The following is a 113,073-nucleotide window of genomic DNA, read 5'->3' on the forward strand; positions in this document are numbered from 1 at the left end:
TGGTAACGTGGAAACGGGCCCAATGTCAGGGGTCGCGGGGATTTTCCTTGCCGCAACCCCCTGTCGCTATTGCGCCGTTTACAGAGCAAAGCTACCCTAACGCCACTTCTTTATTATGACGTTTGCTTTTGACGTCCGAACTGCTGCCTTCTGGAGTCTTTCTATGACAATTTTTGTCATCTGGGTCGTTGCCTTTGCGCTGATCGTCTATTTTGCCAACAAGCGCTGGAACAAGGGGGTCAGTCAGGGCATCGACAAGATGCTGCCTGCGATGCTGCAAAGCCACGGCAAAAACCGGTTTGTCTGGGTGGCGGCCAGCGCGATTCTGGGGGCAACGGCTCTGGTGCGCCCGGTCGACGTTTTGCTGGTGGTGATTTTGCTGGGTATTGTCGCGCTGGTGGTTGCCAAGGCGGTAGGCGTTGCCGGTAAAAAAGCTGCGTAAGGCGCCGGGCAAACGTCTGATCGTAAAAACACCGGCTTATCAAAGCCGGTGTTTTTTTATGCTTGATCGTCGCCTGCACGGTGCAGGCGGCGAGATTGGTACGGTGTGAGGTTAGTACGGCGAGATTAGTACGGCGAGATTAGTACGGTGCAACGCTGACGTTGGAGCCTGAGCCAATCAGGCGAACCTTCTGCCCGGGCTGAAACTGACGATCGGCCTTTTGCACGACCACGATGTCGTTGCCGGACTCGGTACGAATTTCCAGCTCAACGGCGTTGATGCGGTTGGCGCGGTCTTCCGCTGCGGTACCTGCTACGGCCCCGCCGATCGCGCCGGCGGCGGTGGCAATTTTCTTGCCGCTGCCGCCGCCGATCTGGCTGCCCAGAACGCCGCCAATCAGCGCGCCGGTGCCGCCGCCGAGCAGCCCACCGGTGCGGCTATCGGCCTGGATCTGTACCGGGCGCACCGCCACGACGGTGCCGTAGGTGACGTTTTGGCTGGCCTTGGCCTGGTTGCCGCTGTACACATCCCCCGAGTAGGGAGAGGTGTTGACGCAGCCGGCAAGCGTTAGCAGGCTGACGGCAGCTACGGGCAGTAGTCGCTTCATGGTACATCCTCCAATCAGTATGTTACGTACAGCGTAATAGGATAAGTCCCGCCGCTCAAGGCGGTTTTACGCCGTGCAGCATAGGCTGAAACGCTGTTCATTAACACCCTGATGATTTCCGCCCCCTCTGAAAACGCTTTTGCGTGCATGGCTGCGCATGGCCGCGAAGTCGTCGCCTCGGTCCGGCGGGCGCAAAACCGACAGGCACAAAAAAGGGAGGCGCTGGCCTCCCTTGTGTTGTTTAGCTTGCCTGGCGATACGCCCGTGGCGCGCTCTGCCGGATGACCATCAGCCGAACTGATTCATGGTGTTGTCCTTGCCGCCGGCCTTGAGCGCGGCGTCGCCGTGGAAGAACTCCTTGTGGTCGTCGCCGATGTTGGAGCCGGCCATGTCCTGGTGTTTGACCGTGGCGATGCCCTGACGGATTTCCTCGCGCTGGACGCCGGCGACGTAGGCCAGCATGCCGTCTTCACCGAAGTAGCCGCGGGCCAGGTTGTCGGTGGAAAGCGCGGCGGTGTGGTAGGTCGGCAGCGTGATCAGGTGGTGGAACACGCCGGCTTCACGGGCGGCATCGCGCTGGAAGTTGGCGGTCCACTGGTCGGCCAGCTGGCCAAGCGGGGTGTCGTCGTAGCGCTCGCTCATGAGATCGGCGCGATCGTAGGCAGAGACATCCTTGCCTTCTTCCTGCCAGGCGTCGAATACCTGCTGGCGGAAATTCAGCGTCCAGTTAAACGACGGTGAGTTGTTGTAGACCAGCTTGGCATCCGGGCAGACTTCGCGAATGCGGTTGACCATGCCGGCAATCTGGCCGACGTGGGGCTTTTCGGTTTCGATCCACAGCAGATCGGCGCCGTTTTGCAGGCTGGTGATGCAGTCGAGCACCACGCGGTCTTCGCCGGTGCCGGGCTTGAACTGGTAAAGGCCGGAGGCCAGACGCTTGGGCTTGACCAGCTTGCCGTTTTGCTTGATCACAACGTCGCCGTTGGCGATTTCTGCGGCGCTTTCGATTTCGTCGCCGTCGAGAAAGCTGTTGTATTGATCGCCCAGGTCGCCGGGCTCGTCGGTGACGGCGATTTTTTGCGTAAGGCCGGCACCCAGGGAGTCGGTGCGCGCAACAATCACGCCGTCATCGACGCCAAGCTCGATAAAGGCGTAGCGCACGGCGTTGATTTTGGCGATGAAGTCCGCATGGGGCACGGTGACCTTGCCATCCTGGTGGCCACACTGCTTTTCGTCGGAGACCTGGTTTTCCAGCTGAATGCAGCAGGCACCGGCCTCGATGAATTTTTTCGCCAGCAGGTAGGTGGCCTCGGCGTTGCCAAAGCCGGCGTCAATGTCGGCGATAATGGGCACGACGTGGGTTTGATGCGCATCGATCTGGCGAATCAGCGACTCGGCCCGGGCGTCGTCGCCTGCCTGCTGGGCGTCGTCAAGGTCGCGAAACAGGTGGTTGAGCTCCCAGGCGTCGGCCTGGCGCAGAAAGGTGTAGAGCTCTTCGATCAGGTCGGCGACCGAGGTTTTTTCGTGCATGGACTGATCGGGCAGGGGGCCGAACTCGCTGCGCAGTGCGGCGACCATCCAGCCGGAAAGGTACAGGTAGCGGCCTTGGGTGTCGCCAAAGTGTTTTTTGATGGAGATCATCTTTTGCTGGCCGATAAACCCGTGCCAGCAGCCCAGCGACTGGGTGTAGCGCGCGCTGTCGGCGTCGTAGGCGGCCATGTCGTTACGCATGATGGCGGCGGTGTAGCGGGCGATGTCCAGTCCGGTCTGAAAGCGATTTTGCCGCCGCAGACGCGCTGCGTGCTCGGCGTTGATGTTGTCCCACTTGTCACCCTGGGCGTCGCGCAGCTGCTTGAGCGCTTTGATGTCTTCGAGCAGTCCTGTCATGAGCGGTTTCCTCCGGTGTGGATAGGTTGGCGTGGCATCGCCAGCGGCATTCGACGGCGCGGCGCCGCTGAAGCCTTGCCGTCACTATCTGTCAGCCGCGATCCACAGACAATTGGCGCTTAGGGGCAGGCGGGGTTGTAGCGTGACGACACGGGACGGTTTGTATCGCCGTCGCTGTAGTGCAGCTTCATGCGGGGGTCTTGAAGGAGGGGAAAGGCCAGGCGCCCGGCGCCTGGCAAAAAGTGCGATACCGCGCAGGGCTAGGCGTCGTCGTCCAGCGGGAAGTTGAGGCTGCCGGCGTTGACCAGACGGGTCAGCAGCGGTGCAGCACCGGGAAAGTCGCTGAGTACGTCGGCGTGCAGTCGCCGGCTGTCGCACAGCCTGACGGCAAGCTCCGGCGTGCAGGGGTACCCTTCGCCGTCGGCAAACAGCGTGGTGGCATCGCCGTCGCGACGCCAGGCAAAGCGCGCGCCCGGGGCCGGGTGCAGCGGCGTCTGTTCGAGTTTTTCGACAAGGGTCGCCTCGTCCAGCGGCGGGTCGAAGGGGACCAGCTGATCGACGTATTTGGGCTGGGTCATGGCCCGGCCGAACCATTGGCTGATCTGCTGTGGGGTATCCAGGGTGTCAAGGATGAGCTGGCGTATGCGCTCAAGGGCGGCGTCGTCAATTTCACCGGGGTTCTCGGCTGGGGCCATTGCGGCATCGCTGTAGCGCAGCGACGCCGGCAGCTGCTCGCCTCGGTAGTCGGCATAGGAGGTCACGGCTTCGTCGGCGGAAGGGGCGCGAAAGCCGACGGAAACGGTCATGCACTCATCGCTTTCGCTGATGCCGTGGTGGGCCCAGCCCGGCGGCAGATAGAGCATGTCACCGGGCTCGAGCACCCAGTCGGAGTCTGCCTCGACCTCGAAGGTTTGCAAAATCCTGAGATCCACGCCTTCAAGGATCGGGGCGTCGTCCGGCGTTTTGCCGCCCAGCTGCCAGCGGCGGTGGCCGGCGGCCTGAAGCAGAAACACGTCGTACTGATCCACGTGGGGGCCGACGCTGCCGCCGGGGGGCGCGTAGCTGACCATGATGTCGTCGAGCCGCCAGCGGGGCAGAAAATCGAACGCGTCCAGCAGATCCGCCATGGCGGGCACATAATGGTCCACGGCCTGTACCAGCAGCGTCCAGTCGCGCTCGGGCAAACGCGCAAACGTGGCCTCGTCAAAGGGCCCGTGGGACACCTGCCAGGGGCCGTCTGAGCCGTGCTCTTCGACCAGGCGCGCTTCCACGCCGTCTTCGCAGGCAAGGCCGGCCAGCTCGTCGGCGTCAATAGGGGATAAAAAGTCGGGCATGGCGCCGCGAATCAAAAGCGGCTTTTGCTGCCAGTATTCGGCCATAAACTCCGCCGGGGTCAGGTCTCCCAGCAGGGTCAGCGGCGTATCGTGGTGGCTCATGGCGGTATCCTTGGAGGTAGCCGGTTGACAGCGTTATAGCGTGCGTAGCTGCTGCGTGAGATCGCGGGCCTGGGCTTTGGCGTTGCCGATATAGCGGGCCGGGGTCAGGGCTTTGAGTTCGCCTTTAACGTCTTCGGGCAGTGCCAGCGCGTCGATGAAGGCGGCAAAGCCGGCCTGGTCGATGCGCTTGCCCCGGGTGAGTTCCTTGAGTTTCTCGTAGGGCTTGTCGATGCCGTAGCGGCGCATCACGGTCTGGATCGGTTCGGCCAGCACTTCCCAGCTGGCGGCCAGATCGCCGTTCAGCCGTTCGGGGTTGGCCTCCAGTTTGGCGAGGCCTTTCAGCGCTGCCTGATAGGCGATCACCGCGTAGCCCAGGCCCACGCCCAGGTTTCTGAGCACGGTGGAGTCGGTGAGATCACGCTGCCAGCGGGAAATCGGCAGCTTCGCCGCCAGATGCCCCAGCACCGCGTTGGAAAGCCCCAGATTGCCTTCGGAGTTTTCAAAGTCGATGGGGTTGACCTTGTGCGGCATGGTGGACGAGCCGATTTCGCCCTCGACGGTTTTCTGCTTGAAGTAGCCAAGCGAAATATAGCCCCAGACGTCGCGATTAAAATCGAGCAGCACGGTGTTGAAACGCGCCAGCGCATCGAACAGCTCGGCGATGTAGTCGTGTGGCTCGATCTGGGTGGTGTAGGGGTTGAACACAAGCCCCAGCCCTTCCACGAAGGTGCGCGCATTGGCCTGCCAGTCGACTTCCGGGTAGGTAATCAGATGGGCGTTGTAGTTGCCCACCGCGCCGTTGATCTTGCCCTGTACGTTGACCCGTTCGACGGCGACCAGCTGGCGTTTCAGGCGGTAGGCGACGTTGGCCATTTCCTTGCCAAGCGTTGTGGGGCTTGCGGTCTGGCCGTGGGTGCGCGAGAGCATTGGCTGGGCGGCGTGCTCGTCGGCCAGCCGGGCGACGGCCTCGACGAGTTCGTGCAGCGTGGGCAGCAGGGCGTTCAAGCCGTCGCGTAGCATCACGCCGTAGGCGAGGTTGTTGATGTCTTCCGAGGTGCAGGCGAAGTGAATGAACTCGCTGACCGCATTGAGCTCAGCATGGCCGGCAATGCGCTCTTTGAGGAAATATTCCACGGCTTTCACGTCGTGGTTGGTGGTGCGCTCGATGTCTTTGATGCGCTGGGCGTCGGCCTCGCTGAAATCCCGGATCAGGCCGTCGAGAAAGGCCGCGGCGCCAGCGGAAAGCGGCGGCACTTCGACAATCTGCCCGTGGCCCGCCAGGCGCTGGAGCCAGCGCACCTCGACAATAACGCGGGCGCGAATCAGGCCGAACTCGCTGAAGTGTTCGCGCAGCGCGGCGGTTTTGGCGCCGTAGCGGCCGTCAACGGGGGAAAGGGCGGTCAGGGCGGAGAGTTGCATGGGTGTTTTCCAAATCGGTCAGTCGTCACGGGCGCGGGCGCAAAGCTCGCGGGCTAGCGTAAATCATCCAGCGCGCGGCGCAGCGCACCGCGTTGAAACATCAGCTTCCAGCGGCGCCCTCCCTGCTGGTGCCACAGCAGGGCAAAGCGCACGCCGGCCAGCAGCGTGGCGCGCACGCGCTCGGGCATCATCGGGCTTTGCAGCATGGTGGGATCACCCTGCACCACGATGCGATGCTTGAAGGTGGAAAGCGTTTGCTGATAGGTCTCGCCGAGGTTGGACACCACGTTTTCGTGGGTGGCGCCGAAGTGTTCGGCCTGGCGCTGCACGCGGCCCAGGGATTCGCCCAGCTGATCGAGCATGTCGCGGTTGTTGCGCAGCTTGCTCATCAGCAAAATCAGCGAAAAGCCGTAGCGCATGATGACCGGGCTGGCCTGTTTGCGGCCCACCAGCGCTTCCAGCACTTCAAGCCCTTGGCGCAGGTTGTTGGGATGGCCGCCGTAAATCGCCTCGAAGCTTTCCGGGTTGGTATCCACGGTGGCGTTGATCAGCGTCTCCCAGGCGCGCGGGTCGGCGTGGCCGTTGCGCGCCAGCTCGTCAACCACGCTTGCGGCCTGAAACACGCCGGCCAGGGCCAGTGCCTGGCGCGTGGCCGGGTCGTCCGGGGCGCGGTGAATGGGGGTGGCGTGACTCATGCCGCAGCCTCCTTGGCGTTCCACGTATCGCGAATGACACCGCCGCCCAGGCAGATATCGCCGTCGTAGATGACCAGCGACTGCCCCGGCGTGACCGCGCGCTGAGGGTCGTCAAAGCGCACGTCAACGCCGCCGTCGGTGCGGGTTACAAGCGTGCAGGGCTGGTCGTTTTGGCGATAGCGCGTCTTGGCGCGAAAACGGCCTTCAGCCGCCGGCGGGTGGCCGGCGATCCACTCCATGGGTTCGGTGGCCGCCGAGTCGCTATACAAAAGCGGGTGGTGCTTGCCCTGCACGGCGACGAGCACGTTGCGGGAAAGGTCTTTTTGCGCCACGTACCACGGGTCTTCGGAGTAGTCGGAAAGCCCGCCGATGCCCAGGCCCTGGCGCTGGCCCAGGGTGTAGTACATCAGCCCCTGATGCGTGCCGATCACGTCGCCGTTCGGGGTTTCGATGGTGCCGGGCTGGGCGGGCAGGTACTGCTTTAAAAAATCGCTGAAGCGCCGCTCGCCGATAAAGCAGATGCCGGTGGAGTCTTTCTTGCGCGCCGTGGCAAGGCCGTGTTCCTCGGCCAGCCTTCGCACTTCGGGCTTTTCCAGCTCGCCTACGGGGAACAGCGTGCGGGCAATGGCGGCCTCGGGCACGGCGTGGAGAAAGTAGCTTTGATCCTTGTTGGCATCCAGCCCCTTGAGCAAACGGCCCTGCCTTTGGCGAACATAGTGCCCGGTGGCGATCTTGTCGGCGCCCAGCATCTCGGCATAGTCGAGAAAGACCTTGAACTTGATTTCGCGGTTGCACAGGATGTCCGGGTTGGGCGTGCGCCCGGCCTGATACTCGGCGAGAAAGTGCTCGAAGACGTTGTCCCAGTATTCGGCGGCAAAGTTGGCCGTGTGCAGCACAATGCCGAGCTTTGCGCACACCGCCTCGGCGTCCGCCAGGTCTTGCTTGGCGGTGCAGTATTCGGTGCCGTCGTCTTCGTCCCAGTTCTTCATGAACAGGCCTTCAACCGCGTAGCCCTGCTCAAGCAGCAAAAGGGCGGAAACGGAAGAGTCGACGCCGCCGGACATGCCGACGATCACTTTGCCTTGGGTGGATGGCATGGGCATCCTCAATTGAAATAGCCAGAGATAGGGCCTGAGTATACACGATGGGCCGGCGGTGCTTCGAGCGGGCGATCAGTTCTCGTGCAGCATCGCCAGGGGGAAGCGCCGCCCGGCCAGCGCTGCCTCGATGCGCGGCAGTACCTGGGGGCTGCGCATGCGCCCGGCAGCGTCCAGCGCACGAATCTCGTCAAGCGTTAGCCAGTGCGTGGCGTGGATGTCGGGGTCCAGCGGCGTATCCAGAAAGCGTACCGGCGAGGCGATAAAGCCGTGGCTGTGAAACGTCAGCCCGTTGAGCTCAAACACGTAAAGCCCCAGGTAGCCGTCGAGCGTGATGTCCCAGGCGGTTTCTTCTCGTACCTCGCGCCGCGTCGCAGCCATGGGCCCTTCGCCGGGTTCGATATGCCCGGCAGGCTGGTTGTAAAGCGTCACGGGCCCGCCGCGATCCTCTTCTACCATCAAAAAGCGCTCGCCGCGCTGCATCACGCAGGCCACGGTTGAGCGGATATGGGGGCGCTGGCGGTCAGGTGTCATCGTGCGGCTCTCCGGCGGCTTTTCCCCCGCGTCGTGCGCGGCATGTGCAAGGTCTCACGGCGCCACTCGCCCGGGGCCAGATCACCCAGCTGCCAGGGGCCAACGGCTGCGCGGATCAAACGCAGGGTGGGAAAGCCCACGTGGGCGGTCATGCGGCGTACCTGGCGGTTGCGGCCTTCGCTGATCTCAAGCTCGATCCAGCCGGTGCGCGGGTGGCGCCTGGGGTCTATCGGCGGGGTGCGCTCGGCCACGGTAGGCGGGGCAATGCGCCGGGCTCGGGCCGGCCGTGTCGGGCCGTCGTTGAGTGTGATGCCCTGGCGCAGCGCGGCCAGCGCCTCGTCGTCGATCTCGCCTTCGAGCTGGGCCCAGTAGGTCTTGGGCTGCTTGTGGCGCGGGTGAGCGATGCGGTGGATCAGCCCGCCGTCGTCGGTGAGCAGTAAAAGGCCTTCGGAGTCGTAGTCCAGTCGGCCGGCCGGGTAGACGCCCTTGGCGCGCAGATAGTCGGCCAGCGTCGCGCGGCCCCGGTCGTCCCGGAACTGGCTGAGCACGCGGTAAGGCTTGTGCAGCAGATAGAGTTGGCTCATGGCGGCGTCGGTCGCGCTCCAACGTCAGAAGGAAGCAGGAAAAACCACAGCATACTCGACTTTAGATCAGTGCGCGCGCTTAAGGCTACTGTGCCTGTGTGCGGCGGTGTTACACTGGGTGACGCACTGAATCAATCTGTCGGCTCCGGGCCAACCCGGCCCGGGGGTCGACCCCCACAAGGGAGTTTTTCATGGGCGCTAACCACGCGGATTATCAGCACATTGTTGTCCCGGAAAAGGGCAGCAAGATTACGGTCAACGCCGACAAGACGCTTAACGTTCCCCACGAGCCGATCATCCCCTTCATCGAGGGCGACGGCACCGGCACCGACGTTACCCCGGCGATGAAGATCGCCATTGACGCGGCGGTGGCCAAGGCCTACGGCGGCGAGCGCAAGATTCACTGGATGGAAGTCTACGCCGGCGAAAAAGCCACCCACGTCTACGACGCCGATACCTGGCTGCCCGAGGAAACCCTGCGCGCCGTTGAAGACTACGTGGTCTCGATCAAGGGGCCTTTGACCACGCCGGTCAGCGGCGGCATTCGCTCGCTTAACGTCGCGCTGCGTCAAAAGCTGGATCTCTATGTCTGTCAGCGCCCGGTACGCTGGTTCAAAGGCGTACCCAGCCCGGTGAAAAAGCCGGCCGACATCGACATGGTGATTTTTCGCGAGAACTCCGAAGACATCTACGCCGGCGTTGAATGGCAGGCGGGTTCGGCCGAGGCGGACAAGGTCATCAAATTTCTCCGCGAAGAAATGGGTGTGACCAACATTCGCTTCCCCGAGCAGTGCGGTATCGGCGTCAAGCCGGTGTCCGAGGCGGGCACCAAGCGGCTGGTACGCCAGGCCATCCAGTACACCATCGACAACGACCGCGATTCGCTGACGCTGGTGCACAAGGGCAACATCATGAAGTTCACCGAAGGGTCGTTCAAAAACTGGGGCTACGAGCTGGCCGCAGAAGAGTTCGGCGCCGAGCTTCTGGACGGCGGCCCGTGGATGACCATGAAAAACCCCAACACCGGCAAGGATATCGTCATCAAGGACGTGATTGCCGATGCGATGCTGCAGCAGATTCTGCTGCGCCCGGCGGAATACGACGTGATCGCCACGCTCAACCTCAACGGCGACTACATCTCCGACGCGCTGGCAGCCGAAGTGGGCGGCATCGGCATTGCCCCGGGGGCCAACATTTCCGACTCGGTAGCGATGTTTGAGGCCACCCACGGCACAGCACCCAAGTATGCCGGCCAGGACAAGGTCAACCCCGGCTCGCTGATCCTCTCCGCGGAGATGATGCTGCGCTACATGGGCTGGACGGAAGCCGCGGAGCTTGTGATCAAGGGCATGGAAAAAGCCATCGCCAAAGGCGAAGTCACCTACGACTTCCACCGCCAGATGGACAACGCCGTGCTGCTCAAGTGCTCTGAGTTTGGCCAGGCGGTCGCTGACAACATGTAACCGCTACACGGCAAACCGGCATTGCCACGGCTGCAAGCCTCGTCCGCACCTCGCGCGGGCGGGGCTTTTTTATGCCGGCGTGCCCGGCTGTGCTATTTTGTGCGGCGTTTCTTCGCGGGCCCGGCATTCGCCGGAGCTCTGAACTCTTGGCCGGGCGGGGCGTCCAAGCGGTGCGCACCTGCAGCTGTCCCGTTCGGCGTGAACGATGCGATTTTTTTGCCTATGCTGACCTTTTGTGTGAACCGCCCGCCGCAGACGGGCATGACCCGGCCGGCCTCGCCGGAAGGCGACGATGCCGTCTCGGTGGCGCCGGCCGACCCTGCGCTTGCCCGGCCGCCCATGTATCAGGTTGTGCTGCACAACGACGACTACACGCCGATGGATTTCGTCATCGAGGTGCTCCAGCACTTTTTTTACCTGGATAGCGAAGCCGCCATTGAAATCATGCTGACGGTGCATCATCGGGGCAAGGCCAGCTGCGGCCTTTTTACCCGCGACGTGGCCGAAACCAAGAGCCGTCAGGTCAACGACTATGCCAGGGAGTGCGAGCACCCGTTGATGAGCGATATCCAGGCAGCCGACGAGTAGCGGTGCGCGGCAAGCGTTGACAAAAACCTCGCCGGAAGGCTTGCAAGTGAGGGGTTTGTACCCGATGTTGAGAGTGCCGGCGGATGAAACGGATCCGATGCCAGCCCCAGGTGGCGATATGCCCCGGGCGGAAGTAGCGAAAAGGGGACTGCCATGCTGAGCAAAGAACTTGAACTGACCCTGAATACGGCCTTTACCGTGGCACGTTCCAAGCGCCACGAGTTCATGACCGTCGAACACCTGCTGTTGGCGCTTTTAGACAACGCCGCCGCCGTGGATGTGCTCAAGGCATGCGGTGCTGACCTGGACAAGCTGCGTTCCGACCTGCAGGACTTTATCCATTCGACCACGCCGCTGATTCCCGAAGGGCAGGGCGAGCGCGAAACCCAGCCGACGCTGGGCTTTCAGCGCGTGCTGCAGCGCGCCGTGTTTCACGTGCAGTCGTCGGGTAAAAACGAAGTGACCGGTGCCAACGTGCTGGTTGCCATTTTCTCTGAGCAGGAAAGCCAGGCGGTCTACTTTCTCAAACAGCAAAGCGTGGCGCGAGTGGACGCGGTCAACTACATCGCCCACGGCATTTCCAAGGCCGCAGGCCACGGTGACTCGTCCTCACCTTCCCACCAGCAAGCCGAAGACGCCGAAGAGGGCACCGGCGACAGCGCCTCGCACCCGCTCACCGGCTACGCCACCAACCTCAACGAGCAGGCCCGGCTGGGCAAGATTGATCCGCTGATCGGCCGCGATCACGAGCTTGAACGGGTGGTGCAGATTCTCGCCCGCCGGCGCAAGAACAACCCGCTGCTGGTGGGTGAAGCCGGCGTGGGCAAGACGGCGGTGGCCGAAGGCCTGGCCCGGCGGGTGGTGGAAGAAGACGTTCCTGACGTGATCGCCGATGCGGTGGTTTACGCGCTGGACATGGGGGCGCTGCTGGCCGGCACCAAATATCGCGGCGACTTTGAAAAGCGCCTCAAGGCTTTGCTGGCCGAGCTGAAAAAACAGCCCAACGCGATTTTGTTCATCGACGAAATCCATACCGTGATCGGCGCCGGCGCGGCCTCGGGCGGCGTCATGGACGCCTCCAACCTGCTCAAGCCGCTGCTGTCTTCCGGCGAGCTGCGCTGTATTGGCTCCACGACCTTTCAGGAATTTCGCGGCATCTTCGAGAAAGACCGCGCGCTTGCCCGGCGCTTCCAGAAAGTCGACGTGCTGGCGCCGTCGGTGGACGACACCATCAAGATTCTCAAGGGGCTGCGCTCGCGCTTTGAGGCGCATCACGATCTGAAATACACCGATGCCGCCGTGGAAAGCGCCGCGCGCCTGGCGGATCGCTACATCAACGACCGCTACCTGCCCGACAAGGCCATCGACGTGATCGACGAGGCCGGCGCCCATCAGCGGCTGCTGCCGCCGGAAATGCGCATTGACACCATCGACGTCGACCAAGTGGAAGCGGTGGTGGCGTCCATCGCGCGCATTCCGCCCAAGAGCGTGTCGAGCTCGGATCGCAAGCTGCTGGAAAATCTCGATCGCGATCTCAAAATGCTGGTGTTTGGCCAAGACAAGGCCATCGACAGCCTGGCGGCGGCCATCAAGCTTTCCCGGGCGGGGCTTACGTCCCCGGACAAGCCCGTGGGCAGCTTTTTGTTTTCCGGCCCCACCGGGGTGGGCAAAACCGAGGTGGCGCGCCAGCTGTCGCACATCATGGGCATCGAGCTTGTGCGCTTTGACATGTCTGAATACATGGAGCGCCATACCGTCTCCCGGCTGATCGGCGCGCCTCCCGGCTACGTAGGCTACGAGCAGGGCGGACTGTTGACCGAAGCCATTACCAAACAGCCCCACTGCGTGCTGCTTTTGGACGAAATGGAAAAGGCGCATCCGGAAGTGTTCAACCTGCTGCTTCAGGTGATGGACAGCGGCCGGCTCACCGACAACAACGGCCGAGAAGCCGATTTCCGCCACGTCATTTTGATCATGACCTCCAACGCCGGCGCCGAACTGGCCGCGCGGCGCTCCATCGGCTTTCAGACCCAGGATCACTCCACCGACGCCATGGAGGTGCTCAACAAGACGTTTTCGCCGGAGTTTCGCAACCGGCTGGACGGCATCATCCAGTTCAGCTCGCTGCCTACCGAGGTGGTGCGCAACGTGGTGGACAAATTCCTCATCGAGCTTCAGGCGCAGCTCGATGAGAAACGCGTACAGCTGGAAGTGGACGACAGCGCCCGGGACTGGCTGGCCGAGCAGGGCTACGACCCGGACATGGGCGCCCGCCCCATGGCACGGCTGATCCAGGAAAAGCTCAAAAAGCCGCTGGCCGAGCAGATTCTTTTCGGCGAGCTGGCCGATCACGGCGGCACGGTCTATGTCCGCCTGGAAAACGACGAGCTGAAACTGTCAACGGAGGCGGAAATGGCGGATGCGCCCTGAGCGGGCGCTCGGCTGCGTGCGTTACACGGCCATCAGGCGCCCTGTCGATGACGGGGCGCTTGCGTATCCGGGGCTGGCGTTATGCGAAGGGCAGGAGATAGCGGGCAGTGTCGGGTCGGCCTGCCCGAAAGCGCATGGCGCGGCCGGCGCTAGCGCGAGCGGTAGACGATGCGGCCTTTGGAGAGGTCGTACGGTGTCAGCTCAACCTTGACTTTGTCACCGGTCAGGATGCGGATGTAGTTTTTGCGCATCTTGCCGGAAATATGGGCCGTTACCACGTGGCCGTTTTCCAGCTCAACGCGGAACATGGTGTTGGGAAGGGTATCAACGATCACGCCTTCCATTTCAATATGATCTTCACGTGCCATATAGGCCGATCCTCACTGAGTCAATGAATGAGAACAGCTCTCCCGGCAAAGGGAGAGCGCCTGCCCGGAGACGGCCCCGGGCAGAGAAAACGCGCTATATTGTGCCGCAAGCCTTGCGTCAAGGCAAAAGTCTGCGGTGAATTTCGGCTAAATGACCAGCCGGCGGCGATTGGGAGCCGCCAGAGCGTCGAGCCATGCGGGCCGGGGCATGCGCGGCGCAGCCGCCGGGCGGGCGCACGGGTCGGGGTGAATCTCGGGCAGCCAGGCGTCAAGGTAGGCGAGAAACGTCGACCGAGCCACGGTTATCGCACCAAGGCTTTCCAGGTGCGGCGTATGCATCTGGCAGTCGATGAGCCTGCCGCCGTGGGCGCGCATGGCGGCGCTCAAGTAGGCCAGTGCCACCTTGGAGCCGTCAGGCACGCGGGAAAACATCGACTCGCCGAAAAACACCGCCCCCATAGCCACGCCGTAAAGTCCCCCGACCAGGGTATCGCCCTGATGCACTTCCAGGCTGTGGGCAATGCCGAGCCGATGCAGCCGGCAGTAGGCGGCGTGCATCTCGGCGGTGATCCAGCTGCCGGTCTCTTCGCCCCGGGGCGCCGCGCAAGCGCGCATTACCCCGGCAAAATCGCCGTCCAGCGTGACTGTAAAGCCGCCGTGGCGCAGCCTTTTGGTCAGGCTGCGGCGCTGCTTGAACGCCTCGGGAAAAAGCACCGTGCGCGGGTCGGGGCTCCACCACAGGATCGGGTCGCCGTCGGCGAACCACGGAAAGATGCCCTGGCGGTAAGCGCTGACCAGCCACGGCGGGGTCAGCGCGCCGCCGGCGGCCAGCAGGCCGTTGGGTTCATCCAGGGCAGCACTGGCGCAGGGAAAGACAGGCGTGGGCGAAGATAGCCAGGGTAGCATGGCGTGCTCCGGTAACAGGCAAGGGGACAACAAGCCCTGTGACGGCAGAAAGATGCCCGGTATGATGCCACGTCGCAGGCCGTTCGAGAACGCCATGAAATCCTGATCGGCCTGGGTCAGATACAGGCTTATTCCAAGATTCAGGGATACAACAGGGGGTCGCTTGACAGTCAATAATGCGGGAAACAGGCGCCAGCCGAACACGTCCGGCAAAGCGCCCCGGGGGCGCGTCAAGGCGGCAACGCAAGGTGCGCGGCGTATGGGCGTGCGCCTGCAGGGTGCTGCGCGCGAGGGCGTCGTCGTTGTCTTGCTGGCGCTTTGCGTGTTTTTGCTGCTGGCGCTTTTCAGCTACGCGCCGGGTGACCCGGGATGGTCGTATCGCGGGCCGGAAAGCGACGTGGCCAACTGGATGGGCACGCTCGGTGCTTGGCTTGCCGACGTGCTGTATTCGCTGCTGGGCGCCAGCGCGCTGTGGTGGCCGGGTGTGTGTGGCTTTGCCGCCTGGTGGCTGATGCGTTCACGTCAGGTGCGCTTCACCCTGGACCCTGTCGCCCTGGCGGTGCACACCGGCGGGCTTGTGCTGTTGATGCTGGGCACCACCATGCTGGGCGCGCTGCACTTTTATCATCCGCAAAGCGTGCTGCCCTACGGCTCCGGCGGCATTCTCGGAGAAGGGCTTATCGGCGCGCTGGGCCCGCTGGTCGGCAGTGCGGGAACGGGGCTGATCGCCGCGGCGCTGATGGTCGGCGGTTTTCCACTGCTCAGCGGCATGTCCTGGCTTCGCGTCGCCGACGAGGCCGGGCGCTTTGCGTATGAGCTGGCCGGCTGGGTGAAAGCCCGCGCGGTGCGTGCCGGCGAAAAAAGGCGCGACAAGACACGTGAAAGGGCACAGACCCATACACCCGCATCGGCACAGCCGCCGCCGGAACCGCCAAGCCGGCGCGAGCCGAGTCTGGCGGCGAGCGCGCCGGCCGCGGAGCAGAACGCGGCCGTTGATCCCGCCTGGGACGCCGCGGCGTATTTCAGCGGCAGGGCGGCGGACCGCGGGTTGACCCCGGAAACGCCTCCGGTGGCCGATACGGATGGCGAACCCGAACCCGAACCGGTGCCGGAACCAGCGCCAGAGCCAGAACCGGTGCCGGAACCTGAGCCAGAGCCAGAGCCGGAACCAGCGCCAGACCCAGAGCCGGAACCGCTGTCTGAGCCAGAGCCAGAACCTGAACCCGAGTTGGAACCGATGCCGGAGCCAGAACCTGAGCCAGAGCCAGAACCTGAACCCGAGTTGGAACCGGTGCCGGAACCAGAGCCGGAACCCGAATTCGAACCTGAGTTGGAACCGGAACCGGAACCGGAACCGGAACCCGAGCCTGAGCCTGAGCCTGAGCCTGAGCCTGAGCCTGAGCCTGAGCTTGAACCCGAGCCGGAGCCGGAGCCGGAGCGAACGCAGGCGGCTGCCGCTCGGCGCAGCCCTGAAGTCGTACCCGAACCCGTCTGGGAAGAAGATGACGAAGTGGATGAGCCGCTATACGCCGCGACGCAAGCGCGCGGCGCGGTCTGGCCGGACCCGGCACCGGTGGCCGAGCGCGAAACGCCGGCGCTGTGGACGGTAGAGCATCTGCAAAGCCAGCGCCCGGTGCTGGATGACATGCCCGAACCCGAAGGCGAACTGCCGAGCTACCGATTGCTGACCCAGCCCGAGCCGCACCAGCCCAACTATTCTCGTGAAGAGCTGGATAGCATGGCGGAACTTTTGGAAGTGCGCCTGCGCGAGTACGGCGTCAAGGCCGATGTGGTCGATACCTGGCCGGGACCGGTGATCACGCGCTTTGAAATCCGCCCGGCGGCCGGGGTCAAGGCGTCCAAGATTACCAATCTATCGAAGGATCTGGCGCGCTCGCTGATGGTCAAGAGCGTGCGCGTGGTCGAGGTCATCCCCGGCCGGCCTACCGTGGGCATCGAGATTCCCAACCCGCGCCGGGCGATGATCCGCCTGCGCGAGGTGATCGATTCCGACGTCTATCAGGACAAGGAGTCGCCGCTGACCATGGCGCTGGGCCAGGACATCGGCGGCGGCCCGGTGGTCGCCAATCTGGGCAAGATGCCCCACCTGCTGGTGGCCGGCACCACCGGCTCGGGCAAGTCCGTGGGGGTCAACGCCATGCTGATTTCCATGCTGCTCAAGGCCAAGCCCGACGAGCTCAAGATGATCATGGTCGACCCCAAAATGCTGGAGCTTTCGGTCTACGACGGCATACCGCATCTGCTCGCCCCGGTGGTGACCGACATGAAAGAAGCCGCCAACGCCCTGCGCTGGTGCGTGGCCGAGATGGAGCGCCGCTACAAGCTGATGGCGGCCATGGGCGTGCGCAACATTGCCGGGTTCAACGCCCGGCTGGACGAGGCCGAGCGCGCCGGCGCCCAGGTGGCCGACCCGCTGTGGGAGCCCCAGCCCTGGGAGATGCACCAGACCCCGCCGGTGCTCGAAAAGCTGCCCTATATTGTGGTGGTGATCGACGAATTTGCCGATATGTTCATGATCGTGGGCAAAAAGGTCGAAGAGCTCATTGCGCGGCTGGCGCAGAAGGCCCGGGCTGCCGGTATTCACCTGATTCTTGCCACCCAGCGGCCCTCGGTGGACGTGGTTACCGGGCTGATCAAGGCCAACATTCCTTCGCGCATGGCGTTTCAGGTGTCCTCGCGGATCGACTCGCGCACGATTCTTGACCAGGGCGGCGCTGAAAGCCTGCTGGGTCACGGCGACATGCTGTATTTGCCTGCCGGGTCCGGCCCGCCCAACCGCGTGCACGGCGCCTTTGTCGACGATGATGAAGTCCACCGAGTGGTCGAAGACCTGCGCCGCCGCGGCGAGCCGGACTATATCGAAGAGATCCTCTCCGGCGGGGTGTCCGCCGATGCGCTGGCCGGCCTTGAAGCCGAAGGGGGCGACGGCGACGATGCCGAGCAGGACGCGCTCTATGATGAAGTGGTGCAGTTTGTCACCGAGACGCAGAAAGCCTCGATTTCCTCGGTGCAGCGCAAATTCAAGATCGGCTATAACCGCGCGGCGCGCCTGGTAGACGCCATGGAAAGCGCCGGCGTGGTCAGCCCCATGGGCAGCAACGGCGCTCGCGAAGTGCTGGCGCCGCCGCCGGTAAGAGATTGACCGCAAGGTGAAAAAATCGGGAAAAAGCGCCGGTAAGGGAAACCTGCCGGCGCTTTTTGCGTCATAGTGGGGCAGCCTTTACCGATAGTCGACCGGCAGTGACGTGGCCGGTCTTGCGTTGACAGGGCCTCAGGGAAATGAAAGGGCCCAAGGGAGACATAGATGCGCCATATCAAGACACCGCGCTCGTTTTCATTTGCGCTGGCAGCCAGCGCGCTGGGCTTTATTGCCGCTTCTCAGGCGTGGGCCAGCGAAGCCGCCGAACGCCTGACCGAGCGGCTTGATCCGCTGGAAACCTACGAAGCCCGCTTTGATCAGCAGATTCTCGACAGCAGCGGCGAGCGTTTGCAGCAGGCAGAAGGGGAAATGTGGCTGTCGCGCCCGGGGATGCTGCGCTGGGAGGTCGACGCCCCGTATAGCCAGACCGTGGTTTCCGACGGCGACGAGGTGTATCTGTATGACCCGGACCTGGAGCAGGTCACGGTGCAGAATTTGGATCACCGGGTGACCTACACGCCTGCGCTGCTGCTGTCCGGCCGCGCCGGCGCGCTTACCGAAAGCTTTGATGTGTTTTACGAACAGGACAACGGCGACGACGTTTTTACCCTGATGCCCGTGTCGCCGGATACGCTGTTTGAAGAGCTCAGCATCACCTTTGATGGCGACACCCTGACCGAGCTGTGGATGACCGACAGCACCGGCCAGCGCACCGCGATCCGCTTTTCCGGCATCAGCCAGAACGCGCCGATTGACGAGGCGCGGTTCCGCTTTGATATCCCCGACGGGGTGGACGTGATTCGCGAGCAGGCGCCGTAACGCCTCAGCCTTGCCCGTCGGCCTCGGCGTCGCGCTCGGCGCGCCAGGCCATGATGGCGGCAAAACGCTTTTCGTGGCCCAGCTCGCTGGGCTCATAGAAACGGGCCGCAGGCAGCGCTTCCGGCCAGCAGCTGTGGGCGCTGCCGGCGGGGTAGCCGTCGGGCTCGCTGTGGGCGTAGCGGTAGCCCTCGCCGTGGCCAAGCTCCGCCATCAGCTTTGTCGGGGCGTTGCGCAGGTAGGCCGGCACCTCGACCCGGGGCTGCTCCCGGGCGTATTTCTGCGCTGCCTTCCAGGCGCGGTCGATGCGGTTGCTCTTGGGCGCTACGGCCAGATGAATGGCGGCGTGGGCCATGGCCCGCTGGCCTTCGTGATCGCCCAGCCGCAGGTAGGCGTCCCAGGCGGCCATGGCCAGCGGCAGGGCCCGGGGGTCGGCGTTGCCTACGTCCTCCGAGGCAATGGCGGTAAGCCTTCGGATCACGTCCAGCGGGTCGCCGCCGCCTTGAATAAAGCGGGCAATATACAAAAGCGCGGCGTCCGGCCGGGACGAGCGAATGGACTTGTGAATCGCCGAGAGCAGGTCGTAGTAGCCGTCGCCCTGTTTATCCATGGCGCCTGCCTGATGGCCGATGACGTCATCCAGCGCGTCAAGCGCCAGGGTTTCGCCGCCGTTATCGGGGCGGGTGAAGTCGCAGGCAACTTCCAAAAGTCCCAGCGCCCGGCGGGCGTCTCCGGCGCTGGCCCGTGCCAGGGCGTCGAGCACGCCGTCTTCTATGGCAATGCGCCGGTCGCCCAGGCCGTTTTCCCGGTCTTCCAGCGCCTGGCGCAGCACCGCTATCAGCTCTTCATGGGTGAGCGGTTTGAGCACATAGACCCGCGCCCGGGACAAAAGCGCTGAGTTGACCTCAAACGAAGGGTTCTCCGTGGTTGCACCGATCAAGGTCAAAAGCCCCGATTCCACGTGGGGCAGCAGTGCATCCTGCTGGCTTTTGTTGAGCCGGTGAATTTCATCGAGAAACAAAACCACCGGCGTCGGCGCCAGCGCACGGGCGCGCTCGACTACGGTGCGGATGTCCTTGACGCCGGCCATTACCGCGCTTAGCGATTCCAGTGCCGCACCCGATGCCTGGGCGAGTATGTCGGCTAACGTCGTCTTGCCCACGCCCGGCGGGCCCCACAAGATCATGGAGCGCACCGTGGCGGTATCCACCATCTGTTTGAGCGGCTTGCCTTCGCCTATCAGCGCCTGCTGGCCGATGTAGTCGGCAAGGCGGCGCGGGCGCATGCGGTAGGCCAGCGGGGCTTGGCCGGCGGGGGAAGAAAAAAGATCCATGCAAACTCCGTTAAAAGCGCCGTACCGTTGGCGGTCATTAGGGCCGGTGCCGCTTGGCTGATACGATGGCAGTCCCATTGGCGCCCGGCTACTGTGTCAGGCAGGATTGTTTTTGCTAGGCTGATTGTTTCAGCCAGCGCGAAAAGAGTCGAGCGCAGCTTCGCACGAGGCGTCAAGTGCATAAAAGCCAGCGTGTTTCCGGCCGGTCGAGCGCATCCGCGCAGGCGTAACGTCTGGTGACACGCACGGTAAAAAGGAGGGGCAACATGATTAAACAGCTGAGCCTGGACCACGCCAACATGGCGCGCATGCTCCACGTGCTGGATTTGAAATATCGGGTTCTCCGGCAGGGAGAGCGTCCCAACTTTCATCTGATGCGCGAAGTCGTGGACTACATTCTTTCCTACATGGAAGATTTTGCGGTTTCCCTTGAGCAGGGATTTGTCGAGCAGCTCAAGCAATACGTCCCCGAACACGCAGAGGTCGCCGAGCAGATGCTGGCCGACTACCAAAAGCTCAGGCCCCGTCTGGAAGCGCTTTCCGACGATATCGACATGGTGCTGATGGATCACGTTCTGCCCATGGATCGCTTTGCCGAAGATCTCAAGCAGTATCTGGAAGCGCACCGGGAATATCTGCGCCAAGAGCGTGAAGAACTCTTTCCGCTGCTGGAAAACCGCTTTGACGCCAAAGGCACCGATTTTTTCAAGCAGACGATGCCCAACAACGCCGACAGAAAGATTGAGCATCTCAAAGAGGCCTATCCCGAGCTTTATGCAGAGCTTGAGCAGGCCGACGTACCGCCCCTCGGCTAGAGGGCAGCGGCAATAGAACAAGCGAGAATCCTGACCGCGGGGCGTGCTAGACTAGCCGCCCCGTTTTTCATGTCTTTCAAAGCGGGCTGTGCCCGAGCCGCTACGCCGAGGAGGTCGCTTTTCTGCCATGACCGGCCCCGTGCTGATTTTTGATTCCGGCGTCGGCGGGCTGTCGGTTGCGGCGGCCCTGCGCCGCCACTACCCGGATGCGGCGCTGTGTTACGCCTGCGATAACGCCTGGCTGCCCTACGGGCTGCGCCCGGACGCCGCCCTGGTGCAGCGCATTGTAGCGGTGTGTACCGCCGCCGTTGGCGTTTGCCGCCCGGCCGTGCTGGTGGTAGCGTGCAATACCGCCAGCACCCTGGCGCTTGCGGCTTTGCGCGCCGCGCTGGATATTCCCGTTGTAGGCACCGTGCCTGCCATCAAGCCCGCAGCGGCGGTCAGCCGTACGCGCCATCTGGGGCTGCTGGCCACCTCGGCCACGGTGCGCCGGCCCTATACCCGGCGGCTGATCGAGCGCTTTGCCGCCGACTGTAAGGTCAGCTGCATCGCTGCCGATGCGCTGGTCACCGAGGCGGAAAACTGGCTTGCCGGCGGCGAGCCCGATGCCGCACGGCTGGATGCCGCTTTAACGCCGCTCTGGCAGGCCGCCGGCGCGCAGGCGACACCGGAACCGCTGGATACCGTGGTGCTGGGCTGCACCCATTTTCCGCTTTTGACCCCCAGGCTTGCCGCGCTGGCGCCGGCGCCCCTTGCCTGGGTGGATTCCGGCGATGCCGTTGCCCGGCGCGTAGGCCAGCTGGCAGCACCGCTGGCCGCCGGCCGCCAGGCCCCGGCGCTGGCGACGGCCCCGGGCCCCGCGCTGGCCCGCGCACTTGCCGTCTACGGCTTTCAGCCTCCCGCGCCGTTACCTCTTGCCGGCGGCAACGTCGCCGCTTATTAACGCTATCCGTCGTTGAACAACAGGAGAAGCCCTTGGCCATACCTCAGGTGGAGCCGCAGCGCTATCACGCCCAGCTTGCGGCCAAATGCGACACCGTCCGCCGCCTTTTTGAAGGTTTTGCAACCCCGGAGATGGAAGTCTACGATTCGCCGCCCAGCCACTACCGCCAGCGCTGCGAGTTTCGCCTCTGGCACGAAGGCGACGATATCTACTACGCCATGTTTGAGGTGGCACGCGACGAGGCCGGCAACAAGCACAAAACGACGGTGCGTCTGGACCAGTACCCGGTGGCAAGCGAGGCCATCAACGCGCTGATGCCGGAGCTGCGCAAGGCGTTTCTGGGCAGCGATGTGCTGCGTCGTAAACTGTTTCAGATCGAGTTTCTGACCACGCTTTCCGGCGAGGCGCTGGTGACGCTTGTATACCACCGCCCGCTGGACGACGCCTGGGAAAAAAAGGCCCGGGCGCTGGAGCGCGCTCTTGGGATCATGATCATCGGCCGCTCGCGCAAGCAGCGCCGAGTGCTCACCCGAGACCACGTCTGGGAGCGGCTTTACGTTAACGGCCGGGCGCTGGATTACCAGCAGGTGGAAAACAGCTTCACCCAGCCCAACGCGCGGGTGTGTGAAAAAATGCTCGCCTGGGCGCAGGACGTAACCGCCGGCAGCCACGAAGGCGACCTGGTGGAGCTTTACTGCGGCAACGGCAACTTTACCGTGGCCCTGGCCGGCAACTTCCGCCGAGTGCTGGCCACCGAGATTTCGCGCACCTCGGTGGCCAGCGCCCGTATCAATCTGGCCGCCAACGGCGTGGATAACGTCCACGTCGCGCGGATGTCCGCCGAAGAGTTCGCCCAGGCGCTGAAAGGCGAAAAGGGCGGGCGCCGCGTCGCCGAGATGGCGCTTGACGACTATGCGTTTTCTACCGTGCTGGTGGACCCGCCGCGGGCGGGGCTGGACGCAGCCAGCTGTGCGCAAATCAGCGGCTATGAGCGCATTGTTTACATTTCCTGCAATCCGGAAAGCCTGGCGGAAAACCTGGCCCGGCTTGCGCCCACCCACCGCATCGAACGGCTGGCGCTGTTTGATCAGTTTCCGTTTACCCACCACTGCGAATGCGGCGTGCTGCTGGTGCGCCGCGACAGCGTTTGAGATGGCTATACGGCCACCCACCGGGGCATGCGCAGCGGGCATGCAGTATGAGCAAATGGGCAAAGGCTTGGGTCAAAAGCCTCGCTGGCGTAAGCTATTCGGAGGAGAGACGAACGTCTCTCCCTTTCATTTACGGCCGGATAGCGGTCTGGCAGTCGAGGTGATGGATGCATTACGTTGCGATTGAAGAAAGCCGGCAGGATCTGCTGAAGCAGCTCAAAGAGCGCCTGGATGCTCGCCTGGAGCCCAGGCGGGCTGCCGCTATAGACACCTTTGCGCGGCAGTTCTACGCCACGGTACCGGTGGAAGATCTGATGGATCGACGCCTGGACGACTTCTACGGGGCCACGCTTTCCATCTGGCAATTTTTGCAGCACCACGACCCGGAAAGCCCCAAGGTGCGGGTGTTTAATCCGGATTTTGAAGCGCATGGCTGGCAGTCCACGCACACCCTGGTTGCCGTGCTGCACCGCGATATGCCGTTTTTGGTGGACTCGGTGCGTATTGCCCTGAATCGCCGGGGGCTTACCGTCCACACCATCCACAATGCGATACTGGCCGCACAGCGCAGCGCCGGCGGCGAGCTGCAAAGCGTGGCTACCGTGCGCGGTGAAAACGCGCCGGACGAGCGAGAGTCGCTGATCGTCATCGAAGTGGATCGCCACAGCGACGCCGAAGCGCTGGACGCCATCGAGCAGGAGCTGCACGAGGCGCTGCGCGACGTGCGCACGGCGGTGGCCGACTACGACGGTATCTGCGCGCGTATCGGCGATGCCATCCAGGAGCTGGAAAAGGCCTGCCCGCCCCAGGTCGACCCGGACGATCACGAAGAAGCCATTGCCTTTCTTGAGTGGCTGCGCAAGGACAACTTCACCTTTTTGGGCTACGACGAGTATACGCTGCAAAACGGCGTGCTTACGCGCGACGACGACAGCCTGCTTGGCGTGTTTCGCCTCAACCAGCCGCGCTATGACGAACGCATCCGCGCGCCGGAAGGCTTGGACGACAAGCACGGCTACGTGCTGGTGCCGCATCTTTTGTCGTTTGCCAAAAGCGCGCACCACTCCCGCGTGCATCGGCCGACCTATCCTGACTACATCACCGTTGACCGCTACGACGACGACGGCAACGTAATCGGCGAGCGGCGCTTTTTCGGGCTGTTTACCGCCACCGTGTACAACGAGTCGCCGCGCAACATTCCGCTGCTGCGGCGTAAGCTCAAAGCGGTAATGGACCTGGTCGGCTTTGGCGATGAAGGCCACAACGCCAAGCAGCTGCTACAGGTGCTTGAGGTGTACCCTCGCGACGACCTTTTTCATACCGACACCCGGGCGCTGGCAGAAACCGCCAAGGGCATTCTCAATATTCGCGAACGCCGCCAGGTGCGATTGTTTGTGCGACAGGACTTGAGCGGCAAGTTCTATTCCTGCCTGATTTTCGTGCCGCGGGACGTGTTTTCCACCCGGCTGCGGGAAAGTATCCAGCAGCTGCTGTGCGAGGAAATGGACGCCCACTTCGGCGACTTCAATACCTACCTTTCCGAGTCTGTGCTGGCGCGCATTCAGCTGATCTTGCGCTTTAACGGCGAGCGCCCCGGTACGTTCGACCTGGCCCGGCTTGAGCGCAAAGTTGCCCAGCTGGCGCGCAGCTGGCGCGATGAGCTGCACTCGGCCATGGTTGACGGCTTCGGCGAAGAACGGGCCAACGCGCTGATGGCGCGTTTCGACGGCGCCTTTTCTGCCAGCTACCGCGAAGACTTCAGCGCCCGTACGGCGGTATATGACATCCAGCATCTGCTGGAACTGGACCACAGCGACACGCTGGCGCTGTCGCACTATCGCCCGCTGGAAGAGCAAAACGGCGGGGTCAAGCTCAAGCTCTACCAGCGCAACGCCCAGATTCCGCTGTCCGATGTGCTGCCGATGATGGAGCACCTGGGGCTGCGCGTGGTCGGCGAGCGCCCTTACGAAATCGCTGGCGCCGACCAGCGCTACTGGATTCACGATTTCAACCTGGAGCACAGCGGCGACGAGATCAGCCTGGGCGACATGCGCGACGACTTCGCCGAGGCGTTCAAGCGCATCTGGGCCGGCCAGGCCGACAATGATCCCTTTAACCGGCTGATCATCAACGCCCGGCTTGACTGGCGTGAAGTGGCCATGCTGCGCGGCTATGCCCGCTATCTCAAGCAGATCCGCTTTGGCATGTCCCAGGGCTACATTGCCACCGCGCTTAACAACCACGCCGGCATTACCCGAGAGCTGGTTGAGCTGTTCCGGCTGCGCTTTGATCCCATGCTGCAATCCCGCGATGCGGATGCCTGCCTTGCGCGGATCAACGAGCAGCTAGAGCAGGTTGAAAGCCTCAACGATGACCAGCTGCTGCGCCGCTACGTAGAGCTGATCCAGGCCACGCTGCGCACCAACTACTACCAGCGCGACGATAACGGCGAACACAAGGCCTACATTGCCTACAAGCTGGCGCCGTCTCAGGTGACCGGCATGCCCAAGCCCCGGCCGATGTATGAAATCTTTGTCTGCTCGCCCCGGGTGGAAGGGGTGCACCTGCGCGGCGGCAAGGTAGCCCGCGGCGGGCTGCGCTGGTCTGATCGGCTGGAGGACTTTCGCACCGAGGTGCTGGGGCTGGTGAAAACGCAGCAGGTGAAAAACTCGGTCATTGTGCCCGTGGGAGCCAAGGGCGGTTTTGTCTGCAAGCAGATGCCCGACAATGCCGACCGCGAAGCCCGCCAGAACGAAGGGATCGCCTGCTACCAGACCTTTATTCGCGCGCTGCTTGACGTCACCGATAACCTCAACGGCAACGACGTGGTGCCGCCGCGGGACGTGGTTCGCCACGACGACGCCGATACCTACATGGTCGTGGCGGCGGACAAAGGAACGGCAACCTTTTCCAACATCGCCAACGACATCTCGCTGGAGTACGGCCACTGGCTGGGCGATGCGTTTGCTTCCGGCGGTGCCAACGGCTACGACCACAAGGGCATGGCGATTACCGCACGCGGCGCCTGGGAATCGGTCAAGCGCCACTTCCGCGGGCTTGGGGTCAACACCCAGCGCGACACCTTTACCGCCGTAGGCGTGGGTGACATGGGCGGCGACGTGTTCGGCAACGGCATGCTGCTTTCAGACCGGATCGAGCTGGTAGGCGCGTTCAACCACCTGCACATCTTCGTTGACCCAACGCCGGATGCGGCAACCACCTACGTCGAGCGCAAGCGCCTGTTCGACATGCCGCGCTCCAGCTGGGAAGACTTTGACACCGCGCTGATATCCGAAGGCGGCGGAGTGTTCAGCCGCAGCGCCAAGTCCATTGCCATCACCGAGCAGATGCAAAAGGTGTTCGGCATCAGCGAAGACCGGCTGGCACCCAACGAGCTGATCCGTGCCATGCTCACCGCCCGGGTGGACTTGGTCTGGAACGGCGGGATCGGCACCTACGTCAAAGGCTCTGGCGAAACCCACGCCGAGGTAGGCGACAAGGCCAACGACGCCCTGCGCGTCAACGGTTCCGAGCTTAACTGCCGGGTTATCGGCGAAGGCGGCAACCTGGGCTGTACCCAGCTGGGACGGACCGAGGCGGCGGCCAAGGGCGTGCGCGTTTACGCCGACTTCATCGACAACGCCGGCGGGGTGAACTGCTCGGACCGCGAGGTCAACATCAAGATCCTCATTGATGAAGTGGTCAAGCGTGGCGACATGACCGACAAGCAGCGCAACGAGCTGCTGGCCGAAATGACCGATGAAGTGGCCGATCTGGTCATCAAGGACAACTATCGCCAGACCCAGGCGCTGGATCTGTCCGAGCGGATTTCCCAGCAGGGCATCGGCCCGTACCACCGCTTTATCAGCGAGCTGGAAGACGCCGGCATCATTGATCGCGAGCTTGAATATCTGCCGGCAGATGACGTGCTCAAAGAGCGCTCCGCCAATGCCCAGGGCATGCTGCTGCCGGAGCTTTCGGTGCTGATTTCCTATGCCAAGAGCACGCTCAAGGGCGATCTGAACGACTCCGACGTTCCCGATGACCCCTATGTCCAGCAGCATCTTGAGCGCCTGTTCCCGCAGACGCTGGTTGAAGGCTACACCAACGAGATGTACGACCATCGCCTGAAGCGCGAGATCGTCGCCACTCAGGTTGCCAACGATCTGGTGGATCGCATGGGCATCGTGTTTGTGCGCCGGCTGATGGATTCGACCGGGCTTGGCCGTGCAGAAATTGCCCGCGCCTACATCGTCGCCCGGGACAGCTTCAACCTGCCCGCGCTGTGGGATGCGATCGAAGCGCTGGACAACGAAGTGCCCGGACACGTTCAGTACGCCATGATGCTTGATCTGATGCGCATGATCCGCCGCGCCACGCGCTGGTTTTTGCGCCAGCACACCGGGCTTTCGGTGGCCGAGACCATCGAATACTTCGGCCCGCGTCTTGCCTCGCTGCAGGACAGCATCGGCGAGCTTTTAAGCGGTGAAGAGCTCAGCGCCTGGCAGGCGCGTCGGGACGAGCTTACCGAGGCCGGCGTGCCTGACGCCCTGGCGGCCAAGGTGGCCGCCGCACCGAGCCTTTATGCCGGGCTGGGAATTATTCAGGCCGCGCGCCAGACCGACGAGGCGCCCCAGCGCGTCGCCGAGGTGTTCTACGAGATCGGTAGCCGGCTGGAACTGCCGTGGATGATCCAGCAGGTGACCCGGCTGAAAGCCCGCGATGCCTGGCAGGCCCAGGCGCGGGAAACCTTCCGCGACGATATCGACCGCCAGCAGCTGGCGCTGACCACCAGCGTGCTGACCCTGGAAGCCGGCAGCGGCAGCGCCGAAGACAAGGTCGCGCAGTGGCTGGAGCAAAACGTTGAGCTGCACAGCCGCTGGTGTCGCCTGATCAACGAGGTGCGCAGCGGCAACCAGACCGGGTTTGCCCTGTTTACCGTGGCGATACGCGCGCTGGTTGGCCTTGCCGAAAGCGGCAGCGAGACAAATCGCGATAGATAAAGCGGCTCTGCGCTGCTGAAAAGCCGCCTGCCCGGCGCCCCGAGCGACGTAAAAGCGCCGCTCGGGGCGCTTTTTTTGGCGCTGCGTTTTTTTATACCCGCCGGCTTTGCGCTATACTGGCCGGCATTGCTTGCCGCTACCGTTTGCCGTCGCCGCCAACCGCCTGGAGAGACGATGTACCACCTTGCTCGCCCGCTATTGTTCCGCCTGGCCCCGGAAACCGCGCACAGCGTTGCGCTTACGTCTCTGGACTGGCTGCATCGCATCGGCGGGGTGGCGCAGGCGGCTGGCACGCGCGTGGATGACCCGGTGGAGCTGTTGGGGCTGCGTTTTGCCAACCGCGTGGGGCTTGCGGCCGGGCTGGATAAAAACGCCGACCATCTGGATGCGCTGGGTGCGCTGGGCTTTGGCTTTATCGAAGTGGGAACGGTGACGCCCAAGGGGCAGCCCGGCAATCCCAGGCCGCGGATGTTTCGTCTGGCCGGGCATCAAGCGATTATCAATCGCTTCGGGTTTAACAATAACGGCGTGGCGCACCTGGTTGAACAGGTGCAAAAACGCCGCTTTTCCGGCGTGGTAGGGGTCAACATCGGCAAAAACCTGGCAACCCCGGTAGACGATGCGCTGCGGGACTACCTGACCTGCCTGGAAGCGGTACACCCGCATGCCGACTATGTGACGGTGAATATTTCCTCGCCCAACACGCCGGGGCTGCGCACGCTGCAGTTCGGCGAACAGCTGGATGCGCTGCTGGCGCCGCTGCGCACGCGTACAAGCGAGCTGGATGCGGAAAACGGCCGGCGCGTGCCTTTGCTGGTCAAGATTGCACCGGACATGACAGCCGAGGAAGTAGCGCTGGTGGCCGGCAGTATCGCCCGCAACGCGCTTGACGGTGTGATCGCCACCAACACAACGGTTTCTCGCGAAGCGGTCAGGGATGACCCCCAGGCCGGAGAGGCCGGCGGGCTTTCCGGAAAGCCGCTGTTCGAGGCGTCAAATCGCGTGATTCGCCGGCTGCGAGAGCACCTGCCCGATATCGTCATCATCGGCGTGGGCGGGATCGACAGCGCCGGCGCCGCACAGGAGAAAATCGCCGCCGGCGCCGATCTGGTGCAGCTGTATTCGGGGCTGATTTTTCAAGGCCCCCGGCTTGTCGGCGAATGCGCCCGGGCGCTTGCCGAAAAGACCGCGGCCGCGCCGGCCAGACCCGCCTGAGGCGGGCCTGGCAAAGGGCACCGTCAGACGGTCGCGGTGGGACTGCGGTGAATACCGGCAACGCCGGTCATGCCTTCCCATTGATCACCGCGACCCTCGCGCCAGCCGCTCATCCAATACTCACGCACGTTGACGTTATCGCTTGGGCACTCGTCGCGAGAGCGCCCGCCGATGCCGGCCTTGTAACCGCGGACATAGGCTCGCTGAAAGGGATCACGCTTTTGTCGTTTCATGGGCTAACCTCGTGGTTGATAGCCTTGACGAAAAACAGCGCCCAGCCGGCAGAAGGGCATCTATCGTGTTGTCGATGCCTGGCCGTGTTGTCGATGCCTGGCGTAGACGCTGACTCGATGCTTCGTCCGATAAGCCGGACGAAGATGACAAACAAAGAGCGGGGGGACCAACCCGACAGCGTTGCCCGGCATTCTCATGCGGGGCGCGGTGCCGGTCACCCTGATGCCGTGCTCGTACTGCGGGCGCGGCGGATAACGCATGCGTTGTATGTAGCTACACCTCTTATGCTTAGCCCACAATACGTCGCCTGTCGAGCGTTGGCGCGTTATTTAACGCCGCAATGTGGCGTTTATCTTTTTTGCTTTCTTTTTATTGATCAGGAATGTCGCGCCGAAGGCGCCCGATAACCATGACCGAGCCGAGCCAAACCCTGCCCCCCTCGCCGACACCGGCCGCCGACGCGCTGGAACTTCTGGTGACCTGCCCCAAGGGCATTGAAACCCTGCTGGCCGATGAAATGACCCGTCTGGGTGCCACGCCGGTGAAAACGACCGTAGCCGGCGTATGGGCAACGGCTACCCATGCGGATGCCTATCGCCTGTGCCTGTGGTCGCGCCTTGCCAATCGCGTGATCGTGCGGCTTTCCCAGGACATAAGCGTGACGACCCCGGAGCAGATTCGCGACGCCGCCTCGCGCCTGAACTGGACCCGCCACATCGCCGAGGGTGCGACCCTGGCGGTAGATTTTCACGGCAAAAGCGAACGTATCCGCCATACGCTGTTCGGCGCGCAAACGGTCAAGGATGGCATTGTCGACGCGCTGAGCCGGGCGGGGCGGGCGCGCCCCACGGTGGATAACAAGGCGCCGGACGTCTCTATCTACGCCCATCTGCACCGCCAGACGCTAACGCTGGGCGTGGATCTGGCCGGCGAGAGCCTGCACCGCCGCGGCTATCGCCGGGACGTGGGGCACGCGCCGCTCAAGGAAAATCTTGCCGCCGCACTGCTGGTGCGCGCCGGGTGGCCGGAGCGGGCAAAACGCGGCGAGGCGCTGGTCGACCCGCTGTGCGGCGCCGGCACGCTGCTGATCGAGGCGGCCTTGATGGCTGCCGACCAGGCGCCGGGCATTCATCGCAAGCGCTTTGGCTTTCACGGCTGGGCCCAGTTTGACGCCGCCGCCTGGCAGGAACTGGTGCGCGAGGCCCGTGCGCGCGCCTCGATCGGGCGCAAGCGCTGTAAAAACGCGTTTTACGGCTTTGATCAAAGCCCCGCGGCGCTGGCGGCGGCCAAGGCCAACGCCATGCGTGCGGGCATTCCCGCGCTGCTAACGCTCAAGGGTGAAGGCGTGGCCGCGCTGACCCGGGATAGCGTGGACGCACAGGGCCCGGGCCTGGTCATCACCAACCCGCCCTACGGCGAGCGGCTGGGCGAGATGGCCGAGCTGGTCAACCTCTACGCTACCATCGGCGAGCAGGCCAAGGCGCTTTTTCCCGGCTGGACGCTGGCGCTGTTTACCGGCAATCCGGATCTTGGCCACCGTTTGGGCATGCGCGCGCACAAGCAGTATGCGCTGAAAAACGGCCCGCTGGACGCCAAGCTGCTGCTGATGGACATCGGCCGGGAAGACGAGCGCCCCGCGGTGCAGGCACAGCAGCCCGACGCTAAAGGCCAGCCGGATGCGTCGTCGCCGATGCCGGAAAACGCCCAGATGTTTGCCAATCGGCTGATGAAAAACCGCAAACGGCTGAAAAAGTGGCTCAAGAAAAGCGGCGAGCGCTGCTACCGTATTTACGATGCCGACATGCCCGAATACGCTTTGGCCGTGGATATCTACGGCGATCGCGTCCACGTTCAGGAGTATGCGCCGCCGCGCACGGTCAACCCGGCCCAGGCGCAAAAGCGCCTGTTCGACGCGCTGGAGGTGCTGCCAAAAGTGCTTGAGGTGTCGCCCCAGCATATCCACGTCAAGCGCCGGGAGCGTCAGGCGGGCAAGGCCCAGTATGAAAAGCGCGGCGCCAGCGGCGAGCGCTTTGAAGTGACGGAAGGCCGGGCGCGGCTGTGGGTTAATCTGCGCGACTATCTGGATACCGGGCTGTTTTTGGACCACCGGCCGGTGCGCCGGCTGCTCGGCGAGCAGGCCGCCGGCACGCGCTTTTTGAACCTGTTTTGCTATACCGCCAGCGCTACGGTACAGGCCGCCCTGGGCGGTGCGACCGAAAGCGTCAGCGTGGATATGTCCAACACCTATCTTGAGTGGGCGAAAGACAACTTTGCTCTGAACGGGCTGGACCCGTCGCGCCACCGCACGCAGCGCGAGGACTGCATCAAGTGGCTGGAAACCGCGAGCACCGAGTTTGACCTGATCTTTATGGACCCGCCGACGTTTTCCAACTCCAAAAAGATGCGCGAAACTCTCGACGTGCAGCGCGATCATGCTCGGCTGATCGAGCTTGCCATGGCGCGGCTGGCGCCCGGCGGCACGCTGGTGTTTTCCAACAACCAGCGCCGCTTCAAGCTCGACGGTGAGGTGGCCGAGCGCTACGCGGTGGAAGATATCTCGGCCCAAACCTTCGATCCGGACTTTCAGCGCAGCACCGGCATGCATCACGTATTCGTGATCCGTCACGCCTCGGCGGGCGATAAAGGGGAGGGCGCATGATTTATTTGCGGCTTTACACCACCCTGGGCTGTCATCTTTGCGCTCAGCTGGAAGGGCTGGTGCACGCGCTGGTAAACGATGACGCGGTGGTTGAGCACATCGAAATAAGCGAAGACGATACGCTTGTCCAGCGCTACGGCGTGCGCATTCCGGTGCTTGCCGATTGTGACGGCGACGAGCTTGACCGCGGCCTGGATCCTCAAAGGTTGGGAGAGTGGCTGCGCCGCCGCGGCTGGCTGGATGAGGCCGCCCTGGCCGCCTGGCTTTCGCCGCCCAAAGCGCCCAAGGCCACGGCGGCCTACCAGCGCGGCGGCCGGCGCTATCTGGGGTAGTGTGAACAGCGGCGTTAGCCGCCCATGCCCTGGGGCGTCAGGCCAAGGTTGTTTTCGACTGTTTTGACGCCGGCCACGTTTTCGGCGGCGATTTTCACCGCCTGTTTTTGGGTATGGTTTTTGACCAGCCCCCAGAGCTGTACGTGGCCGTCGCTTACAATAACGTTCGGGCGATAGACCATCATGCCGGCGCTTTTCTTGATTTCTTCAAGAATGGCGTCGCGGATCTCACGGTCATTGCCGCCACCGGCTTGAATGCGATGCGCCGAGAAGCCGCGCAGCAGGTTAGAGCGGCTGACAATGCCGGTCATGCGGCCATGCTTGACCACCGGCACCAGCTTGATGTGGTGTTTTTCCAAAAGCCGGGCAATGCGATGCAGCGGCGTATCCTCGGTGATGGTCACCGGGTTGGGGGTCATGACGTCTTTTGCCCGACGACCGTGGCTTTTGACGTAGTCCGCGGCGCTATTGCTGCTGCCCAGCATGTTCAGCCACCAGGAGCGGCTGGGCGCGGTCTCGCTTTTGATGCGGCGCATCAGGTCGGCTTCGCTGACAACGCCGACAACGCCGTTGTTATCGTCAACGACCGGTACAGCGCTGATGCCGTGGGTCAGCAGCAGCGTAGCGATTTCGCTGACATCCCCATCGGGGTGAACGGAGATGACGTCGGGCGTCATTACATCGGCAGCTTGCATGAGCAGTGACCTCCAGAACGTTGGGCTAAAAGCGTTGCATCAAACCGGTATGCCTACACTTTACACCTTATACGGTAGACGCAAACTCTGGATTGCGCTTTGGTGACGGCCGGCGCACCTGTGCGCGCCAAAAGCGTTGCAGGCGGGCGGCCGGGCTTTCAGAGAGCGTCAAGCAGGGAAAGCTGACGCATGGCCTGGCGGCCTTCGGGGGTTTCGGCGGCGACATCCAGCACCTTTCTAAAGCCCCGGGAGCGCTGAATGGTCGCGTCGTCATCCAGCCACATCTGCGCCTGCTCCAGGCTGTCTGCCAGGCGGTGTTCCAGCCCGCCGAACTGGGTGCCGATCTGCCCCCAGGCGCGGCTGAAAATCCAGTCGTTGAACATATCCTGATGGATATGAATCAGCACATAGTCATGCTCGGTTTCCCACCGTACGATCACGCGCTACCCTCTTGTCGTTACGCTGCCTGTTGGATGCTGTATTCACCACGCCTGCGGCGCGCCGCTGCCTGATGCGGCCGTTTGCCTGCGTATTGTAAAGGTCGAGATAAAAAACGCCATGCACCTGATTGTGGATGCCAATATTCCCGCCGCTGACGCCTGCTTTGGCGCCTTCGGCCGGATCACCCGGATACCCGGGCGCGAGATCACCCGTGCCCATCTGGACAACGCCGATGTTCTGATCGTGCGCTCGGTCACCCCGGTAAACGAGGCGCTGCTGGCGGATACGCCGGTGCGTTTTGTGGGGACCTGTACCATCGGTACCGATCATATCGACCGTGACTACCTCACCGCGCAGGGCATCGGCTTTGCCAGCGCGCCGGGCTGCAACGCCGAGGCCGTGGCGGACTACGTGCTGGCCGCGCTGCTTGGCCAGGCCGAACGCGAAGGCAGGCCGCTGCTTGAGCGTTGCGTTGGCATCGTCGGCGCCGGCAGCGTGGGCCGCCGGGTGCAGGCGCGCCTTGAGGGGCTGGGAGTAGACGTTGCGGTATGCGACCCGCCCCGCGCGGCTCGTGAAGGCAGTGCAGGCTTTGTCTCCCTGGAGGCGCTGATTGCGCGCTGCGATGTGCTCTGTTTGCACACGCCGCTGGTGCGCAAGGGCCCGTATGCGACTCGCCATCTGCTTGATGCCGGCCGCATTGCCGCGCTCAGGCCGGGAACGTGGGTGCTCAACGCCGGTCGCGGCGACTGTATTGACGGCGACGCGCTGTATCGGCGCCTGGACGGGCCGGGCGATATCACCGCACTGCTGGATGTCTGGGAAAATGAGCCGGGAATCGATGCCGCACTGCATGCCCGGGCAGCGCTTGCCACGCCGCATATTGCCGGCTATAGCCTGGACGGCAAGCTGCGCGGCAGCTTGATGATTCATCGCGCGCTGGCGGCGCATCAAAAAGTCGCCGGCACGCTGACGCTGGATGATATCTGCCCGCCGGCGGCGCTGGCCGAGCTGACGCTTGGCCGGATTATGCCGGTGGAAGATGCGCTGAGGCTTTGTGTGCGAGCGGTATACGATACGCGCCGCGATCACGACCTGCTGGCCCGCCGGGCAAACAAATCGGGGATGGCCGCCGGGTTTGACGCCTGCCGGGCGCACTACCCGCTGCGCCGGGAGCTGGCCACGCTGACGGTACGGCTGACAGGCGAGGCCCGAGCACTTGCCGGGCCGCTGGCGGCGGCCGGGTGCAACGTTGAAGCGTCGCCGGCCGCCTGAGCCAGATGCAGCGGTGTGGTTTACTGCCGGTAGGAGGCTTCCTGAAGGGCCCGAATGCGGTCATCCAGCGGCGGGTGGCTGGCAAACAGCTTTTCCATCAGCGAGCGCGTCTGGCCCTGGGTAATGGCCAGCGCGCGCAGGGTGTCGGGCATTTCGTCGGGCGCTTGGGTTTCGACTTTTAGCCGCTCAAGCGCGGCGATCATCGCGCCGCTGCCGGCCAGGCGCGCACCGGCCTCATCGGCGCGGTATTCGCGAAAGCGCGAGAACCACGCCACGATGGTGGAAGCGGCGATGCCAAACACGACCTCGGCTACCATCACCACGGCGAAATAGCCGAAAAAGCCCAGGCCTTCGCCGTCTTCATCGTCACCGCGCATGAACTGGTCGATCAGGTGGGCCACCACCCGGGCAAAAAACATCACGAAGGTGTTCACCACGCCTTGAATCAGCGCCAGTGTGACCATGTCGCCGTTGGCCACATGGCCGATCTCGTGGGCCAGCACCGCGCGGATTTCCTCCCGGCGCATGCGGTTCATCAGGCCTGCCGATACCGCTACCAGCGCATCGTCTTTGTTCCAGCCGGTGGCAAAGGCGTTGGACTGCTGGGCGGGGAAAATCCCCACCTCCGGCGTTTTGATGCCTGCCTCCCGGGCAAGCTCGGCGACGGTATCCACCAGCCACTGCTCGGTGGCATTGGAGGGGGATTCGATGATCACCGTGCCCGTTGAGCGCTTGGCCATCCACTTGGAAATGAACAGCGACACCATGGACCCGGCCATGCCGAAGACAAAGCAGAAAATCAGCAGGCTGGTGAAGTTGAGCCCTTGGCTGGTCAGATAGCTCTCTACGCCGAGCAGGCGCAGCGTCAGGCTGGCGACCAGCAATACCGCCAGGTTGGTGGCAAGGAAGAGTACAATTCGCATCATCGTCGTGGGTCTCCGTAACGCCAGGATGACAGGGAAAGCAGGACGCCCGAGTGTGCGGGCGCCAGGTCAGCTAGATATAGGCACGATCGCCGGCTTTGCAAGCCCGGGGCTTCAACGTTTTTTGCGCTACTGGCGGTAGCGCGACAGAAAGTTGGCAAAGCGGTCCAGCGCATCGCCCAGCTGGTCAGCCCAGGGCAGGGTGACGATGCGCACGTGGTCCGGCTCCGGCCAGTTGAACGCCGTACCCTGCACCAGCAGGATTTTTTCCTGGAGCAAAAGGTCCTGCACCAGGCGCTGATCGTCCTGGATGTTGAATACCGCAGGGTCCAGCCGGGGGAAGGCGTAAAGCGCGCCCCGGGGCTTCACACAGCTGACCCCGGGAATGGCGTTGAGCTTTTCGTAGGTAATGTCGCGCTGGGCGCGCAGCCGGCCGCCGGGAAGAATCAGATCGTTGATCGACTGATAGCCGCCAAGCGCGGTTTGAATGGCGTGCTGGGCGGGTACGTTGGCGCACAGGCGCATGGAGGCCAGCATCGTCAGCCCCTGAATAAAGCCCTGGGCGCGCTGCTTGGCCACGCTGCCGGACAGCGTCATCCAGCCGGAGCGAAAGCCGGCGCAGCGGTAGCTTTTGGACAGGCCGTTGAAGGTGATGACCAGCTGGTCGTCGTCGGCAAGCGCACCGGCGGCGGTGTGGCTGGCTTCGTCGTAGAGAATCTTGTCGTAGATTTCGTCGGCAAACACCACCAGACCGTGAGCGCGGGCGATGGCCAGCAGCTCGCGGATGACCTCGGGCGGGTACACCGCGCCGGTGGGGTTGTTGGGATTGATCAGTACGATGGCCCGGGTGTGGGCGGTAATCTTGCGGCGAATATCGTCCATGTCCGGCGCCCAGTCGGCCTGTTCGTCGCACAGATAGTGCACCGCGCGCCCGCCCGAAAGGTTGGCGGCCGCCGTCCATAGCGGGTAGTCCGGCGCCGGGATCAGCAGCTCGTCGCCGTCGTTTAAAAGCGCCTGCAGCGCCATGACGATCAGCTCGGATACGCCGTTGCCGATGTAGATGTCTTCAATGCCGACGCCGGGAATCTGCTTGCGCTGGCACTCCTGCATGATCGCCTTGCGCGCGGAGTAAAGCCCTTTGGAATCGCAGTAGCCCTGGGCGGTGGGCAGGTTGTGCAGCACGTCCTGCAGGATTTCTTCCGGCGCCTCAAAGCCGAACGGCGCGGGGTTGCCGATGTTGAGCTTGAGAATGCGGTGGCCTTCGTCTTCCAGCCGTTTGGCGTGCTCAAGCACGGGCCCGCGGATGTCGTAGCAGACGTTATCCAGCTTGTGGGACTTGTCGAGCGTTGCCGGCTCGGAGGGCTTGGGAGTGTCCATGGTGCGCTTCCAGTAAAAGTAGGCAAAGTCGGGTCGGGGCAGGGCGCAATAGGTCAGGCGTCGGCAGCGGTATCGTCGGCGCCGGTGAACGTCTCGGGTGCGGGTATGTCGGCCGGCGTTTCCAGCGTGACCCGGCCCAGCTTGCCGTCGCGCAGCTCGTGGAGCAGCACTTCGGCGCCGCGATGCATATCCGCCACGCCGCCGGCGCGCAGACCGCCACGTTTGCGGGCAATGGCATCGAGAATCGCGTACCCGTCAAAGCCGGCCGCGGCGAGAAAGTCCGGGCGCGCAGGGCCGTCGCTGTCCACGCTTGCCTGTGCTGCGCGCTCGCTGCCCGGGTAGGCGGGCAGGGTTTTCAGCTTGTAACGCGCGCAAAGGGCGTGGGGGTAGCGCCGTGCCAGCTCGGCACAGGTGACAACGGCAACGTCGATATAGTCGATGGCGGTATCGCGGATGGCGCCGCTGGCGGCCAGGCGATAGGCGCTTGCCTGGTTTTCGATCTTGGGCCACAGCACGCCGGGCGTGTCGATCAGCGCTACGCGCTGGCCGACGGGCACTTTCTGCTGGCGCTTGGTGACCGCGGGTTCGTTACCGGTCCTGGCGATCTTGCGCCCGGCCAGGCCGTTGATCAGGGTGGACTTTCCCACGTTGGGGATGCCCATGACCATCACCCGAACGTCGCGGTCGGCGCGCACGTGCCCGGCAAGCGTGTGGCAAACAGCGGGTATCTGCTTGAGTTCGCGGGGGTTGGTGACGGTGATGGCAAGCGCCCGGGTGTCGCGCTGGGCGTCAAAATGGGCGACCCACTCGGCGGTGCGCTCGGGGTCGGCCAGATCCGCCCGGGACAGAATTTTCAACGTCGGCTTGTGCCGCGCAAGCTCGGCCAGCATGGGGTTGGCGCTGGAGTAGGGCAGCCTAGCATCGAGCACCTCGATCACCACGTCGATTTCGGGCAGCGCTTCTTTGATCTGGCGACGCGCCTTGTTCATATGACCGGGAAACCAGCCCAGCATGGCATTCTCCTGAGGGGTTCCAGCGCCGCCCGGCGGCGCGATAAAAAACGGGCGCTCAGTTTACCAGAAGGCGCCCGGGCTGGCTGGTCTGCGGCGGCTGATATATTGCAAAGGCGCGCTACTCGTCGGGACGATAGTCCAGCGCTACGCCGTTGATGCAGTAGCGCAGGCCGGTAGTGTCCGGCGGGCCGTCGGGAAAGACATGCCCCAGGTGGGCATCGCACCGGGCGCAGACGACTTCGGTACGCCTCATGCCGTGGCTGGTATCGAAGTGTTCTTCCACGCTTTGCCGGCCGAGCGGGCGGTCGAAGCTGGGCCAGCCGCAGCCGGCATTGAACTTGTGCTCGTTTTCAAAAAGCGGTGCGTCGCAGCATACGCAGTGGTACAGGCCCTGACCGCTGTGTGCGTCGCAGTCGCTGGTGAAAGGGCGCTCGGTGCCTTTTTCTCGGGTGACCCGGTACTGCTCGGCGGTAAGCTGCTCGCGCCACTGTGCGGGCGTTTTTTCCAGTTTGGCCATCGGATTCTCCTGTGGTGATGAACGAGTACGACGCGTGTTCCGGGCAAATTGTTCCTGTCTTTGCCGGATTCCTGCCTTTGAGGATAACGCGCCGTATCGCCAACGCCGAGGGTGGCAAAGATAAACGCTTGACACGTTTTACCCCGCTGAGTACTATACGCGCCACCTCGACGAGGCGGCACCGCGTCCCATTCGTCTAGTGGTCCAGGACACCGCCCTTTCACGGCGGTAACAGGGGTTCGAACCCCCTATGGGACGCCACTTGTCACGTCAGGTATCGGTTTGCGGGAATAGCTCAGTGGTAGAGCATCGCCTTGCCAAGGCGAGGGTCGGGAGTTCGAATCTCCTTTCCCGCTCCAGTTCGGTTGTTATACAGCGTCCCATTCGTCTAGTGGTCCAGGACACCGCCCTTTCACGGCGGTAACAGGGGTTCGAACCCCCTATGGGACGCCAACCGGCAGCGAGCAGCCGTCTGACGACAGCACCGTGCGGGAATAGCTCAGTGGTAGAGCATCGCCTTGCCAAGGCGAGGGTCGGGAGTTCGAATCTCCTTTCCCGCTCCAGTCAGCCGGTCAACCTGTGTCCCATTCGTCTAGTGGCCCAGGACACCGCCCTTTCACGGCGGTAACAGGGGTTCGAACCCCCTATGGGACGCCACTCGCTACACGTCGTATCAGCTATCGTTGAGCGTCGTGCCACACCAAGCGCTGCGGGAATAGCTCAGCGGTAGAGCATCGCCTTGCCAAGGCGAGGGTCGGGAGTTCGAATCTCCTTTCCCGCTCCAGGCGCAGTCAAGGCCGCATCCGGCCGTACCTATCGATGTTTCACGCCTTGTTTGATCACGACATTAGCTTTGCTAACGGTCGCATTTGGCGTGTCTGTTTGCCGCCGATGCCCGCCCGCTCGCAGCCCTGCGCCTTGAAAAGCTGGCAAATGCCCTAATGTCAAAGGCGGCTAACGCTTCACGCAAACGCTTCACATGTGTCTCACCCCTGCTGACAGGACAGTTTCATGGCCGAACCGGCATTGTCGATCCGTGGCCTGACCAAGGTGTACGGCAACGGCTTTCACGCACTCAAAGGTATTGATCTGGACGTGGAGCAGGGCGATTTCTTTGCTCTGCTGGGCCCTAACGGGGCAGGCAAGTCCACCACCCTCGGCGTGGTGTGCTCGCTTGTGCAGAAAACCGCCGGGCAGGTATCGCTGTTCGGCATTGATATCGACCGCGACTTCGCCCGCGCCAAGTACCAGCTGGGCGTGGTGCCCCAGGAGTTCAACTTCAACCAGTTCGAGCGGGTGATCGATATCGTCATCGCCCAGGCGGGCTATTACGGCATGCCCAAGCGCGAAGCGCTGCCCCGGGCCGAGCAGCTTTTAAGCGATCTGGGCCTGTGGGACAAGCGTAACGGCAGCGCGCGAATGCTCTCCGGCGGCATGAAACGCCGGCTGATGATCGCCCGGGCGCTGATGCACCGGCCCAAGCTGTTGATTCTTGACGAGCCCACCGCCGGGGTAGACATCGAGCTTCGGCGCAGCATGTGGGAGTACATGCGCCGGATCAACCGGGAAGAGGGCACAACGATTATCCTCACTACCCACTATCTGGAAGAAGCCGAAAGCCTGTGCCGCAACATCGCCATTATCAATCACGGCGATATCATCCGTAACACCAGCGTGCGCCGGCTGCTGGCGGAGCTGAATGCGGAAACCTTCCTGCTGGATTTGACCCGCCCGCTGGATGCGGTGCCGCATATCGAAGGCTTTGAGGTCTACCAAAGCGAGCCGGCCCAGCTGGCGGTGGTCATCCGTCGCGGCCAGCGGCTCAACAGCATCTTTGAGGCGCTGAGCCGGCAGGGCATCGAGGTCACGTCCATGCGCAACCGCGCCAACCGGCTGGAAGAAATGTTTGTATCCATGGTCAACGACCGCGCAGACGATGCCGGCCAAAACGCGTCGCCGAGCGAGCAAAAGGAGGCAAGCGCATGAACGCCACCCAGACCCTGGTCGCGCTGTGGACGCTGGTCGTCAAGGAAATCAAGCGCTTTACCCGTATCTGGCCGCAGACGCTTTTGCCGCCGTCGATCACCATGGCGATGTATTTCATCATCTTTGGCAACCTGATCGGCTCGCGCATCGGCACCATGGATGATTTCAGCTATATGGATTTCATCGTCCCCGGGCTGATCATGATGGCGGTGATCACCAACAGCTATTCCAACGTGGCGTCGAGCTTTTTCTCCAACAAGTTTCAGCGCAGCGTGGAAGAGATGATGGTCTCGCCCATGCCCAGCTGGGTGGTGCTCTCGGGTTTTGTGCTGGGCGGCATGGCGCGCGGGCTGGGCGTGGGCGCGATTGTCACCGTGGTGTCGCTGTTTTTCACCCAGCTGACCGTGGCGCATCCGCTGATGACGCTGCTGGTGGTGATGCTGACCTCGGCGCTGTTTGCCATTGGCGGTTTTATCAACGCGCTGCTGGCCAACAAGTTTGACGACGTTTCCATTGTGCCGACGTTTGTGCTGACGCCGCTGACGTATCTGGGCGGGGTGTTTTACTCCATCTCGCTGCTGCCGGATTTCTGGCAGAGCGTATCAATGCTCAATCCGATTTTGTATATGGTCAACGCCTTTCGCTACGGCATTCTCGGCGTCTCGGACATTCCCGCCGTCTGGGCGCTCACGGCCTCGTTTGCGTTTATTACCGTACTGTATACCATCGCGCTGATCATGCTGGAGCGCGGCTACGGCATTCGCAGCTAAGGCCCGATCGTGCCTTTTTGCACAGACACAAGGAAATTGCCATGAACGCGACGCCTGCAAGCCTGGAACATGCCCCGCTGGGGCGCAGCGCTGCCTATCCTGACCGCTACGATGCTTCGCTGCTTTTCCCTCTGCCCCGGGCAGAAAACCGAGCCGCGCTGGGGCTGGCTGAAGGCGCTGCGCTGCCGTTTGTCGGCGAGGACGAATGGCACGGCTACGAGCTTTCCTGGCTCAACGCCCGGGGCAAGCCTGTGATCGCGGTCGGGCGCTTTCGCCTGCCGGCGGACGCACCCAGCCTGATCGAGTCCAAGTCGTTCAAACTCTACCTCAACGGCTTCAACCAGACGCGCTTCGCTGATAGCGCCGAGGTGGCCGCTACCCTTGAGCGCGACCTTTCCGCCGCGGCGGGCGGGCGCGTGGGCGTTGACCTGCTCGGCGTGGACGACGCGGCGCTCACCCCGCGCCGGCTGCCCGGCGAGTGCATCGATGATCTGGACATCGCCATTGACGACTACACGCCCAGCGCCGAGCACCTGCGCCTGGCCGAGGGCAGCGACGAGATCGTCGAAGAAACCCTGCACTCGCACCTGTTGAAATCCAACTGCCCGGTGACCGGCCAGCCCGACTGGGGCAGCGTGATGGTGCGCTATCGCGGGTCGGCACTCGACCGCGAAGGGCTTTTGCGCTACCTGGTAGGCTTTCGTCAGCACCAGGGCTTTCACGAGCACTGCGTCGAGCGGATATTTACCGACCTGATGGCCAAAGCCGCCCCCGAGGAGCTTTTGGTACTGGCCCGCTACGTGCGCCGGGGCGGGCTGGATATCAGCCCCTGGCGCGCCACGCCGGGCCTGCGCCCGCCGAGCCCGCTGCGGCTGGCGCGGCAGTAACCCCCGCGCTAGAGTAGCGCCTTCTACTGCTTGAACGGAGGCACTGATGGATGCAATGACGCTTCTGCATAAACGCAGCTCAATGGGCAAGCTGGGCGCGCCGGCCCCGAAAGGCGAGGCGCTTGAGGCGATCTATCAGGCGGCCCTGCGCGCCCCTGATCATAAAGAGCTGCGCCCCTGGCACTTTATCGAATTCACCGGTGAAGGCCGCGAGCGCCTGGGCGAGCTCTACGCCGAGGCTGAATTTCAGGCAGACCCCGACGCCAGCGACACCGTGCTTGCCGCCGCGCGTAAAAAACCCCTGCGCGCACCGATGGTGATCGCCGTGGTGGCTCGTGTCACGCCGGATGTGCCCGGCGTGCCCAGGCTTGAGCAGGTGCTTTCCGCCGGCTGCGCCGGGCACGGTATTCTGCTGGCGGCCCACGCTCAAGGGTTTGGCGCCATGTGGCGCACCGGCCGATACGCCTTCGATCCGGTCGTGCACAAAGGCCTGGGGCTTGACGAAAACGATGAACTGATCGGCTTTGTCTACCTGGGTACGCTCGGCGGCCGGCACAAGCCGGTGGCCGAGCATGATACCGCCGACTTTGTTGAGCGCTGGGACTAACGTATGCCACAGCCACAGCCACAGCGCACGCCGGGCATCGCTTACCCGCCGCTCCCGCTGCCCGAAACGGGCCGCGACGACGATATGGCAACGTTTCAGGACTGGCTGCAAAAGGCCATCCCGCTTGCCGGCGAGCTGGGCATCACGGATATGCGCCGGGAAGGCGATTGCCTGCACTGGTCGCTGGCGCTGGCCCCCGGCCTGAATGACAAGGGCACCGGCTTTGGCGGGGCGCTGGCTGCCCAGACGACGCTTGCCGGCTGGTGCTGGCTTACACTATGGCTGCGCCGCCGGGGGCTGGCTCGCAGCGTGGTGGTGGCCGAAGCCAGCCAGCGCTTTGTGGCCCCGGTTACAGCGGACTACCGGCTGGCCTGTTTTCCCGCTGATGCCGCCGCCGGTGCCGCGCTTGCCCAATCGCTGCGCGCTGGCGGCAAAGGGCGCATCATCCTGCGCCAGACGGTCTTCAGCGGTGATACGTGCTGCCTTGATGCCAGCGGTCGCTATGTGGTGTTGCCGGCAGCAAACGGACGGCTCTAGCGGCCAGCGGTAAAAACTCCTTGCCATTTCCTGTGGGAGTCATTACTATACGCGCCGTTCTCGCGGATAAAGGCAAGCGCCTGCAGCGCGTAGAACAACAGATTGCGGAGGAGTGTCCGAGTGGTCGAAGGAGCTCGCCTGGAAAGTGAGTAAGTCGAAAGGCTTCGAGAGTTCGAATCTCTCCTCCTCCGCCAGATTTTTGATTAAGCCGCTGACTTCAGCGGCTTTTTCTTTGCCTGTATTGTTTCCATCCGCACGCTGCTTCCCATTGGCATCGGCCTTTTAGCATCTGGCCTTTTGGGCTTCTTTCAATAGGGCCCGGGCATCGCACGCCACATACCCAGCTCGGTTTACTTGAAGGCCTTCTTGTGCAAGGCCACCTGCTTTGGCACCTGGCATCGCGGATTTTCGCTTTTCTGCGCCGGTCCCGGCGGGCACTTCAAAAATCGTGCACACGCCGCGTGGTGGCGCCTCAAGCGGGTACGCCTTCTGGCTGAAAGGGGCCTGCGCATCTATCATAGCGCTGCGGATACCGCCGCCCGGGCGCTGCGTGTGACCTGGTGTTATTCGGGCGCCGGCAGGGTTTTCAGCGAGCAGGGGAGTGTGGATTCGTGCAAGCGCAGTCTGAAACGACATCAAGAGATATTGATATCACCCAGGACCCGGTGCGTTGGCGGGTACTGATAGTGCTGCTGTCGGCCATCGCCATGTCGCTGATCAGCGTAAGTATCGTCAACGTGGCGCTGCCGGCGGTGCAAAAAGGGCTGGGCGCGTCGCAGTCTGACCTGCAGTGGGTGCTTTCAGGCTATGCGCTGACGTTTGGCGTTGTGCTGGTAGCGGCCGGTCGGGCCGGGGATATCATGGGCCGTGGCGGTATTTTCATTATCGGGGTGGCCCTTTTTACCGCGGCGTCCATTGCCTCGGGCCTGGCGCCCAACGCCACGGCGCTGAACACCGCGCGCTTTGTTCAGGGCGTGGGCTCGGGGCTTTTGAACCCTCAGGGCGTGGGCATGATCCAGCAGTATTTCCGCGGTAGCGAACGCGGCCGAGCGTTTGGCTATTTTGGCAGCGTGGTAGGCGTATCGGTAGGGATCGGCCCGCTGCTTGGCGGGCTTTTGATCGAACTTGGCGGCGCGGACATCGGCTGGCGGCTGACGTTTCTGGTCAACGTGCCCATCGGCGTGCTGACGCTGATCCTGGCGTTTGCCTGGTTTCCTCGGCCGCTGCTGGATCGTGGCCCGCGGGGCCGCGTTGGTATTTCGCATCGCCTGCTGCATATCGCCCGGCTGCTGGACCCGGTGGGCTCGCTTTTGCTCGGGCTTGCGGTGTTTGCCGTGCTGTTTCCGTTCATGGAGGCGCGTACCGCGCCGCTGACCTGGCTATGGCTGCCGGCGGGCATCGCGCTGGCGGTGATCTGGGTGCGCTGGGAGCGCCACTATGAGCGCCAGGGATGCAGCCCCATGGTCAATCTGGATATCTTCGCTACGCGCAGCTTTACCAACGGCTCGCTGATCATGACGCTGTATTTTCTGGGCATGACCAGCATCTGGGTGCTGGTGGCGCTTTACATGCAGCAAGGCATCGGCCGTTCGGCCATTGAGGCCGGGGCGGTGGGGATTCCCTCGGCGCTGATGTCCGCTATTGCGGCCAACTGGGCAGGCAAGCGGGTGTCCCGCTACGGGCGCAAGGTGGTCATCGGCGGGCTGTGCTGTGCGATTACCGGGCTTTTGCTGTGTATGGTCGTTATTTTGCTGCACGCCGGCGGCTACATCAGCCCTTGGTGGCTGATGGCCTCGCTGGCGCTGGTGGGGACGGCCCAGGGCGCGGTCGTCAGCCCGAATCAGGCGCTGACGCTTGCCGAGGTGCCGCTGGCCTACGCCGGCAGCTCCGGCGCCATCATGCAAACCGGCCAGCGCATCGGCACATCCATCGGCATTGCGGTGATCACCGCGGCGGTGTTTGCGCTGCTGGAGAGGGTTTCCTGGCCGGTAGCGGCGGCCGGCGGCTTTGGCATTATCGCGCTGGTGATTGCCATGTCGCTGGTCGTGGCGCTTAAGGATCAGCGCGAGCGGGCGCGCAGTGCGCCCATGCCGGCAGACAGGTAGGCAAAAGAGGAGCGTATGGCATTTCGACTTCAGCGGCGCATTACCGCGTCAAGGTAACGCGCGATTGCTGGGAGCGGGTGCATTTCGATGCGCTGGCGGATATCGATCCGGTCGCGGCGATCGAGGCGTTTACCCTGCGCCGGGATATGAGCAAAACCGGTATTTTTCGCGCTATCGCGCCGTTCAAACGGGTGTGAGCGGCGATGTTTGCGCGCATTATTTTCAGCCCCGTGATCCTTGACCTGCGGGTTGCCCATAGGTTGTAAGCTCAGCCGGACGCCGGCAGGCCGCGATAGGTGGCGTAAAGCGCCGGGCTGATCAATGAACTTATACGGAGAACGCCATGCGTCGCGTATTCACCCCGCTATTGCTGGCAGGACTGACCTCACTGAGCGCTACCGCCGCCCAGGCCGCGCTGCCGGCAACCGCCACGCTTTATAAAAATCCCCAGTGCCTGTGCTGCGACGGCTATGCACGCCATCTGGAAGAACACGGCGTTGACGTTACCGTGATCAGTGACAGGGATATGGGAGATGTGAAAACACAGGCCGGCATACCCTACGGCCGAGGCTCTTGCCATACGATTAAAATGGGGGCGTATTGGGTAGAAGGCCATGTGCCGATGGCTGCGCTGGATGCGTTTTTCGACGACGCGCCGGATACCGCGGGCATCGGGCTTGCCGGTATGCCCAGCGGCACGCCGGGTATGCCGGGGGCCAAAACCGAGCCGTATCACGTCTATACCTTCAGCGAACATGAGGCCGCGCCCTACATGACGCTTTAAGCCGAACGCGAAGGCGATACAGCGCGCCCCCGGTGGTTGCCACCGGGGGCGCGCTGCTGTGCGGGCCGGGCTTGTCAGGCTTTGTTGATCGCTTGCGCGTTTCATGGCGCCAGCGACGCAGGGCAAAGCGCTACCAGAGCAGCGTAATCAGCAGATACACCAGCAGGGTAACAACGGCGCTGCCCGCCAGGTTGAGGGCGAAACCGGCGCGAATCATGGACTGGATTTTCAGATGCCCGGTAGCGAACACGATGGCGTTGGGCGGCGTGGCCACCGGCATCATGAACGCGCAGCTGGCGGCAATGGCGGCCGGCACCGTGATCAGCAGTATCTCGTGGTTGATGGATACCGCCAGAGCACCCAGCAGCGGCAGAAAGGCCGCGGCGGTGGCGGTGTTGGAGGTAACCTCGGTCAGAAAGATAATGACCAGCACCACAGCGGCAATCAGCGCAATCAGCGGCACTGCGCTGAGCAGGGCAAGCTGCTCGGCGATCCAGTCGGCCAGCCCTGACTGGGTAATGGCCCCGGCCAGCGCCAGCCCCCCCGCCAAAGAGCAGCAGCACCCCCCCAGGGCAGCTTTTCCGCCTCCGGCCAGCTGAGCAGGCGCTGGCCGCTGTGCTGGCCGCTGGGAATCAGAAACAGCGCAATGCCGGCGGCGATGGCAATGCCGGTATCCGAAAGCCAGTCGAGACCGGCGCTGTTAAGCAGCGGGCGGCAGATCCAGGCCAGCGCGGCCAGCACAAACACGCAGCCCACGCGCTTTTCTGCCCGGCTCATGCGGCCCAGGCGCTCAAGCTCCTGGCGGATCATGGCGCCGCTGTCCTTGCCGGTGTTGATGTTGAAGCCGCCGCGGCTAAGCCACAGCCAGGCCAGCGCCATCATGGAAAGGCTGACGGGAACGCCGACCAGCATCCACTGGGCAAAGCCGATGTCGATGTTTTGCTCGTTGAGCAGATAGCCCGCCAGCAGCGCGTTGGGCGGCGTGCCGATCAGAGTGGCAATACCGCCGATGCTGGCGGAGTAGGCAATCGCCAGCAGCAGCGCGGTGGCGTAGCGCGCAAGCTCTTTGGGATCGCTGTCATCGAGCAGCGTAATCACGGACATGCCGATGGGCAGCATCATAATCGAGGTGGCGGTGTTGGACACCCACATGCTCAAAAAGCCCGTCGCCAGCATGAACCCGGCAATCTGTCGCCGGGGCTGGGCGCCGACAAGGCGCAATACCAGCAGGGCAATGCGCCGGTGCAGGTCCCAGCGCTGCATGGCGATGCCGATCAGAAAGCCGCCCAGAAACAAAAAGATAATGGGGTTGGCGTAGCTGGCCGAGGTGGCCTTGACGGTGTCAATGCCAAACGCCGGCACCAGCACCAGGGGCAGCAGCGAAGTAGCCGGAATCGGAATGGCTTCGGTGGACCACCAGGTCGCCATCAGCATCGCAATGCCCAGACACGACCAGGCAGGCTCCGACATGCCGGCCGGGGCCGGCAAAATCCATGCGATCAGCAGCCACAAAGGCCCCAGAATCAGGCCGATACGTGCAGCAGTGCCCGAACCGGAAGCGTTTTCGTGCGCTTGTTCATATTCTCCCATGAGTGTCTCCCGGAGTATTTGCGGCTGCCGGGGCAAGCGTCGCTGGCCGGCCCGTTGGGGCCGGCGCGAACGCAGGGCAGCGAGTGTGTGTTGGCCGCGCGAACGGCGCGAAGGATGCCACCTTGCCGGGGCTTATTCGTCGTCGCTTTGCGGCGCTTCGCAGCCCTGGTGGTCAAGCGGCCGGGCGTTGTCCAGCCGTGGGTGGTTGTCCAGAAATGCGCGGTCCAGATCGGGCATTTTGTCCAGCGCCTGAATGGCGTGGGTCAACCCGTGAATGGCCGCCAGCACGTCCCGGGTGTTGCCGGTTTCCGAGATGGTGTGCATGTTGCGGATGGGAAAGCCGATGGACGTGGCCGCGCAGTCCACGCTTGCCAGCACGCCGGCCATGCCGTCGGTGCCGGTATCCACGCCGACGATATCGCGCTGCAGCGGAATGTCGTTCGCTTTGGCGGCCTGGGCGATTACGCGGTTGAGCTGTTCGCTGGCGATCGAGCCCACCGACATGGTAAAGCCCTTGCCCATTTCCAGCGGCTGCATGCGCTTGTCGCCGATGCCCGGGGCGGCCACGTAGTCGTGGTTGACGTCTACGCCGATCAGCGCGTCGGGCTTGAGCTCGCCGGCCAGCACGCGGCTGCCGAAGCGGCCGATTTCCTCGTAGCTGGCGATGGCAAACATCACCCGCACGCTGTCGGTGCCGCCGGCCTCGGCGATCAGCCGGGCGACTTCAGCGGTGGCAAAGCAGCCCAGGCCGTTATCCAGGTAGGCGCCGTAGAAGGTATCCGGGCTGAAGCCTTCGCGGATGGGGCGGTCGAAAATAATCGAATCCCCCGGGCGCACGCCGAGGTTTTCCACCTGCTGCTTTTTGTTGTCGCCGTGAATCTGCAGGTCAAGATAGATCTGCTCTTTTTTGATGCCCTTTTCGCCTGAGCGCTGGGCCGGGTCAGAGAAGTGGATGGCGCCCAGCGCTTCCACCGTGCCGCCCTCAAGGCAGCGGTACTCGCCGGGTTTTTCCGGGTCTTCGCTGAACAGCTTGACTTCGTGGCCGATGAGCACCGTGGGCAGAAAGGAGTCGGTGTTGATCCAGATCTTGCCGTCTTCGCCGATAGAGCGCACCTGCATGCGGATTTTGTCGGCATGGCCGATGAGCATCAGCTTGAACATGTCGTCACGGCCGGGGTGGGTATCGAGCACGATGCCGGCGTTGCCCTTGAACTGATGCACCTGCCAGCCCTTGGGGGCAAAGCGCTCGAAGTGCGGCTTGAGCACGCCGTAGGTCATGGCCGCTTCCAGGCCCACGGGGCTGGGCGCGGCGAGAATGTCACGCATCAGGGAAAACTGCGCGGCGGGCATGGGCTGTTTCCAGGGGGCTTGGGATTGACTCATGGTGCGTCCTTAAGGCAAACGCCCCGGCGCGAAGAAAGCGCGCGCGGAGCGTTATGGAGTGAACGGTTGTAAAAGGCAGGCGCTTGCCTTTGCCAGTGGCAATAGAGTGGGGGCGACAAGGGCAGAACCCAAGGCGTTCAGCCACGCCGTTTTGGGCAACGCGTGCCGGGCCATAGGCGCAGCGCTACGGGTCGGGTAAAATCGCCTACACTTACGGCGCACAGGCCATGGCCGGACAACGCACGCAAATAACGGAGTATCCATGACGACGTCACAACAACCACGCGCGCAGTGGCTGGGCCGCTGGGGCTTTTTACTGGCGGCCACCGGCTCGGCGGTGGGGCTGGGAAATATCTGGAAGTTTCCCTATATTACCGGCGAGTTCGGCGGCGGCGCTTTTGTGCTGGTGTATCTGGCGTGCATTTTTGCCGTGGGTGTGCCGGTGATGATGACCGAAATTTCGTTCGGCCGTCGCGGTCGCGGAAGCCCCGTGGATGCCATTCGTCGGGTCGTCAACGAGTCCGGTCGCGGCTCTGTGTGGTCGCTGGTGGGCTGGATGGGCATGCTCTGCGGCTTTATGGTGCTGTCGTTTTACGTGGTGGTGGCCGGCTGGTCGTTTGCCTACGTATGGAAGATGCTCACCGGCGGCCTGGCCGGCACAAGCGTGGATGACATGGTGGCGGTGTTTAGCGCCAACAACCAAAACCCGCTGAACCTGGGTTTCTGGAGCACGCTGGTGACCGTGGCCACCATGTTTATCGTCGGCAAGGGCGTGCAGAAAGGCATTGAGAAAAGCGTTGGCTGGATGATGCCGGGGCTTGTGCTGATGCTGTTGCTGCTGATCGTTTACGGCGCGTTTTCCGGCGGCTTTATCGACGCGGTGCGCTTTCTGTTCGCCTTTGACGCCGGCAGCCTGTCGAGCGCGGGGATGCTGGCCGCTTTGGGGCACGCGTTTTTTACTCTGTCGCTGGCCTCCGGGGCGATTCTGACCTACGGCAGCTACCTGCCGAAAAGCGCCTCCATCGGGCGCACCGCCATCGGCGTGGCCATTGCCGATACCGTGGTGGCGCTGATGGCGGGCTTGGCGATTTTTCCGGCGATCTTTGCCAACGGCATGGACCCCGGTGAAGGCCCGGGGCTGATTTTCATGAGCCTGCCGCTGGCGTTTCAGTCCATGCCGTTTGGCACGCTGTTTGGCGTGCTGTTTTTTGTCATGCTGTCCATGGCCGCGCTGACCTCGTCGATTTCCATGATTGAGGCCACGCTTTCCTGGCTGTGCGACAACAAGGGGCTCTCGCGCCCCCAGGCGGCCTGGGGGGCGGGTATCGTGCTGTGGCTGATCAGCACCCTGGCGATGCTGTCGTTTAACGTCGGTGCGGACTGGACGCTTTTGGGCAAGAACTTCTTCGACTGGCTGGACTACTTGACCTCGCGCCTGCTGATGCCGCTGGGCGGGCTGGGCATGGTGGTGCTGGCCGGCTTTGTGCTTGACGGCGAGCTCTTTCGCAAGGAGCTGGCCCTGCCGCCGGCGCTGTATGCGCTGTGGCTTTTCATGGTGCGCTACGTAAGTCCTCTGGGCATCGTGGTGATTTTCATCGATGCGCTGGGCCTTTACCAGGTAACGTTTGCCGATCACTGGCCGTGGTTGCTGGGGATTTTGGTCGCCATGGCCGCAGCCGGCGAATGGCTGAGTCCGCGGCTGGGCCGGGCACCGGTAGCGCGCTAGCGCACCAGCCAGGCGCCGACGACAGCCGCGGCGATCACGGCGATGAAAAAAATGCGATTGCGTGCGGTGGTATAACGGTGCGGTGTCATGTTGCCTCCTTGGCGATAGAAAAAGGTAAAAACCAATGCAAGACATTGATGCCGATATGGTAGCCGCTGAGGCGTCGGGCGTCACCGCGCTTACGCTGGCACAGGGGCAGCTGGCTGCGCTTGGCTGGGGCCGCCATGATGCCCCGCTGTGGCTGGCGCTGCACGGCTGGCTGGACAACGCCGCAAGCTTTACACGGCTGGCGCCTGTGCTGGCCGCGCGGCTGGACGTGCGCATCGTGGCGCTGGATTTTCGCGGCCACGGGCGCTCCGCCGGCAACGCCGGCGCCAACGACGACTACGCCCTGTGGGACTACGCCCATGACGTGCTCAACGCAATGGACGAGCTGGGCGCCAACGATGCCGTGCTGCTGGGCCATTCCATGGGCGCGGCGGTGGCTTGCCTGGTGGCCGCTGCGCTGCCCGAGCGCGTCAGCCGGCTGGTGCTGATCGACGGGCTGGGGATGCTGTCAACGCCGGCGGAAAACGCCGCGGCGCAGCTGCGCCGCGGGCTGCTGGCCCACCGCGCGGGGCCTTCGCGTATGCCCGTCTACGCTGATCTGGCCGGTGCGGTAGCCGCGCGGGTGGCCGGCGGTGTGACGCCTATCGATGCGGCCACCGCAGAGCCGCTGGTGGCGCGTAACAGCCGCACCCTGGACGACGGACGCATTACCCTGCGCACCGACAGCCGGCTGCTCAAGCCGTCTCCGGTGCGCTTTACCCCGGAGCAGGTGCCTGCGCTGCTGGCCGCTATCCGCTGCCCGGTGCAGCTGATCGAGGGCGAGCAGGGGATTCTCGGCGAGCGCGCCTTTGCCATCCGGGCCCGGTCAGCGGTGCCGCACCTGACGCGCTGTGTAGTGCCCGGCGGGCACCATTTGCACCTGGAGCCCGGGCGTATCAGCGGCGTGGTTGAGGCGGTGATCAACGGGCTGGCGGCCGCTTAAGCCTTGCACTTGGAGAAAGCCATGAACAAACAAGCGTCCGCCCGTTCGTGTAAGGTGGCGCTGGTCCTGGGCAGCGGCGGGGCGCGCGGCTACGCTCACATCGGCGTGATCGACGCCCTGGAGGCGCGCGGCTTTGAGATTGTCTCCATTGCCGGCTGCTCCATGGGCGCGCTGGTGGGCGGCGTCTACGCCGCGGGCAAGCTGCCGGAGTACCGTGACTGGGTAAGCCGGCTGGATTACCTTGACGTGCTGCGCCTGGTCGACGTTACCTGGAGCCCCATGGGCGCCATGCGTGCCAACAAGGTGATGGAAAAGCTTGACGCCCTAATTCACGACGTGCAGCTGGAAGACTTGCCGATGCCGGTGACCACGGTTGCCACCGACATGGTGCGCCAGCGCGAGGTCTGGTTTCAGCACGGCTCGCTTTTGCGCGCCATTCGCGCCTCTATTGCCGTGCCCGGGGTGATCACCCCGGTGACGCTGGGCGATCAGGTGCTGGTAGACGGCGGGCTGCTCAATCCGCTGCCGATCATGCCGGTGCTGGCCGCGCACCAGGCCGATATCGTCGTGGCGGTCAACGTTACAGCGCACACTCCGCAGCCGGTGATGCTGGAAGAGCTGTTGCCCGGCAGCGCGCCTGCAAAGCGGGTGGCCGCCGAAAGCGATGGCACAGAGGTGGTCAGCCGCTGGATGCGAGACGTGCGCAGCGCCACGCGGCGTTTGTGGCAAGGGCTGGGAAACCCGGGAGGCGACAAAGACGAGGCCGACCCGGCCGGCGCCGAAGAGCGCGGCAAGCACGAATGGGGCAAGCTGGACATGATTTTGCAGTCGTTTGATATTACCCAGGCGGCGCTTGCCAAGTACAAGGTAGCGGGCTATTCGCCGGATGTGATGATTGATGTGCCCAAGACCGTGTGCAGCGCCTACGAGTTTCACCGTGCCGACGAGCTGATCCGGCTGGGGCGGTATCTGGGCGATCAGGCCCTTGAGCGTCACCTGGGCAGTAAAGGGCATCGCACGCTGCCCTGCGCCGAGGACCCGCCGGTCGGGGATCATCCGGTGGCCGGTGACTAACCGCGCGCGGCCCGGCGCAGCAGCACATACACAGCACCGGTGCCGCCGTCCACGTCCGTCGCCGAGCAAAACGCCAGCACCCCCGGCCACTCGCGCAGCCAGGCGTTGGTGTGGCTTTTAAGCACGGGGAAGTCCGCCGTGGCCCCCCAGGCCTTGCCGTGTACCACGATAACGCAGCGCAGCCCCTGGCCGGCGGCGTCGCGCAGAAAGCTCTCAAGCTCCAGGCGCGCCTCTTCCAGGGTGTAGCCGTGCAGATCCAGCCCGGCCTGCCAGCCGGTTTTGCCGCGCTTTAGCTGGCTTAGCGTGCGCCAGGGCAGATCCGGCACCGAAAACTCCAGATATTCCGACGGGCGCACGGCTTCCACCCGGCCGTCCGAAGTGCGCCCGGTGGTGTTGAGCGTCTGGCTTTCCACCGCCGCCTTGCGCCGCGCCGCCTTGTCGGCGACGGCCGGCCGAGGTTTGCCGGTGTCCGCTCTGTTGGTTCTGATGCGCCGCACGCCGGCGGCCTCAAGCGCCTGGCGAAAGGCGCCGAAGTCGTCGGCAGGATCGTCGTCGGGTGCGTGGCGGCGGCGGTTCATGGCGGGCTCGTCGTCGATAGGTGCAAAAGCAAAAAGAAACCGTAAAGCGCACAGTATAGCGTGACTGGCGCCGCTGTGAACCGGCCGGCGCGAAAGGTACAATGGGCCTTCGCCGCGCCGCGGTGCCTTGTTCGCCCGCTTATCCTTCAAGGAGCTTTCGTGACCGCTTTGTCACCCGTTGCCCGCCGCTCGCCCCGTTTTGCTTCCACGCTTGCCCAGCCCGACGCCGCGCTTGCCGCCGAGCTGCCCCGCCTGCGCGACTGCATGCGCTGGGTGGCCAGTGAATTTCACCTGGCCGGGCTGCACTACGGCCACGGCACCGCAAGCGCCTGGGACGAGGCCGTGGCACTCACGCTCGGTGCGCTGCACCTGCCCTGGGACGTGGACCCGGCGGTGCTGGATGCCCGGCTGCTCCCCGTGGAGCGCACGCGCATTGTGGCGCTGGCGCGCAAGCGCATCACCCGGCGCGAGCCGTTGCCGTACCTGCTGGGCGAGGCGTTTTTTGCCGGGTTTGCGTTCAACGTCGACGAGCGCGTGCTCATTCCCCGCTCGCCCATCGCCGAGCTCATCGAAGACGGCTTTGGCGCTTTTTTCAGCGAGCTGCCGCCGGCCCGGGTGCTGGACCTGTGCACCGGTTCGGGCTGTATCGGCATTGCCACCGCGCTGTACCTGCCCACCGCCGAGGTGACCCTTGCCGATATCAGCCGGGACGCGCTTGCCGTGGCCCGGGAAAACATCACCCGCCACGACGTGGGCGACCGGGTACGGGCCCTTGAGTCCGACGTGTTCGACGGCCTTGGCGGCCAGCGCTTCGAGCTGATCGTGGCCAATCCGCCCTACGTGGACGCCCGGGACCTTCTGACCATGCCGGCAGAGTTTCGCCACGAGCCTGAGCTTGCGCTGGGGGCAGGCCGCGACGGGCTGGATATCGTTCGGCGGATGCTGCGCGAGGCGCGCGAGCACCTGACCGACGACGGCTGGCTGATCGTGGAAGTCGGCAACTCTGATCGCCACCTGGAAGCGGCCTTCCCTGATGTGCCGTTTGTGTGGCTGGAATTCGAGCGCGGCGGGCACGGCGTATTTGCGCTGCCCGCCGCTGAACTCGACGCCTGTGCGGCGTCTTTCGCGTGAGGAAATAACGCCCATGTCAGGCAATACCTTTGGCAAACTGTTTACCGTCACCACCTTCGGCGAAAGCCACGGCGAGGCGCTCGGCGCGACCATTGACGGCTGCCCGCCGGGGCTTGAACTGTGCGAGGAAGACCTGCAGCGCGATCTCGATCGCCGCCGGCCGGGCAGCTCGCGCCATACCACCCAGCGTAAAGAGGCCGACCGGGTGCGGATTCTCTCCGGCGTGTTCGAAGGCAGGACCACCGGCACGCCCATCGGGCTTTTGATCGAAAACACCGATCAGCGCTCCAAGGACTACTCCAGGATCAAGGATCAGTTCCGCCCGGCCCACGCCGACTACACCTACCACCACAAGTACGGCCGCCGGGACTACCGCGGCGGCGGGCGCTCAAGCGCTCGGGAAACCGCCATGCGCGTGGCGGCAGGGGCCGTGGCCAAGAAGTACCTGGCGGCGCGCGGCGTTAGCGTGCGCGGCTACATGAGCCGGCTGGGGCCGTTCGAAATGGCGTTCAAAAGCTGGGACGCCGTCGAGCAGAACGCGTTTTTCAGCCCCGACGCCGAGCGCGTGCCCGAACTTGAAGCGTTCATGGACCAGCTGCGCCGGGACCAGGACTCCGTGGGCGCTGAGGTGACGGTGGTGGCCGAAGGCGTGCCGGTGGGCCTGGGCGAGCCGGTGTTTGACCGCCTGGACGCGGATATCGCCCACGCGCTGATGGGCATCAACGCGGTGAAGGGCGTGGAAATCGGCGCGGGATTCGCGGCGGTCTGCCAGCGCGGCAGCGAGCACCGCGATGAGATGACGCCGGAAGACGGCTTTTTGTCCAACCACGCCGGCGGCGTGCTGGGGGGGATTTCCAGCGGCCAGCCGATTGTCGCCCGCCTGGCGCTCAAGCCCACTTCCAGCATTACCACGCCGGGGCGCTCGGTTAACGTGCACGGCGAGGCGGTGGAGGTTGTGACCCGTGGCCGACACGATCCCTGTGTGGGCATTCGCGCCACGCCCATTGCCGAGGCCATGGTAGCGCTTGCGCTGATGGACCACTGGCTGCGCCAGCGCGGCCAGAACGGTGAGTTCAGCGGGTAGCGCGGCGGCGGATCACGCCGGGCAGCGCCAGCGCGCCGGCCACGAGCCAGGCCGGCCAGCTGCCCAGCCGGGTAAAGGGTGTTATGCCTTTCATGGCGTAAAACTCACCGGTCAGCGTTGCCGCTTCAAACTGCGGGGCCCGGGCGTTGATCTCACCTTGCGGGTTGATGATCGCGGTAATGCCGTTGCTGGTGGCGCGCAGCACGTAGCGGCCGTTTTCCAGCGCCCGCAGCCGGGCCATCTGCAAATGCTGGTGGGGGCCGATGGAGCCGCCGAACCAGGTATCGTTGGATACGGTAATCAGCGCGCCGCTGTTGCGGGCGCGCCGGGCGACCAGCTCAGGGTAGATGATCTCATAGCAGATGGCGTTGCCCAGCGCCACGCCGGCGGCCTGCATGGGCGGCTGCTTGCTCTGCCCGGAAGCAAAGGTGGACATGGGCAGGTCGAAAAAGGCGATGGCCCCGCGCAGCACGCTTTCCAGCGGCAGATATTCGCCAAACGGCACCAGGTGTTCTTTTTGGTAGCTGCCCTCGACGTTGCCGACGCCGATGACGCTGTTGAAATACTGCCCGGCGGCGTTGCGCTGAACGATGCCGGTCATCAAAGCAGTGTCAGGCGCCAGGTTGGCCTGCACCCGGGAAAGCACCGCGCGGGCGTCGCGCTCGGCCATGGGCAGGGCGGTTTCCGGCCAGATGATCAGCTCCACGCCGTCGGCCACGTTCCGGGTCAGCCGGGCGTAGGTGTTGGCGGCGGCGCGCTGGCCCTCGGCGGTCCATTTGGTCAGCTGAGAAAGATTGCCCTGCAACAGCGCCACCCGCGTCGGCGTGTCGCTCGCCGGGGTGGTCCACTGATTGGGCAGGGCCAGCGGGGAAAGCCAGATGGCCGCCAGCGGTGCCAGCGTCCAGACCCGGCGGCAGAGCAAAAGCTCGGCCAGCAGGGTGCCGCTCAGCGCGACCAGCAGCGACAAGAGATAAACCCCGCCGATAGGCGCAAAGCCCGCCAGCGGTGAGTCTACATGGCTTGAACCCAAAAGCAGCCAGGGAAAGCCGGTGAATAAATAGGTGCGCAGCACCTCGCCGAGCACCCAGACGCCGGCAAACGATAAAAACGCCAGCCGCGGGGTAAAAAAGCGCCGATATACCCACAGCGTGACGGCAAAAAACAGCGCCAGCACGGCGACGAACAGCGCGGTGAGAAACACCGCCAGCCCCATGCCGGTGTAGCCGTAATCGTGAATCGATACGTACACCCAGGAGGTGCCGCTGGCAAACAGTCCCACGCCGTAGGCCCAGCCCTTGAGCGCGGCCTGACCGGGGGTCAGCCGGAACAGGCCTGCATACATCAGCCCGGCCGCCACCGGGCCGAGCCACCAGAGAAAAAACGGAGAGGCGGTCAGGGTAGTGAATATCCCGGCCACGAGCGCGGCCAAGGGCTGGCCGTAGACTGCCGCTGCGTTGCGGCGAACGGGGCGTCCCTTCATTGAGCGGTTCCTGTAAGGGTAAATCAAGCGTCGCTGAGCGCGGCATCGCCTTCCGGATCGGGGGCAACTTCCAGCAGGCGAATGCGGCGGTTGTCAGCGTTGAGCACGGTAAAGGAAAAGCCGCCGATGCTTGCCTGCTCGCCGCGCCGCGGCAGGTGGCCGAACTGCTGCATCACCAGCCCGCCCAGGGTGTCGAACTCGTCGTCGGCAAAGCGGGTGTGAAAGCGCGCGTTGAAGTCATCGATAGGCGTCAGCGCGCGCACCGCGAAGCGGCCGTTTTCCAGCGGACGGATATCATCGTCTTCGTCGGTGTCGTGCTCGTCTTCGATATCGCCGACGATCTGCTCGAGAATGTCCTCGATGGTGATAATGCCGGCGGTGCCGCCGTACTCGTCCACCACCACGGCCATGTGGTTGTGGGTGTCGCGAAACTCCTTGAGCAGGCTGTTGAGCCGCTTGGATTCGGGAATGAACATCGCCGGGCGCAGCACGTCGTCAAGCTTGAAGGCGTCGCGCTGCTGCTGGGAACGGGACAGCAGCGGCAAAAGGTCCTTGGCCAGCAAAAGCCCTTTGACGTCGTCGAGGTTCTCGCCGATGACCGGGTAGCGCGAGTGGCCGGTTTCCTCGATCAGCGGCAGATAGCCCTCTACCGGCTGGTCCAGGGTAATGGCGACGACCCGGGAGCGCGGAATGAGGATTTCACGCACCTGCTGGTCGCTGATGTGCAGCGCGCCTTCGATGATGGTCAGGGCGTCCTGGTCGAGCTTGAGGCGCCCGGCACCGTCGCGCAGAAACGCCATCAGCTCGTCGCGTGAATGCAGGTCGTCGCCGTCCCCGGAAAAGGCGCCAAAGAGCTTGCCCATCCAGTTTTTGGAAGAAGACGCGGTCGATCGATCTTCGCTCATGCAATGGGTCTCTTGTTGTGTCGCATCAATGGTGTGGCGTGACGTCAGCCGCCGGAGGCGTAGGGGTCGGCAATGCCGAGCCCGGCCAGTATCTCGCGCTCCAGCTGCTCCATGTCTTCCGCCTCCTTGTCGTCAACATGATCATAGCCCAGCAGATGCAGCGTGCCATGTACCACCATGTGGGCATAGTGGTCGGCAAGCGTCTTGCGCTGGGCATCGGCCTCGCTTGCCACCACGGCATGACAGATCACCAGATCGCCCAGCAGGTCAAGGGGGATACCGGGCGGGGCATCGAAGGGAAACGACAGCACGTTGGTAGACTTGTCGCGGCCGCGGTAGTCACGGTTGAGCGCCCGGCTCTCTGCCTGTTCCACAAAGCGCACGGTCAGCTCGCTGCCGGCGCGCCCGGCATGGCGCGCCAGCACGCCGCTCACCCAGCGCTCAAGCGCCTGCTGGTCGGGCAGGGCGTCGGCTTTTACGGCAACCTGGCGATCCACCACGGCGCCGGCCCGGCTGGTACTCTGTGGCCCGCTCATTGCGAGGCGTCGCGGGCCCGCAGGCGGGCTTCGCGCTCCTGTTTGCGCTGTTCGTGCAGGCGGCGCTCTTCGGCTTCCTGAGCCGACTCAAAGCTGTCGTAGGCCTCGATGATGCGCTGCACCAGCGGATGGCGCACCACGTCCTTGGCGGCGAAATGCGTGGTGCCGATGCCGGGGGTGTCCTTGAGCACTTCCAGCACCTGAATCAGCCCCGAGCGCTGGCCCTTGGGCAAATCCACCTGGGTCACATCGCCTGTGATCACCGCGGTGGAGCCAAAGCCGATGCGGGTCAGAAACATTTTCATCTGCTCGGGCGTGGTGTTCTGGCTCTCGTCGAGGATGATGTAGGCGTTGTTGAGCGTGCGCCCGCGCATGTAGGCCAGCGGGGCGATTTCGATGATCTGGCGCTCGATGAGCTTGGCGACCTGCTCGAAGCCGATCATCTCGTAGAGCGCGTCGTACAGCGGGCGCAGGTAGGGGTCGATCTTCTGGGCCAGATCGCCGGGGAGAAAGCCGAGCTTTTCGCCGGCTTCCACCGCCGGGCGCACCAGCAGAATACGCCGGACTTCCTGCTGATTGAGCGCCTCTACCGCCGCGGCCACGGCCAGATACGTCTTGCCCGTGCCCGCCGGACCAATGCCGAAGTTGATGTCGTGTTCGCGCACGCTTGCCACGTAGCGCTGCTGGTTGGCGCCCCGGGGCTTGATCATGGTGCGCGGGGTGCGGATCACGACCTCTTCGTCGGGATTGCTGTCGTCGTCTTCGGCCAGCGCTTCAAGCCCGGACTCCTGCAGAAACAGGTGTACCGTGTCGGCGTCCAGCTCGCGGGTGGCGGTTTCCCGATAAAGATGTTCAAGCACGTTGGCCGCCGCCTTGATGCGGTTGGCCGCACCGGCCAGCTGAAAAACGTTGCCGCGATTGCGCAGGGTGACATCCAGGCGGCTTTCGATCAGTTTCAGGTGTTCATCCTGCTGGCCGCAAAGGCTGGCAAGCCGCTGGGGATCGTTGGGTTCCAGGCTCAGGGTGATGATGCGGTTCGCCTGGGAGGATGGCTGGCTCAAGAGAGAAAACCTATCAATGGATAAATGTGGCCCCAAGCTTACTGCCCCAAACGGTGTTGGGGCAATTGTGTCGGGGCGGGGCAGACGGGCAGCGAGGGCTTAGTAGCGCGCCGCCGAGGCCAGCTCGCCGCGCAGCGAGTTGGGCAGAGCGTCGGCGATGTTGACATCAACGAAGTAGCCGATGAGCTCGGTGGGGTTTTCCGCGCGGAAGTTGACCACGCGGTTGTTCTCGGTGCGCCCGGACAGCTCGCCGGGGTCCTTGGGCGAGAACCCGGTGACCAGGATGCGCTGGGTGGTGCCCACCATGCGCCGGCTGATTTGCCCGGCCTGCTGCAAAATGCGCTGCTGCAAAATCGCCAGCCGCTCCTTTTTGACGCTCTCCGGGGTTTCGTCGGGCAGCGAGGCCGCCGGCGTGCCCGGGCGTGCGGAATAGACAAAGCTGAAGGAATGATCAAAGCCGATGCGATCAATCAGCGCCATGGTGGCCTGGAAGTCCTGCTCGGTCTCTCCGGGAAAGCCGATGATGAAGTCCGACGAGAAGCTGATGTCCGGGCGGTTGGCGCGGATGCGCTCCATTTTGTCGATATATTCTTCGGCGGTGTGGCCGCGTTTCATGGCGGCAAGAATCGCATCCGACCCGGCCTGCACCGGCAGATGCAGGTGGCTGACCAGCTCAGGGATCTCGGCGTAGGCGTCGATCAGGCTGTCGCTGAACTCCACCGGGTGCGAGGTGGTAAAGCGGATACGGTCGATGCCGTCGACGGCTGCGACGCTTGCGATCAGCTCGGCCAGGTCGATTTCCTCGCCCAGGTCGTCTTCGCCGCGGTAGGCGTTGACGTTTTGGCCCAGCAGGTTGATTTCGCGCACGCCCTGATCGGCCAGGTGCATGACTTCATCCATGACGGTGTCAAACGGGCGCGACACTTCTTCGCCGCGGGTGTAGGGCACCACGCAGAACGTGCAGTACTTGGAGCAGCCCTCCATTACCGAAACAAAGGCCGTAGCGCCGTCGGCGTGGGGCTTGGGCAGGTGATCGAACTTTTCGATTTCGGGAAAGGTGACGTCCACCGCGGCGATCTGATTGTCGCGGTGCTGATCAAGCATGCCGGGTACCCGGTGCAGGGTCTGGGGGCCGAATACCATGTCCACCTGGGGGGCGCGCTTGCGCAGGGCCTCGCCTTCCTGGCTGGCCACGCAGCCGCCCACGCCGATGACCAGATCGGGGTTGGCGTCCTTGAGCTTTTTCCAGCGGCCCAGCTGGTGAAAGACTTTTTCCTGGGCCTTTTCCCGGATCGAGCAGGTGTTGAGCAGGATTACGTCGGCATCCTGCTCGCTGTCGGTGAGCTCAAGCTGATGCGATTCGCCGAGCATGTCGGCCATGCGCGCCGAGTCGTACTCGTTCATTTGGCAGCCGTGCGTTTTGATAAAAAGCTTCTTCGCCATCGGTACCTGTGGTCTATGAGTCGTCAACGACAAGGCGTCGTCAAAAGACGAGAGTGAATGGTGGTGCGGCGCCGCCGCGTTTTGCCTGCGCGCATTATACGGACGCAGCCAAGGCTCTGCCAGCGCCTGGCAAAAGCCATGCTTGACCTGCCACGCGTTATGGGTATACTACGCAGCGTGTTTTAGCCGATCCCCGATAGCTCAGCTGGTAGAGCAAATGACTGTTAATCATTGGGTCACAGGTTCGAGTCCTGTTCGGGGAGCCAAAACATCGTACGCGCACACTGTTATTCCCCGATAGCTCAGCTGGTAGAGCAAATGACTGTTAATCATTGGGTCACAGGTTCGAGTCCTGTTCGGGGAGCCAGCACACCGTACGCACACACTGTTATTCCCCGATAGCTCAGCTGGTAGAGCAAATGACTGTTAATCATTGGGTCACAGGTTCGAGTCCTGTTCGGGGAGCCAGCCGGTAGTACCCTCTTTTCACCGCACCTTCTTACGATTTACGATCGCACTTTCCTACGTCCGTAGCATCACCGCTTTCACGCTAATGCCTGCGCATTCGGCGATTTTTTCGCGTCTGCCCGCTGTGTTGGCACGGTTTTTCTTGTCGGTGTCGGCCGAGCGGGCGCAAAAGGCCCCGCCGAGCGGCGGGGCACCTGTGCGCAGCGCTTTGGCTTAGCCCTGAACCAGCCGTGTTGTAGCGTTTAAGTCAGCGTAGTCCAGCAGTATCTCGGCGGCTTCGATGACCTGGGCGCGTTCGGCGGGCATGTTTTCGTTGTCGTCCTCGCCGCTGGCGCCGTTTTCGTCGTTGCCGCTGCTGGCAATGGCGTCTTCACGGGCGTCGATCCATTCGTCGAGCTCGTCCATGCCAAGCGCCCGGCGGCGCTGGTTTTCAAGCGACAGCTGCTCGGCTTCCTGGGCTTCCATTTCCCTTTTGCGCTGTTCGCGGTTGAGGCTGACGCTGGTGTGCTGCTCGCGCAGCTTGCGTGCAAGCGTGGACTGGCGCTCAAGGTAGCGAAAGTTGGGATTGTCTGCCGCGCGCGCTTCGTGGCGCTCTTTCAACTCGGGCAGGTACTGCTCCGGCTGGCCGTAGCGGCGGTACTGCACGTCGCGCACGCTGTCCCATTTCAGGGCGTTGTCCAGACTGCTTTCGCCGATGCGCTCGGGGTCAATCAGGCTGGGGAAGGTGATATCCGGGGTGACGCCGCGGTTTTGCGTGCTCTTGCCGGAAATGCGGTAAAACTTCGCCCGGGTGAGCTTGAGCTCGCCGTGGCTGAGCTCGTCCAGAGTCTGCACGGTGCCTTTGCCGAAGGTGCCCGAGCCCAGCACCAGGCCGCGGCCGTAGTCCTGAATGGCGCCGGCAAAGATTTCCGAGGCCGAGGCCGACAGGCGATTGACCAGCACGCCCAGCGGGCCGTCGTACAGGGTGCCGGCTTCGCTGTCGCCGTAGAGCTGGATGCGGCTCTGGGCGTCGCGCACCTGCACGGTGGGGCCGCGGTCGATGAACAGCCCGATCAGCGAGTTGGCTTCCTGCAGCGCGCCGCCGCCGTTGTTGCGCAGGTCCAGCACGATGCCTTCGACGCCTTGCTGCTTGAGCTTTTCGACTTCCTTGGCGACGTCGCGGGTAGTGCTGCGGTAGTCGTCCTCGCCGGCCTGCCAGGCGTCGAAGTCGACGTAAAAAGTGGGCACGGTGATTACGCCAAGCGAGTGGGTGTCGCCGTTGCGCTCAAGTTCGATCACTTCGCTGCTGGCCGCCTGGTCTTCCAGATCCACCGTGTCCCGGGTGATGGTGACCACGTGGGAGCGGGTGGTATCCACCGCCTGGGCGGGAATGACTTCAAGACGAACGTCTGAGCCTTTGGGGCCGCGAATCAGGTCGACGACGTTGTCCAGGCGCATGCCGATGACGCTGGTCATGTCGTCCTCGCCTTCCTGACCCACGGCAATGATGCGATCGGCAGGCTTGAGCACGCCGGCGCGCTCGGCGGGGCCGCCGGGCACCAGGCTTGCCACCTTGACGTATTCGCCGTCGGTCTGCAGCAGCGCGCCGATGCCCTCAAGCGACAGGCTCATCTGAATATCGAACGACTCACCCTGGCGCGGCGAGAGGTAGGCGGTGTGCGGCTCGATACTGCCGGTCACTGCCGCCATGAACAGCCCGAACACGTCTTCCGGCTCGGTTTGCTCCAGGCGTTTGAGCTGGCCTTCGTAGCGCTGGCGCAGGGTATCCTCGACCTCTTCGCGCTTCTGGCCGGTCAGTGCAAGGCTCAAAGCGTCGTTTGTCAGCCGCTTTTGCCAGAGGGTATCAAGCTCGCTTTCACGGGTGGCGAACGGCGCGTCTTCGCGGTCGACCACCAGGCGCTGGCTGCCGTCGAAGGTGAAGTCCAGCCCCTGGTCGAGCTCGTCCAGCAGCCACTCCAGCCGCGCTTTGCGCTTTTCGCCGGCGCGCTGGTGCAGGGCAAAGACTTCGTCCAGCTCGCCGCGGTTGAGCACCCGGTCAAGCTCGGTGCGCAGTGATTCGAACGGCTCGATATCGCGCTGTAGCAGGTAGGCGCGCTGGCCGTCTAGAATGTCCAGATAGCGGTCAAAGGCATCGCGGGACCAGGCCGCGTCGAAGGTGACATCGGCGTAATGCCCGTAGCGCAGCGAGTCCGCGCTTTCTTCGGCGGCTTGACGCTGTTTATCGGTCGGCTCCAGGGCCATCGCCGTACTGCTTATGGCCAGCACCGCGGTGAGGGCGGCCAGGCGCGAAAGGGTGGCAAACCAGCTCATCAATCAAGCTCTCCCGGGGTTAGGTATACTCGTGCCCTTGCGCGGCAAGCGGCCGAGGTGTTGCGTGAACCGAAAAAGCATTGTAGCAGCTCGCCTGCGCCGCTGAGACTCAAACCACGATTCTTGTCAGGGAGATTTTCATGACCCAGGGCCAAAGCGCTGAGACCGTCAACCGGCTGTGCGATTTTCTGCGCGATTCGCCGACGCCGTGGCACGCCACCCGCAACATGGCCAGACGGCTGGAAAGCGCGGGCTTCACGCGGCTGGAAGAAACCCGCGACTGGGCGCTGACGCCGGGGGCGCGCTACTACGTCACGCGTAACGACGCGTCGATGATCGCCTTTCAGCTGCCGGCAGGGCCGCTTGCCTCGCTGCGCATGATCGGCGCCCACACCGATAGCCCCGGGCTTCACTTAAAGCCCAACGCCACCCAATACGCCGCCGGCTGGCTGCAGCTGGGCGTGCAGGTCTACGGCGGCGCGCTGCTGGCGCCGTGGTTCGACCGCGACCTGGGCCTTGCCGGGCGGGTGCACGTGCGCCACGCCGACGGCCGGCTGGAAAGTGTGCTGCTAAACGTTGACCGGCCTGTGGCAATCATTCCCAGCCTGGCGATTCATCTGGACCGCGAGGCCAACGACGGCCGGGCCATCAACCCCCAGACGCAGATGGCGCCGGTGCTGATGCAAAGCGACAGCGCCGCGCTTGAGCCGCTGCTGCACGCCTGGCTTGCCCGCGAGCACGGCCTGGAAAACGTGGATATCGTGGATTTCGAGCTGTCGTTTTACGACGTGCAGCCGCCGGCGCAGGTGGGTGTGGCGCAAGAACTGATTGCAAGCGCAAGGCTGGATAATCTGCTGTCCTGCTTTGTGGGCGTGGAGGCGCTGCTGGCGTGCGACGGCGAGCAGGGCGCGCTGCTGGTGGCCAACGACCACGAAGAAGTCGGCAGCGCCAGTGCCAGCGGCGCCCAGGGGCCGTTTCTGGAAGACGTGTTGCGCCGTCTCAATGAGCAGGTGGGTGGGGGCTCTGAGGCCTCGCTGGTGCAGCTGATCCAGTCGTCGTGCATGATCTCCTGCGATAACGCGCACGCCCTGCACCCCAATTTTGCGGATAAGCATGACGACAATCACGGCCCGGCGATCAATCAGGGGCCGGTAATCAAGATCAACGCCAGTCAGCGCTATGCCACCAACAGCGCCACCGGGGCGCTGTTTCGCGATATTTGCCGCGAGGCGGGTGTGCCGGTGCAGGCGTTTGTCACCCGGGCGGATATGGGCTGCGGCAGTACCATCGGGCCGCTTACCGCCACCGCCATCGGCGTGCCGACGCTGGACGTGGGCGTGCCGCAGTGGGCGATGCACTCCATCCGCGAAACCGCCGGCAGCCGGGATGTCGCCTACCTGGTGCAGGCGCTGACGGCGTTTGTCCAGCGCGCTGACTTGGGGGGCGGGCGCTGACGCCGGGCAGCCGCTGCAGACGCAAAAAAGCCCGCGCGCAGGCGGGCTTTTTCGTTTTTAATCGGGCTGGTAGCTACGCCCTGATTCGAACAGGGGACCCCATCATTATGAGTGATGTGCTCTAACCAACTGAGCTACGTAGCCATTCAACGGAGGCGAATACTACCCGTCGTCGCCAATAGCGTCAAGCGATTTCGCCCGGTCCGGCGCCGCTGTGCGCCGAGGGTTAGACGTTAAAGCGAAAGTGAATCACATCGCCGTCCTTGACGATGTAGTCCTTGCCTTCCAGACGCCACTTGCCGGCGTCCTTGGCGCCCTGCTCGCCGTTCAGGCTGATAAAGTCGTCGTAGGCCACGACTTCGGCACGGATGAAGCCTTTCTGGAAATCGCTGTGGATGACGCCGGCGGCCTCCGGGGCGGTGGCGCCTTCGCGCACCGTCCAGGCGCGGACTTCCTTCACCCCGGCGGTGAAGTAGGTCTGCAGGCCCAAAAGCGCATAGCCGGCGCGGATTACGCGGTCGAGGCCGGGCTCGGCCATGCCCATTTCTGCCAGAAACATGGCCCGCTCTTCGTCGTCGAGCTCGGCGATTTCCGCCTCGATCTGGTTGCACACCGGCACCACAACCGCGCCTTCTTCGGCGGCAATGGCGTTGACCACGTCCAGGTAAGGGTTGTCGTCAAAGCCGTCTTCGTTGACGTTGGCGATGTACATGGTGGGCTTGAGCGTTAAAAAGCCGAAGCTTTTGACCTGGTTTTTTTCGTCATCGTCGAGCCCGGCGCTGCGCAGCGGCTGGCCTTCGGCCAAGTGGGGATGGACGCGGTCGAGCACGGCCTTGGTCGCCGCGGCGTCCTTGTCGCCGCCCTTGACCGCGCGCGCCAGGCGCTGCTGGGCTTTTTCCACGGTGTCCAGATCGGCCAGCGCCAGCTCGATGTTGATGGTTTCGATGTCGGCGCGGGGGTCAACCTCGTTGGACACGTGAATGACGTTGTCGTTGTCGAAACAGCGCACGACGTGGGCAATGGCCTGGGTTTCGCGGATGTTGGCAAGAAACTTGTTACCCAAGCCCTCACCCCGGGAGGCGCCGGCCACCAGCCCGGCAATGTCGACGAACTCCATGGTGGTGGGCAGCACTTTTTGCGGCTTGACGATGGCCGAAAGCGCGTCCAGCCGGGGGTCGGGCATGGGTACGATGCCGACGTTGGGCTCGATGGTGCAAAAGGGAAAGTTTTCGGCGTCAATGCCGGATTTGGTCAGCGCGTTGAACAGCGTAGACTTGCCGACGTTGGGCAGGCCGACAATACCGCAGTTGAAACCCATAACGATGATTCCTGAAAGCTTGTGTGAGATGCGACGCGCCGGGCGCGTTACTTGATGCTGTGCAGGCGCTGCATGGCGCGGGGCCAGTCGCCGGCGAGTCCCAGCGGCAAAGTGGCCAGGCATTCGTCCAGCGCGGCGTCAATGGCGGCCTGCTCGGCTTTTGCCGGCGGGTTGAGCACGTAGTTGACCACTTGGCTGGCCGTACCGGGATGGCCGATGCCGATCCGCAGGCGGTGGAACTGTTTTTGGTTACCCAGCGCGCTGATGGTATCGCGCAGGCCGTTGTGGCCGCCGTGACCGCCGCCGGTTTTATAGCGTGCCTGGCCGGCGGGCAGGTCAAGCTCGTCGTGGGCAATCAGCAGCTCGTCAGGGGTCAGTTTGAAAAACTGGCACAGTGCGGCCACCGCACCGCCGCTTCGGTTCATGAAGGTGGTCGGATTGAGCAGGTGAAGGTCGGTGTCGCCCAGGCGCGCCTTGGCATACAGCCCGAGAAACTTTTTTTCCGGGCGCAGCGTGGCGTGCGCGTCCCGGGCCACGGCATCCACCAGCCAGGCGCCGGCGTTGTGTCGCGTGGCGGCGTATTTCGGGCCGGGATTGCCAAGGCCGATAAGCGCCAGTACCTGACTCATCTTTTTCTCCAAAACAACAGATCAAACCTGCAGATGCCCAAAAAAAATCAAGCGCCGAGGCGCTTGATCATAACATTTTGCGGGCCGTGGCGGGCACGGCCCCGGGCACAAGGCTTATTCGGCGCTATCGCCTTCGCCTTCTTCGGCGCCGTCTTCGTCGTCACCGCCGCGATCTTTCATCTTGGCAATGGTCAGAATGGCGCTGTTGTAGTCTTCGCCGTGGGCGAGGTCGACGGAACGTACGCCTTCGGGCATCTGGATGTCGGAAAGGTGCAGCGTGGTGCCGACTTCGACGTTGGTAATGTCGATCTGCAGGTAGTCAGGCAGGTCTTTCGGCAGGCAGTATACCGCGACTTCCACGGCCAGGGTGTGCAGCTCGCCGTCCTGGTCTTTGATCCCTACACACTGCTCTTCGCCGACGACGCGCAGCGGAATGTTGATGGTGATTTCCTGCTTGGCGTCCACGCGCATGAAGTCGGCGTGGGTCAAAAGCGGCTTGAACGGGTGGCGCTGCAGATCACGCACCACGACCTGCTCTTCGGTGCCGGCAATGTTCAGGCGGATAATCGAGGAGAAAAAGGCCTCGTCTTCGATCGCCTTGTAGAAAGCGGTCTTTTCCACGGCAATGGACTGCGGCGCCTTTTCGCCGCCGTACACCACGGCGGGAACTTGTTCGTTTGCACGACGCAGGCGGCGGCTCGCACCTTTCCCCAGGTCGGAACGAACGCTGGCGTTAAGGATAAAATCGGACATTGAAATGTGCCTCTTGGTTAACGTTGGAAAACGCCGTCCCCGCGACCAGGCGGCGGCGTTTCCATCAAGCGGCGGGGCTTGGGCCGCGCCGCTGCGATGTCAGGCAATCAGTGAAACATTGCGCTGACGGATTCTTCGTTGCTGACCCGGCGGATCGCCTCGGCGATCAGCCCGGCGACGCTGAGCTGGCGGATACGCCCGCTGCGACGCGCATGCTCGGATAGCGGAATGGTGTCGGCCACCACGACTTCGTCGAGCACTGAGCCTGTGATGTTGTCCACCGCCGGGCCGGACAGAATGGCGTGGGTCGCATAGGCCACCACGCTCTTGGCGCCGCGCTCCATCAGCGCCTCGCCGGCCTTGCACAGCGTGCCGGCGGTGTCGATCATGTCGTCGACCACCACGCAGGTGCGGCCTTCGATCTCGCCGATGATGTGCATGATCTGCGCCTGGTTGGCCTGGGGGCGGCGCTTGTCGATGATCGCAAGATCCACGTTGAGCGCTTTGGCGATGGCCCGGGCGCGCACCACGCCGCCGACGTCGGGGGAGACCACAACCAGGTTGCTGTAGTTTTGCCGCTCGATATCGTCAAGCAGGATCGGCGAGCCGTAGACGTTGTCCACCGGCACGTCGAAAAAGCCCTGGATCTGGTCGGCGTGCAGGTCCATGGTCATCACCCGATCCACGCCGGCCTTGACCAGCATGTCGGCCACCACCTTGGCGGAAATCGGCACGCGCGAAGAGCGCACGCGGCGGTCCTGGCGAGCGTAGCCGTAGTAGGGGATGACGGCGGTAATCCGCGCCGCCGAGGCGCGCCGCAGGGCGTCAACCATCAGGACCATTTCCATCAGGTTGTCGTTGGTGGGTGCACAGGTGGACTGCAGGATAAATACATCCTTGCCGCGCACGTTCTCGTTGATCTCGACTGCGATCTCGCCGTCGCTGAACTGATCGACCGTGGCGTTACCCATCCGGCTGTCCAGACTTTCGGCAATCTTGTGGGCGAGTTCGGGATTGGCGTTCCCGGCGAAAACCATCAATTTTGACACGCGCGGCCACCTTTGCAGTGTTGGAAATCTCGGGAGTGCTTGCTAAAGCGCCTGACGCCGCTCGCCGCTGAACTGGCTGGGGTAGCAGGATTCGAACCTGCGCATGCCGATACCAAAAACCGGTGCCTTACCACTTGGCGATACCCCAGTTGCGTTTTAGCGGATACGGGGGCGTTTTAGCCACCCAAAGCATCGTGCAGAGGAGAGACGTTACAGCCCTTGGCCACCCATGCGCTACCGTACGAACCGGCTGTTTTTGCAACCTGTCTGGCGTCTCTGGGATCGTCAAAGGCGGCAAAGACGCAGGCCCCGGTGCCGGTAAGCCCGGCAGGCGCGTAGCGGGCAAGGTAGTCCAGTGCGCGGGCAACCGATGGGTACCGGGCCCTGACCACGGCTTCGCAGTCGTTGCGCCAGGTGAGCGCTCCCCTCTGAAGGGCGCGCGCCATACTAATCGGCGCGGTTTGGCGTGTCAATTGCGGATCATTGAACACCGCGGGGGTGGAAACGCTGACCCCGGGGTGGATGACCACAAACCACGGCGTATTCGGGCTGGCCGGCGTCAGCGCCTCGCCCACGCCCTCGGCCCAGGCGCTGCGGCCTTTGACAAACACCGGCACGTCAGCGCCCAGCTCAAGCCCCAGCGTTGCCAGCGTATCCAGCGACAAGCCAAGCCGCCACAGCGCATTGAGCCCGAGCAGCACCGTGGCGGCGTTGGAGCTGCCGCCGCCGAGCCCGCCGCCCAGGGGCAGGCGTTTATCCAACCGGATATTGGCGCCGGCGTCCGTGCCGGCCCGGGGCTTGAGCTGCCGCGCGGCGCGCAGGGCCAGATTGTCTTCATCGGCCACGCCGTCAAGCGGGCTTTCCAGTAGCAGCCGGCCGTCACGCCTGGGGGTCAGGGTGATCGTGTCGCTCAGGTCGAGAAACTGAAACAGCGTCTGCAGCTCATGATAGCCGTCGTCGCGACGGCCGGTAATATGCAGCAGGCGGTTGAGCTTGGCCGGTGCGGGCAGAACAAGAGAGGTGGTCATGGCTTAGTCGTCCGCGCCGCTGGTATCCGCGCGGTCAGCGTCCGGGCGCGTCTGCCAGCGGTTGATCACCAGCGTGACGCGCACGTCGTCGTAGGCGAGGCCGAGCTTGCGCGGCAGCCACAGCGCGTCGACTTCGGTCCAGTCGCGGTAGTCGACTTCCCAGCCGTTTTGCTCCAGATGCGAGGGAAAGCCGAAGGCGTCGGTTTCCAGCCGATAGGCGTCGCGCTCGCCGGGCAGGCCGCGCACCCAGCGGGGCAGATTGCGCACCGGCAGCGACCAGCCGAGCTGCTCTTTCATCAGCGCCTCGGGAGAGTCGGCTTCAAAGCGGCCGTCGCCGTGGGTCAAGGTAAAGCGGCCCTCGCGGCCTTCAAGCACCGTGCGGCCGCCGCCGAACGGGCCGCTGATCAGCATGCGAAAATAGTGCGGAAACTGGTTCCAGTCGAGGTTGGCGCTGTGGCGCTCGTCCGGGGTGCGCAGCCCGGCCTTGCCGATCAGCGACCAGCGCTTGAGGGCCTCGATCTCGGTTTTTTGAGCGTTCCAGTCGCCGCGCTCGCGGCCGCGTTCGTCCGTCGGCGCCTGGGTGGCGCATCCGGCCAGCAAGCCGGCGGCGGCCAGACCGGAGAGCAGGGGCAGGCGGGCGGTACGTGACAGGGTGCTGAGCATGGACGTTATCCTGTTGGGAAAGTAAAAGTGTGGCGGCGTTACGGTGCCAGTTCCGGATGGCGTTCGAGCAGGTCGTCGATGGCCGGATGATGCTCGCCTGTGGCCAGCGCCCGGGCGATGATCCGGCGGGCGCGCGCGCTGTGGCCCAGCGCATGGAGCACCTCGGCCAGGTGGGCGGCGACTTCCTGGTCGGGCATGCCCCGGTAGGCCTGCTCCAGAAGCGGCAGGGCCTTTTCGGGCTGCTCCCGGCGAAAATACACCCAGCCCAGGCTGTCCTGCACCGCGGCGTTGTCCGGCTCAAGCTCATAGGCGCGTTCGACCAGCTGCCGGGCGTCGTCCAGCCGGCCGGGCACCTGTTCGTCGGCCAGGGTATAACCCAGGGCGTTGAGGGCCATGACGTTATCCGGCTCGCGCTCCAGCACCCGCTGCAGGTCGCGCTCCATGCCCGCTATATCGCCGGCCCGCCAGTCGCGCATGGCGCGCAGATAAAGCAGGCGAGCGGCGTTTGGCGTGCGCGTGAGCCCCTGTGCCAGCAGCGCATCGGCGGCGTCAGTGCGGCCGCGTTCGTCGAGCAGCTCAACTTCAAGCATCAATAGCTCGTTGTAGTGCAGGCGAAAGCGCTGGCGCTGCGCGTGAAGAAAGGAGCGGGCGTCTGCCGAGCGGCCGGCGTCGATCAGCATTCGCGCGGCCGCTGCCCGGGCGGGCAGAAAGGCATCGTCGCCGGTGATCTGGCGGTAGTACAAAAGGGCGCTGTCCACGTTGCCGGTGGCCTGATCGGCGGCGCCCAGCAAGAAGTAGTCCTGGTCTGCAAGGTCATCGCGGCCGGTCAAGGGCTGCAGCAGGCGCCGGGCGGCCGCCGGCTGGTTTTCTTCTAGATATAGCCGGGCCAGCGCGCGGCGCAGTTCGGGCCCGCCGCTGTGGCGTTTCAGCAGGGCGTCGGTCTGGGTTTCGGCAGCGGCAACGTTGCCCAGGCGAGTTTCGGCCTGGGCCAGCAGCAGGCTAAAGCGGGCATCGTTCGGCGCCAGCTTGAGGCCCCGGCGGGCGGCGCGGCGGGCTTCGCGCTCGTTACCGCTATCCAGCGCCAGCTGCGCCTGGGTATGCCACAGAGCCGGCGTGTCCGCGATCAGCGCACGCGCGCGGGCCAGATGCGAGCGGGCCGCGACGGTATTGTTTCGGGCTTTTTCCAGCAGGGCCGCGGCCAGATGGGCATCCCCCCGGTTTGCCGGCGGCAAGCGGCCGTCGTCGTCCAGCGCGGCACTGAGCTGCTCGATAAGCGGGGCCGGCGGCGCGCCCTGGGCAATGGCCTGCCCGGCCAGCGCGGCGAGCCGGGCGTCATCGCCCTGAGCCGCCAGCGCCAGGCGCTGGGTCAGGGCATCCGGCCAATCGCCCCGTTCAACGGCCAAAGCGGCCAGCAGCCGCCCCGGCGCGGCGCTTTGCCGGTCAAGGGCTTGCCAGCGCATCGCTGCCGTTTGCAGCAGCTCAGGCGATTCACCGAAGCGTGCGGCAAAGGCTGCGCGCTCGGCAAGGGCGGGCTCGGGGTAGCGCTCGGCGGCGTCAAGAAAGCCCCGTGCAGCGTCGCGAAAGCGGCCGCGCTGGCCGGCCATCTCAGCGGTCAGCAGGGTGGTAAGCCCCCGGGCGTCAAGCCCGCGGGTAACGGGCGGGGCGGATGCCAGAAGGTTCTTGTCTGCCGTGCCGGCCGGCGGCGTAGCCTGGCAGCCGCTGAGCAGCGCGGCGGCGAACAAGGCGGCAAGCCGCTGCCGAGCCGGTGACGAACTGCTGCGCGACGACGGCGCGGGTGTCGACGGCGTGGCGCTAAGGAATAGGGCGCGAAGTGGCATGCAGTTTTTGATCCGTTGTCGATCCATGGGCCGGCCGCCCAGCATAGCCCCTTGCCGCGCCGGGGCAAAGGTTTGTGAAACGCGCCGGGGCAGGGGATAAAAGGAAGCGTGAAAAAAGAAGGCGTGAAACGGGCGGCGATAAAGTGAAGTGGGTAAGAGGCGGCAAGGCTGTGATAGAATGCGCTATCCAATCGACTCGTACCGGCTGCGACAAGGCCGAGCGCGACGACCGACACACTAGCGAAGACGCACAACGCATGACGCTTCTTGCCCTGGGAATCAATCATCGCACCGCCACGGTTGCCGTGCGCGAGCAGGTGGCCTTTACGCCGGCGCAGCTGTCGCAGGCGCTTGAGGAACTGCGTGAGCTGCCGCAAATCGCCGAGGCGGCGGTGCTTTCGACCTGTAACCGTACCGAGCTTTACTGCGTCACTGATGCCGCCGGTGAGCAGACCGTGCTGCAGTGGCTGGGACGCTTTCATCAGCTAAGCGTCGACGATCTGACCCGCTGCGCTTACCACTATCTGGATAACGACGCGGCGCGCCACCTGATGCGCGTAGCGGTAGGGCTTGACTCTATGGTGCTGGGCGAGCCGCAAATTCTCGGCCAGCTCAAAGAGGCCTACCAGCAGGCGCGAGAATCGCAAGGGCTGGGCGGCGAGCTTGAGCGTTTGTTCCAGCATACCTTTGCCGTGGCCAAGCAGGTGCGCACCCAGACCGGGATCGGTAAAAATCCGGTATCGGTGGCCTACGCCGCGGTGAGCATGGCCAGCCGTATCTTTGACGACTTCAGCCGCGCTCGGGCGCTGCTGGTGGGCGCGGGAGAAACCATCGAGCTGGTCGCCCGCCACCTGCACGAGGCCGGCGTGCGCCAGCTGACCGTCGCCAACCGCACCCGCGAGCGGGCGGAAAACGTCTCGGCGGCGCTGGGCGGCGAGGCGATCACCCTGCCGGAGATTCCCGAGGCGCTGGAAAACGCCGACATCGTGATTTCCTCCACCGCCTCGCCCTTGCCCATCATGGGCAAGGGCATGATGGAGCGGGCGCTGAAAAACCGCCGGCATCGGCCGGTTTTCATGGTGGATATCGCAGTACCCCGGGATATCGAGCCCGAGGTCGGCGAGCTTGCCGACGTCTTTTTGTATACCGTGGACGATCTGGAAGTGGTGATCGAAGAGAATCGCCGCCACCGCCAGGTTGCCGCCGACCAGGCCGAATCGCTGATTGAGCACGGCGTGGGCAGCTGGCTGCACGAGCGGCGCATCCGCAGCGGCGGCCAGCTGATTCAAAGCTACCGCGAACAGGGCGAGGCGCTGCGCGACCTTTCGCGCGATCAGGCGCTGGCCCGCCTGGCCCGGGGCGAGGATCCGCAAGCGGTCATCGAACGGCTCGCCTATCAGCTGACCAACCGGCTGATGCACCGGCCCACCCAGGCCATTCGCGATGCGGCCGCCCGCGAAGATCATGCCGCGCTCGACGCCGTCCAGCAGCTGCTGCTGCCGCCCAAGCCTGCGTTTGAAACCCACAAGCGAGCGTGCGCTGCCGGCTCGGCGGCACACGCTCGCCAGAAGGACAAAACCCTCGTATGAAAGACACGCTGCGCCATCGCCTGGACGGCTTTGTCGAACGCTTCGAAGAGCTGGCCTTGCTGCTGGCCGATCCTGACGTGATCACCGATCAGCCGCGCTTTCGCGACTACTCCCGGGAATACGCCGAGCTGGAAGCGCTGGTGGCGGCCTGGCAGCGCTATCGCGGCATCGAAGACGACATCGAGGCCGCCGAGGCCATGCGCCACGACAGCGATGCGGAAATGCGCGAGCTGGCGGAAATGGAGCTGGAAGACGGACGCCAGCGGCTGGATGCGCTGGAAGACGAGCTCAAGCGCCTGCTGGTGCCCAAAGACCCCGACGACGCCAGCAACGTCTTTCTCGAAGTGCGCGCCGGCACCGGCGGTGACGAAGCCGCGCTGTTTGCCGGAGATCTGTTTCGCATGTATTCGCGCTACGCCGAGTCACGCGGCTGGCGCGTGGAAGTGGTCAGCGCCAACCACGGCGAAATGGGCGGCTACAAGGAAGTTATTTCGCGCATCAAGGGCGAGGGGGTCTACGCCCGGCTGAAGTTCGAGTCCGGCGCCCACCGGGTGCAGCGCGTGCCCGCCACCGAGTCCCAGGGGCGCATTCACACCTCGGCCTGCACCGTGGCCGTCATGCCCGAGGTGGAAGACGTCGGCGATATCGACATCAACGCCGCCGACCTGCGGGTGGATACCTTTCGCTCCAGCGGGGCCGGCGGCCAGCACGTTAACACCACCGATTCCGCCATTCGCATTACCCACCTGCCCACCGGCGTAGTGGTGGAGTGTCAGGAAGAGCGCAGCCAGCACAAAAACCGCGCCAAGGCCATGTCGCACCTGGCGGCCCGGCTCAAGCAGAACGCCGTGGACGAGCAGCGCCAGCAGCAGGCCGACGAGCGTCGTTCGCTGGTGGGCACGGGAGATCGCAGCGACCGCATTCGCACCTATAACTTTCCCCAGGGGCGGATCACTGACCACCGTATTAACCTTACGCTTTATAAGCTCAGCGAGGTGGTCAGCGGCGAGCGCCTTGACGATGTGATTGATCCGCTGATTCACGAATACCAGGCCGATCAGCTGGCCGCGCTGCAGGGAAGCGCATGACGCCGGATCGCCTGGTGCGCGACGCCGCGCAGCGTTTGAGCGAGGCCGGCTCACCCTCTCCCCGGCCTGACGCCGAAGCGCTGTGGATGCACGCAAGCGGCCGCGACCGTACCTGGCTATACACCTGGGGCGACCTTGCCTGGGGCAAAAGCGCCGGTGAGCGCTGGCGGCAGGCGCGCTTTGACGCCCTGATCGCTGCCCGCGCCCGGGGCACGCCGGTGGCCTACCTGACCGGCGAGCGCGAGTTCTGGGGGCTTGCGCTTGCCACCTCGCCGGACACGCTGATCCCCCGTGCGGATACCGAAACCCTGGTGCAGGCCGCGCTGGATCGCGCGGGCCGGTCCGCCGGCCGGCTGCTGGACATGGGCACCGGCACCGGCGCGGTGGCGCTGGCGTTTGCCAGTGTCCGCCCCGGCTGGGACGTTCTGGGGGTGGACGTTCGCCGGGAAGCCGTAGCGCTTGCTCGGCGCAATGCCGAGCGCCTCAAGCTGCACGGCGCGCGCTTTATCCGCAGCGACTGGTTTTCCGCTCTTGGTGAGGCGGCGGCGTTTGACATCATCGTGGCCAACCCGCCCTATATCGACCCCGACGATCCGCATCTGGCGCAGGGCGACGTGCGTTTTGAGCCGCGCTCGGCGCTGGTGGCAAAGGATCACGGCCGCGCCGACCTGCGCTACCTGATCGACCACGCCGGGGCGTATCTGACCCCGGACGGCTGGCTGGCGCTGGAGCACGGCTATGACCAGGCCTTCGCGGTACGCACGATGCTGGCCCGGGCCGGCTACGCTCGGGTGGCAAGCGTGCGCGATCTTGGCGGCCACGAGCGCGTGTCCCTGGGGCAGCGGCCGGCCTAACCCCGTCTCGTCACGACGGACGCTATTTTTCGACGCTATTTCGACGCTATGGAATCCCGCCATGAAAGCCAAGAACAAAACGCTGGACCGTATCGATCTGAACATTTTGCGCTGCCTGCAGGAAAACGCGCGGATTTCTTATGTAGATCTGGCCGCCGAGGTGGGGCTTTCCACCACGCCGTGTTTAGAGCGGGTCAAGCGCCTGGAGCGCGCCGGGGTGATCCGCGGCTATCAGGCCGTGCTCGACCCGCGCGCGCTGCGCGCCGATCTGCTGGTGTTTGTTGAAATCAGCCTGGAAACCCAGACGCCGACGGTGTTTGATGAGTTTCGCCGGGCGGTGGAGGCGCTGCCCCAGATCCAGGAATGCCATCTGGTCTCCGGCCAGTTTGACTACATTTTGAAGTGCCGGATTCCCGAGATGTCGGCCTACCGCCAGCTGCTGGGCGACGTGGTGCTGACCCTGCCCGGCGTGAAGGAATCCAAAAGCTACGTGGTGATGGAAGAGGTCAAGGAAAGCTTCAGCCTGCACCTGGCCGACCTGGAGGATAAGTAAGCCATGATGGATGACCAGGCGCTTTTGCGCTACAGCCGCCAGATCATGCTGCCGGAGGTGGACATTGCCGGACAGGAACGCCTGCTGGGGGCCCACGCGGTGATTATCGGCGCCGGCGGGCTGGGCTCGCCGGCGGGGATGTATCTTGCCGCCATGGGGGTCGGGCGTTTAACGCTGGTGGATGCCGACGAGGTCGAGCTTTCCAACCTCCAGCGCCAGATCGCCCACGGTCAGGCCGATGTTGGCCGCAACAAAGCCGAATCGGCTAAAGACAGCTTTACCGCGATTAATTCCGGCTGCGAGATTCACGTCATCGGCGAGCACCTGCTGGGCGAGGCGCTGGAAAGCGTGGTCGCCACCGCTGACGTGGTGCTTGATTGCACCGATCGCTTCTCCAGCCGCTACGCCATCAACGCGGCAAGCCAGGCCACCGGCGTGCCGCTGATTTCGGGGGCGGCCATCCGCTTTTCCGGCCAGGTGGCGGTATTTGACCCTCGCGACCCGGAGTGTCCGTGCTATGCCTGCCTCTACCCGCCGGACGACAGCGGCGATGAAGCCATGAGCTGCGCGGAGAACGGCGTTATCGCGCCGCTGGTGGGACTGGTCGGCTCTTTTCAGGCGGTGGAAGTGTTCAAGCTTTTGAGCGGCGCGGGCAGCGTGCACCGCGGCCTGGCCGCCTTTGATGCTCTCTCCGGCCAGTGGCGCCACTTCAAGCTGCCCCGAGACCCGCAGTGCGCGGTGTGTCGCAGCCGCTTGCTGGGTTGAGACGACCCGATCGCCGTCAAAAAAACCCGCCTTTCGGCGGGTTTTGTGCTTGAGCCGCGTGGCTATCGTTTTCGTTCGCGGCGAACCTTAGTTACGGATGATGAAGTCGAACGCGCCGAGTGCGGCGTTGGCGCCTTCGCCCATGGCGATGATGATCTGTTTGTAGGGCACGGTGGTGACATCACCCGCGGCGAAGACACCGGGGATCGAGGTCATGCCCTTGGCATCGGTGACGATTTCGCCGTGGGGGCTGAGCTCAAGCCCTGACTCCTGGAGCCACTCGGTGTTGGGCACAAGACCGATCTGGACAAAGATGCCGTCCAGCGCTACGTGGTGGTTCTCATCGGTAGTGCGGTCTTTGTAGTTCAGGCCGTTGACGCGGCTGCCGTCGCCGGTGACTTCGGTGGTCTGGGCGTTGAGGACGATGTCCACGTTGGGCAGGCTCTTGAGCTTTTTCTGCAGCACGGCGTCGGCGCGCATTTCGCCCATGAACTCAAAAAGCGTGACGTGGCCGACGATGCCGGCAAGGTCAATCGCTGCTTCCACGCCGGAGTTGCCCCCGCCGATTACCGCCACGTGCTTGCCCTTGAACAGCGGGCCGTCGCAGTGGGGGCAGTAGGCCACGCCCTTGTTGCGGTATTCGGCCTCGCCCGGCACGTTCATTTCTCGCCAGCGCGCGCCGGTGGCCAGCACCAGGGTTTTGCTTTTGAGTGTGGCACCGGATTCAAACGTTACCTCGTGCAGCCCGCCTTCGACTTCGGCCGGCGTCAGCTTTACTGCGCGCTGCAGGTTCATGACGTCCACGTCGTAGTCCTTGACGTGCTCTTCCATGGCGGCGACGAGCTTGGGCCCTTCGGTCTTGGTCACCGAGATAAAGTTCTCAATGCCTAGCGTGTCCACGACTTGGCCGCCGAAGCGCTCGGCGACCAGGCCGGTGCTGATGCCCTTGCGCGCCGCGTAGATGGCCGCAGACGCACCCGCCGGACCGCCGCCAACGGTCAAGGTATCAAACGCGGCCTTTTCGCTGAGCTTGGCGGCTTCGCGCTCGGCGGCACCGGTGTCTACCTTGGCCAGAATCTGCTCCAGGCTCATGCGGCCCTGGTCAAACGGCTCGCCGTTCAGGTAGACGCTGGGCACCGACATGATCTCGCGCTCGTCGACCTCGGATTTGAACACCGCGCCGTCGATGGCTACGTGGCGAATGTTGGGGTTGAAAATCGCCATCAGGTTGAGCGCCTGCACCACGTCCGGGCAGTTCTGGCAGGACAGCGAGAAGTAGGTCTCAAACTCCATTTTGCCGTCGAGCGCCTTGATCTGCTCAAGCGTTTCTTCGGAGGCCTTGGGCGGATGGCCGCCGACCTGCAAAAGCGCCAGCACCAGGGAGGTGAACTCGTGGCCCATGGGAATGCCGGCAAACACTACGCCGGTGTCTTCGCCGGGGCGGTTGATGGCAAACGACGGCTTGCGAGCGTCGTCGCCGTCCTTTGTCAGGGTGATCTTGTCGCTCAGCGCGCTGATTTCGTCCAGCAGCTCGGCCAGTTCCTGGGATTTCGGCCCGTCGTCGAGGGAGGCCTTTAGCTCAAACGGCTGTGTGACTTTTTCCAAATAGGCCTTGAGCTGTTGTGTCAGTTTAGCGTCCAGCATGTCGTTGCTTCCTCGCAGTCAAAGGCGGTGCGTTAAACGGGACGGATCGATGGCGTAGCGGATCCGGACTCGCCTTTATGCCCGGCGTACCGGACACAAGGGTGAAGCCGCTCGGTAAGAGCGTCCTTTCGGCGGCTGGCAAGTTTTTCGCGGTTGGCAAGTGATGCCCCGGCATCCGGGCGGTGCCCGAATGCCGGGGCAGGCCGGCTTAGATCTTGCCGACCAGATCCAGCGACGGCTCCAGCGTGTCTTCGCCTTCTTCCCACTTCGCCGGGCAGGCTTCGTTGGGGTGGGCGCGGACGTACTGGGCAGCTTTCACCTTGCGCAGCAGCTCTTCGGCGTTGCGGCCGATATTGCCGGCATTGAGTTCGATGATCTGAATCTTGCCGTCCGGGTCAACAACGAAGGTGCCGCGCTCGGCGACGCCGTCTTCTTCGATCAGCACTTCAAAGTTGCGCGAGACGGTGTGCGTCGGGTCAGCGAGCATCGGGTAGTTGAGCTTGCCGATGGTCTCGGAGCTGTCGTGCCACGCCTTGTGGGTGAAGTGGGTGTCGGTAGAAACGCTGTAGATTTCCACGCCCAGCTTCTTGAATTCCTCGTAGCGGTCGGCGAGATCGCCAAGCTCGGTGGGGCAGACGAAGGTAAAGTCGGCCGGATAGAAAAAGAAGATGGACCACTGGCCCTTGAGGTTTTCCTCGGTGACGTCAACGAATTCGCCGTTGAGGTACGCAGTGGCTTTAAACGGTTTGACTTCGGTGTTGATCAAGGACATAAAAACGTCTCCTGTTGAGAGCGATGGACTCCGGCGGGGACCGCCGTTTACGTGGCAACTACCATAGCCGTTGCGGGTTGATTAATAAAATTGAGAAATGTCATATATTTCAATAGCGCTTTGCTATCAATAAGCGAGTCGAGCCGGCAAGCGACACAAGGCAGGTACCGCGTGCACGTCGCGCCGTTTCGCCAGTGATATGGGGGCGTAGCGCACAAATGCAAGTTTTTGCCCGCGTGCGCTTGCGGTAAGCAGGCACTGGCCGCAAAATCCGCTACCCTGTCACGCTCGGGGCTTGGCATCGGAGCCACAGGCTAGATCGACGGTACAGCAGACGGTACAGCAAAAGGAGCGGTTTCATGGGACAGCTGCATAAACGTTCGCTGATGATGGCGGCCCTGGCCGGCGTCGTGGCGACAACGTCCGTTCACGCAGAGCAGGTGCGTGTCTATAACTGGTCGGACTATATTGCGCCTGAAACGCTGGAGCAGTTTACCCGCCAGACCGGTATCGATGTGGTCTACGACGTGTTTGACAGCAACGAAGTGCTGGATGCAGCCCTTCTGGCCGGGCGTTCGGGCTACGACGTGGTGGTGCCGTCCAACCACTACCTGAGCCGCCAGCTCAGCGCCGGCGTCTATCAAAAGCTGGACCACGCGCAGCTGCCCAACCTGGAAAATCTGGATACGCGCCTGCTCGAAGAGCTTGAGGAGGTCGACCCCGGCAACCGCTACTCGGTGCCGTACATGTGGGGGACCAACGGCATCGGCTACAACGCCGACCGGGTGACCGAGATTCTCGGCGAAGACGCAGCGCTGGACAGCTGGGCGCTGCTGTTCGACCCGGAGGTGACCGGCGCGCTCAGTGACGCCGGCTGCGGCATTGCCATGCTCGACTCCGCCGATGAGATGCTCTCGCCGGCCATGGCCTATATCGGCCTGGACCCGCGCAGCAACGACATCGACGACCTCAAGGCAGGCGGCGAGGTGATCGCCAAGGTGCGCGACGACGTGACGTACTTCCATTCCTCGCGCTATATCGGGGACCTGGCCAATGGGGATGTCTGCGTGGCGGCAGGCTACTCCGGTGACGTGCTGCAGGCCGCTGACCGCGCCGCCGAGGCCGGCCGCGACTTTACAATCGCCTATACCGTACCGAAAGAAGGCGCGGCGCTGTGGTTTGACATGATGGCCATTCCCGCCGATGCGCCGAACCCTGACCATGCCCACGCTTTTATCAACTTCATTTTGCAGCCCGAGATTGCCGCTGAAATCACCGAGTACGTGCGCTACGCCAACCCCAACGCGGCGGCCGATGCGTACTTGCCTGACGAGATACTCGACAATCCGGCGATCTATCCCGGTGATGCGGTCATGGACAAGCTCTACGTGGCCAATGAAAAGCCGCGCGACGTGCAGCGCGCTCGCACGCGCATCTGGAATCGGGTGAAATCCGGACGGTAAAAAGTCAGGAGGTGGCATGACAACGCCTGTAGCCGCCGCCGGCGACGTCCGCTCTGCCGGCGGCAAGACGCCGCGCTTTGCCGAAGACACGGTGCTCGACATCAAACGCTTGACCCGGCGCTTTGACGACGTTGTTGCGGTAGACGACGTCAACCTCAAGATCCGGCGCGGCGAAATCTTTGCGCTGCTGGGCGGGTCGGGATCGGGCAAGTCGACGCTTTTGCGCATGCTGGCCGGCTTTGCCACGCCCAGCGAGGGGCGCATTCTGCTCGACGGCCAGGACATCACGCGAATGCCGCCGCATCGCCGGCCGATCAACATGATGTTTCAATCCTATGCGCTGTTCCCGCACATGAGCGTGGAGCAAAACATCGCCTTCGGCCTCAAGCAGGACAAGTTGCCCAAGGCCGACATCCGCGCCCGGGTAGCGCAGATGTTGAAGCTGGTACACATGGAGCGTTTCGCCCGGCGCAAACCGGCCCAGCTTTCCGGCGGCCAGCGCCAGCGGGTCGCACTGGCGCGCTCGCTGGCCAAGCGGCCGCGGCTTTTGCTGCTGGATGAGCCCATGGGGGCGCTGGATAAAAAGCTGCGCAGTGAAATGCAGCTGGAAGTGGTGGAAATCATCGAGCAGGTCGGGGTGAGCTGCATCATGGTCACCCACGATCAGGAAGAGGCGATGACCATGGCCGATCGCGTGGGGGTCATGGCCGACGGCTGGATCGAGCAGGTGGGCTCGCCGGTGGATATCTATGAAACGCCGGTCAGCCGCACGGTGGCGGAGTTTATCGGCACGCTCAACCTGCTGGAAGGCGAGATCCTGGTAGACGCCGCCGATCACTGTCTGATTTCAAGCCCGGCTCTGGAGCGCCCGCTGTATATCGACCACGGGGTGACCACCCAGGCCGCCGAGCGCCGCGTATGGGCCGGGCTGCGCCCGGAAAAGATCTGGCTGACCCGCGAGCGTCCCGAGGCCCGCTACAACTGGGAGCAGGGGGTGGTGGAAGATGTCGCCTACCTTGGCGGATTTTCCCAGTACTACGTGCGCACCCGGCAGGGCACGCTGTTCAAGGTGGGCATGGCCAATACCGAACGCCGGGGGGACCGCCCGGGCTGGGACGAGGCGGTGTACGTCTATTGGGAAGATCATAGCGTGATGGTGCTGAACCGCTAGCCCGCTTGTTGCCGTGCCCCTGCTTGCCGCGCCTTTTTCGCGGCGTTATCGCGATCGCAACCTGGAGTGACGCCATGTCCTTTCGCTCCCGCTTTTGTTCACTGGCAAGCGCCGGGCGGCGGCGCTTGCAGCTCGGTCGCCGGGCGGTGATAGCGCTGCCGATGCTGTGGCTTTCGCTGTTTTTTCTGCTGCCGTTTGCGCTGGTGCTCAAAATCAGCCTGTCGGAGGCGCGCATCAGCGTGCCGCCCTATGCGCCGCTGGCCGACTACGTGGACGGCACGCTGCGGATTCTGATCGATTTTGGCAACTATCTTTTTTTGCTTGGCGATTCGCTGTACGCGGCGGCCTACTGGGGCTCGGTAAAGATCGCGCTGACGGCGACGCTTGTATGCCTGCTGCTGGGCTATCCCATGGCGTATGCCATGGCCCGGATGCGGCCGCGCTGGCAGCTGGTGCTGATGCTGCTGGTCATGCTGCCGTCGTGGACGTCGTTTTTGATTCGCATCTATGCTTGGATGGGCATTTTGAGCAACAGCGGGCTTGCCAACCAGCTGCTGCTCGGGCTTGGCATCATTGATGCGCCGCTGCGGCTGCTCAACACGCAGTTTGCGGTGGTGGTGGGCATTGTCTATGCCTATCTGCCGTTTATGGTGCTGCCGCTTTATGCCCATCTGCTGCGGCTGGACCCGACGCTGCTGGAGGCCGCGGCGGATCTGGGGTCGCGGCGCGTGAATACCTTTCTCAAGGTGACGCTGCCGCTTTCCGCCGGCGGCATCATGGCCGGCTGCATGCTGGTGTTTATTCCGGCGGTGGGAGAGTTTGTTATCCCTGAGCTTTTGGGCGGGCCGGATACGCTGATGATCGGCAAGGTGCTGTGGGAAGAGTTCTTCCTCAACCGGGACTGGCCGGTGGCCGCAGCGCTTGCCACGGTGATGCTGGCGCTTTTGCTGATACCGCTTGCGCTGTTTCATCGCTACCAGTCGCGGGAGCTGGAGACATGAGACGACGGCCTTCTTTTAGCGGCGCGATGCTGATACTGGGGCTTGTGTTTCTCTATCTGCCCATGGCGGTATTGGTGGTGTATTCGTTCAACGCCTCAAGCCTGGTAACCGTGTGGGCGGGGTTTTCCACCCAGTGGTACGCTGAGCTGCTGCACGACGAGCAGATTCTTGCAGCGGTGTGGACCAGCCTGCGCGTGGCATTTTTTGCCGCCAGTGCGGCGGTGTGCCTGGGGACGCTGGCGGCGCTGGTGATGACGCGGTTCGCGCGCTTTCGCGGCAAAACGGTGCTGGCCAGCATGGTGACCGCACCGCTGGTCATGCCTGATGTGCTTATCGGGCTGTCGCTTTTGCTGCTGTTTGTGCAGATGGCCGCGCTCACCGGCTGGCCGGCGGACCGCGGGATGATGACCATCTGGATTGCCCACACCACCTTTGGCAGCGCCTACGTGGCGGTGGTAGTGGCGGCTCGGCTGCGCGAGATGGACCGCTCCATCGAGGAGGCGGCCATGGATCTGGGCTCGCCGCCGGCGCGGACGTTTTTTGCCATCACCCTGCCCATTATCTCACCGGCGCTGGCCGCAGGCTGGCTTTTGGCCTTTACGCTGTCGCTGGATGATCTGGTGATCGCCAGCTTTGTTTCCGGCCCCGGCGCCAACACCCTGCCCATGGTGGTGTTTTCCTCGGTGCGGCTGGGCGTGTCGCCCAAGATCAATGCGCTTGCCACCCTGGTGATTCTGGCGGTGTCGCTTGCCACCTTTGTGGCCTGGTATATCATGCGCCGCCGCGAAAAAAAGCGCCGGGCCGCACGGCGAATGAGCGGCTAACAGGGCGTGTACGCAGCGCGGCCCAACGCCAACGCCCGGAAAGAGCGCGGCGGTTACCCCCTGGAGGCAGCCGCGCCGCGATTGGGTTAGGATGGCAGCGCAGGCAGGCCTGATGCCCGCCAAAAAGCAGCCGCTAGCGGCTGCCACCGCGCCTATCTGGAGCCAGACGATGATGAACATGAAAACGCTACTCGCCGCCGCCGTGCTTACGCTGCCCCTTGTCGCCCAGGCGCAAACGCCTGATCTTCAGCCCGGCCAATGGAAGTTTGTCAGCGTTACCACCGTCAAAGGCGATGTGGAAATGCCCGAACGTACGGATACCGAACGCCAGTGCATTACGGCACAAGACCTGCAAAGCGCAGACTTTGGCTTTGTTGAAGAAGAGCAGGGCTGCGAGCTGCTCGACCAGGAGATCCGCGCCGACGGGCTGCGCTATACCATGATCTGCCGCGGTGAGGGCGGCGAGGCCACCATCGACGGCGAGATGCGCTTTATGGGCGAGCGCATCGAAGGCGATGTGACCATCGACACCGACTCCCCCATCGGCAAGATGACCATGAATACCCGGATTGAAGGCACCTACCAGGGCGAATGCTCGGCTGATTAAACCTCCTCACGCGGCTCGTGCTGGTCAAGCTCGGCATAAAGCTTTTGTTTGACCGCGCCCGGCGAGCCGCTGTTGCCGGCCAAAATGGCGTAGGCGACGGGCACCACAAACAGCGTGAACACCGTAGCCGCACCGACTCCTGCGATAATCACCGTGCCGATTACCAGCCGCGAATTGGCCCCCGGCCCGCTTGACAGCACCAGCGGAACGGCGCCGGCCATGGTGGTGACGGCGGTCATCAAAATGGGCCGCAGCCGGGTGACCGAAGCCTCGACCAGCGCATCGCTAAAAGCCATGCCCGAATCGCGCAGCTGGTTGACGAACTCGACGATCAGAATGCCGTTTTTGGTCGCAAGCCCCACCAGCATGACAAGCCCGACCTGGCTGTAGATATTCAGCGTCTGCCCTGTGGCGTAAAGCGCCAGCAGCGCACCGGCGATGGCCAGCGGCACGGTGAGCATGATCACCAATGGGTGGATGAAGCTTTCAAACTGCGCGGCCAGCACCAGAAACACCACCAGCACGCCCATGCCCAGCAGAAAGGTTGTGGCGCCGCCGGCCTGGCGATAGTCGCGTGAGGGGCCCTGGACGTCGGTTTGTACCGCTTCAGGCAAGACCTCGGCTACGGTGCGGTCAAGATAGTCCAGCGCCTCGCCCAGCGAGTAGCCGTCGGCCAGATTGGCCTGCAGCGTCACCGTGCGCAGCCGGTTGTAGCGGTTCAGCGTGCTGGGGCCGGCGGCATCGTCAAAGCGGACCAGGCTTGCCAGCGCAACCAGCTCGCCGGAGCGCGCCGAGCGCACGAACAGACTTTCCAGGCTCTGTGCGCTGGGCCGGGCGCCCGGCTCGCCCTCGACGATAACGTCGTATTCCTCGCCGTTTTCCACATAGCGCGTTATCCGCCGCCCGCCCAGCAGGGTTTCCAGCGTGCGGCCGATGTGGCTGACGGTAACGCCCAGACTTGCCGCGCGGTCGTAGTCGATATGCACGCGCAGCTGGGGCTGCTTTTCTTCAAAGTCGCTGTCGAGCCCCAGCAGTTTGGGGTTGTCCTCGCGCACGTAGTCGATCAGCGTGTCGCGCCACCGGGCGAGCTCTTCATAGCTGCTGCCGCCGAGCACGTACTGTACCGGCTTGCCGGTACGTCCGCCAAAGCCCTGGCTCATCACCGGGAAGGCGCGCACGCCGGGCAGGCCGCTGAGCGTTTGGCGCACCTCGCTCATGACCGGCCAGATGCTCGGGCGTTCGCCCCAGTCGGCGAGGTTGACAATAACAAAGCCGCTGTTGAAGTTTTCAATGTTGCCCCAGCCCAGCGGTGCGCGGACCAGCAGGCGTTCTACTACGCCTCGTTCCACCAGCGGCAGCAGGCGAGTCTCGATCTCGTTCATGTAGTCGAGCATGTAGGTGAAGGTGGCACCGGGCGGGCCGCTGACGATGATGTAGAAGCTGCCGCGGTCTTCTTCGGGGGTGTATTCCGTAGGCAGCGCGTCGGCCAGCCATGCTGTGGCGCCGAGCAGGGCGACGAACACGGCCACAACGGCCAGGCGCATGCGCAGCGCGCGCTGCAGCCCGCGGCGGTAGACGCGCCGGGTGGTGGCCAGCGCGCGGTGAACCCCGCGCGCCAGGCGGCCATCGTGCATGCCCGACGTTAATACCTTGGACGCCATCATCGGCGACAGCGACAGCGCCAGCACGCTGGAAAGCGCCACCGCGGCGGCCAGCGTCAGGGCAAATTCCGAAAACAGCCGGCCGATATCGCCCTGGAGAAACCCCAGCGGCACAAAAACCGCGACCAGCACCAGGGTGGTGGCGATGACGGCAAAGGCGATCTGCCGGGCACCGCGCCAGGCGGCGACCAGCGGCGTTTCGCCGTATTCCTGCATGCGCCGGTGGATGTTTTCCAGCACCACGATGGCGTCGTCCACCACCAGGCCAATGGCCAGCACCAGGGCGAGCAGCGTCAAAAGATTCAGGGTAAAGCCCATCAGCGCAAGCGCCCCGAAGCTGCCGATCAGCGCTACGGGTACGGTCACCGCCGGCACCAGGGTCGTGCGCAGATTGCCCAGAAAGACAAAGATCACCGCGACCACCAGCAGTATGGAGATAAACAGCGTCATCACGACTTCGCGAATCGCCCCGGCGATAAACACCGATGAATCGTAGTTCAGGCTCAGCGTCATGCCGCCGGGCAGCGTGGGCTGCAGCTCGGCGAGCGTCTTTTTGGCCGCGCGGGAGATATCGAGCACGTTGGCGGTGGACTGTTTCATCAGCCCAAGGCCCACCATGGGCGTGGCGTTGCTGCGAAAGATGGTGCGCTCTTCTACCGTGCCGACTTCTACCCGGGCGACATCGCCCAGGCGTATCAGCTCGCCGCTGTCGGTGGCCTTGATTACCAGCGTGCGAAAGTCCTGCGGCGTGGTGAAGCTTCGCGGCAGGCGCACGATGAACTGGCGCTGCTGTGACTCAACGGCGCCGCCGGGCAGCTCGACGTTTTCTTCGCGCAGCGCCTCTTCCACGGCGTTGACGGGCAGCCCGCGGGCGGCCAGGGCGTCGCCGTCCAGCCATACGCGCATGGCGTAGCGCCGCCCGCCCCCCACGCGCACCTGGGAGACCCCGGGCAGCACCGAGAGCGGATCTTTCAGGTAGCGCTCGGCGTAGTCGGTAAGCTCGGCGGTGGTGTAGTCCTTGCCGGTCAGGCTCAGCCAGATCACGGTATCGGAGTTGGCGTCGGCTTTTTGCACCTCGGGCGGGTCGGCCTCTTCGGGCAGGTTGCCGCGGGCCCCGGCAATGCGGTCGCGAATATCGTTGGCCGCCGAGTCGATGTCGTTATCGAGGGTGAACTCAACGCTGATGCTGGAGCGCCCGTCGCTGCTGGACGAGGAAATGGTCTCGATACCCGCCACGCCGGAGATGCGGTCTTCCAGCGGCTGGGTGATGCGCGTTTCGACGATGCTGGCCGACGCGCCGGGGTAGCGGGTGTCGATGCTGACAATCGGCGGGTCGATCGACGGATACTCCTGCAGCGCCAAACGGCTCAGGGCCAGCAGCCCGAAAGCGACGATCAGCGCGGCGAGTACGGTTGCCAGTACCGGGCGCTCAACGGAAATATCGGAAAGCCGCATCACTTGCTCCGTGTCTGGCGCAAAATCGCCCGGGTATCGGTGTTGTCGTCGACGGTGCCCAAAAGCTCGGGCGTCTGGCCGTCGCGCAGCATTTCCGTGCCGTGAATGACGATTCGCTCGCCCCGTGCCAGGCCGTCTAGAATTTCCACCTCGCCTCTGCGCCGGGTGCCAAGCTCAACTCGGCGGCGTTCGGCGCGGTTATCGTCGGTATCGTCCAGCCGCCAGACGTAGTGGTTGCGGCCTTCAGACACGATAGCGGCCTCCGGCACGGCCAGGGCTTTGCGCGTGGCCGCGTCCAGCTCGACCTGCATGAGCATGCCCGGGCGCAGGTGCTCTTCGGGGTTGGGCAGCCGGGCGCGCAGGGTCACGCTGCGCGAGATGGGATCGACCCGGGTATCGATACTCGAGACCCGGCCGCTGAAGGTCCGCTCGGGAAACGCCGCCGTGGTCGCCCGCAGCGTGCTGCCCGGCGCCAGATTCGCCAGCCGTACGGCAGGAATGCTGACGTCAAGTCGCATGACGTCGAGTTTGTCCAGGGTGGCCAGCTCGTCGCCGGGGGTGACCAGCGTGCCGACGCTTAGGTTGCGCAGCCCCATGCGCCCGGCGAACGGGGCGGTGATTCGGTAGTTGGCAAGCCTTGCCTCAAGGGCGGCGGCCTCGGCCCGGGCCTGATCCAGCCGGGCCTGGTTGTCTTCGACATCGGCCCGGGGGGAGAGGTTGCGCTGCTGCAGCTGCGTGCTTCGGCGCAGGGCGTTTTCCGCCTGGCGGGCGCTGGCCCGGGCGGCGCGCAGCCGGGCACGCTCCTCGGTATCGTCCAGCTGGAACAGGCGCTGGCCGGCGTCGACGGCGTCGCCGTCGTCAAAATCGATAGCGCTAATCACATCGGTGACGGTGGCCGAGAGCGTGACGCTTTCATCGGCTTTGAGCGTGCCCGGTGCGCGAACAATATCCGCCCAGCTTTGCTGGCTGACCCGGGCGGCAATGACCTGCGGCGCCTTCGCGCTGCCCTGTGCCAGCGCCGGGCCTGCGGCCAGCGCGAAAAGCGCTGCCAGCATAAACCGGGCAAGGCGGCAGGTGAGCCCGGCCGTCGCCGGCACGGCTTTGATGGCGGGCGGTGTGGTAAAAAGAGCGGGGTAGGCTGTTAAACTAGCCGCTTTGTGCATACCGGAGCTGCCTTGTGAAAACCTATGACGTGGTGGTAATCGGCGCGGGCGCGGCCGGGCTGATGTGTGCCGCCCAGGCAGGCTATGCCGGTCGGCGCGTGCTGCTTTTGGATCATGCGAAAAAAGCCGGCAAAAAGATACTGATGTCCGGCGGCGGGCGCTGCAACTTTACCAACATGGCGACTACCCCACAGCATTTTTACTCGCAGAATCCGTATTTCTGCCTGTCCGCGTTGAAACGCTACGCGCCCGGTGATTTTGTCGAGCTGGTGGAGCGCCACGGCGTGGACTACGTGGAAAAAGCGCCGGGTCAGCTGTTCTGCGCCGGCTCGGCCAAGGCCATTGTGCGGGTGCTGCTGACCGAATGCGAGTGGGCCGGCGTGGACGTGCGTCTGGGGACTTGCGTAGAGCGCGTTGAGCGCCGCGGCGAGGGCATGCGTCTGGCGACGTCTCTGGGCCACGTTGATGCCGGCGTGGCGGTTGTCGCCACCGGCGGGCTTTCGATTCCCACCATGGGGGCGACGGGCTTTGGCTACGATATCGCCCGCCAGTTCGGCCTTGAGGTGCTGCCTACCCGCCCGGCGCTGGTGCCGTTTACCCTGAGTGAGCCGTGGAAAGCGCGCGCAGCGGCGCTTTCCGGGGTGAGCGTTGACGTGCGCGTCGCCTGCAACGGGCGTGAATTTGCCGAGCCCATGCTGTTTACCCACCGCGGGCTTTCCGGGCCGGCCATGCTGCAGATCTCCAGCGTCTGGCGGCCGGGCGACACACTAACGGTGGATCTGCTGCCCGCCGAAGACGCGCAAGCCGCGCTGCGCAAGGCGCGTTGCGCCACGCCCAAACGCCGGCTTTCCACCTGGCTTGGGGAGCGTTTGCCTAAACGCCTCGCCCAGGCACTGCTGCAATGGTACGGCGCGGCGGAAACCGCCACGCCGCTGGCGGAGTATTCCAACGCCGCCGTCGACGTCTGGGCCGAGCGGCTGAACGCGTGGGCGCTGAAGCCGGCGGGTACCGAAGGTTGGCGCACAGCGGAGGTGACGCTGGGCGGGGTGAACACCGACGCGCTGTCGTCGAAGGATTTTAGCGTCAGCGAAATCCCCCAGCTGCGCTTTATCGGCGAGGTGCTCGACGTCACCGGCGAGCTTGGCGGATTCAACTTCCAGTGGGCCTGGGCGTCGGGCGTGGCCTGCGGCCGGGCCTGCTGAGGCGGTACGGCGCGTCAGGTGCTTAGGCGTTGCAGCTTGCGCAGCAGCACGTAGCCGCCCAGGGCCCGGCGGCCAAGGCGCAGCGCCTTACCGGGGCGGCGCAGCAGCTGCCAGGCGACGCCGCCGCCGGCCAGCAGCAGCGGCGCCTTGTAACGCCGTAGCGTGTGCCAGCCGCGATCCAGCGGCGTCGCGGCGCGCTCAAGGCGGAGGCTTTCGACCATGATGTCGATGCGCTGCTGTTCCAGGGTATCCAGCAGCTCGCGCTTGCGCGCCGCCCGGGACGGCGGCCGAGGGGGGCGGGATGAATCAGCGTGATTGACGGGCATGGCGGTCTTGCTCCAGTAGCGCGCGGTCGGTGGCCAGCTGGTCCAGCGTGTCTTTCAGCAGGGTGTGCCGCCGGGCCTGGCGTATGGCCACCAGCGCCAGCACGACGCTTGCCAGCATGAGCACGGCCGCACAGCCGCCAATGGCCAGCAGGCGGTAGCTGTCCCAGAACACGGCAATCACCAGCGCGGTGAAAGTGGCCGTGGCCAGCATGAACAGCAAAAGGCTCGCGCCTGCCAGCAAAAGCAGCGTAAGCAGGCGCGCGCGCTCTTCTTCCAGCTCCAGCACCGCCAGACGCAGGCGCGTCTCGCCGTTGGCGACAAGCGTGCCCAGCGCTCGCCTGGCGGCCTGGATCACGCGCTGGCTAGGGCCCAGCGCCATTAGCGCCGCCCAAGCAGCAGCCCCACGACGACGCCGGCGGCCGCGCCGATGCCAAGGCTGGTCCAGGGGTTGTCACGCACGTAGCGGTCGCAGCAGTCGGCCTGCTGGCTCAGGCTGTCGCGGGTGCCGGCGTAGAGCCGCTCGCCCCGGGCTTCAACGCGGGCGCGGGTGTCTTTCAGGCGCTGCTCGGCGCGCTGGCGCAGGTCTTTCATTTCTGAGCTGGCATCCTGGGCTGTGGCGTTGACCAGCTCTTCAACGGTATCGCTTAGGTGGCGCAGGTCTTGCTGCAGCTGTTCGGTTTGCTCGTGGCGATCTGAAGGTTTCTTGGCCATGAGGCTTCCTCCTGAGTGATGCGGTACATGAGTGGCGGCGCCAATGCATGCTACACCGCCGGCCGGACACCAGCATAGCAGGTGTTGCGGTGACGTATCAGCCTATGCATCGGGCGAGCGGGCAACGTTTAGCGCAGCAGGCCGCTTGGGGTAAACAGCGGATTGATACTAAAGCCCAGGCTCAGCCGATGTACCCGATGGTTGTAGTCGATCAGGCTTTCGCCGTAGCCGTAATAATATTGCACGTGGCCGCGCAGGCCGTTAAACGCCGGCCAGCTGTAATCGATCTGCGTGCCGTAGTTGCCGGTATCGGGGTTGCCCCGCAGCTGGGCGGCGATTTCCTGGTCATGGTCAAAGCGCCGGGCCAGGCGCAGATCGCCGTAGCCCACGTAGCGGTGGATGTCGGGGTTGTCGTCGTTGCCGTCGGATTCGGGAATACGCCAGTGCGGGGCAAACGTGACCGCCCAGTCGCCGCGCTGCAGCGTGCTTTCCAGATAAACGCGGTTCCAGCTGCGCGAAAGCGGTGCCGAACGGCCGTTGGACTGGTGGTTGAGCGCAATGCGGTTGCGCGTGTTGACCCAGCCGAACAGGTTCCAGGCGTTGGCAAAATCGATAAAGAGCTCCGGCTCGTAGTTGGTTTCGCGGAAAGGCGATGACGAGTCGGTATTGTACGCCTGCCACCAGCTGCGCTGGGTGTAGCCGAAAAACACATCACCGCTGTCGCCGAACAGGTTGTCAACAATGGCGAACTTGGCGCTGAACTGGAACTTGGCCTCGGTGCGGTCGGCGCGCCCGTCGGGGTCGATGTGGCGAAACCGGGCGCGATTCTGGTTGCCGTTGTAGCTGATGGGAAACAGATAGTTGGTGCGGTGTGCGGTAATCGAAAACGGGTTGTGGCTGGAGGCTTTTTCCAAGACCTGGCGTTCTCGGGTTTCTTTGATAGCGCGCTCTTCCGGTGCGGTGGGCGTTAGCGCTGCGGCATAGGCCGAATCGGCAAAGCGCGGCGAACGCTTGGCTTCAAGCGCGACAAGCTGCTGGTTAAGCCGGGCTATTTCATGGCGCAAGGCGTTGATGCGTGCGTTGAGGGTTTTCTGTTCGGCGTTGGCGGGTACCGCACAGGCGCTGCCGGCAGAAACGGCCAGGGTGAGGCCCAGGCCGGCAAAAAGAAGGTATCGGGCAGTCATGATCGCGGCTCGTCAATGGGTCAACAGGCAGACGCCTGGGTTTTTTCTATCACGCCGCGGCGAGAAGTCAACGGGGTCAGGCATGTTGACGATGGGCGTGCAGCAAAAATTCGCGGTTGCCGTCGCTGCCGGTAATCGGGCTTGGCTGCCAGTGGCGAACGGTAAGCCCGCTTTGCTCGCAGGCCCGGGTGACGCGCTTGCGCACTTCGCTATAGCGGCGCGCATCGCGGACGATACCGCGTTTATCCAGCGCGGCAGGGTCAAGTTCAAACTGCGGTTTGACCAGCGAAATAAGCTCGCCGCCGGCCGGTAGCGCGGCGGCGATTTCCGGCACAATCAGCGTTTGTGAAATAAACGAGACATCCATTATCGCAATGCTCGGCGGGTGCTGCCGGCATAGCGCGACAAACGCCTGTGAGCGGCCAAGCGCTCGGGCGTTGACGCCTTCCAGGCAGCTGACCCGGGCGTCGTTGCGCAGGGCCGGGGCGAGCTGGCCGTGGCCCACTTCAATGCCGATGACGTGGCGCGCGCCAAAGCGCAGCGCGCAGTCGCTGAAGCCGCCGGTGGACTGGCCGATGTCCAGCACGACCCGGCCGTCGAAGCGTTTGCCCAAAGCGTTGAGCACCGCTTCGAGCTTGAGCCCGGCCCGGGAGACGTAGCGCTCCTCGGGATCGTTCTCTACCGCAAGCGGGATGGTGTCGGCGAGTTTCTCTCCGGGCCGGGTCAGGCGCTTGCCGGTATCGGGGCGCGTTACCCGGCCGTTTTTGATCAGCCGCTGGGCCCGGGTGCGCGAGTCGGCGAGCCGGCGGGCGACGATAAGCTGGTCGAGACGTGGCATGACGGGCTACCTGGTGGGGGGCTTTGCATCGTGGGAGGCGGCCTGAAGCCCGCCCGGCGGCAGCCGGTCGGCGCCCCAGCTGCGCTCGATGTAGCCCTTCACCCGGTTGAGCTCGTCTTCGCCCACCGCGGCCAGCTCGCCGTGCTCCAGGGCGTCGTGGTGGTAGATGTACAGCCGGGAGGCAAACTGCTCGAACGGCAGCGAGGCCTCGCCGAAGCGCTCGCCGTTGCCGGCGGTGCTGACTACCACGCCGTCGCCCCAGTCCTGGCCGCTGTCGTTGTTGGGATTGTAAAAATACACGCGCATCTGCTCGCCGGGGTCCAGCGAGGCGCGCAGCACCGTAATGGCATGCCAGCCGATAAAACGCCCGGCGCTGTCGGTGACCGCAATGCCCGCCGGCTGAGGGTGGATCAGCGGCTGGTTGCCGTTATACAAGGGGTGGTAGCTGGCGTAGAAGTGGCGCAGAAAAGTATCGACGTCGATGAGCTGGCCGGTGGCAACGTCGACGCTGATGCGAAAGCCGCGCCCGGCCCACCAGCCGTGAAACTCCGGGTTGACCCAGCGGTGAGGATCGCCGTCCCGGCCCACGCAGCGCCGGCCCATCTCGGCGTAGATGCGGTCCAGATGGGGCACCACGATCAGCGATACCGGGTCCAGATCCATGGGCAGCTCGGTGGCCACGCCGGTAAGGCTTGCCATGGACGAGATCGGCTGGCCCTCGAAGTGCATGATGATTTCATCGTCCCGGGCCGCCCAGGCGACCATCTGCAGCAGGTAGTCCGGGTCGTTGTAGGCCCACATGGACAGCGCCCGGGCCGACTGGCAGGTGGGGTTGTTGCCCTGGCCGACCCCCAGCGGCAGGCCCAGCATGCAAAGCACGCCTTCGAGCAGCCGCGCCCGGGGCGACACCGCGTCGCCCAGCGCCAGGGTGAGCCGCGCTTGGGACCACTCGGAAAGCGTAAGCCCCAGCTGGCGCCACATGGCCGGGGCTACCGGCGGCTGGTAAAAAATGCCGCGTTCAAGGGTCAGCGCCAGGCCGTACACGGCCTGGGCGGTGGCCGGATGAATGCCGGTGCGGATCAGCGCCAGCGCCAGATCCCGGTAGCATAGCAGGCAGTCGCGGCCGGTGGACGAAAGCCCCAGCGCCTCGACGATCAGCGGCGGACTGTACTCGACCAGATGGCGCAGCAGCACGGCATGGTAGGGCGCGACCAGCCCGGTATCGTGCATGGCCCGGGCAAAGCCGGTGGCCTCGGCCTGCAGGCCGGCGTGATCCATGCGCTCCAGACGCTGGCGGTAGACCTCGATGCCGGGGTCTTCCTGGCAGCCCTGGGTGGGGCCGAAAAGCGCGCTGACCAGCCGGGCGGCACCCTGGCCGCTGGCGCCCAGGTCAATCGCCGGATCGGCCTGGCACAGCGCGATCTGGGTGATCATCTGTCTGATGGCATCGGTTTGTAGCGGGCGCTGCTGGAGAATGCGCCAGATTTCTTCGATGAGCGTGTCGATGATGTGCTCGTAGCCGATGCGCGCGGCCAGATGCTGAAACAGGCGGCGGGGAATCTGCGCCAGACGCCCCTGGGCTTCGCGCTCGGCCTCGGTGGGCGGGGTAAACAGCAGCCACAGGTTGAGCGCCAGGGTCTGGGTGAGGTAGCGGTGGGCGTGTTCGGCCGAGACCTGCGCATGGTGAATACCGGCCTTGGCTACGGCCAGCAGGCGCAGCTCGCTGAGCGCCTCGATGACCACCACGTTGGCATCCATGCTTTGCAGCGCCAGCCGTGTCATGGAAGGCAGCAGGTGTTGCGGGGTGGCCCAGTCCGAGCCGTCGAACACGCCGGCGTTTTCCAGCGCCTGGGCCCGCGCTTCAAGCGCGATACAGCCGCCGTCTATCAGCAGCACGCGGCGCGCCGTGTCCAGCACTCGGGGAAGCCGGGCCGCCCTGTTGAATGCAGGCGCCCGCGCAAGCTGGGCCAGCGCGTCGTCGAGCTTTCCCACCAACGCGTTGAGCCGGGCCGCCTCGTCGCAAGCGGCCTGAGTGGAAGCGGTGTTGTTTGCCGAGGTCACGGTGACTCCTTATCCCTGCCGGCAGGGGTGTCCCTGCAGATGGGCGGATTATACATAGAAGTCGAGCGTTTCTTGATGTTTCAGCAGATCGCGCAGGGTATGGGCATCGTCACCCTTGAAGTAGACCAGCCCCCAGTGGGTGCCGAACGCGGTGCGCTTGGTCACGGTTTCTTCCATGGGTGAAGTCAGCTCGTGGGACTCGAAGTAGGGGTGGTCCTCGACCTCCTCGGGAAGCGCCAGCCGGCTGACCACGCGCCGGCGCGGGTAGACGCCAAAGCAGCCGGCAAAGCCGTCGGCGTCGACCACTTCCCGGGGGAAGAACGCGGCGACTTCGTCAGGCGTGGTGTGGGGATCGAACACCAGCATGGTGGCCTGGTAGGCGTTGAAACCGTAGACCCGCTCCAAAAGCTCGAAGACCTTGAAGCCCGGCGGGCGGTACGCCACTTCGCCGAAGTACATCTCGCCGTCGCTGGTGACGAAATATTCCGGGTGGATCAGCCCGAAGCTGATGTCGAAGGTCTTGATCAGCTTTTCAATCTGCGCGGTGATCTGGGCGCGGTATTTCTCCAGCTCCGGCGAGGCGGGTACAAACACCGAATAGCCCAGGGTGACGTATTCGGAAATGTTGAGAAAGGCGATTTTACCGTTGTGAATCCACGCCTCCACGGCGAATTCCCAGCCGTCCAGGTGGGACTCCATCAGCACCGGAAACTCTTCGTCGGGGATGGTATCTACTTCGTCCGGGGTGCGAATCACCCGATGGCCCAAACAGCCGGCCTTGTCGAACGCCTTCAAGTGGATGGGATCGTTGGGGTCACCGTCGAGCTTGAGCAGGGTCTGGTTGACGCGCTTTAAAAAGCGCACCACGTCGTCTTTGTCGTGGGCCTCTTCAAAAATGCCCACGCGAATGCCGCCGAGCTGGGCGCGGCGCTTCATCAGCGCCTTGTCGCGCAGCAAAAGCGACTGGCCGTACAGGCGCGGGTTGTCGAGCAGCACCGAGTTGATCGCCCCGGCCCATTCCACGGTTTCCTCGAACAGCGGCACGGCCACGTCCACGCCCTTGTCCTTGAGCGTGGTGGCGATTTCCAGCGAGCGGTCGTTCAGGCGCTCGAAGTTCCACGAAACGTAGGGAATGTCGTGCTGGTCGCAGTAGTCTTCTGCCCAGTCCGGCGCCACCACAATGTAGCGCCGGTCGAAATGGGCAGCGGCCTCAATGGCGTTCAGGCTCCAGCCGAGAAGAGCGATATAACCTTTTTGGGTATTTTTTTGCATGGTGGCGCTCCTGTCCTGTTGTTATCTTCCGGTGTCAGGGCGTCTGCGCGCTTGCGCCCCGGCTCACTTCACTCTAGGCGCAACGGCGTCATAGTGCGAATGCACCGTCATGGTGCGAATGCACCGTTTATAGTGCGAATGCACCGCCGCGATGCGCAGACGTCTTTTCTGCGGTTTTCAACGGCTGCCGCGGGGGACGGATCGGTGTTCGGATAGCTGCGCTGAGGCGGTGAATTCGGTAGTGTGTGCGCAGCGTTTCCATCAGGATATTTCACATGCAAGTAACGACGTCTCGTTTTCCATGCCGGATCGTGCTGGCCGCCTTGTTTGCCGGCTTTTGCACCACCCCGGTGATTGCCCAGCAAACGGTGCCGGACAACGCCGTCTGGGTTTCCGAAGAGCTCACCACCTATGTGCGCTCCGGGCCTACCGACGGCTATCGCATTGTCGGCACGCTGAGTGCCGGTGAGCAGGTAGCGAAGCTTGAAACCAGCGGCAAGTATACCCGGGTGAAAAGCCAGTCCGGCGATACGGTATGGATTTTGAGCGAGGAGCTGCAGGCAACGCCCAGCGCCCGGGAAAAGCTGCCTGAACTCAAAACACAGGTGGCCGAGCTCACCGCCGAGCTGGACCGCATCAATGAAACCTGGGAGACCCGGGTCGCGGGCATGAAGCAGCGTTTGCAAACGCGGGCTCAGCGTATCGACGAGCTTGAGGCGCAAAACAAAGCGCTTGCCGACGACGCTGAAACGCTGCGCCGCCAGTCGCGCAAGCTCAATGCGCGGCTGGACACGCAAAAAGAAGATCTGCTGATGCGCTATTTCATGTACGGCGGTGGGGTGGCCGGTGCCGGCTTGCTGGTGGGGCTGATCGTGCCGCACCTGCCGCGCCGGCGGAAAAAGCGCGACCGCTGGTTTCATTAACGAGGCATGCAGATGACAGGTCAATGGCTCAAGCGCTGGCGGGAAGGGCGCATCGGCTTTCACCGGGCGACGCCGCACCCGGCCCTGGTGCGTTACTGGGCGACGCTGGGCGTTCCCCGGGCGGCCAAGGTGCTGGTGCCGCTGTGCGGTAAAAGCGTGGATATGCGCTGGCTGGCGGACGCCGGGCATCCGGTGCTTGGGGTGGAGTTTGCCCCGGATGCCATTGAACAGTTCGTCGCCGGCCGTGATCAGGGCGTGCTGCGCTATGGCCAGGCGGGCTTTGATATCGTGCGCCAGGGCAGCATCGAGCTTTGGCAGGGCGACTTTTTTCACCTGCACATTCGCCAGGTAGCTGAAATCGCGGCGTTTTACGATCGCGCCTCGCTGATTGCGCTGCCTCGGCCGACCCGCCAGCGCTATGCCTTTCACCTGGCCCAGCTGGTGCCGCCCGGCGCCTGCGGGCTGCTGATCAGCATGACGCGCAAAGACCCCGATGCCGGCCCGCCCTACAGCGTTTCGCATGCGGAAATCGAGCAGCTTTTCTCGCCCAATTTCCGCCTGACCTTTCTTGAGCAGAGCCCGCCTGACGCGCGCGGCTTTATCGAAAGCGCCTGGGCGCTTAAGCGCCGTGGGCCGATCAACTAGCGCGCCAGCAGCCGGCCCAGCTCCGGGTCGCTGAAGGCGCGGTCCAAAGCGCTGCCCAACAGCGCGTTGAGCATTTCGGTATTTTTGGCGCTGCCGGGCTTGAAGGCATATGCCTGGGTGCGCCGGGCAGTGTAGGTGCCGGTGTAGGTGGTGGCGTCGTTTTGCACAATGGCCCGCAGCACGCCCTCCAGCCGCGCCTCGTCAATGCCCGGGTTGGCGCCGTCGGCCTGGGCGTAGCGGAGCCGGGCGAGCTCCAGGGTCAGCGTGGGCCGGCCTTCGGCTTTTTCCGTGACCGGGGTAAAGCCCATATCGCGCACCGCACGGCGGGCTTCTCGCTGAAGCGCGGGAATCAGCACGTGGCTGCTGGCGATGATTTGCGATGTGGACATGCCGCCGCCGCTGCGATGGCCGATCACATCGCTGTCACGCCCGTCTTGGGCGAATACCGCAATTTTCTCGCCGCTGCCCACCTTTGCCAGCGGCGCGCTGCGCTGGGGCGTGACGGACAGATAGTGCGGGCCGGCACAGCCGCCAAGCCACAGCACGGCCAGCACTACGCCTAGGCCGCGCAGAAAAAAGCGTCGCTGCATGGTGATCTCCGCTGTCGTGGTTGAGACGGTGGCACAATACGTGCGCGCAGTTTAGCCGCTTAACGGCCAGGCCGGTATAGCCAAGCGCTGTTGATACGCTAGGCGGCGTCGGCTGCGGGCACCGCGGCGGCCTCGTCGGCAAAGCGGTGCCACTGGCGCGGGTGGGCAAACAGCCGCCGGCCGCGCTTCAGCCCAAGCCGGGCAAAATCGGCGTGGCGAACGGTGGCAAGCCAGGGGGCCGGCAGCCAGTCGGCTTCAAGCTCTACGCGCACCTCGGCGCCCACCGGGGAGACCGCGGTGACGGTCACCGGCAGGTGGCAGCCGGCCTCGGGCTGCTCGGCCAGGCGCACTTCGTGGGGGCGCAGCAAAAGCTCTTCGCGGCCGTCGGGCAGGTCTACGGCAAAGCGGGCGCTGCCGCAGGTGAGCACGCCGCTTTGCACGTCGCCTTCCAGTCGGTTGACGTCGCCGAGAAACTCAAACACGAAGCGATTCTGCGGCGCGCGGTACAGCGCTTCCGGCGTATCGACCTGCTCGATTTTGCCGTCGCTCATCACCACCACGCGGTCGGAAAGCTCAAGAGCCTCTTCCTGATCGTGGGTGACAAACACGCTGGTGAAGTTGAGCTCGTCGTGGAGGTGGCGCAGCCAGCGGCGCAGGTCCTGGCGCACCTTGGCGTCAAGCGCGCCGAAGGGCTCGTCGAGCAGCAGCACGTCGGGCTCCACGGCCAGCGCCCGGGCCAGCGACACGCGCTGCTGCTGGCCGCCGGAGAGCTGGGCCGGGTAGCGGCCGGCCAGATGCTCAAGCTTGACCATTTCCAGCAGCCGGAAGACCCGGGCGCGGATCTCGCTGCGCGACGGCCGGCTGCGCCTTGGCATCACGCTCAGGCCAAAGGCCACGTTGTCGTAAACGCTCATGTGGCGAAACAGCGCGTAGTGCTGAAACACAAAGCCGATGCGCCGATCGCGCACGTGAACGTGGGTGACGTCGCGCTGGCCGAACAGAATCCGCGCCGGGGTGCGGGTGCCCGCCCGGTCGGGGGTTTCCAGCCCGGCGATAATGCGCAAAAGGGTGGTCTTGCCCGACCCCGACGGGCCCAAAAGGCCGACGAGCTCGCCTTCGTGAATATCCAGGTTGACCGGCTCCAGCGCCCGGGTGGCGCCGAAGTGCTTGCCGATGTTGTCCAGACGGATGCTCATGGGTGGGTCTCCCGGCGCGATGCGCGCCATTCAAGGCCGGCCTTGGCCGCCAGGGTGAAAAGAGCGATCAGCGCCAGCAGGGCCGCACTGGAAAAGGCGCCGACCGTGTTGTAGTCCTGATAGAGCTGCTGCACGTTGAGCGGCAGGGTGTTGGTCTTGCCGCGAATGGCGCCGGAAACCACCGACACCGCGCCGAACTCGCCCACCGCCCGGGCGTTGGTCAGAATCACGCCGTACAAAAGCGCCCAGCGAATGTTGGGCAGCGTCACCCGGCGAAAGACGGTAAAGCCGCCCGCGCCCAGCGTCACCGCGGCTTCTTCCTCGCGGCTGCCCTGGGCCTGCATCAGCGGGATCAGCTCCCGGGCGATAAACGGGCAGGTAACAAACACCGTGACCATCAAAATGCCCGGCCAGGCAAACATCAGCTGAATATCGTGCTCGGCAAGCCAGGTGCCGATCCAGCCGTTGCGTCCGTACAGCAGCAGGTAGACCAGCCCCGCCACCACCGGAGATACCGCAAAGGGGATGTCGATCAGGGTCTGCAGCAGCCGCCGGCCGGGAAACGTGAAGCGAGTAATCAGCCAGGCCAGCGCCACGCCGAACACCAGGCAGATGGGAATGGTGAGCACGGCAATGCCCAGGGTGAGATAGATCGCGTGGAGCGTATGGGCCTCGGTCACGCTTGCCCAGAATACGCCGGCCCCCTTGGCAAAAGCCTGGGCAAAAATCGCCGCCAGCGGCAGCGCGAGGAAAATCGCCGTGAGCACAAGGGCCGCACTGATCAGAAGCCTGCGCGTACCGGGCGCGTCACCGATGCGTTGCATTAGCCTTTTCCTCCATGCAGGCGGCGGACAAAGCGGCCCTGCCAGATATTGATTGCCAGCAGCAGGGCAAGCGAGATCAACAGCAGCATTGATGCAATGGCCGAGGCGCCGGCGTAGTCGTACTCCTGCAGCTTGACGAAAATCATCAGGGACGTGATTTCGGTTTCATAAGGCGCGTTGCCGGCGATAAAAATCACCGCGCCGAACTCGCCCAGCGAGCGCACGAAGGCTAAACCGGTACCGGTGACCAGCGCCGGCCACAGGTGGGGCAGAATCACCCGGCGAAAGCCCACGCCGTCGCTTGCGCCCAGCGACATGGCGGCCTCATCCACCTCGGCGGGCATGTCTTCCAGCACCGGCTGTACCGTGCGTACCACAAACGGAATGCTGGTAAACGCCATGGCCAGCGCAATGCCCACCCAGGTGTAGGCCACCTTGATACCCAGCGGCTCGAGCACGCCGCCCGCCCAGCCGCTCTTGGCGTAGAGCGTAGCCAGCGTAATGCCGGCCACGGCGGTGGGCAGGGCGAAGGGTAAATCCATCAGCGCATCCACCAGGCGCTTGCCGGGGAACTCGTAGCGCACCAGCACCCAGGCTAAAAGCAGGCCGAAAGCGGCGTTGACCAGCGCCGCGGCACCCGCCGCGCCCAGGGTGGTGGTGTAGCTGGCGACAATGCGCGGGTCGCTGATAATCGCCCAGTATTCGCCGAAGGAAAGCCCGGCCAGCTGGCCGAACAGCCCGGTCATGGGCAAAAGCAGCACCAGCGAAATGAACAGCACGCTGATGCCCATGGAAAGGCCGAAGCCCGGCAGCACGCGGGTGCTGCTAGACCGTCGCCGAGGGAGTCGAATGGCCGAAGAGTTCATAAAGCGTGCTTACCGGCGCTGAAGCTGGTCGATCAGGCCGCCGCTTTCAAAGTGCTTTTCCATGGCCCGGTCCCAGCCGCCGAACGCGTCTTCGACCTTCAGCAGCTCGGTTTCGGGGAACCGGTCGGCAAACTCTTCGACGACGTCCTCGTTGTTGACCCGGTAGTTGAAGCCCGCCAGCAGGCGCTGGGTGTCTTCGCGGTAGAGGTAGTCCAGGTAGCCCTGAGCGAGATCGGCGTTGTCGTTTTTCTCGGCGTTTTCATCCACCACGGCCACGGGGAACTCGGCGAGAATGCTCACCGGCGGTACGACCACTTCGTAGGCGTCGCTGCCGTATTCGCCGCGAATGTTGTTGACCTCGGACTCGAAGCTGATCAGCACGTCGCCGATCTCGCGCTCGATGAAGCTGGTAGTGGCGCCGCGGCCGCCGGTGTCAAAGACTTCGACGTTGCCGAGGAAGGTCTTCATGTAGTCGCGGATTTTATCTTCGTCGCCGTCAAGGCGCTGGTCGGCAGCGCCCCAGGCGGCCAGATAGGTGTAGCGGCCGTTGCCCGAGGTCTTGGGGTTGGGGAAGACGATTTCCACGTCTTCACCGGCCAGGTCCGCCCAGCTTTGGATGTTTTTGGGGTTGCCCTTGCGCACCAGAAATGCGGTGGTGGAGTAGTAGGGCGAGGCGTTGTTGGCAAACGCCTGCTTCCAGTTCTCATCAACCAGGCCGGCGTCGGCCAGCACCTGCACGTCGGTGACCTGGTTAAACGTCACCACGTCAGCACCCATGCCCTGCATGATGGCGCGGGCCTGGGCGGAGGAGCCGTTGTGCGACTGGCTGACTTCAACGCTTTCGTCGTGCTCAGCTTCCCACCAGCGCTCGAATTTGGGGTTGATCTCGGCGAACAGTTCGCGAGCGATGTCGTAGGAGGCGTTGAGCAGCTCGCGGTCGGCGGCGTTGGCCGCACCCGAGGCGCTGGCGGTAACGGCAACGGCGAGCAGGCTGCGCTGAAGGGTTTTGACGGTACGTGAAGCGGCCATGCAAAGGCTCCTTGAAAAGCGTTGTGGGACGGTCTTCAAGACTAAAACCGGGTTTAGGTAATTACAATCGTATTTTATATTCTTTTTTAGAATATATGTGTATGGCAATCCCGCGGCCGTTCGGCGTTTTTTGCCGCGCCGGCAGGTGCCGCTGCCCTGATCTTTGTTACCATTTACGCCCTTGCGTTGGCGGCGCACTGCTCGCCGGCGCCGTTTTCTTCCTGCTGTCACCAGCCGCAAAAAGCCCATGACCATGACTGCATCACGGCACAACGCCTCCCGTTTTTTTCGCATTGCCCCGTCGATTTTGTCCGCCGACTTTGCCCGCCTGGGCGAAGAAGTCGACAACGTGCTGGCCGCCGGCGCGGATATCGTCCACTTCGACGTGATGGACAACCACTACGTGCCCAACCTCACCATCGGCCCCATGGTGTGCAAGGCGCTGCGCGATCACGGCGTCACCGCGCCTATCGACGTGCACCTGATGGTCAAGCCGGTCGACCAGCTGATCGGGGATTTCATCGATGCCGGCGCCAGCATCATTACCTTCCACCCGGAAGCCTCCGAGCACGTCGACCGCTCGCTGCAGCTGATCCGCGACGGCGGCTGCCAGGCCGGGCTGGTGTTCAATCCGGCCACGCCCTTGAGCTATCTGGACTACGTGATGGACAAGCTGGACATGGTGCTGCTGATGAGCGTCAATCCCGGCTTTGGCGGCCAGGCATTTATTCCGCAAACGCTTGCCAAGCTGCGCGAAACCCGGGCAAAGCTGGATGCCTCGGGCTACGACATTCGTCTGGAAGTGGACGGCGGGGTCAAGGTGGACAACATTGCGGAGGTGGCCGCTGCGGGGGCGGATACCTTCGTGGCCGGCTCGGCGATCTTCAAGGCGCGCCGCACCGGCGACCCTCACGCCTATGATACGGTCATCCGCGAGCTGCGCGAGGCGCTGGCGCAGGGCGTTCAAGGCTGAGATGTCGCACAATGCCCCGGAAAATGCCACGATCCAAGGCACATGATCATCAAGCAGAGGACCGTGCGGTGCATCCACTGTTGAGCGGAAAAAAGCTGATTGCCTTCGATCTCGACGGCACCCTGATTGACTCGGTGCCTGATCTGGCCGCGGCGCTTGCCCGAGCGCTTGAAGCCGAAGACCTGGCCGTGCCCGAGCAGGAAAACGTGAGCCGCTGGGTGGGCAACGGCACCTACAGGCTCGTTGAGCGCGGCCTGGCCTGGGCGCAGTCCACGCCTGAAAACAGGCTTGACCGGGCAAGGCTCAATCGGCTTTACGCCGCGTTCATGCGCTATTACGGCAAGGCCCCGCATCGGCTGACGCGGCTCTACCCCGGCGCTGCCGAGACGCTTTATGCGCTTAGAGAGGCCGGCTTTGTGCTGGTGCTGATCACCAACAAGCCCGAGCGCTTTATCGCCCCGCTGCTTGAGCACTTTGCCCTGAGCGAGGCCTTCGCGCTGTGCCTGGGCGGCGATAGCCTGGCGCGCAAAAAGCCCGATCCGCTGCCGCTGACGCATGCAGCTGCCCGGTTCAGCGTGGCCCCCAGCGCCTGTGTGATGGTAGGCGACTCCTGCCACGACATCGCCGCCGGCAAGGCGGCGGGGTTCGCCACCGCCGCGCTTACCTACGGCTACAATCACGGCGAGCCGATTGGTCAGAGCAGGCCGGATGCGCTGCTGGACTCGCTGAGTGAGCTGCTTTAGGCCGCTGCCCGGCCGTTTTCTACGTGATAAGGAATTCTTGCTGATGACCCCTGAACGTTTTGCCGAGCTGGCGCGCGCCGGCTATAACCGTATTCCCGTATCTTGTGACGTGCTGGCGGATTTGGATACGCCGCTGTCCACATATCTCAAGCTTGCCAACGTGGCGTGGACGTTTCTGCTGGAATCGGTGCAGGGCGGAGAAAAGTGGGGGCGCTACTCGATCATCGGCCTGCCGTGCCGGGAGCGTATCGAAGTCCGCGGCCATACCGTGCGCCACATCCAAAACGGTGAAACCCAGGGAGTGGCCGAGGTCGACGACCCGCTGGCGTGGATCGAGGCGTTTCAGGCGCGTTTTAAAGTTCCCAAAGTCGACGATCGCCCACGCTTTGACGGCGGGCTGGTCGGCTACTTTGGCTATGAAACCATCCGCTATATCGAACCGCGCCTGGCAGGCAGCGACAAGCCCGACGCCTTGGGCGTGCCGGATATCCTGCTGATGGTGTGCAACGACCTGGTGGTGTTCGACAACCTTTCCGGGCGGCTGACGCTTTTGACCCACGCCGACCCGTCGCAGCCCGAGGCGCTGGCGAATGCCCAGGCACATTTGCATCATCTGGAAAACCGCCTGCGCGAGGCCTATACCCGGCCTGTCAGCCGTCCGCAAGACAGCCCGAATGTGGCCGAAAGCGACTTTACCTCGGGCTTTACCCAAGAAGGCTTCAAGGCCGCGGTGGCCAAGATCAAAGAGTACGTGCTTGCCGGCGATATTATGCAGTGCGTGCCGTCCCAGCGCATGTCGGCGCCGTACCGCGCCGAGCCGCTGGATCTCTACCGGGCGCTGCGCAGCCTGAACCCGTCGCCGTATATGTACTACCTGAACCTGGACGATCATCAGGTGGTGGGCTCGTCGCCGGAGATTTTAACGCGCACCGAAGAAGGCGAAGTCACCGTGCGCCCCATTGCCGGCACCCGCAGGCGCGGGCGCACCGAGGCCGAGGACCAGGCGCTGGAAGACGAGCTTTTGGCCGATCCCAAAGAGCTTGCTGAGCACTCCATGCTGATCGATCTGGGGCGCAACGACGTGGGCCGCATCAGTGAAACCGGCAGTGTGAAGGTCACCGATAAAATGGTGGTGGAGCGCTACTCTCACGTGATGCATATCGTGTCCAACGTGGTGGGGCGACTCAAGCCCGAGCTTTCGGCCCTGGACGCGCTGCGCGCGACCTTTCCTGCCGGCACGGTTTCCGGCGCCTCCAAGGTGCGGGCGATGGAAATCATCGATGAAGTGGAGCCGATCAAGCGCGGTATCTACTCAGGTGCTGTGGGCTATCTGTCCTGGCACGGCAATATGGATACGGCCATTGCCATTCGCACCGCGGTGATCAAGGACGGTCAGGTTCACGTCCAAGCCGGTGCCGGTATCGTCGCCGATTCCGACCCGGAACTGGAATGGCAGGAAACTCTGAACAAAACCCGCGCGCTGATCCGTGCGGTCGCCATGGCCGAGCGCGGTTTGGACGAGCGCTAGGCTGATGCGTCGGACGGTCCGTTGCGGCGCTTTTTCAATCCCGTACCCAGGCAACAGGAAGCGTATTTTGCAGACCGATACTACCGCTATTGTGGGCATTGTTCGAATGTCGCTTGATGGCGTCGTTTTGTATGTAAACCATGGATTTGAGCAGCTCACCGGGGAGAGCGAGTCGCCGGTCGGGCAGCACTGGGCGCGCCTTCTTGCCCCCGGAGAAGAGCAGACGCCCCGGCTTGCCACGCTCAAGCGTTTGCTGGGCCGGGAGCGCGTTTGGACCGGCGAGCTTTGGCTGGCCGCGCGCGCCGGACAGCCCGTGCGCTGCCGCGTTACGGCAACGCCGCTTTATGACGATACGCGGCTTTCCGGCGCAGCACTGGTATGCCGGCCGCTGGCGGCAGGCGCGGCAGACACGCCGCGCCGCGGGCGCTGGCTCAGGCGTTTGAACCCGGCGAGTCTGACGTTCAAGACCACAGCCCTGGGGACGCTGGCCGTGGCCATGATTGCCGGCGCCATCGGCGTGGGCAGCCTGCTTTCCAGCAATGCCCAGCAAGCGATCAGTCGAACCGGCGAGAGCATTTCAGCGATTGCCAATCTCAACGCCATAGAAGGGGCTTCGATCAGCGGGCGGCGGGAAATCAACCAGGCCATGGCCGACCTTGACCATATTGAAGATCCACAGCGCTTCAAGGCCCGGCTGGAGGGCTTTGAAGACGCCATGCTTGGCCACTGGCAGACGTTTTTGGACGCCATGAATCCCGAGCTTGGCATTGACACCGACGAGCTGGATACGCTGCTTCAAGGGCATTACGAAGACGGTATCTATCCGGCCATGCGCCATCTGCTGGATGACGGTGACCAGGCATCCGCCCGCGAGGCATTCGGCGCTTTTCTCTCCGAAGATGCCGGGGTATTCAGCCGCCGGCTAAGCGAAATGTCGCAGCGTTATCAGCAGGAAGCCGTCGAGGCGGCCAATCAGAGCGAGCGTTTTCAGCACCAGATAGCGAACGGGCTGTGGCTTGGCGGACTGCTCAGTCTGGCGGTTTTTCTGGCCACCTGCGTCAAGCTCATCCGCGATATTCGCCGGCCAATGCGCAGCGCCCAGCTGTTTGCCATGCAGATTGCAGCGGGCAACCTGAAAGCGCATCCGCCGCATCAGCAAAATACAGAGATCGGCCGCGTGCTGGACGCCGTTGAGCTTATGACGCTAGCGCTGGAAGGCCTGATTGATCAGGTGCGCCGCGGTGTGGATACGGTCACGCCGGCCGCAGACGGCGTGGCCCGCAGCAGCCAGACCATTGCCGCCCAGTTTGAACAGCAGGCAAGCGCTGTGCAGCAAACGGCGGCGGCCATGGACGAGATTTCCACCACCGTTCATCAGAATGCGGATAACGCGCAAGCGGCCGCTGCCGTTTCGAATGACAACGCCCAAAAAGTGCAGCGTGCCGAGGCCGACATGCATGCGCTCTCGACCTCCATGGGCGAGATTCATACCCAAACAACGGCGATGGAAGCGCTGGTGCAGCAGATCGACGAAGTAGCCTTCCAGACCAATATTTTGGCACTGAACGCCTCGGTAGAGGCCGCCCGTGCCGGTGAGCAGGGGCGCGGCTTTGCCGTTGTCGCCCAGGAAGTGCGCAATCTGGCCCAGCGCAGTGCGCAAACCGCAAGCGAGGTCAAAAGCATGATCGCGCGCGCCCAGCAAGCGGTAGCCAAGGGCGTTCAGGACACCGAAACAACCGGCGCGGTTATGGAAGATATTCAAACGGCGTCGAGCAAAATCAACGACCTGATCGATGAAATCAGCCAGGCTGCCAAGGAGCAGTCGGACGGCGTATCGCAGGTGTCCCAGGCAATCGCCCAGATTGATGATGCCATTCAATCGTCGTCCGGTGAGCTGTCCGGGCTGGACAGCGCCTCCCAGGCGCTGAATGAAGAAGCCCGCATACTGACGCATAGCGCCCAGGCGTTCGAGACTCGCCGCACACGCTTCAGCCGTGCCGCCGACGAGGCCGGCGCCCCGCTCGCTGAAGCGCCGGCGCGCACCCGTGCCCATACGCAAGAGGACTGGGACAGCTTCTAACGCTGGCCGACGAATAGGTGCGCTGGTTGAATAGGCGCGCTGGTTGAATAGGCGTGTTGATCGAATAAGCGCGCTGGTTGAATAGACATAGTAGCCGGGCCCCGGGCAAGCTGGGGCCCGGCTTTTTACGGCCGCTCAAAAAGCGGTGATGGTGCCGGCAGCCCGGGCCAGCGCAATCATCGGCGCAGGATAAAGGCCCAGCACGATGACCAGCACGGCAGCCCCCAGCACCACCAGGCCGCCGGCGCGCGCCGCCCAGTCCGGCGAGGCGTCCCGGCGCTGCATGCCCGGCTCGGCCAGAAACAGCGTCACGATCACCCGCAGGTAGTAATAAAGCCCGATGGCGCTGCCGGCGATGATGCCGCCCACCAGCCACCAGCGGCTGGCCTCTACGCCCAGAGCAATAAGGTAGAACTTGCCGATAAAGCCGACGGTGGCGGGAATGCCGGCAAGGGAGAGCATGGCCACCGTCATCACCGCGGTGAGATAGGGGCGCCGCCAGAACAGCCCGCGGTAGTAGTGCAGGCTGCCGGCGTCTTCGCCGTCGGTGGCGCTGGAGACCAGAATCACTACGCCGAAGGCGGCAAGCGTTGCCAGCACATAGGTGATCAGGTAAACCCCGCCGGTTTCCACGGCCAGGCCGTCGGCCACCACCAGCACCAGCAACGTATAGCCGAAGTGGGCAATGGAAGAGTAGCCCAGAAGCCGCTTGAGATTTGACTGGGTCAGCGCCAGCAGGTTGCCCGCCAGCATGCTGGCAAGCGCCAGCGTCCACAGCACGGCGTGCAGCCACTCACCCTGAAAGGCGGGGGCGCTCATTACCAGGCGCAGCATAATGATAAAAACCGCCACCTTGCTGGCCGTGGCAAGAAACATCGCGGCCGGCCCGGGGCCGCCTTCGTAGACGTCCGGCGTCCACAGATGAAACGGCGCAACCGAAAGCTTAAAGCCCAGCCCCGCCAGCATCAGCCCGGCGCCGGCCAGCCCCCAGACGCCGGTGCCCTCGCTAAGCGTTGCCGTAAGCGCGGCCAGCGCAAGCTCGCCGGTCTGGGCGTAGAGCAGCGCCATGCCGAACAGCAAAAAAGCGCTCGCGGCGGCGGAGAGAATCAGGTACTTGATGCCGGCTTCCAGCGAGCGGCGCTCGTGAAAGGCGTAGGCCAGCATGCCGTAAAGCGGCATGGACAAAAGCTCCAGGCCCAGAAAAAGGCTCGCCAGATGGCGGCTTGCCATCAGCACCAGCCCGCCGGCCGCCGAGCACAGCAGCAGCAGGTAGAACTCTTCCCGGGGTTTCTGGAACGTCTCGAAGTAGGCATGGGCCAGCACCGCGCAGGCAAGCGTCGAGGCCAGCACCAGCAGGCCGCCGAGCATGGCCGGGCCGTCAAAGGCGAGCAGCGGCGCGGTCAGCGGCGCGACCTGCCAGGCGGCCACCTGTGCCACCAGTGCCAGGGCCAGGCCCAGCACGCTGACGGCGACGGTGACATGGTGCTGTCGCCGCCAGGCGATACCCAGCATCACGGTAACGGCCGTGGCACCGACCAGAATCAGCGGAAGATAAGCAAGGGCAAGGGTGGGTAACGGCATTAGCGAGCCTCCGGCATCAGCGGGCTTTGGGCGTCAAACAGCCGATGGATGTCCCCCATGGCGGCATCGGTGGTATCCAGCAGCGGCTGGGGATAAAGGCCGAGCCACAGGATCAGCGCCGCAAGCCCCAGCAGCATGCAAAATTCGCGGGCGTCCAGCCCTCTCAGCGGGGCTTCACTCTGGGCAGGGCCGTAGTGTACACGCTGCATCAGCATCAGCGAGTATACCGCCGCCAGCACCAGCCCTACGCTTGCCAGCGCCACCGTCCAGGGGGCGATGGCAAAGGTGCCGAACAGCACCATGAACTCACCGACGAAGTTGGCCGTGGCCGGCATGCCCAGCGAGGCGGCAATGAAAAACAGATAAATGCCCGGCATGCTGCCCAGCCGCCCCCATAGACCGCCCATCTGGCCGATCTGGCGCGTATGCAACCGCTCGTACAGCTGGCCGCTCAGGATAAAAAGCCCCGCGGCGGAGAACGCGTGGGCCACCATCAAAACCACCACGCCCTGCAGGGCAAGCTCGGTGCCGGCGTAGATGCCGATCAGCACAAAGCCCATGTGGGCGATACTGGTATAGGCGATAAAGCGCTTGACGTCCTGCTGGCCGCAGGCGAGCACCGCGCCGTAAAAAATGCCCAGCAGACCAAGCCCCATGGCGACGGGCGCAAAGGCCTGAGACGCCTCGGGAAACAGCGGCAGGGCAAAGCGCAGCATGCCGTAGGCGGCGGTTTTGAGCAGAATGCCGGCGAGATCCACGCTACCGGCGGTGGGCGCCTGGGCGTGGGCGTTGGGCAGCCAGCCGTGAAACGGCACTACCGGCAGCTTGACCGCAAAGGCGATGAAAAACCCGAGCATCAGCCAGAAAGCCAGCACGGGCGACAGCGCGGTCTCTTTGAGCACGGCATAGCTGAAGGAATACTCGCCGGTGTTGGCGTGGTGGGCAAATACCAGCCCCAAAATGGCCACCAGCATCAAAAGGCCGCTTGCCTGGGTATAGATGAAGAACTTGACCGCCGCGCCGATGCGAGTGCTGCCCTGGGAGCCGCTATGGCCCCAAAGCGCAATCAGAAAGTACATCGGCACCAGCATCAGCTCCCAGAAAAAGAAGAACAAAAACAGGTCAATGGCGAGAAACACCCCGACCACGCCGCCGAGAATCCACAGCAGGTTGAGGTGGAAAAAGCCGATGCGTCGGACGATCTCCTGCCATGAGCACAGCACCGCCAGCACGCCGAGAAAGCCGGTCAGCGCAATCAGCACCAGCGACAGCCCGTCCAGCGCCAGATGAAAGTCGATGCCGAAGCGCTCGATCCACGGCAGGCGGTATTCCATCGCCCACTGGGGGGCGCTGCCGCCGGCGCCGGGCAGCGCAAAATCCAGCTGCAGCCAAAGATAAAGGGCCATCAGCAGCTCGCACAGCATGGTAGCCAGAGCGATCAGCCGTGTAGCCCGGCCGCCGAAGCGCTCTGCCTGCCAGCATAAAAGACCCCCGGCAAACGGGATGACAATCAGCCATACCAACATCATAAGCGTTTATCCCTTTCAGGTTCCCTGAAACACCAGCGCCAGACTCAACAGGATCAGCGTCGCGCCCATCACCATGGTCACGGCATAGCCGCGCAGCTTGCCGGTCTGGGTGCGGGAAAGCCCCCGGTGCACAAGGCGCATGCACCAGGCCAGCAGGCGAAAGACACCGTCGAACACATCGCTTTTCAACAGCCGCACCGCGCCCCGGTACGGGCGCACCAGCGTCCGGTCAAACAGCGCATCAAAGCCCCAGGCGCGATGCCACAGTCGCCACAGCCACGCGCCCAGCCCGGCATCGGCCAGCGTTAGCCAGCCGCGATGAAGGCTGAACACCCACACGCCAAGCGCCATACCGGCCAGCGCTACGGCAGCGGCAATCAGTTCAAGCGCGCCGTGGCCGGCCGTTGCGTTTTCTCCCGGGCTTGCGGGCAGCACGCCGGCCAGCGGCGGGGTAATCCACGCGCCGATAAACGTGGAAAGTATCGCCAGCACGCAAAGCGGCAGGCCGTGGGCCAGGCCGCGGCCGGCTTCGGCGCGACGGGCGCTGTCGCTTTTGGCCGGGCCGTGGAAAGTGGCGATGATCAGCCGCAGGGTGTAAAGCGAGGTGAGAAGCGCACCGATCAGCCCGGCAGCGAGAAGCCCTTGCTGGTCGGCGGCCAGCGCCTGCCAGAGAATGGCATCCTTGCTGTAAAACCCGGCGGACACCAGCGGCAGGGCGGCCAGGGCCGCGCCGCCCACTACAAAGCCCATATAGGCCAGCGGCAGCGTGCGCCACAGCCCGCCGAGGCGACGCATGTCCTGCTCGTGGTGGCAGCTGATAATGACCGCACCTGCAGAAAGAAACAGCAGTGCTTTGAAAAACGCATGGGTCATCAGGTGGAAAATCGCCGTATCATAGGCGCCTACGCCCAGGGCGAGAAACATATAGCCGATCTGGCTCATGGTGGAATAGGCCAGCACGCGCTTGATGTCGGTTTGGGCAAGGGCCGCAAAGCCGGCCATCAACAGCGTCAGCGCCCCGATGACGCCGGTGGCGTAAAGCGCGGCGGGGGCCAGCTCGAAAATGCCGTGCATCCGCGCGATCAAGTAGACACCGGCGGTCACCATGGTGGCGGCGTGAATCAGCGCCGACACCGGCGTGGGGCCGGCCATGGCATCGGCAAGCCAGGTGTGCAGCGGCAGCTGGGCGGACTTGCCCAGCGCCCCGCCGAGCAGCAGAAAGGCGGCCAGCTCCACCACGGTATCGCCCGACTGCCAGGCCCGGGGCGCGAGTTCCAGAATTTCAGCGATGTTGAGCGTGCCCAGCCGGCTGAAGAGCAAAAACATGCCGATGGCCAGAAACACATCGCCAATGCGGGTGATGATAAACGCCTTGAACCCGGCCCAGCCGTTGGCGCTGTGGGTATAGTAGTAGCCGATCAGCAGATAGCTGCACAGGCCCACGCCTTCCCAGCCGAGAAATAAAAGCAGCAGGTTATCGCCCAGCACCAGCAGCACCATGCTGAACACAAACAGGTTCATGTAGGTGTAAAAGCGCGTGATGCCGTCTTCGCCGCGCATGTACCAGGCGGCGAACAGGTGAATAAAAAAGCCCACGCCGGTGATCACGCCAAGCATGGTCAGCGAAAGTCCGTCCAGCGCCAGGCTGATGCCGGGCTGGAAATCGCCCACGGCGATCCAGGTCCAAAGGGTGAGCTGCCCGGCGTCGCCGGAAGCAAAGTTCAGCGCGATCAGGGCGGTGGCAAGGGCTGCAAGCCCCACGCTTGCCGTACCCAGCGTCGCGCTTGCGCGATAGCTTAG

97 protein-coding genes, 12 tRNA genes and 1 pseudogene (1 of these 110 cut by a window edge) are annotated in these 113,073 nt (G+C 64.0%); 54 read left to right on the forward strand and 56 right to left on the reverse strand.

Annotated features, from left to right (window positions below):
* The first annotated feature begins 163 nt into the window (after window positions 1–163).
* Window positions 164–442: a hypothetical protein gene (locus ABD654_RS04725; RefSeq protein ID WP_344702765.1), complete on the forward strand. Its 279-nt coding sequence runs from the start codon at window positions 164–166 to the stop codon at window positions 440–442.
* A 139-nt stretch (window positions 443–581) separates the two neighbouring features.
* Here the strand turns inward: ABD654_RS04725 and ABD654_RS04730 are convergent, their stop codons facing one another.
* The 8 genes from ABD654_RS04730 to ABD654_RS04765 form a co-directional block, all read right to left on the reverse strand.
* Window positions 582–1,049 carry an outer membrane lipoprotein gene (locus tag ABD654_RS04730; protein ID WP_344702767.1) on the reverse strand — a complete coding sequence of 156 codons (468 nt, stop codon included), beginning with the start codon at window positions 1,047–1,049 and terminating at the stop codon, window positions 582–584.
* A gap of 288 nt (window positions 1,050–1,337) precedes the next feature.
* A complete protein-coding gene (locus ABD654_RS04735; RefSeq protein ID WP_344702769.1) occupies window positions 1,338–2,936 on the reverse strand; it encodes an isocitrate lyase in 1,599 nt (532 codons plus the stop codon).
* A gap of 260 nt (window positions 2,937–3,196) precedes the next feature.
* Complete coding sequence (locus ABD654_RS04740; RefSeq protein WP_344702771.1) at window positions 3,197–4,372, reverse strand: JmjC domain-containing protein; 1,176 nt, start codon at window positions 4,370–4,372, stop codon at window positions 3,197–3,199.
* Window positions 4,373–4,405: 33 nt separating this feature from the next.
* Window positions 4,406–5,791 carry an adenylosuccinate lyase gene (purB, locus tag ABD654_RS04745; RefSeq protein WP_344702773.1) on the reverse strand — a complete coding sequence of 462 codons (1,386 nt, stop codon included), beginning with the start codon at window positions 5,789–5,791 and terminating at the stop codon, window positions 4,406–4,408.
* 53 nt (window positions 5,792–5,844) lie between these two features.
* Window positions 5,845–6,486: a high frequency lysogenization protein HflD gene (hflD, locus tag ABD654_RS04750; protein ID WP_344702775.1), complete on the reverse strand. Its 642-nt coding sequence runs from the start codon at window positions 6,484–6,486 to the stop codon at window positions 5,845–5,847.
* Entirely contained in the window at window positions 6,483–7,583 is a 1,101-nt protein-coding gene (mnmA, locus tag ABD654_RS04755; protein WP_344702777.1) for a tRNA 2-thiouridine(34) synthase MnmA, read from the reverse strand. The genes hflD and mnmA overlap by 4 nt, the downstream gene beginning before the upstream one ends.
* Before the next feature lie 75 nt (window positions 7,584–7,658).
* Window positions 7,659–8,117, reverse strand: coding sequence for an NUDIX domain-containing protein (locus ABD654_RS04760; RefSeq protein WP_344702779.1), 459 nt, complete (start codon window positions 8,115–8,117; stop codon window positions 7,659–7,661).
* On the reverse strand, window positions 8,114–8,701 hold the full coding sequence (locus ABD654_RS04765) for a pseudouridine synthase (protein WP_344702781.1): 588 nt from the start codon (window positions 8,699–8,701) through the stop codon (window positions 8,114–8,116). Before ABD654_RS04765 ends, ABD654_RS04760 begins: the two co-directional genes overlap by 4 nt.
* A 191-nt stretch (window positions 8,702–8,892) precedes the next feature.
* Between ABD654_RS04765 and icd the strand changes: the two genes are divergently transcribed.
* From icd to clpA, 3 genes are all read left to right on the forward strand, one after another.
* A complete protein-coding gene (icd, locus tag ABD654_RS04770; RefSeq protein ID WP_344702783.1) occupies window positions 8,893–10,164 on the forward strand; it encodes an NADP-dependent isocitrate dehydrogenase in 1,272 nt (423 codons plus the stop codon).
* Between the two features lie 222 nt (window positions 10,165–10,386).
* Complete coding sequence (clpS, locus tag ABD654_RS04775) at window positions 10,387–10,752, forward strand: ATP-dependent Clp protease adapter ClpS (RefSeq protein ID WP_344703093.1); 366 nt, start codon at window positions 10,387–10,389, stop codon at window positions 10,750–10,752.
* Window positions 10,753–10,905: 153 nt separating this feature from the next.
* Window positions 10,906–13,182, forward strand: a complete 2,277-nt coding sequence (gene clpA / locus ABD654_RS04780; protein WP_344702785.1) for an ATP-dependent Clp protease ATP-binding subunit ClpA — start codon at window positions 10,906–10,908, stop codon at window positions 13,180–13,182.
* Between the two features lie 149 nt (window positions 13,183–13,331).
* On the opposite strand, the gene infA is transcribed toward clpA, so the two are convergent.
* Window positions 13,332–13,550 (reverse strand): translation initiation factor IF-1, encoded by a 219-nt coding sequence (gene infA / locus ABD654_RS04785; RefSeq protein ID WP_007111068.1) that lies wholly within the window; start codon window positions 13,548–13,550, stop codon window positions 13,332–13,334.
* Window positions 13,551–13,697: 147 nt separating this feature from the next.
* Complete coding sequence (gene aat, locus ABD654_RS04790) at window positions 13,698–14,456, reverse strand: leucyl/phenylalanyl-tRNA--protein transferase (RefSeq protein WP_344702788.1); 759 nt, start codon at window positions 14,454–14,456, stop codon at window positions 13,698–13,700.
* A gap of 259 nt (window positions 14,457–14,715) precedes the next feature.
* Between aat and ABD654_RS04795 the strand changes: the two genes are divergently transcribed.
* Window positions 14,716–17,619 (forward strand): DNA translocase FtsK, encoded by a 2,904-nt coding sequence (locus ABD654_RS04795; protein ID WP_344702790.1) that lies wholly within the window; start codon window positions 14,716–14,718, stop codon window positions 17,617–17,619.
* A gap of 162 nt (window positions 17,620–17,781) precedes the next feature.
* Window positions 17,782–18,435 carry an outer membrane lipoprotein periplasmic chaperone LolA gene (lolA, locus tag ABD654_RS04800; RefSeq protein WP_344702792.1) on the forward strand — a complete coding sequence of 218 codons (654 nt, stop codon included), beginning with the start codon at window positions 17,782–17,784 and terminating at the stop codon, window positions 18,433–18,435.
* Window positions 18,436–18,439: 4 nt separating this feature from the next.
* Here lolA and ABD654_RS04805 read toward each other — a convergent pair whose 3' ends face one another.
* Entirely contained in the window at window positions 18,440–19,765 is a 1,326-nt protein-coding gene (locus ABD654_RS04805) for a replication-associated recombination protein A (RefSeq protein WP_344702794.1), read from the reverse strand.
* 266 nt (window positions 19,766–20,031) lie between these two features.
* Here ABD654_RS04805 and ABD654_RS04810 point away from each other — a divergent pair, with 266 nt between their 5' ends.
* From ABD654_RS04810 to ABD654_RS04830, 5 genes are all read left to right on the forward strand, one after another.
* Window positions 20,032–20,580 (forward strand): hemerythrin domain-containing protein, encoded by a 549-nt coding sequence (locus ABD654_RS04810; protein WP_344702796.1) that lies wholly within the window; start codon window positions 20,032–20,034, stop codon window positions 20,578–20,580.
* Window positions 20,581–20,707: 127 nt separating this feature from the next.
* Window positions 20,708–21,523 carry a glutamate racemase gene (murI, locus tag ABD654_RS04815; RefSeq protein ID WP_344702798.1) on the forward strand — a complete coding sequence of 272 codons (816 nt, stop codon included), beginning with the start codon at window positions 20,708–20,710 and terminating at the stop codon, window positions 21,521–21,523.
* A gap of 32 nt (window positions 21,524–21,555) precedes the next feature.
* Window positions 21,556–22,674: a tRNA (uridine(54)-C5)-methyltransferase TrmA gene (gene trmA / locus ABD654_RS04820; protein ID WP_344702800.1), complete on the forward strand. Its 1,119-nt coding sequence runs from the start codon at window positions 21,556–21,558 to the stop codon at window positions 22,672–22,674.
* 167 nt (window positions 22,675–22,841) lie between these two features.
* Window positions 22,842–27,677, forward strand: coding sequence for an NAD-glutamate dehydrogenase (locus ABD654_RS04825; RefSeq protein ID WP_344702801.1), 4,836 nt, complete (start codon window positions 22,842–22,844; stop codon window positions 27,675–27,677).
* Window positions 27,678–27,851: 174 nt separating this feature from the next.
* Window positions 27,852–28,892: a quinone-dependent dihydroorotate dehydrogenase gene (locus ABD654_RS04830; protein ID WP_344702803.1), complete on the forward strand. Its 1,041-nt coding sequence runs from the start codon at window positions 27,852–27,854 to the stop codon at window positions 28,890–28,892.
* A gap of 23 nt (window positions 28,893–28,915) precedes the next feature.
* Here the strand turns inward: ABD654_RS04830 and rmf are convergent, their stop codons facing one another.
* Window positions 28,916–29,125, reverse strand: coding sequence for a ribosome modulation factor (rmf, locus tag ABD654_RS04835; RefSeq protein ID WP_344702805.1), 210 nt, complete (start codon window positions 29,123–29,125; stop codon window positions 28,916–28,918).
* 410 nt (window positions 29,126–29,535) lie between these two features.
* Between rmf and rlmKL the strand changes: the two genes are divergently transcribed.
* Together rlmKL and ABD654_RS04845 are read left to right on the forward strand one after the other, a co-directional pair.
* Window positions 29,536–31,785 (forward strand): bifunctional 23S rRNA (guanine(2069)-N(7))-methyltransferase RlmK/23S rRNA (guanine(2445)-N(2))-methyltransferase RlmL, encoded by a 2,250-nt coding sequence (gene rlmKL / locus ABD654_RS04840; protein WP_344702807.1) that lies wholly within the window; start codon window positions 29,536–29,538, stop codon window positions 31,783–31,785.
* Window positions 31,782–32,117 carry a glutaredoxin family protein gene (locus ABD654_RS04845; RefSeq protein ID WP_344702809.1) on the forward strand — a complete coding sequence of 112 codons (336 nt, stop codon included), beginning with the start codon at window positions 31,782–31,784 and terminating at the stop codon, window positions 32,115–32,117. Before rlmKL ends, ABD654_RS04845 begins: the two co-directional genes overlap by 4 nt.
* Before the next feature lie 14 nt (window positions 32,118–32,131).
* On the opposite strand, the gene ABD654_RS04850 is transcribed toward ABD654_RS04845, so the two are convergent.
* Together ABD654_RS04850 and ABD654_RS04855 are read right to left on the reverse strand one after the other, a co-directional pair.
* Entirely contained in the window at window positions 32,132–32,812 is a 681-nt protein-coding gene (locus ABD654_RS04850; protein ID WP_344702811.1) for a CBS domain-containing protein, read from the reverse strand.
* Between the two features lie 158 nt (window positions 32,813–32,970).
* Window positions 32,971–33,252 (reverse strand): hypothetical protein, encoded by a 282-nt coding sequence (locus tag ABD654_RS04855; RefSeq protein WP_344702813.1) that lies wholly within the window; start codon window positions 33,250–33,252, stop codon window positions 32,971–32,973.
* Window positions 33,253–33,370: 118 nt separating this feature from the next.
* Between ABD654_RS04855 and pdxB the strand changes: the two genes are divergently transcribed.
* Window positions 33,371–34,525, forward strand: coding sequence for a 4-phosphoerythronate dehydrogenase PdxB (gene pdxB, locus ABD654_RS04860; protein WP_344702815.1), 1,155 nt, complete (start codon window positions 33,371–33,373; stop codon window positions 34,523–34,525).
* A 20-nt stretch (window positions 34,526–34,545) separates the two neighbouring features.
* Here pdxB and htpX read toward each other — a convergent pair whose 3' ends face one another.
* The 4 genes from htpX to msrB form a co-directional block, all read right to left on the reverse strand.
* Window positions 34,546–35,451, reverse strand: a complete 906-nt coding sequence (htpX, locus tag ABD654_RS04865) for a protease HtpX (RefSeq protein WP_344702827.1) — start codon at window positions 35,449–35,451, stop codon at window positions 34,546–34,548.
* Between the two features lie 126 nt (window positions 35,452–35,577).
* Entirely contained in the window at window positions 35,578–36,825 is a 1,248-nt protein-coding gene (locus ABD654_RS04870) for a pyridoxal phosphate-dependent aminotransferase (RefSeq protein WP_344702829.1), read from the reverse strand.
* Window positions 36,826–36,878: 53 nt separating this feature from the next.
* Window positions 36,879–37,838, reverse strand: a complete 960-nt coding sequence (gene ylqF / locus ABD654_RS04875; RefSeq protein ID WP_344702831.1) for a ribosome biogenesis GTPase YlqF — start codon at window positions 37,836–37,838, stop codon at window positions 36,879–36,881.
* 118 nt (window positions 37,839–37,956) lie between these two features.
* Window positions 37,957–38,355, reverse strand: coding sequence for a peptide-methionine (R)-S-oxide reductase MsrB (gene msrB / locus ABD654_RS04880; protein WP_344702833.1), 399 nt, complete (start codon window positions 38,353–38,355; stop codon window positions 37,957–37,959).
* Between the two features lie 185 nt (window positions 38,356–38,540).
* Here msrB and ABD654_RS04885 point away from each other — a divergent pair.
* The 13 genes from ABD654_RS04885 (at window position 38,541) to ABD654_RS04945 (ending at window position 45,247) form a co-directional block, all read left to right on the forward strand.
* Window positions 38,541–38,616 (forward strand) — tRNA-Glu (locus ABD654_RS04885).
* Between the two features lie 23 nt (window positions 38,617–38,639).
* Window positions 38,640–38,714: transfer RNA gene (locus ABD654_RS04890), tRNA-Gly, on the forward strand.
* 18 nt (window positions 38,715–38,732) lie between these two features.
* Window positions 38,733–38,808: transfer RNA gene (locus ABD654_RS04895), tRNA-Glu, on the forward strand.
* Window positions 38,809–38,843: 35 nt separating this feature from the next.
* A tRNA-Gly gene (locus ABD654_RS04900) sits at window positions 38,844–38,918 on the forward strand.
* A gap of 18 nt (window positions 38,919–38,936) precedes the next feature.
* Window positions 38,937–39,012 (forward strand) — tRNA-Glu (locus tag ABD654_RS04905).
* 52 nt (window positions 39,013–39,064) lie between these two features.
* A tRNA-Gly gene (locus tag ABD654_RS04910) sits at window positions 39,065–39,139 on the forward strand.
* Between the two features lie 227 nt (window positions 39,140–39,366).
* A complete protein-coding gene (locus tag ABD654_RS04915; protein WP_344702835.1) occupies window positions 39,367–40,341 on the forward strand; it encodes an ABC transporter ATP-binding protein in 975 nt (324 codons plus the stop codon).
* Window positions 40,338–41,111: an ABC transporter permease gene (locus ABD654_RS04920; protein ID WP_344702837.1), complete on the forward strand. Its 774-nt coding sequence runs from the start codon at window positions 40,338–40,340 to the stop codon at window positions 41,109–41,111. The genes ABD654_RS04915 and ABD654_RS04920 overlap by 4 nt, the downstream gene beginning before the upstream one ends.
* 41 nt (window positions 41,112–41,152) lie before the next feature.
* Window positions 41,153–41,998 (forward strand): NADPH-dependent 7-cyano-7-deazaguanine reductase QueF, encoded by an 846-nt coding sequence (gene queF, locus ABD654_RS04925; protein ID WP_344702839.1) that lies wholly within the window; start codon window positions 41,153–41,155, stop codon window positions 41,996–41,998.
* A 46-nt stretch (window positions 41,999–42,044) separates the two neighbouring features.
* Window positions 42,045–42,605, forward strand: a complete 561-nt coding sequence (locus ABD654_RS04930; protein WP_344702841.1) for a nitroreductase family protein — start codon at window positions 42,045–42,047, stop codon at window positions 42,603–42,605.
* Window positions 42,606–42,608: 3 nt separating this feature from the next.
* The gene (locus ABD654_RS04935) at window positions 42,609–43,142 is read left to right on the forward strand and encodes a YiiD C-terminal domain-containing protein (RefSeq protein ID WP_344702843.1); all 534 of its coding nucleotides are present in this window, start codon (window positions 42,609–42,611) and stop codon (window positions 43,140–43,142) included.
* 106 nt (window positions 43,143–43,248) lie between these two features.
* Window positions 43,249–43,336: transfer RNA gene (locus tag ABD654_RS04940), tRNA-Ser, on the forward strand.
* Between the two features lie 417 nt (window positions 43,337–43,753).
* Complete coding sequence (locus tag ABD654_RS04945; protein WP_344702845.1) at window positions 43,754–45,247, forward strand: MFS transporter; 1,494 nt, start codon at window positions 43,754–43,756, stop codon at window positions 45,245–45,247.
* A gap of 29 nt (window positions 45,248–45,276) precedes the next feature.
* Here ABD654_RS04945 and ABD654_RS04950 read toward each other — a convergent pair whose 3' ends face one another.
* Window positions 45,277–45,504 carry a hypothetical protein gene (locus ABD654_RS04950; RefSeq protein ID WP_344702847.1) on the reverse strand — a complete coding sequence of 76 codons (228 nt, stop codon included), beginning with the start codon at window positions 45,502–45,504 and terminating at the stop codon, window positions 45,277–45,279.
* An 86-nt stretch (window positions 45,505–45,590) separates the two neighbouring features.
* Here ABD654_RS04950 and ABD654_RS04955 point away from each other — a divergent pair, with 86 nt between their 5' ends.
* The gene (locus tag ABD654_RS04955) at window positions 45,591–46,031 is read left to right on the forward strand and encodes a DUF411 domain-containing protein (RefSeq protein ID WP_344702849.1); all 441 of its coding nucleotides are present in this window, start codon (window positions 45,591–45,593) and stop codon (window positions 46,029–46,031) included.
* Window positions 46,032–46,161: 130 nt separating this feature from the next.
* Here ABD654_RS04955 and ABD654_RS04965 read toward each other — a convergent pair.
* Both ABD654_RS04965 and ABD654_RS04970 read right to left on the reverse strand, forming a co-directional pair.
* Window positions 46,162–47,621: pseudogene (locus ABD654_RS04965) on the reverse strand (SLC13 family permease).
* A gap of 132 nt (window positions 47,622–47,753) precedes the next feature.
* On the reverse strand, window positions 47,754–49,004 hold the full coding sequence (locus ABD654_RS04970) for a M20/M25/M40 family metallo-hydrolase (RefSeq protein WP_344702856.1): 1,251 nt from the start codon (window positions 49,002–49,004) through the stop codon (window positions 47,754–47,756).
* A gap of 262 nt (window positions 49,005–49,266) precedes the next feature.
* On the opposite strand from ABD654_RS04970, the gene ABD654_RS04975 reads away from it, so the two are divergent.
* The 3 genes from ABD654_RS04975 (at window position 49,267) to ABD654_RS04985 (ending at window position 52,834) form a co-directional block, all read left to right on the forward strand.
* Window positions 49,267–50,730 (forward strand): sodium-dependent transporter, encoded by a 1,464-nt coding sequence (locus tag ABD654_RS04975; RefSeq protein ID WP_344702858.1) that lies wholly within the window; start codon window positions 49,267–49,269, stop codon window positions 50,728–50,730.
* Between the two features lie 124 nt (window positions 50,731–50,854).
* A complete protein-coding gene (locus ABD654_RS04980; RefSeq protein ID WP_344702860.1) occupies window positions 50,855–51,760 on the forward strand; it encodes an alpha/beta fold hydrolase in 906 nt (301 codons plus the stop codon).
* A 21-nt stretch (window positions 51,761–51,781) separates the two neighbouring features.
* Window positions 51,782–52,834: a patatin-like phospholipase family protein gene (locus tag ABD654_RS04985; RefSeq protein WP_344702862.1), complete on the forward strand. Its 1,053-nt coding sequence runs from the start codon at window positions 51,782–51,784 to the stop codon at window positions 52,832–52,834.
* Here ABD654_RS04985 and ABD654_RS04990 read toward each other — a convergent pair.
* Window positions 52,831–53,412, reverse strand: coding sequence for a Smr/MutS family protein (locus tag ABD654_RS04990; protein WP_344702864.1), 582 nt, complete (start codon window positions 53,410–53,412; stop codon window positions 52,831–52,833). The two genes, ABD654_RS04985 and ABD654_RS04990, sit on opposite strands and share 4 nt — an antisense overlap.
* Window positions 53,413–53,676: 264 nt before the next feature.
* Here ABD654_RS04990 and prmB point away from each other — a divergent pair, with 264 nt between their 5' ends.
* Both prmB and aroC read left to right on the forward strand, forming a co-directional pair.
* Entirely contained in the window at window positions 53,677–54,543 is an 867-nt protein-coding gene (gene prmB, locus ABD654_RS04995; protein ID WP_344703095.1) for a 50S ribosomal protein L3 N(5)-glutamine methyltransferase, read from the forward strand.
* A gap of 13 nt (window positions 54,544–54,556) precedes the next feature.
* Window positions 54,557–55,627, forward strand: coding sequence for a chorismate synthase (aroC, locus tag ABD654_RS05000; protein ID WP_344702866.1), 1,071 nt, complete (start codon window positions 54,557–54,559; stop codon window positions 55,625–55,627).
* Here aroC and lnt read toward each other — a convergent pair.
* The 5 genes from lnt to miaB form a co-directional block, all read right to left on the reverse strand.
* Entirely contained in the window at window positions 55,617–57,107 is a 1,491-nt protein-coding gene (lnt, locus tag ABD654_RS05005) for an apolipoprotein N-acyltransferase (protein ID WP_344702869.1), read from the reverse strand. The genes aroC and lnt overlap by 11 nt on opposite strands.
* Before the next feature lie 23 nt (window positions 57,108–57,130).
* On the reverse strand, window positions 57,131–58,012 hold the full coding sequence (locus ABD654_RS05010) for a CorC family transporter (RefSeq protein WP_344702871.1): 882 nt from the start codon (window positions 58,010–58,012) through the stop codon (window positions 57,131–57,133).
* Window positions 58,013–58,056: 44 nt separating this feature from the next.
* The gene (ybeY, locus tag ABD654_RS05015; RefSeq protein ID WP_344702873.1) at window positions 58,057–58,548 is read right to left on the reverse strand and encodes an rRNA maturation RNase YbeY; all 492 of its coding nucleotides are present in this window, start codon (window positions 58,546–58,548) and stop codon (window positions 58,057–58,059) included.
* On the reverse strand, window positions 58,545–59,609 hold the full coding sequence (locus ABD654_RS05020; RefSeq protein ID WP_344702875.1) for a PhoH family protein: 1,065 nt from the start codon (window positions 59,607–59,609) through the stop codon (window positions 58,545–58,547). Before ABD654_RS05020 ends, ybeY begins: the two co-directional genes overlap by 4 nt.
* Window positions 59,610–59,708: 99 nt before the next feature.
* A complete protein-coding gene (gene miaB, locus ABD654_RS05025) occupies window positions 59,709–61,052 on the reverse strand; it encodes a tRNA (N6-isopentenyl adenosine(37)-C2)-methylthiotransferase MiaB (RefSeq protein ID WP_344702877.1) in 1,344 nt (447 codons plus the stop codon).
* A gap of 190 nt (window positions 61,053–61,242) precedes the next feature.
* Here miaB and ABD654_RS05030 point away from each other — a divergent pair.
* The 3 genes from ABD654_RS05030 to ABD654_RS05040 all read left to right on the forward strand — a co-directional run bounded on the left by ABD654_RS05030 (window position 61,243) and on the right by ABD654_RS05040 (window position 61,520).
* Window positions 61,243–61,318, forward strand: a tRNA-Asn gene (locus tag ABD654_RS05030).
* 25 nt (window positions 61,319–61,343) lie between these two features.
* Window positions 61,344–61,419, forward strand: a tRNA-Asn gene (locus ABD654_RS05035).
* A 25-nt stretch (window positions 61,420–61,444) separates the two neighbouring features.
* Window positions 61,445–61,520: transfer RNA gene (locus ABD654_RS05040), tRNA-Asn, on the forward strand.
* 213 nt (window positions 61,521–61,733) lie between these two features.
* Here the strand turns inward: ABD654_RS05040 and ABD654_RS05045 are convergent.
* Entirely contained in the window at window positions 61,734–63,830 is a 2,097-nt protein-coding gene (locus tag ABD654_RS05045; protein WP_344702879.1) for a carboxy terminal-processing peptidase, read from the reverse strand.
* Window positions 63,831–63,970: 140 nt separating this feature from the next.
* Here ABD654_RS05045 and ABD654_RS05050 point away from each other — a divergent pair, with 140 nt between their 5' ends.
* Window positions 63,971–65,284, forward strand: coding sequence for a M18 family aminopeptidase (locus ABD654_RS05050; RefSeq protein ID WP_344702881.1), 1,314 nt, complete (start codon window positions 63,971–63,973; stop codon window positions 65,282–65,284).
* A gap of 67 nt (window positions 65,285–65,351) precedes the next feature.
* Here ABD654_RS05050 and ABD654_RS05055 read toward each other — a convergent pair.
* The 9 genes from ABD654_RS05055 to ABD654_RS05095 form a co-directional block, all read right to left on the reverse strand.
* A tRNA-Met gene (locus ABD654_RS05055) sits at window positions 65,352–65,428 on the reverse strand.
* Window positions 65,429–65,510: 82 nt separating this feature from the next.
* A complete protein-coding gene (gene ychF / locus ABD654_RS05060) occupies window positions 65,511–66,602 on the reverse strand; it encodes a redox-regulated ATPase YchF (protein ID WP_344702884.1) in 1,092 nt (363 codons plus the stop codon).
* Between the two features lie 47 nt (window positions 66,603–66,649).
* Complete coding sequence (gene pth, locus ABD654_RS05065) at window positions 66,650–67,231, reverse strand: aminoacyl-tRNA hydrolase (protein WP_344702886.1); 582 nt, start codon at window positions 67,229–67,231, stop codon at window positions 66,650–66,652.
* 114 nt (window positions 67,232–67,345) lie between these two features.
* Window positions 67,346–67,984 carry a 50S ribosomal protein L25/general stress protein Ctc gene (locus ABD654_RS05070; RefSeq protein ID WP_344702888.1) on the reverse strand — a complete coding sequence of 213 codons (639 nt, stop codon included), beginning with the start codon at window positions 67,982–67,984 and terminating at the stop codon, window positions 67,346–67,348.
* A gap of 107 nt (window positions 67,985–68,091) precedes the next feature.
* Window positions 68,092–69,033, reverse strand: coding sequence for a ribose-phosphate pyrophosphokinase (locus ABD654_RS05075; RefSeq protein WP_344702890.1), 942 nt, complete (start codon window positions 69,031–69,033; stop codon window positions 68,092–68,094).
* Between the two features lie 73 nt (window positions 69,034–69,106).
* Window positions 69,107–69,181, reverse strand: a tRNA-Gln gene (locus ABD654_RS05080).
* Between the two features lie 28 nt (window positions 69,182–69,209).
* On the reverse strand, window positions 69,210–70,061 hold the full coding sequence (ispE, locus tag ABD654_RS05085; protein WP_344702892.1) for a 4-(cytidine 5'-diphospho)-2-C-methyl-D-erythritol kinase: 852 nt from the start codon (window positions 70,059–70,061) through the stop codon (window positions 69,210–69,212).
* A 3-nt stretch (window positions 70,062–70,064) separates the two neighbouring features.
* Window positions 70,065–70,724 (reverse strand): lipoprotein insertase outer membrane protein LolB, encoded by a 660-nt coding sequence (gene lolB / locus ABD654_RS05090; protein ID WP_344702894.1) that lies wholly within the window; start codon window positions 70,722–70,724, stop codon window positions 70,065–70,067.
* Window positions 70,725–70,762: 38 nt separating this feature from the next.
* A complete protein-coding gene (locus ABD654_RS05095; RefSeq protein WP_344702897.1) occupies window positions 70,763–72,562 on the reverse strand; it encodes a tetratricopeptide repeat protein in 1,800 nt (599 codons plus the stop codon).
* A gap of 257 nt (window positions 72,563–72,819) precedes the next feature.
* Between ABD654_RS05095 and hemA the strand changes: the two genes are divergently transcribed.
* From hemA to ABD654_RS05120, 5 genes are all read left to right on the forward strand, one after another.
* Window positions 72,820–74,151 carry a glutamyl-tRNA reductase gene (hemA, locus tag ABD654_RS05100; protein ID WP_344702899.1) on the forward strand — a complete coding sequence of 444 codons (1,332 nt, stop codon included), beginning with the start codon at window positions 72,820–72,822 and terminating at the stop codon, window positions 74,149–74,151.
* A complete protein-coding gene (gene prfA, locus ABD654_RS05105) occupies window positions 74,148–75,239 on the forward strand; it encodes a peptide chain release factor 1 (RefSeq protein ID WP_344702901.1) in 1,092 nt (363 codons plus the stop codon). The genes hemA and prfA overlap by 4 nt, the downstream gene beginning before the upstream one ends.
* Window positions 75,236–76,093 (forward strand): peptide chain release factor N(5)-glutamine methyltransferase, encoded by an 858-nt coding sequence (prmC, locus tag ABD654_RS05110; protein WP_344702903.1) that lies wholly within the window; start codon window positions 75,236–75,238, stop codon window positions 76,091–76,093. The genes prfA and prmC overlap by 4 nt, the downstream gene beginning before the upstream one ends.
* Window positions 76,094–76,154: 61 nt before the next feature.
* On the forward strand, window positions 76,155–76,646 hold the full coding sequence (locus tag ABD654_RS05115; protein WP_344702905.1) for an Lrp/AsnC ligand binding domain-containing protein: 492 nt from the start codon (window positions 76,155–76,157) through the stop codon (window positions 76,644–76,646).
* 3 nt (window positions 76,647–76,649) lie between these two features.
* Window positions 76,650–77,411, forward strand: a complete 762-nt coding sequence (locus ABD654_RS05120; protein ID WP_344702907.1) for a HesA/MoeB/ThiF family protein — start codon at window positions 76,650–76,652, stop codon at window positions 77,409–77,411.
* A gap of 87 nt (window positions 77,412–77,498) precedes the next feature.
* Here ABD654_RS05120 and ahpF read toward each other — a convergent pair whose 3' ends face one another.
* Together ahpF and ahpC are read right to left on the reverse strand one after the other, a co-directional pair.
* Complete coding sequence (gene ahpF / locus ABD654_RS05125) at window positions 77,499–79,055, reverse strand: alkyl hydroperoxide reductase subunit F (protein ID WP_344702909.1); 1,557 nt, start codon at window positions 79,053–79,055, stop codon at window positions 77,499–77,501.
* A gap of 208 nt (window positions 79,056–79,263) precedes the next feature.
* On the reverse strand, window positions 79,264–79,827 hold the full coding sequence (gene ahpC / locus ABD654_RS05130) for an alkyl hydroperoxide reductase subunit C (protein ID WP_344702911.1): 564 nt from the start codon (window positions 79,825–79,827) through the stop codon (window positions 79,264–79,266).
* Window positions 79,828–80,186: 359 nt separating this feature from the next.
* Between ahpC and ABD654_RS05135 the strand changes: the two genes are divergently transcribed.
* From ABD654_RS05135 to ABD654_RS05155, 5 genes are all read left to right on the forward strand, one after another.
* Window positions 80,187–81,290, forward strand: coding sequence for a polyamine ABC transporter substrate-binding protein (locus ABD654_RS05135; protein ID WP_344702913.1), 1,104 nt, complete (start codon window positions 80,187–80,189; stop codon window positions 81,288–81,290).
* A 16-nt stretch (window positions 81,291–81,306) separates the two neighbouring features.
* On the forward strand, window positions 81,307–82,461 hold the full coding sequence (locus ABD654_RS05140; protein WP_344702915.1) for an ABC transporter ATP-binding protein: 1,155 nt from the start codon (window positions 81,307–81,309) through the stop codon (window positions 82,459–82,461).
* 74 nt (window positions 82,462–82,535) lie between these two features.
* The gene (locus ABD654_RS05145; RefSeq protein WP_344702917.1) at window positions 82,536–83,462 is read left to right on the forward strand and encodes an ABC transporter permease subunit; all 927 of its coding nucleotides are present in this window, start codon (window positions 82,536–82,538) and stop codon (window positions 83,460–83,462) included.
* Window positions 83,459–84,286, forward strand: coding sequence for an ABC transporter permease subunit (locus tag ABD654_RS05150; RefSeq protein WP_344702919.1), 828 nt, complete (start codon window positions 83,459–83,461; stop codon window positions 84,284–84,286). The genes ABD654_RS05145 and ABD654_RS05150 overlap by 4 nt, the downstream gene beginning before the upstream one ends.
* Before the next feature lie 112 nt (window positions 84,287–84,398).
* The gene (locus tag ABD654_RS05155) at window positions 84,399–84,893 is read left to right on the forward strand and encodes a DUF3617 domain-containing protein (RefSeq protein ID WP_344702921.1); all 495 of its coding nucleotides are present in this window, start codon (window positions 84,399–84,401) and stop codon (window positions 84,891–84,893) included.
* Here the strand turns inward: ABD654_RS05155 and ABD654_RS05160 are convergent.
* A complete protein-coding gene (locus tag ABD654_RS05160) occupies window positions 84,890–88,009 on the reverse strand; it encodes an efflux RND transporter permease subunit (protein ID WP_344702923.1) in 3,120 nt (1,039 codons plus the stop codon). The genes ABD654_RS05155 and ABD654_RS05160 overlap by 4 nt on opposite strands.
* Window positions 88,009–89,172 carry an efflux RND transporter periplasmic adaptor subunit gene (locus ABD654_RS05165; protein ID WP_344702925.1) on the reverse strand — a complete coding sequence of 388 codons (1,164 nt, stop codon included), beginning with the start codon at window positions 89,170–89,172 and terminating at the stop codon, window positions 88,009–88,011. Before ABD654_RS05165 ends, ABD654_RS05160 begins: the two co-directional genes overlap by 1 nt.
* A 14-nt stretch (window positions 89,173–89,186) precedes the next feature.
* On the opposite strand from ABD654_RS05165, the gene ABD654_RS05170 reads away from it, so the two are divergent.
* Window positions 89,187–90,374: a BaiN/RdsA family NAD(P)/FAD-dependent oxidoreductase gene (locus tag ABD654_RS05170; protein WP_344702927.1), complete on the forward strand. Its 1,188-nt coding sequence runs from the start codon at window positions 89,187–89,189 to the stop codon at window positions 90,372–90,374.
* A gap of 14 nt (window positions 90,375–90,388) precedes the next feature.
* Here ABD654_RS05170 and ABD654_RS05175 read toward each other — a convergent pair whose 3' ends face one another.
* The 7 genes from ABD654_RS05175 to ABD654_RS05205 all read right to left on the reverse strand — a co-directional run bounded on the left by ABD654_RS05175 (window position 90,389) and on the right by ABD654_RS05205 (window position 96,766).
* Complete coding sequence (locus ABD654_RS05175) at window positions 90,389–90,700, reverse strand: YqjK-like family protein (RefSeq protein ID WP_344702929.1); 312 nt, start codon at window positions 90,698–90,700, stop codon at window positions 90,389–90,391.
* Window positions 90,681–91,079 (reverse strand): phage holin family protein, encoded by a 399-nt coding sequence (locus ABD654_RS05180; RefSeq protein ID WP_344702931.1) that lies wholly within the window; start codon window positions 91,077–91,079, stop codon window positions 90,681–90,683. Before ABD654_RS05180 ends, ABD654_RS05175 begins: the two co-directional genes overlap by 20 nt.
* Window positions 91,079–91,411, reverse strand: coding sequence for an ElaB/YgaM/YqjD family protein (locus ABD654_RS05185; RefSeq protein ID WP_344702933.1), 333 nt, complete (start codon window positions 91,409–91,411; stop codon window positions 91,079–91,081). The genes ABD654_RS05180 and ABD654_RS05185 overlap by 1 nt, the downstream gene beginning before the upstream one ends.
* Before the next feature lie 128 nt (window positions 91,412–91,539).
* On the reverse strand, window positions 91,540–92,595 hold the full coding sequence (locus ABD654_RS05190) for a phospholipase A (protein WP_344702935.1): 1,056 nt from the start codon (window positions 92,593–92,595) through the stop codon (window positions 91,540–91,542).
* A 76-nt stretch (window positions 92,596–92,671) separates the two neighbouring features.
* Complete coding sequence (locus ABD654_RS05195) at window positions 92,672–93,433, reverse strand: TlyA family RNA methyltransferase (RefSeq protein ID WP_344702937.1); 762 nt, start codon at window positions 93,431–93,433, stop codon at window positions 92,672–92,674.
* A gap of 6 nt (window positions 93,434–93,439) precedes the next feature.
* Window positions 93,440–95,425 carry a hypothetical protein gene (locus ABD654_RS05200; protein WP_425552727.1) on the reverse strand — a complete coding sequence of 662 codons (1,986 nt, stop codon included), beginning with the start codon at window positions 95,423–95,425 and terminating at the stop codon, window positions 93,440–93,442.
* Window positions 95,426–95,542: 117 nt separating this feature from the next.
* Complete coding sequence (locus ABD654_RS05205; protein ID WP_344702941.1) at window positions 95,543–96,766, reverse strand: ATP-grasp domain-containing protein; 1,224 nt, start codon at window positions 96,764–96,766, stop codon at window positions 95,543–95,545.
* A 275-nt stretch (window positions 96,767–97,041) separates the two neighbouring features.
* On the opposite strand from ABD654_RS05205, the gene ABD654_RS05210 reads away from it, so the two are divergent.
* Complete coding sequence (locus ABD654_RS05210) at window positions 97,042–97,689, forward strand: TIGR04211 family SH3 domain-containing protein (protein ID WP_344702944.1); 648 nt, start codon at window positions 97,042–97,044, stop codon at window positions 97,687–97,689.
* Between the two features lie 12 nt (window positions 97,690–97,701).
* Entirely contained in the window at window positions 97,702–98,334 is a 633-nt protein-coding gene (locus tag ABD654_RS05215) for a class I SAM-dependent methyltransferase (protein WP_344702947.1), read from the forward strand.
* Here ABD654_RS05215 and ABD654_RS05220 read toward each other — a convergent pair.
* The 5 genes from ABD654_RS05220 to cysP form a co-directional block, all read right to left on the reverse strand.
* On the reverse strand, window positions 98,331–98,924 hold the full coding sequence (locus tag ABD654_RS05220; RefSeq protein ID WP_344702949.1) for a YajG family lipoprotein: 594 nt from the start codon (window positions 98,922–98,924) through the stop codon (window positions 98,331–98,333). The genes ABD654_RS05215 and ABD654_RS05220 overlap by 4 nt on opposite strands.
* Window positions 98,925–99,022: 98 nt before the next feature.
* Entirely contained in the window at window positions 99,023–100,120 is a 1,098-nt protein-coding gene (locus tag ABD654_RS05225) for a sulfate/molybdate ABC transporter ATP-binding protein (RefSeq protein ID WP_344702951.1), read from the reverse strand.
* Window positions 100,117–100,944, reverse strand: coding sequence for a sulfate ABC transporter permease subunit CysW (gene cysW, locus ABD654_RS05230; protein WP_344702953.1), 828 nt, complete (start codon window positions 100,942–100,944; stop codon window positions 100,117–100,119). The genes ABD654_RS05225 and cysW overlap by 4 nt, the downstream gene beginning before the upstream one ends.
* Window positions 100,944–101,810 carry a sulfate ABC transporter permease subunit CysT gene (cysT, locus tag ABD654_RS05235; RefSeq protein ID WP_344702955.1) on the reverse strand — a complete coding sequence of 289 codons (867 nt, stop codon included), beginning with the start codon at window positions 101,808–101,810 and terminating at the stop codon, window positions 100,944–100,946. The genes cysW and cysT overlap by 1 nt, the downstream gene beginning before the upstream one ends.
* 9 nt (window positions 101,811–101,819) lie before the next feature.
* The gene (gene cysP / locus ABD654_RS05240) at window positions 101,820–102,839 is read right to left on the reverse strand and encodes a thiosulfate ABC transporter substrate-binding protein CysP (protein ID WP_344702956.1); all 1,020 of its coding nucleotides are present in this window, start codon (window positions 102,837–102,839) and stop codon (window positions 101,820–101,822) included.
* Window positions 102,840–103,092: 253 nt separating this feature from the next.
* On the opposite strand from cysP, the gene rpe reads away from it, so the two are divergent.
* The 4 genes from rpe (at window position 103,093) to ABD654_RS05260 (ending at window position 108,163) form a co-directional block, all read left to right on the forward strand.
* Complete coding sequence (gene rpe, locus ABD654_RS05245) at window positions 103,093–103,812, forward strand: ribulose-phosphate 3-epimerase (protein WP_344702958.1); 720 nt, start codon at window positions 103,093–103,095, stop codon at window positions 103,810–103,812.
* A gap of 68 nt (window positions 103,813–103,880) precedes the next feature.
* Window positions 103,881–104,555 (forward strand): phosphoglycolate phosphatase, encoded by a 675-nt coding sequence (locus ABD654_RS05250; protein WP_344702960.1) that lies wholly within the window; start codon window positions 103,881–103,883, stop codon window positions 104,553–104,555.
* 43 nt (window positions 104,556–104,598) lie between these two features.
* Window positions 104,599–106,083, forward strand: coding sequence for an anthranilate synthase component I (gene trpE / locus ABD654_RS05255; RefSeq protein ID WP_344702962.1), 1,485 nt, complete (start codon window positions 104,599–104,601; stop codon window positions 106,081–106,083).
* 67 nt (window positions 106,084–106,150) lie between these two features.
* On the forward strand, window positions 106,151–108,163 hold the full coding sequence (locus ABD654_RS05260; RefSeq protein ID WP_344702964.1) for a methyl-accepting chemotaxis protein: 2,013 nt from the start codon (window positions 106,151–106,153) through the stop codon (window positions 108,161–108,163).
* Window positions 108,164–108,298: 135 nt separating this feature from the next.
* On the opposite strand, the gene nuoN is transcribed toward ABD654_RS05260, so the two are convergent.
* The 3 genes in view from nuoN to nuoL are tightly spaced (at most 15 nt apart) and all read right to left on the reverse strand, a layout consistent with a single transcriptional unit that may run on beyond the window.
* Window positions 108,299–109,744, reverse strand: a complete 1,446-nt coding sequence (gene nuoN, locus ABD654_RS05265; protein WP_344702966.1) for an NADH-quinone oxidoreductase subunit NuoN — start codon at window positions 109,742–109,744, stop codon at window positions 108,299–108,301.
* The gene (gene nuoM, locus ABD654_RS05270) at window positions 109,744–111,273 is read right to left on the reverse strand and encodes an NADH-quinone oxidoreductase subunit M (RefSeq protein ID WP_344702968.1); all 1,530 of its coding nucleotides are present in this window, start codon (window positions 111,271–111,273) and stop codon (window positions 109,744–109,746) included. Before nuoM ends, nuoN begins: the two co-directional genes overlap by 1 nt.
* 15 nt (window positions 111,274–111,288) lie before the next feature.
* Window positions 111,289–113,073, reverse strand: partial view of an NADH-quinone oxidoreductase subunit L gene (nuoL, locus tag ABD654_RS05275; protein ID WP_344702970.1) — the 3' portion only. 114 nt of this gene lie beyond the right edge of the window; the window shows 1,785 of its 1,899 coding nt (coding positions 115–1,899); its start codon lies beyond the right edge, outside the window — the gene reads right to left on this strand; it ends in the stop codon at window positions 111,289–111,291.

This window comes from Halomonas cibimaris (assembly GCF_039537045.1).
Taxonomy (GTDB): Bacteria; Pseudomonadota; Gammaproteobacteria; order Pseudomonadales; family Halomonadaceae; genus Vreelandella; species Vreelandella cibimaris.

Coding starts and splice junctions, on each gene's coding strand:
- ABD654_RS04725 (WP_344702765.1), top strand. CDS start 164: ATGACAATTTTTGTCATCTGGGTCGTTGCCTTTGCGCTGATCGTCTAT.
- ABD654_RS04730 (WP_344702767.1), bottom strand. CDS start 1,049: ATGAAGCGACTACTGCCCGTAGCTGCCGTCAGCCTGCTAACGCTTGCC.
- ABD654_RS04735 (WP_344702769.1), bottom strand. CDS start 2,936: ATGACAGGACTGCTCGAAGACATCAAAGCGCTCAAGCAGCTGCGCGAC.
- ABD654_RS04740 (WP_344702771.1), bottom strand. CDS start 4,372: ATGAGCCACCACGATACGCCGCTGACCCTGCTGGGAGACCTGACCCCG.
- purB (WP_344702773.1), bottom strand. CDS start 5,791: ATGCAACTCTCCGCCCTGACCGCCCTTTCCCCCGTTGACGGCCGCTAC.
- hflD (WP_344702775.1), bottom strand. CDS start 6,486: ATGAGTCACGCCACCCCCATTCACCGCGCCCCGGACGACCCGGCCACG.
- mnmA (WP_344702777.1), bottom strand. CDS start 7,583: ATGCCATCCACCCAAGGCAAAGTGATCGTCGGCATGTCCGGCGGCGTC.
- ABD654_RS04760 (WP_344702779.1), bottom strand. CDS start 8,117: ATGACACCTGACCGCCAGCGCCCCCATATCCGCTCAACCGTGGCCTGC.
- ABD654_RS04765 (WP_344702781.1), bottom strand. CDS start 8,701: ATGAGCCAACTCTATCTGCTGCACAAGCCTTACCGCGTGCTCAGCCAG.
- icd (WP_344702783.1), top strand. CDS start 8,893: ATGGGCGCTAACCACGCGGATTATCAGCACATTGTTGTCCCGGAAAAG.
- clpS (WP_344703093.1), top strand. CDS start 10,387: ATGCTGACCTTTTGTGTGAACCGCCCGCCGCAGACGGGCATGACCCGG.
- clpA (WP_344702785.1), top strand. CDS start 10,906: ATGCTGAGCAAAGAACTTGAACTGACCCTGAATACGGCCTTTACCGTG.
- infA (WP_007111068.1), bottom strand. CDS start 13,550: ATGGCACGTGAAGATCATATTGAAATGGAAGGCGTGATCGTTGATACC.
- aat (WP_344702788.1), bottom strand. CDS start 14,456: ATGCTACCCTGGCTATCTTCGCCCACGCCTGTCTTTCCCTGCGCCAGT.
- ABD654_RS04795 (WP_344702790.1), top strand. CDS start 14,716: ATGGGCGTGCGCCTGCAGGGTGCTGCGCGCGAGGGCGTCGTCGTTGTC.
- lolA (WP_344702792.1), top strand. CDS start 17,782: ATGCGCCATATCAAGACACCGCGCTCGTTTTCATTTGCGCTGGCAGCC.
- ABD654_RS04805 (WP_344702794.1), bottom strand. CDS start 19,765: ATGGATCTTTTTTCTTCCCCCGCCGGCCAAGCCCCGCTGGCCTACCGC.
- ABD654_RS04810 (WP_344702796.1), top strand. CDS start 20,032: ATGATTAAACAGCTGAGCCTGGACCACGCCAACATGGCGCGCATGCTC.
- murI (WP_344702798.1), top strand. CDS start 20,708: ATGACCGGCCCCGTGCTGATTTTTGATTCCGGCGTCGGCGGGCTGTCG.
- ABD654_RS04825 (WP_344702801.1), top strand. CDS start 22,842: ATGCATTACGTTGCGATTGAAGAAAGCCGGCAGGATCTGCTGAAGCAG.
- ABD654_RS04830 (WP_344702803.1), top strand. CDS start 27,852: ATGTACCACCTTGCTCGCCCGCTATTGTTCCGCCTGGCCCCGGAAACC.
- rmf (WP_344702805.1), bottom strand. CDS start 29,125: ATGAAACGACAAAAGCGTGATCCCTTTCAGCGAGCCTATGTCCGCGGT.
- rlmKL (WP_344702807.1), top strand. CDS start 29,536: ATGACCGAGCCGAGCCAAACCCTGCCCCCCTCGCCGACACCGGCCGCC.
- ABD654_RS04845 (WP_344702809.1), top strand. CDS start 31,782: ATGATTTATTTGCGGCTTTACACCACCCTGGGCTGTCATCTTTGCGCT.
- ABD654_RS04850 (WP_344702811.1), bottom strand. CDS start 32,812: ATGCAAGCTGCCGATGTAATGACGCCCGACGTCATCTCCGTTCACCCC.
- pdxB (WP_344702815.1), top strand. CDS start 33,371: ATGCACCTGATTGTGGATGCCAATATTCCCGCCGCTGACGCCTGCTTT.
- htpX (WP_344702827.1), bottom strand. CDS start 35,451: ATGATGCGAATTGTACTCTTCCTTGCCACCAACCTGGCGGTATTGCTG.
- ABD654_RS04870 (WP_344702829.1), bottom strand. CDS start 36,825: ATGGACACTCCCAAGCCCTCCGAGCCGGCAACGCTCGACAAGTCCCAC.
- ylqF (WP_344702831.1), bottom strand. CDS start 37,838: ATGCTGGGCTGGTTTCCCGGTCATATGAACAAGGCGCGTCGCCAGATC.
- msrB (WP_344702833.1), bottom strand. CDS start 38,355: ATGGCCAAACTGGAAAAAACGCCCGCACAGTGGCGCGAGCAGCTTACC.
- ABD654_RS04915 (WP_344702835.1), top strand. CDS start 39,367: ATGGCCGAACCGGCATTGTCGATCCGTGGCCTGACCAAGGTGTACGGC.
- ABD654_RS04920 (WP_344702837.1), top strand. CDS start 40,338: ATGAACGCCACCCAGACCCTGGTCGCGCTGTGGACGCTGGTCGTCAAG.
- queF (WP_344702839.1), top strand. CDS start 41,153: ATGAACGCGACGCCTGCAAGCCTGGAACATGCCCCGCTGGGGCGCAGC.
- ABD654_RS04930 (WP_344702841.1), top strand. CDS start 42,045: ATGGATGCAATGACGCTTCTGCATAAACGCAGCTCAATGGGCAAGCTG.
- ABD654_RS04935 (WP_344702843.1), top strand. CDS start 42,609: ATGCCACAGCCACAGCCACAGCGCACGCCGGGCATCGCTTACCCGCCG.
- ABD654_RS04950 (WP_344702847.1), bottom strand. CDS start 45,504: ATGGGCAACCCGCAGGTCAAGGATCACGGGGCTGAAAATAATGCGCGC.
- ABD654_RS04955 (WP_344702849.1), top strand. CDS start 45,591: ATGCGTCGCGTATTCACCCCGCTATTGCTGGCAGGACTGACCTCACTG.
- ABD654_RS04970 (WP_344702856.1), bottom strand. CDS start 49,004: ATGAGTCAATCCCAAGCCCCCTGGAAACAGCCCATGCCCGCCGCGCAG.
- ABD654_RS04975 (WP_344702858.1), top strand. CDS start 49,267: ATGACGACGTCACAACAACCACGCGCGCAGTGGCTGGGCCGCTGGGGC.
- ABD654_RS04980 (WP_344702860.1), top strand. CDS start 50,855: ATGCAAGACATTGATGCCGATATGGTAGCCGCTGAGGCGTCGGGCGTC.
- ABD654_RS04985 (WP_344702862.1), top strand. CDS start 51,782: ATGAACAAACAAGCGTCCGCCCGTTCGTGTAAGGTGGCGCTGGTCCTG.
- ABD654_RS04990 (WP_344702864.1), bottom strand. CDS start 53,412: ATGAACCGCCGCCGCCACGCACCCGACGACGATCCTGCCGACGACTTC.
- prmB (WP_344703095.1), top strand. CDS start 53,677: ATGCGCTGGGTGGCCAGTGAATTTCACCTGGCCGGGCTGCACTACGGC.
- aroC (WP_344702866.1), top strand. CDS start 54,557: ATGTCAGGCAATACCTTTGGCAAACTGTTTACCGTCACCACCTTCGGC.
- lnt (WP_344702869.1), bottom strand. CDS start 57,107: ATGAAGGGACGCCCCGTTCGCCGCAACGCAGCGGCAGTCTACGGCCAG.
- ABD654_RS05010 (WP_344702871.1), bottom strand. CDS start 58,012: ATGAGCGAAGATCGATCGACCGCGTCTTCTTCCAAAAACTGGATGGGC.
- ybeY (WP_344702873.1), bottom strand. CDS start 58,548: ATGAGCGGGCCACAGAGTACCAGCCGGGCCGGCGCCGTGGTGGATCGC.
- miaB (WP_344702877.1), bottom strand. CDS start 61,052: ATGGCGAAGAAGCTTTTTATCAAAACGCACGGCTGCCAAATGAACGAG.
- ABD654_RS05045 (WP_344702879.1), bottom strand. CDS start 63,830: ATGAGCTGGTTTGCCACCCTTTCGCGCCTGGCCGCCCTCACCGCGGTG.
- ABD654_RS05050 (WP_344702881.1), top strand. CDS start 63,971: ATGACCCAGGGCCAAAGCGCTGAGACCGTCAACCGGCTGTGCGATTTT.
- ychF (WP_344702884.1), bottom strand. CDS start 66,602: ATGGGTTTCAACTGCGGTATTGTCGGCCTGCCCAACGTCGGCAAGTCT.
- pth (WP_344702886.1), bottom strand. CDS start 67,231: ATGAGTCAGGTACTGGCGCTTATCGGCCTTGGCAATCCCGGCCCGAAA.
- ABD654_RS05070 (WP_344702888.1), bottom strand. CDS start 67,984: ATGTCCGATTTTATCCTTAACGCCAGCGTTCGTTCCGACCTGGGGAAA.
- ispE (WP_344702892.1), bottom strand. CDS start 70,061: ATGACCACCTCTCTTGTTCTGCCCGCACCGGCCAAGCTCAACCGCCTG.
- lolB (WP_344702894.1), bottom strand. CDS start 70,724: ATGCTCAGCACCCTGTCACGTACCGCCCGCCTGCCCCTGCTCTCCGGT.
- ABD654_RS05095 (WP_344702897.1), bottom strand. CDS start 72,562: ATGCCACTTCGCGCCCTATTCCTTAGCGCCACGCCGTCGACACCCGCG.
- hemA (WP_344702899.1), top strand. CDS start 72,820: ATGACGCTTCTTGCCCTGGGAATCAATCATCGCACCGCCACGGTTGCC.
- prfA (WP_344702901.1), top strand. CDS start 74,148: ATGAAAGACACGCTGCGCCATCGCCTGGACGGCTTTGTCGAACGCTTC.
- prmC (WP_344702903.1), top strand. CDS start 75,236: ATGACGCCGGATCGCCTGGTGCGCGACGCCGCGCAGCGTTTGAGCGAG.
- ABD654_RS05115 (WP_344702905.1), top strand. CDS start 76,155: ATGAAAGCCAAGAACAAAACGCTGGACCGTATCGATCTGAACATTTTG.
- ABD654_RS05120 (WP_344702907.1), top strand. CDS start 76,650: ATGATGGATGACCAGGCGCTTTTGCGCTACAGCCGCCAGATCATGCTG.
- ahpF (WP_344702909.1), bottom strand. CDS start 79,055: ATGCTGGACGCTAAACTGACACAACAGCTCAAGGCCTATTTGGAAAAA.
- ahpC (WP_344702911.1), bottom strand. CDS start 79,827: ATGTCCTTGATCAACACCGAAGTCAAACCGTTTAAAGCCACTGCGTAC.
- ABD654_RS05135 (WP_344702913.1), top strand. CDS start 80,187: ATGGGACAGCTGCATAAACGTTCGCTGATGATGGCGGCCCTGGCCGGC.
- ABD654_RS05140 (WP_344702915.1), top strand. CDS start 81,307: ATGACAACGCCTGTAGCCGCCGCCGGCGACGTCCGCTCTGCCGGCGGC.
- ABD654_RS05145 (WP_344702917.1), top strand. CDS start 82,536: ATGTCCTTTCGCTCCCGCTTTTGTTCACTGGCAAGCGCCGGGCGGCGG.
- ABD654_RS05150 (WP_344702919.1), top strand. CDS start 83,459: ATGAGACGACGGCCTTCTTTTAGCGGCGCGATGCTGATACTGGGGCTT.
- ABD654_RS05155 (WP_344702921.1), top strand. CDS start 84,399: ATGCCCGCCAAAAAGCAGCCGCTAGCGGCTGCCACCGCGCCTATCTGG.
- ABD654_RS05160 (WP_344702923.1), bottom strand. CDS start 88,009: ATGCGGCTTTCCGATATTTCCGTTGAGCGCCCGGTACTGGCAACCGTA.
- ABD654_RS05165 (WP_344702925.1), bottom strand. CDS start 89,172: ATGCACAAAGCGGCTAGTTTAACAGCCTACCCCGCTCTTTTTACCACA.
- ABD654_RS05175 (WP_344702929.1), bottom strand. CDS start 90,700: ATGCCCGTCAATCACGCTGATTCATCCCGCCCCCCTCGGCCGCCGTCC.
- ABD654_RS05180 (WP_344702931.1), bottom strand. CDS start 91,079: ATGGCGCTGGGCCCTAGCCAGCGCGTGATCCAGGCCGCCAGGCGAGCG.
- ABD654_RS05185 (WP_344702933.1), bottom strand. CDS start 91,411: ATGGCCAAGAAACCTTCAGATCGCCACGAGCAAACCGAACAGCTGCAG.
- ABD654_RS05190 (WP_344702935.1), bottom strand. CDS start 92,595: ATGACTGCCCGATACCTTCTTTTTGCCGGCCTGGGCCTCACCCTGGCC.
- ABD654_RS05195 (WP_344702937.1), bottom strand. CDS start 93,433: ATGCCACGTCTCGACCAGCTTATCGTCGCCCGCCGGCTCGCCGACTCG.
- ABD654_RS05205 (WP_344702941.1), bottom strand. CDS start 96,766: ATGCAAAAAAATACCCAAAAAGGTTATATCGCTCTTCTCGGCTGGAGC.
- ABD654_RS05210 (WP_344702944.1), top strand. CDS start 97,042: ATGCAAGTAACGACGTCTCGTTTTCCATGCCGGATCGTGCTGGCCGCC.
- ABD654_RS05215 (WP_344702947.1), top strand. CDS start 97,702: ATGACAGGTCAATGGCTCAAGCGCTGGCGGGAAGGGCGCATCGGCTTT.
- ABD654_RS05220 (WP_344702949.1), bottom strand. CDS start 98,924: ATGCAGCGACGCTTTTTTCTGCGCGGCCTAGGCGTAGTGCTGGCCGTG.
- ABD654_RS05225 (WP_344702951.1), bottom strand. CDS start 100,120: ATGAGCATCCGTCTGGACAACATCGGCAAGCACTTCGGCGCCACCCGG.
- cysW (WP_344702953.1), bottom strand. CDS start 100,944: ATGCAACGCATCGGTGACGCGCCCGGTACGCGCAGGCTTCTGATCAGT.
- cysT (WP_344702955.1), bottom strand. CDS start 101,810: ATGAACTCTTCGGCCATTCGACTCCCTCGGCGACGGTCTAGCAGCACC.
- cysP (WP_344702956.1), bottom strand. CDS start 102,839: ATGGCCGCTTCACGTACCGTCAAAACCCTTCAGCGCAGCCTGCTCGCC.
- rpe (WP_344702958.1), top strand. CDS start 103,093: ATGACTGCATCACGGCACAACGCCTCCCGTTTTTTTCGCATTGCCCCG.
- trpE (WP_344702962.1), top strand. CDS start 104,599: ATGACCCCTGAACGTTTTGCCGAGCTGGCGCGCGCCGGCTATAACCGT.
- nuoN (WP_344702966.1), bottom strand. CDS start 109,744: ATGCCGTTACCCACCCTTGCCCTTGCTTATCTTCCGCTGATTCTGGTC.
- nuoM (WP_344702968.1), bottom strand. CDS start 111,273: ATGATGTTGGTATGGCTGATTGTCATCCCGTTTGCCGGGGGTCTTTTA.